This is a genomic window from Pseudomonas sp. CAU 1711 (genome assembly GCF_039888625.1).
Lineage (GTDB): Bacteria > Pseudomonadota > Gammaproteobacteria > Pseudomonadales > Pseudomonadaceae > Aquipseudomonas.
Window position 1 is genome coordinate 1 of record NZ_JBDQQT010000001.1, and the last position, 111,475, is coordinate 111,475.

General features: G+C 68.2%; 99 protein-coding genes and 2 riboswitches (1 of these 101 cut by a window edge). Of the genes, 54 read left to right on the forward strand and 45 right to left on the reverse strand.

Features of this window, described 5'->3' with window-relative positions:
- Window positions 1-307: 307 nt before the first annotated feature.
- The 4 genes from selO to AAFN46_RS00020 all read right to left on the reverse strand — a co-directional run bounded on the left by selO (window position 308) and on the right by AAFN46_RS00020 (window position 9,113).
- Complete coding sequence (selO, locus tag AAFN46_RS00005; RefSeq protein ID WP_347806628.1) at window positions 308-1,768, reverse strand: protein adenylyltransferase SelO; 1,461 nt, start codon at window positions 1,766-1,768, stop codon at window positions 308-310.
- Window positions 1,769-1,834: 66 nt separating this feature from the next.
- Entirely contained in the window at window positions 1,835-5,134 is a 3,300-nt protein-coding gene (mscK, locus tag AAFN46_RS00010) for a mechanosensitive channel MscK (protein ID WP_347806629.1), read from the reverse strand.
- A gap of 105 nt (window positions 5,135-5,239) precedes the next feature.
- Window positions 5,240-6,982, reverse strand: a complete 1,743-nt coding sequence (locus AAFN46_RS00015) for a potassium/proton antiporter (protein ID WP_347806630.1) — start codon at window positions 6,980-6,982, stop codon at window positions 5,240-5,242.
- Window positions 6,983-7,310: 328 nt separating this feature from the next.
- Window positions 7,311-9,113, reverse strand: a complete 1,803-nt coding sequence (locus AAFN46_RS00020; RefSeq protein WP_347806631.1) for an acyl-CoA dehydrogenase — start codon at window positions 9,111-9,113, stop codon at window positions 7,311-7,313.
- A gap of 299 nt (window positions 9,114-9,412) precedes the next feature.
- On the opposite strand from AAFN46_RS00020, the gene rlmJ reads away from it, so the two are divergent.
- Complete coding sequence (gene rlmJ / locus AAFN46_RS00025) at window positions 9,413-10,249, forward strand: 23S rRNA (adenine(2030)-N(6))-methyltransferase RlmJ (RefSeq protein ID WP_347806632.1); 837 nt, start codon at window positions 9,413-9,415, stop codon at window positions 10,247-10,249.
- Window positions 10,250-10,275: 26 nt separating this feature from the next.
- Here the strand turns inward: rlmJ and AAFN46_RS00030 are convergent, their stop codons facing one another.
- From AAFN46_RS00030 to AAFN46_RS00040, 3 genes are all read right to left on the reverse strand, one after another.
- Window positions 10,276-11,322 carry a methyl-accepting chemotaxis protein gene (locus tag AAFN46_RS00030; protein ID WP_347806633.1) on the reverse strand — a complete coding sequence of 349 codons (1,047 nt, stop codon included), beginning with the start codon at window positions 11,320-11,322 and terminating at the stop codon, window positions 10,276-10,278.
- A 25-nt stretch (window positions 11,323-11,347) separates the two neighbouring features.
- A complete protein-coding gene (locus AAFN46_RS00035) occupies window positions 11,348-12,601 on the reverse strand; it encodes an HD domain-containing phosphohydrolase (RefSeq protein ID WP_347806634.1) in 1,254 nt (417 codons plus the stop codon).
- Window positions 12,602-12,721: 120 nt separating this feature from the next.
- The gene (locus AAFN46_RS00040) at window positions 12,722-13,255 is read right to left on the reverse strand and encodes a PadR family transcriptional regulator (protein ID WP_347806635.1); all 534 of its coding nucleotides are present in this window, start codon (window positions 13,253-13,255) and stop codon (window positions 12,722-12,724) included.
- 119 nt (window positions 13,256-13,374) lie between these two features.
- Here AAFN46_RS00040 and AAFN46_RS00045 point away from each other — a divergent pair, with 119 nt between their 5' ends.
- On the forward strand, window positions 13,375-15,021 hold the full coding sequence (locus AAFN46_RS00045; protein ID WP_347806636.1) for an NAD(P)/FAD-dependent oxidoreductase: 1,647 nt from the start codon (window positions 13,375-13,377) through the stop codon (window positions 15,019-15,021).
- 43 nt (window positions 15,022-15,064) lie between these two features.
- Here AAFN46_RS00045 and AAFN46_RS00050 read toward each other — a convergent pair whose 3' ends face one another.
- From AAFN46_RS00050 to AAFN46_RS00070, 5 genes are all read right to left on the reverse strand, one after another.
- Entirely contained in the window at window positions 15,065-15,724 is a 660-nt protein-coding gene (locus AAFN46_RS00050; protein WP_347806637.1) for a hypothetical protein, read from the reverse strand.
- Window positions 15,725-15,860: 136 nt separating this feature from the next.
- Window positions 15,861-16,052: a putative motility protein gene (locus AAFN46_RS00055; RefSeq protein WP_347806638.1), complete on the reverse strand. Its 192-nt coding sequence runs from the start codon at window positions 16,050-16,052 to the stop codon at window positions 15,861-15,863.
- A gap of 15 nt (window positions 16,053-16,067) precedes the next feature.
- Window positions 16,068-16,715 carry a peptide-methionine (S)-S-oxide reductase MsrA gene (gene msrA, locus AAFN46_RS00060; RefSeq protein WP_347806639.1) on the reverse strand — a complete coding sequence of 216 codons (648 nt, stop codon included), beginning with the start codon at window positions 16,713-16,715 and terminating at the stop codon, window positions 16,068-16,070.
- Between the two features lie 490 nt (window positions 16,716-17,205).
- Window positions 17,206-18,222: an IS110 family transposase gene (locus AAFN46_RS00065; protein ID WP_347806640.1), complete on the reverse strand. Its 1,017-nt coding sequence runs from the start codon at window positions 18,220-18,222 to the stop codon at window positions 17,206-17,208.
- A gap of 314 nt (window positions 18,223-18,536) precedes the next feature.
- Entirely contained in the window at window positions 18,537-21,230 is a 2,694-nt protein-coding gene (locus tag AAFN46_RS00070) for an EAL domain-containing protein (RefSeq protein WP_347806641.1), read from the reverse strand.
- A gap of 81 nt (window positions 21,231-21,311) precedes the next feature.
- Here AAFN46_RS00070 and AAFN46_RS00075 point away from each other — a divergent pair, with 81 nt between their 5' ends.
- Window positions 21,312-21,842 carry a hypothetical protein gene (locus AAFN46_RS00075; RefSeq protein ID WP_347806642.1) on the forward strand — a complete coding sequence of 177 codons (531 nt, stop codon included), beginning with the start codon at window positions 21,312-21,314 and terminating at the stop codon, window positions 21,840-21,842.
- Here the strand turns inward: AAFN46_RS00075 and AAFN46_RS00080 are convergent.
- From AAFN46_RS00080 to aceE, 3 genes are all read right to left on the reverse strand, one after another.
- Window positions 21,808-22,005, reverse strand: coding sequence for a hypothetical protein (locus AAFN46_RS00080; protein WP_347806643.1), 198 nt, complete (start codon window positions 22,003-22,005; stop codon window positions 21,808-21,810). The two genes, AAFN46_RS00075 and AAFN46_RS00080, sit on opposite strands and share 35 nt — an antisense overlap.
- 138 nt (window positions 22,006-22,143) lie before the next feature.
- The gene (aceF, locus tag AAFN46_RS00085) at window positions 22,144-23,796 is read right to left on the reverse strand and encodes a dihydrolipoyllysine-residue acetyltransferase (RefSeq protein ID WP_347806644.1); all 1,653 of its coding nucleotides are present in this window, start codon (window positions 23,794-23,796) and stop codon (window positions 22,144-22,146) included.
- An 11-nt stretch (window positions 23,797-23,807) separates the two neighbouring features.
- The gene (aceE, locus tag AAFN46_RS00090) at window positions 23,808-26,453 is read right to left on the reverse strand and encodes a pyruvate dehydrogenase (acetyl-transferring), homodimeric type (RefSeq protein WP_347806645.1); all 2,646 of its coding nucleotides are present in this window, start codon (window positions 26,451-26,453) and stop codon (window positions 23,808-23,810) included.
- A 242-nt stretch (window positions 26,454-26,695) separates the two neighbouring features.
- Between aceE and glnE the strand changes: the two genes are divergently transcribed.
- The 15 genes from glnE (at window position 26,696) to AAFN46_RS00165 (ending at window position 44,955) form a co-directional block, all read left to right on the forward strand.
- Window positions 26,696-29,599: a bifunctional [glutamate--ammonia ligase]-adenylyl-L-tyrosine phosphorylase/[glutamate--ammonia-ligase] adenylyltransferase gene (gene glnE / locus AAFN46_RS00095; protein WP_347806646.1), complete on the forward strand. Its 2,904-nt coding sequence runs from the start codon at window positions 26,696-26,698 to the stop codon at window positions 29,597-29,599.
- A 41-nt stretch (window positions 29,600-29,640) separates the two neighbouring features.
- Window positions 29,641-30,564: a branched-chain amino acid transaminase gene (locus AAFN46_RS00100; protein WP_347806647.1), complete on the forward strand. Its 924-nt coding sequence runs from the start codon at window positions 29,641-29,643 to the stop codon at window positions 30,562-30,564.
- A gap of 84 nt (window positions 30,565-30,648) precedes the next feature.
- Complete coding sequence (gene waaF, locus AAFN46_RS00105; protein WP_347806648.1) at window positions 30,649-31,683, forward strand: lipopolysaccharide heptosyltransferase II; 1,035 nt, start codon at window positions 30,649-30,651, stop codon at window positions 31,681-31,683.
- Between the two features lies 1 nt (window position 31,684).
- On the forward strand, window positions 31,685-32,689 hold the full coding sequence (waaC, locus tag AAFN46_RS00110) for a lipopolysaccharide heptosyltransferase I (RefSeq protein WP_347806649.1): 1,005 nt from the start codon (window positions 31,685-31,687) through the stop codon (window positions 32,687-32,689).
- Entirely contained in the window at window positions 32,689-33,810 is a 1,122-nt protein-coding gene (locus AAFN46_RS00115; protein ID WP_347806650.1) for a glycosyltransferase family 4 protein, read from the forward strand. Before waaC ends, AAFN46_RS00115 begins: the two co-directional genes overlap by 1 nt.
- Window positions 33,807-34,613, forward strand: a complete 807-nt coding sequence (gene rfaP / locus AAFN46_RS00120) for a lipopolysaccharide core heptose(I) kinase RfaP (protein ID WP_347806651.1) — start codon at window positions 33,807-33,809, stop codon at window positions 34,611-34,613. Before AAFN46_RS00115 ends, rfaP begins: the two co-directional genes overlap by 4 nt.
- Complete coding sequence (locus AAFN46_RS00125; RefSeq protein WP_347806652.1) at window positions 34,613-35,347, forward strand: lipopolysaccharide kinase InaA family protein; 735 nt, start codon at window positions 34,613-34,615, stop codon at window positions 35,345-35,347. Before rfaP ends, AAFN46_RS00125 begins: the two co-directional genes overlap by 1 nt.
- Window positions 35,344-36,087, forward strand: a complete 744-nt coding sequence (locus AAFN46_RS00130; protein WP_347806653.1) for a lipopolysaccharide kinase InaA family protein — start codon at window positions 35,344-35,346, stop codon at window positions 36,085-36,087. Before AAFN46_RS00125 ends, AAFN46_RS00130 begins: the two co-directional genes overlap by 4 nt.
- Window positions 36,087-37,508, forward strand: a complete 1,422-nt coding sequence (locus tag AAFN46_RS00135; RefSeq protein ID WP_347806654.1) for a lipopolysaccharide kinase InaA family protein — start codon at window positions 36,087-36,089, stop codon at window positions 37,506-37,508. The genes AAFN46_RS00130 and AAFN46_RS00135 overlap by 1 nt, the downstream gene beginning before the upstream one ends.
- Window positions 37,509-37,649: 141 nt before the next feature.
- Window positions 37,650-39,404 (forward strand): carbamoyltransferase, encoded by a 1,755-nt coding sequence (locus tag AAFN46_RS00140; protein ID WP_347806655.1) that lies wholly within the window; start codon window positions 37,650-37,652, stop codon window positions 39,402-39,404.
- Window positions 39,391-40,518, forward strand: a complete 1,128-nt coding sequence (locus tag AAFN46_RS00145) for a glycosyltransferase (RefSeq protein ID WP_347806656.1) — start codon at window positions 39,391-39,393, stop codon at window positions 40,516-40,518. The genes AAFN46_RS00140 and AAFN46_RS00145 overlap by 14 nt, the downstream gene beginning before the upstream one ends.
- Window positions 40,515-41,771: a capsule biosynthesis protein gene (locus AAFN46_RS00150; RefSeq protein ID WP_347806657.1), complete on the forward strand. Its 1,257-nt coding sequence runs from the start codon at window positions 40,515-40,517 to the stop codon at window positions 41,769-41,771. Before AAFN46_RS00145 ends, AAFN46_RS00150 begins: the two co-directional genes overlap by 4 nt.
- 58 nt (window positions 41,772-41,829) lie before the next feature.
- On the forward strand, window positions 41,830-42,939 hold the full coding sequence (locus AAFN46_RS00155) for a capsular biosynthesis protein (protein WP_347806658.1): 1,110 nt from the start codon (window positions 41,830-41,832) through the stop codon (window positions 42,937-42,939).
- 1 nt (window position 42,940) lies between these two features.
- On the forward strand, window positions 42,941-44,140 hold the full coding sequence (locus tag AAFN46_RS00160) for an O-antigen ligase family protein (RefSeq protein ID WP_347806659.1): 1,200 nt from the start codon (window positions 42,941-42,943) through the stop codon (window positions 44,138-44,140).
- Entirely contained in the window at window positions 44,137-44,955 is an 819-nt protein-coding gene (locus AAFN46_RS00165) for a lipopolysaccharide core biosynthesis protein (protein WP_347806660.1), read from the forward strand. Before AAFN46_RS00160 ends, AAFN46_RS00165 begins: the two co-directional genes overlap by 4 nt.
- Here AAFN46_RS00165 and AAFN46_RS00170 read toward each other — a convergent pair.
- Window positions 44,925-45,458 (reverse strand): lipopolysaccharide kinase InaA family protein, encoded by a 534-nt coding sequence (locus AAFN46_RS00170; RefSeq protein WP_347806661.1) that lies wholly within the window; start codon window positions 45,456-45,458, stop codon window positions 44,925-44,927. The genes AAFN46_RS00165 and AAFN46_RS00170 overlap by 31 nt on opposite strands.
- Window positions 45,459-45,574: 116 nt before the next feature.
- Here AAFN46_RS00170 and msbA point away from each other — a divergent pair, with 116 nt between their 5' ends.
- From msbA to hldE, 4 genes are all read left to right on the forward strand, one after another.
- The gene (msbA, locus tag AAFN46_RS00175; protein ID WP_347806662.1) at window positions 45,575-47,404 is read left to right on the forward strand and encodes a lipid A export permease/ATP-binding protein MsbA; all 1,830 of its coding nucleotides are present in this window, start codon (window positions 45,575-45,577) and stop codon (window positions 47,402-47,404) included.
- On the forward strand, window positions 47,404-48,300 hold the full coding sequence (locus AAFN46_RS00180) for a GNAT family N-acetyltransferase (RefSeq protein ID WP_347806663.1): 897 nt from the start codon (window positions 47,404-47,406) through the stop codon (window positions 48,298-48,300). Before msbA ends, AAFN46_RS00180 begins: the two co-directional genes overlap by 1 nt.
- Window positions 48,301-48,302: 2 nt before the next feature.
- Window positions 48,303-49,703 (forward strand): PIG-L family deacetylase, encoded by a 1,401-nt coding sequence (locus AAFN46_RS00185; RefSeq protein WP_347806664.1) that lies wholly within the window; start codon window positions 48,303-48,305, stop codon window positions 49,701-49,703.
- A 73-nt stretch (window positions 49,704-49,776) separates the two neighbouring features.
- Window positions 49,777-51,198 (forward strand): bifunctional D-glycero-beta-D-manno-heptose-7-phosphate kinase/D-glycero-beta-D-manno-heptose 1-phosphate adenylyltransferase HldE, encoded by a 1,422-nt coding sequence (hldE, locus tag AAFN46_RS00190; RefSeq protein ID WP_347806665.1) that lies wholly within the window; start codon window positions 49,777-49,779, stop codon window positions 51,196-51,198.
- Between the two features lies 1 nt (window position 51,199).
- On the opposite strand, the gene AAFN46_RS00195 is transcribed toward hldE, so the two are convergent.
- Genes AAFN46_RS00195 through AAFN46_RS00210 form a run of 4 tightly spaced genes read right to left on the reverse strand, consistent with a single transcriptional unit; the run spans window position 51,200 to window position 54,494 of the window.
- Window positions 51,200-52,099, reverse strand: coding sequence for a metal ABC transporter ATPase (locus AAFN46_RS00195; protein ID WP_347806666.1), 900 nt, complete (start codon window positions 52,097-52,099; stop codon window positions 51,200-51,202).
- A 44-nt stretch (window positions 52,100-52,143) separates the two neighbouring features.
- Window positions 52,144-52,944, reverse strand: coding sequence for an aldo/keto reductase (locus AAFN46_RS00200; protein ID WP_347806667.1), 801 nt, complete (start codon window positions 52,942-52,944; stop codon window positions 52,144-52,146).
- Entirely contained in the window at window positions 52,941-54,116 is a 1,176-nt protein-coding gene (locus AAFN46_RS00205) for an FAD-dependent oxidoreductase (protein WP_347806668.1), read from the reverse strand. Before AAFN46_RS00205 ends, AAFN46_RS00200 begins: the two co-directional genes overlap by 4 nt.
- A gap of 45 nt (window positions 54,117-54,161) precedes the next feature.
- Window positions 54,162-54,494, reverse strand: coding sequence for a multidrug efflux SMR transporter (locus AAFN46_RS00210; RefSeq protein WP_347806669.1), 333 nt, complete (start codon window positions 54,492-54,494; stop codon window positions 54,162-54,164).
- A 126-nt stretch (window positions 54,495-54,620) separates the two neighbouring features.
- On the opposite strand from AAFN46_RS00210, the gene waaA reads away from it, so the two are divergent.
- Window positions 54,621-55,895, forward strand: coding sequence for a lipid IV(A) 3-deoxy-D-manno-octulosonic acid transferase (gene waaA / locus AAFN46_RS00215; protein WP_347806670.1), 1,275 nt, complete (start codon window positions 54,621-54,623; stop codon window positions 55,893-55,895).
- Here waaA and AAFN46_RS00220 read toward each other — a convergent pair.
- Both AAFN46_RS00220 and AAFN46_RS00225 read right to left on the reverse strand, forming a co-directional pair.
- Window positions 55,838-56,410: a metal-dependent hydrolase gene (locus AAFN46_RS00220; RefSeq protein ID WP_347806671.1), complete on the reverse strand. Its 573-nt coding sequence runs from the start codon at window positions 56,408-56,410 to the stop codon at window positions 55,838-55,840. The genes waaA and AAFN46_RS00220 overlap by 58 nt on opposite strands.
- The gene (locus tag AAFN46_RS00225) at window positions 56,407-57,969 is read right to left on the reverse strand and encodes a histidine kinase (protein ID WP_347806672.1); all 1,563 of its coding nucleotides are present in this window, start codon (window positions 57,967-57,969) and stop codon (window positions 56,407-56,409) included. The genes AAFN46_RS00220 and AAFN46_RS00225 overlap by 4 nt, the downstream gene beginning before the upstream one ends.
- A 145-nt stretch (window positions 57,970-58,114) precedes the next feature.
- On the opposite strand from AAFN46_RS00225, the gene serB reads away from it, so the two are divergent.
- Entirely contained in the window at window positions 58,115-59,329 is a 1,215-nt protein-coding gene (gene serB / locus AAFN46_RS00230) for a phosphoserine phosphatase SerB (protein WP_347806673.1), read from the forward strand.
- A 92-nt stretch (window positions 59,330-59,421) separates the two neighbouring features.
- Here the strand turns inward: serB and AAFN46_RS00235 are convergent, their stop codons facing one another.
- From AAFN46_RS00235 to AAFN46_RS00255, 5 genes are all read right to left on the reverse strand, one after another.
- On the reverse strand, window positions 59,422-61,488 hold the full coding sequence (locus AAFN46_RS00235) for an EAL domain-containing protein (protein WP_347806674.1): 2,067 nt from the start codon (window positions 61,486-61,488) through the stop codon (window positions 59,422-59,424).
- Window positions 61,489-61,554: 66 nt separating this feature from the next.
- Window positions 61,555-63,372, reverse strand: a complete 1,818-nt coding sequence (locus tag AAFN46_RS00240) for a molecular chaperone (RefSeq protein ID WP_347806675.1) — start codon at window positions 63,370-63,372, stop codon at window positions 61,555-61,557.
- Between the two features lie 155 nt (window positions 63,373-63,527).
- Window positions 63,528-64,397, reverse strand: a complete 870-nt coding sequence (gene asd, locus AAFN46_RS00245; RefSeq protein WP_347806997.1) for an archaetidylserine decarboxylase — start codon at window positions 64,395-64,397, stop codon at window positions 63,528-63,530.
- 9 nt (window positions 64,398-64,406) lie between these two features.
- Window positions 64,407-65,222 carry a rhodanese-like domain-containing protein gene (locus AAFN46_RS00250; protein ID WP_347806676.1) on the reverse strand — a complete coding sequence of 272 codons (816 nt, stop codon included), beginning with the start codon at window positions 65,220-65,222 and terminating at the stop codon, window positions 64,407-64,409.
- A gap of 308 nt (window positions 65,223-65,530) precedes the next feature.
- Complete coding sequence (locus AAFN46_RS00255; protein ID WP_347806677.1) at window positions 65,531-67,054, reverse strand: HDOD domain-containing protein; 1,524 nt, start codon at window positions 67,052-67,054, stop codon at window positions 65,531-65,533.
- 118 nt (window positions 67,055-67,172) lie between these two features.
- On the opposite strand from AAFN46_RS00255, the gene motA reads away from it, so the two are divergent.
- Window positions 67,173-68,024, forward strand: a complete 852-nt coding sequence (gene motA, locus AAFN46_RS00260; RefSeq protein ID WP_347806678.1) for a flagellar motor stator protein MotA — start codon at window positions 67,173-67,175, stop codon at window positions 68,022-68,024.
- 13 nt (window positions 68,025-68,037) lie between these two features.
- Window positions 68,038-69,081 (forward strand): flagellar motor protein MotB, encoded by a 1,044-nt coding sequence (gene motB, locus AAFN46_RS00265; protein ID WP_347806679.1) that lies wholly within the window; start codon window positions 68,038-68,040, stop codon window positions 69,079-69,081.
- A gap of 31 nt (window positions 69,082-69,112) precedes the next feature.
- Here the strand turns inward: motB and rsgA are convergent, their stop codons facing one another.
- Window positions 69,113-70,144 carry a small ribosomal subunit biogenesis GTPase RsgA gene (gene rsgA, locus AAFN46_RS00270; RefSeq protein WP_347806680.1) on the reverse strand — a complete coding sequence of 344 codons (1,032 nt, stop codon included), beginning with the start codon at window positions 70,142-70,144 and terminating at the stop codon, window positions 69,113-69,115.
- Between the two features lie 76 nt (window positions 70,145-70,220).
- On the opposite strand from rsgA, the gene AAFN46_RS00275 reads away from it, so the two are divergent.
- Both AAFN46_RS00275 and orn read left to right on the forward strand, forming a co-directional pair.
- Complete coding sequence (locus AAFN46_RS00275) at window positions 70,221-70,991, forward strand: class I SAM-dependent methyltransferase (RefSeq protein ID WP_347806998.1); 771 nt, start codon at window positions 70,221-70,223, stop codon at window positions 70,989-70,991.
- A gap of 39 nt (window positions 70,992-71,030) precedes the next feature.
- Window positions 71,031-71,576, forward strand: coding sequence for an oligoribonuclease (orn, locus tag AAFN46_RS00280; RefSeq protein WP_347806681.1), 546 nt, complete (start codon window positions 71,031-71,033; stop codon window positions 71,574-71,576).
- A 115-nt stretch (window positions 71,577-71,691) separates the two neighbouring features.
- On the opposite strand, the gene queG is transcribed toward orn, so the two are convergent.
- On the reverse strand, window positions 71,692-72,786 hold the full coding sequence (gene queG, locus AAFN46_RS00285; protein ID WP_347806682.1) for a tRNA epoxyqueuosine(34) reductase QueG: 1,095 nt from the start codon (window positions 72,784-72,786) through the stop codon (window positions 71,692-71,694).
- A gap of 64 nt (window positions 72,787-72,850) precedes the next feature.
- Between queG and AAFN46_RS00290 the strand changes: the two genes are divergently transcribed.
- From AAFN46_RS00290 to AAFN46_RS00345, 12 genes are all read left to right on the forward strand, one after another.
- Window positions 72,851-74,344: an NAD(P)H-hydrate dehydratase gene (locus AAFN46_RS00290; RefSeq protein ID WP_347806683.1), complete on the forward strand. Its 1,494-nt coding sequence runs from the start codon at window positions 72,851-72,853 to the stop codon at window positions 74,342-74,344.
- Window positions 74,335-74,790, forward strand: a complete 456-nt coding sequence (gene tsaE, locus AAFN46_RS00295; RefSeq protein ID WP_347806684.1) for a tRNA (adenosine(37)-N6)-threonylcarbamoyltransferase complex ATPase subunit type 1 TsaE — start codon at window positions 74,335-74,337, stop codon at window positions 74,788-74,790. The genes AAFN46_RS00290 and tsaE overlap by 10 nt, the downstream gene beginning before the upstream one ends.
- A 13-nt stretch (window positions 74,791-74,803) precedes the next feature.
- Window positions 74,804-76,252: an N-acetylmuramoyl-L-alanine amidase gene (locus AAFN46_RS00300; protein ID WP_347806685.1), complete on the forward strand. Its 1,449-nt coding sequence runs from the start codon at window positions 74,804-74,806 to the stop codon at window positions 76,250-76,252.
- On the forward strand, window positions 76,249-78,129 hold the full coding sequence (mutL, locus tag AAFN46_RS00305; protein WP_347806686.1) for a DNA mismatch repair endonuclease MutL: 1,881 nt from the start codon (window positions 76,249-76,251) through the stop codon (window positions 78,127-78,129). Before AAFN46_RS00300 ends, mutL begins: the two co-directional genes overlap by 4 nt.
- Before the next feature lie 15 nt (window positions 78,130-78,144).
- Window positions 78,145-79,116: a tRNA (adenosine(37)-N6)-dimethylallyltransferase MiaA gene (miaA, locus tag AAFN46_RS00310; RefSeq protein WP_347806687.1), complete on the forward strand. Its 972-nt coding sequence runs from the start codon at window positions 78,145-78,147 to the stop codon at window positions 79,114-79,116.
- A 100-nt stretch (window positions 79,117-79,216) separates the two neighbouring features.
- Window positions 79,217-79,471 carry an RNA chaperone Hfq gene (hfq, locus tag AAFN46_RS00315; RefSeq protein WP_347806688.1) on the forward strand — a complete coding sequence of 85 codons (255 nt, stop codon included), beginning with the start codon at window positions 79,217-79,219 and terminating at the stop codon, window positions 79,469-79,471.
- A 12-nt stretch (window positions 79,472-79,483) separates the two neighbouring features.
- Complete coding sequence (gene hflX, locus AAFN46_RS00320; RefSeq protein WP_347806689.1) at window positions 79,484-80,785, forward strand: ribosome rescue GTPase HflX; 1,302 nt, start codon at window positions 79,484-79,486, stop codon at window positions 80,783-80,785.
- A 95-nt stretch (window positions 80,786-80,880) separates the two neighbouring features.
- Window positions 80,881-82,023, forward strand: a complete 1,143-nt coding sequence (gene hflK, locus AAFN46_RS00325; RefSeq protein ID WP_347806690.1) for an FtsH protease activity modulator HflK — start codon at window positions 80,881-80,883, stop codon at window positions 82,021-82,023.
- The gene (gene hflC, locus AAFN46_RS00330; RefSeq protein WP_347806691.1) at window positions 82,023-82,892 is read left to right on the forward strand and encodes a protease modulator HflC; all 870 of its coding nucleotides are present in this window, start codon (window positions 82,023-82,025) and stop codon (window positions 82,890-82,892) included. The genes hflK and hflC overlap by 1 nt, the downstream gene beginning before the upstream one ends.
- Window positions 82,893-83,002: 110 nt before the next feature.
- Window positions 83,003-83,188, forward strand: coding sequence for a DUF2065 family protein (locus tag AAFN46_RS00335; RefSeq protein WP_347806692.1), 186 nt, complete (start codon window positions 83,003-83,005; stop codon window positions 83,186-83,188).
- Between the two features lie 34 nt (window positions 83,189-83,222).
- Complete coding sequence (locus tag AAFN46_RS00340) at window positions 83,223-84,410, forward strand: ATP phosphoribosyltransferase regulatory subunit (RefSeq protein WP_347806693.1); 1,188 nt, start codon at window positions 83,223-83,225, stop codon at window positions 84,408-84,410.
- Window positions 84,411-84,463: 53 nt separating this feature from the next.
- Window positions 84,464-85,759 (forward strand): adenylosuccinate synthase, encoded by a 1,296-nt coding sequence (locus AAFN46_RS00345; RefSeq protein WP_347806694.1) that lies wholly within the window; start codon window positions 84,464-84,466, stop codon window positions 85,757-85,759.
- A 150-nt stretch (window positions 85,760-85,909) separates the two neighbouring features.
- Here the strand turns inward: AAFN46_RS00345 and AAFN46_RS00350 are convergent, their stop codons facing one another.
- The 7 genes from AAFN46_RS00350 to AAFN46_RS00380 all read right to left on the reverse strand — a co-directional run bounded on the left by AAFN46_RS00350 (window position 85,910) and on the right by AAFN46_RS00380 (window position 92,726).
- Window positions 85,910-88,210, reverse strand: a complete 2,301-nt coding sequence (locus tag AAFN46_RS00350) for an FdhF/YdeP family oxidoreductase (protein ID WP_347806695.1) — start codon at window positions 88,208-88,210, stop codon at window positions 85,910-85,912.
- Window positions 88,207-88,998 carry a formate dehydrogenase accessory sulfurtransferase FdhD gene (gene fdhD / locus AAFN46_RS00355; RefSeq protein WP_347806696.1) on the reverse strand — a complete coding sequence of 264 codons (792 nt, stop codon included), beginning with the start codon at window positions 88,996-88,998 and terminating at the stop codon, window positions 88,207-88,209. Before fdhD ends, AAFN46_RS00350 begins: the two co-directional genes overlap by 4 nt.
- 56 nt (window positions 88,999-89,054) lie before the next feature.
- Complete coding sequence (locus AAFN46_RS00360) at window positions 89,055-89,975, reverse strand: LysR family transcriptional regulator (protein ID WP_347806697.1); 921 nt, start codon at window positions 89,973-89,975, stop codon at window positions 89,055-89,057.
- A 265-nt stretch (window positions 89,976-90,240) separates the two neighbouring features.
- Window positions 90,241-90,657 (reverse strand): hypothetical protein, encoded by a 417-nt coding sequence (locus AAFN46_RS00365; protein WP_347806698.1) that lies wholly within the window; start codon window positions 90,655-90,657, stop codon window positions 90,241-90,243.
- Between the two features lie 83 nt (window positions 90,658-90,740).
- Complete coding sequence (locus AAFN46_RS00370; protein WP_347806699.1) at window positions 90,741-91,292, reverse strand: YdeI/OmpD-associated family protein; 552 nt, start codon at window positions 91,290-91,292, stop codon at window positions 90,741-90,743.
- A 78-nt stretch (window positions 91,293-91,370) separates the two neighbouring features.
- Window positions 91,371-91,835 (reverse strand): GNAT family N-acetyltransferase, encoded by a 465-nt coding sequence (locus tag AAFN46_RS00375; RefSeq protein ID WP_347806700.1) that lies wholly within the window; start codon window positions 91,833-91,835, stop codon window positions 91,371-91,373.
- A 150-nt stretch (window positions 91,836-91,985) separates the two neighbouring features.
- Window positions 91,986-92,726 carry a DUF429 domain-containing protein gene (locus AAFN46_RS00380; protein ID WP_347806701.1) on the reverse strand — a complete coding sequence of 247 codons (741 nt, stop codon included), beginning with the start codon at window positions 92,724-92,726 and terminating at the stop codon, window positions 91,986-91,988.
- 261 nt (window positions 92,727-92,987) lie between these two features.
- Here AAFN46_RS00380 and AAFN46_RS00385 point away from each other — a divergent pair, with 261 nt between their 5' ends.
- The gene (locus AAFN46_RS00385) at window positions 92,988-93,236 is read left to right on the forward strand and encodes a hypothetical protein (RefSeq protein ID WP_347806702.1); all 249 of its coding nucleotides are present in this window, start codon (window positions 92,988-92,990) and stop codon (window positions 93,234-93,236) included.
- A gap of 41 nt (window positions 93,237-93,277) precedes the next feature.
- On the opposite strand, the gene ppa is transcribed toward AAFN46_RS00385, so the two are convergent.
- From ppa to AAFN46_RS00400, 3 genes are all read right to left on the reverse strand, one after another.
- Window positions 93,278-93,805, reverse strand: a complete 528-nt coding sequence (gene ppa / locus AAFN46_RS00390; RefSeq protein WP_347806703.1) for an inorganic diphosphatase — start codon at window positions 93,803-93,805, stop codon at window positions 93,278-93,280.
- A gap of 77 nt (window positions 93,806-93,882) precedes the next feature.
- Window positions 93,883-94,578 (reverse strand): 50S ribosomal protein L11 methyltransferase, encoded by a 696-nt coding sequence (locus tag AAFN46_RS00395; protein ID WP_347806704.1) that lies wholly within the window; start codon window positions 94,576-94,578, stop codon window positions 93,883-93,885.
- Window positions 94,575-95,021 carry a YbaY family lipoprotein gene (locus AAFN46_RS00400; protein WP_347806705.1) on the reverse strand — a complete coding sequence of 149 codons (447 nt, stop codon included), beginning with the start codon at window positions 95,019-95,021 and terminating at the stop codon, window positions 94,575-94,577. Before AAFN46_RS00400 ends, AAFN46_RS00395 begins: the two co-directional genes overlap by 4 nt.
- 172 nt (window positions 95,022-95,193) lie before the next feature.
- Between AAFN46_RS00400 and nrdR the strand changes: the two genes are divergently transcribed.
- The 13 genes from nrdR to AAFN46_RS00465 all read left to right on the forward strand — a co-directional run bounded on the left by nrdR (window position 95,194) and on the right by AAFN46_RS00465 (window position 105,044).
- A complete protein-coding gene (gene nrdR / locus AAFN46_RS00405; RefSeq protein WP_347806706.1) occupies window positions 95,194-95,658 on the forward strand; it encodes a transcriptional regulator NrdR in 465 nt (154 codons plus the stop codon).
- Window positions 95,655-96,767, forward strand: a complete 1,113-nt coding sequence (ribD, locus tag AAFN46_RS00410) for a bifunctional diaminohydroxyphosphoribosylaminopyrimidine deaminase/5-amino-6-(5-phosphoribosylamino)uracil reductase RibD (RefSeq protein WP_347806707.1) — start codon at window positions 95,655-95,657, stop codon at window positions 96,765-96,767. The genes nrdR and ribD overlap by 4 nt, the downstream gene beginning before the upstream one ends.
- Before the next feature lie 159 nt (window positions 96,768-96,926).
- Window positions 96,927-97,071, forward strand: a riboswitch (FMN riboswitch).
- Between the two features lie 120 nt (window positions 97,072-97,191).
- On the forward strand, window positions 97,192-97,854 hold the full coding sequence (locus tag AAFN46_RS00415; protein WP_347806708.1) for a riboflavin synthase: 663 nt from the start codon (window positions 97,192-97,194) through the stop codon (window positions 97,852-97,854).
- 11 nt (window positions 97,855-97,865) lie between these two features.
- Window positions 97,866-98,945 (forward strand): bifunctional 3,4-dihydroxy-2-butanone-4-phosphate synthase/GTP cyclohydrolase II, encoded by a 1,080-nt coding sequence (gene ribBA, locus AAFN46_RS00420; RefSeq protein ID WP_347806709.1) that lies wholly within the window; start codon window positions 97,866-97,868, stop codon window positions 98,943-98,945.
- Window positions 98,946-99,152: 207 nt separating this feature from the next.
- Window positions 99,153-99,629, forward strand: coding sequence for a 6,7-dimethyl-8-ribityllumazine synthase (gene ribE / locus AAFN46_RS00425; protein ID WP_347806710.1), 477 nt, complete (start codon window positions 99,153-99,155; stop codon window positions 99,627-99,629).
- Window positions 99,626-100,111, forward strand: coding sequence for a transcription antitermination factor NusB (gene nusB / locus AAFN46_RS00430; protein ID WP_347806711.1), 486 nt, complete (start codon window positions 99,626-99,628; stop codon window positions 100,109-100,111). The genes ribE and nusB overlap by 4 nt, the downstream gene beginning before the upstream one ends.
- A gap of 139 nt (window positions 100,112-100,250) precedes the next feature.
- Window positions 100,251-101,216: a thiamine-phosphate kinase gene (gene thiL / locus AAFN46_RS00435; RefSeq protein ID WP_347806712.1), complete on the forward strand. Its 966-nt coding sequence runs from the start codon at window positions 100,251-100,253 to the stop codon at window positions 101,214-101,216.
- On the forward strand, window positions 101,209-101,694 hold the full coding sequence (locus tag AAFN46_RS00440; protein WP_347806713.1) for a phosphatidylglycerophosphatase A: 486 nt from the start codon (window positions 101,209-101,211) through the stop codon (window positions 101,692-101,694). Before thiL ends, AAFN46_RS00440 begins: the two co-directional genes overlap by 8 nt.
- A 12-nt stretch (window positions 101,695-101,706) precedes the next feature.
- The gene (locus AAFN46_RS00445; RefSeq protein WP_347806714.1) at window positions 101,707-102,462 is read left to right on the forward strand and encodes a transporter substrate-binding domain-containing protein; all 756 of its coding nucleotides are present in this window, start codon (window positions 101,707-101,709) and stop codon (window positions 102,460-102,462) included.
- Complete coding sequence (locus AAFN46_RS00450; RefSeq protein ID WP_347806715.1) at window positions 102,449-103,099, forward strand: TIGR02281 family clan AA aspartic protease; 651 nt, start codon at window positions 102,449-102,451, stop codon at window positions 103,097-103,099. Before AAFN46_RS00445 ends, AAFN46_RS00450 begins: the two co-directional genes overlap by 14 nt.
- Before the next feature lie 120 nt (window positions 103,100-103,219).
- Complete coding sequence (ribA, locus tag AAFN46_RS00455; RefSeq protein ID WP_347806716.1) at window positions 103,220-103,831, forward strand: GTP cyclohydrolase II; 612 nt, start codon at window positions 103,220-103,222, stop codon at window positions 103,829-103,831.
- A complete protein-coding gene (locus tag AAFN46_RS00460; protein ID WP_347806717.1) occupies window positions 103,828-104,247 on the forward strand; it encodes an MFS transporter in 420 nt (139 codons plus the stop codon). Before ribA ends, AAFN46_RS00460 begins: the two co-directional genes overlap by 4 nt.
- Window positions 104,247-105,044: a cobalamin-binding protein gene (locus AAFN46_RS00465; RefSeq protein ID WP_347806718.1), complete on the forward strand. Its 798-nt coding sequence runs from the start codon at window positions 104,247-104,249 to the stop codon at window positions 105,042-105,044. Before AAFN46_RS00460 ends, AAFN46_RS00465 begins: the two co-directional genes overlap by 1 nt.
- A gap of 100 nt (window positions 105,045-105,144) precedes the next feature.
- Here AAFN46_RS00465 and AAFN46_RS00470 read toward each other — a convergent pair whose 3' ends face one another.
- The 6 genes from AAFN46_RS00470 to AAFN46_RS00495 all read right to left on the reverse strand — a co-directional run.
- Window positions 105,145-107,028 carry a TonB-dependent receptor gene (locus AAFN46_RS00470; RefSeq protein WP_347806719.1) on the reverse strand — a complete coding sequence of 628 codons (1,884 nt, stop codon included), beginning with the start codon at window positions 107,026-107,028 and terminating at the stop codon, window positions 105,145-105,147.
- Between the two features lie 80 nt (window positions 107,029-107,108).
- Window positions 107,109-107,316, reverse strand: a riboswitch (cobalamin riboswitch).
- A gap of 51 nt (window positions 107,317-107,367) precedes the next feature.
- Complete coding sequence (gene dxs, locus AAFN46_RS00475) at window positions 107,368-109,272, reverse strand: 1-deoxy-D-xylulose-5-phosphate synthase (RefSeq protein ID WP_347806720.1); 1,905 nt, start codon at window positions 109,270-109,272, stop codon at window positions 107,368-107,370.
- Window positions 109,273-109,354: 82 nt separating this feature from the next.
- The gene (gene ispA / locus AAFN46_RS00480; protein ID WP_347806721.1) at window positions 109,355-110,242 is read right to left on the reverse strand and encodes a (2E,6E)-farnesyl diphosphate synthase; all 888 of its coding nucleotides are present in this window, start codon (window positions 110,240-110,242) and stop codon (window positions 109,355-109,357) included.
- Window positions 110,239-110,478 (reverse strand): exodeoxyribonuclease VII small subunit, encoded by a 240-nt coding sequence (locus AAFN46_RS00485; RefSeq protein ID WP_347806722.1) that lies wholly within the window; start codon window positions 110,476-110,478, stop codon window positions 110,239-110,241. The genes ispA and AAFN46_RS00485 overlap by 4 nt, the downstream gene beginning before the upstream one ends.
- 65 nt (window positions 110,479-110,543) lie before the next feature.
- On the reverse strand, window positions 110,544-111,311 hold the full coding sequence (locus AAFN46_RS00490) for a sulfite exporter TauE/SafE family protein (RefSeq protein ID WP_347806723.1): 768 nt from the start codon (window positions 111,309-111,311) through the stop codon (window positions 110,544-110,546).
- 55 nt (window positions 111,312-111,366) lie between these two features.
- Window positions 111,367-111,475, reverse strand: partial view of an ABC-type transport auxiliary lipoprotein family protein gene (locus tag AAFN46_RS00495; RefSeq protein ID WP_347806724.1) — the final stretch only. Its footprint extends 599 nt past the window's final position; the window shows 109 of its 708 coding nt (coding positions 600-708); its start codon lies off the right edge, out of view; the stop codon is at window positions 111,367-111,369.

The following is a 111,475-nucleotide window of genomic DNA, read 5'->3' on the forward strand; positions in this document are numbered from 1 at the left end:
CGTTACAAGGGCCGTGCCAGGGGGCGGGGGGCCAGCAATGGCGCGGCTTGCCGGCCACTCTGAAATGTCTGGGAAACGCCCGTGTGCAGGGCGTCACGAAAGGTTGCGCAACAACTGGCGCAGTGCTGCGCAGGGGCTTGCGCAGAGGGGCGGGGCCGCATCGGACTAGGCCTGCGCGGTGGTGGGCGGTGGCGGGTGCGCAGAAAGTGGCGCAGGGGGCGCCGGATTGCATCGGGGCTACGGCTCTCACCCCGGCCCTCTCCTGGTGGGAGAGGGAGGCGTCAGCCTCAGGCCGTGCCCGGTCTGCTCAGGACGAGCAGCTGATCTCCAGATGCTTGCCCCATTCCGGCGGGCGCTCGGTGTAGGTCTGCATGCCGGGCTGTTCCTCGAAGGGGCGCGAGAGCACGGCGTGCAGTTCGCGCACCGGGCCGTAGTCGCCCTGTTCGGCGGCGGTGATGGCGTTCTGCGCCAGGTAGTTGCGCAGCACATAAAGCGGGTTGACCGCATGCATGCGCGCGCGCCGCGCAGTCTGATCGGCGCCTTCCTGCGCCGTGCGCGCGGCGTAGTCCTGGGCCCACTGGTCGAAGCCGGCCAGGTCGACGAAATCCTCGCGCAGCTGCCGCAGCGCCTCGGCCGGGGCCCGCTCGCCGAGGCGGCGGAAGAACAGCGAGTAGTCCACCGCGCCGCCCTGCATCAGCTGCAGCAGGCGCTCGACCAGTTCGCCGTCACCTTCCTGCGCCTGGGTGAAGCCCAGGCGGCGACGCATCAGAGCGAGGTGATGGGCCTGGTACAGCGGCAGGAACAGGGCCAGGGTTTCGCGCAGCTGCTCCACTTCGACGAAAGGCGTCAGCGCCTGGGCCAGGGCGGCCAGGTTCCAGTGGGCGATGGGCACCTGGTTGCTGAAGCTGTAGCGGCCGCTGTCGTCGGAGTGGTTGCAGATGTGCTTGGCGTCGAAGTCGTCGAGGAAGGCGTAGGGGCCATAGTCGAAGGTGATGCCGAGGATCGACATGTTGTCGCTGTTCATCACCCCGTGGCAGAAGCCATAGGCCTGCCACCGGGCGATCAGCGCCGCGTTGCGTTCGACCACCGCGCGGAACATGGCCGCCCAGGGATTTTCCGCGCTCAGGCAGTCGGCGAAGTGGCAGCTCAGCACATGCTCGCCGAGCACCTTCAGCTGCTCGTGCTGATTGGTGTAGTAGAAGTACTCGAAGTGGCCGAAGCGCACATGGCTGGGCGCCAGGCGCAGCAGCATGGCGCCGCTCTCCTGGCGTTCACGCCACACCGGGGTCATCGAGCCGGTGACGCACAGCGCCCGCGTGGTGGGGATGCCGAGGGCGTGCAGGTATTCGCTGGCGAGGAACTCGCGGATCGACGAGCGCAGCACCGCGCGGCCGTCGCCCATGCGCGAGTAGGGGGTCTGGCCGGCGCCCTTGAGGTGCAGGTCCCAGTGTTCGCCGGCGTCGTTGACCACCTCGCCCAGCAACAGACCGCGGCCGTCGCCCAGGCGCGGGTTGTAGACGCCGAACTGGTGCCCGGAATAGACCATGGCGCGCGGCTCGGCGTCCGACCACAGCTTGTGCCCGGCGAAGATCTCGGCGAACAGCTCGGTGTCGGCCTCGGCCGGGTCGAGGTCGAGCAGGGCCATGGCCTGAGCGCTCGCCACCACCAGGCGCGGCTGCTCCAGCGGCTCGGGCAGCACGGGGGTGGAGAAGGCGTCGCCCAGGCGGGCGAAGCGGTTGTCGAAGACGAGGTCGGCGAGGGCTTTCAACGGCGGGCTCCAGCGTACAAGCCCGAGTATTGTGCTCGGGCTTGTCGCGCAGCGTCCAGTCGCGCCTCAGGCCTCGGTGGGCGGCAGGGGCTTGCTGGGAGTCAGATGGTACTCCTCGCCCTGCAGGTTCTTCACATAGACATCGAGCTGGCGGAAGGCGATCTCGATGCCGTGTTTGCGGAACTCGCGGTCGACGAAGCGGTTGATCTCGTCGGTCGCCGGGTTGCGGTCGCCGAGGTCGCGCACGTGGATGCGCAGCTCATGGTCCAGGGTGCTCTCGCCGAAGGACAGGAAGTACACCAGCGGCTCCGGCTCGCGCAGCACCCGCGGGTTCTCGCGGGCGGCCTGCAGCAGCAGCTTGCGCACCAGTTCGAGGTCGGAGCCGTAGCCGACGCCGATCCTCAGGGTGACACGGGTGACGGTGTCGGTCAGCGACCAGTTGACCAGCTGGTCGGTGATGAAGGTCTTGTTGGGGACGATGATTTCCTTGCGGTCGAAGTCGGTAATGGTGGTGGCGCGGATGCGGATGCGGCTGACCGTGCCGGACAGGTTGCCGATGGTCACCACGTCGCCGATGCGCGCCGGGCGCTCGAACAGGATGATCAGGCCGGAGATGAAGTTGGCGAAGATCTCCTGCAGGCCGAAGCCGAGGCCCACCGAGAGCGCGGCCACCAGCCATTGCAGTTTGTCCCAGCTGACCCCGAGGGCGCCGAGGGTGGCGACGAAGCCGATGCCGCTGATGGCGTAGGACAGCAGGGTGGTGGTGGCGTAGGCGCTGCCCTGGGCCAGCTTCAGGCGCGACAGCACCAGCACCTCGAGCAGGCCCGGCAGGTTGCTGGCCAGGGCGATGGTGATGCCGAGGATGATCAGGCTGCCGAGCAGGTCGAGCAGGCTGATCGGCACCAGGGTGACGGCGTCGCCGCTACCGCTGCTGTATTCGTAGAGGGTGATGTTGTCCAGGTAGGTGAACACGCCGATCAGGTCGGCCCAGACCCAGTACAGGCAGGCGATGAAGATGCCCAGCAGGGCCAGGCGCATCAGGCGCAGGGATTGCTGGTTGACCTGCTCGATGTCCAGGGCCGGCTCCTCGACCGGGGCCTCGCCCTCCGGGCCTTCCTTGGGTTGTGTCTGGCGCTTGGCCAGGGCGCGGGCGTAGGCCAGGCGCCGCGCGGCGACGGCCAGGCCGCGCTCCAGGGCGGCCTCCAGCAGCAGCCAGAGGATCAGCAGGAAGAGGGTGTCGATCAGGCGGTCGGTGAGCTTCAGCGCGGTGTAGTAGTAGCCGAAGCACACCGCGAGAAACAGGCCGACGGGCAGGACGGTGAAGCTCAGGCCGAGCAGCAGGCGGAACGGCGAGCCGTTCTCGCGCATCGGTCCGGACAGCAGCAGGCGGCCCATCAGCCAGGCCATCAGGGCGAACCCGCTGAGCACCACGAAGATGCCGAGAATATCCTCGGCCAGCAGGGCAGGCTGGTGTTCGGCCACCGTGACCACCGCCACCAGCGCCAGCACCACCAGGCCGAGGCGGCGTACCTGGATGCGCAGGAAACTGACCTGCGGGCGCTTCCAGCGGAAATGCAGTTCGGCGACACCGCCGGGGGCGAGGATGCGGTACAGGGTGTAGAACACCAGCCAGGCCTGGGCCATTTCCAGCAGGGCGCGGCCCAGCGTGGCGTTCTGTCCGCGGGCGTCAAGCAGCAGGGCCAGGCCGGCGAGGGCCAGCAGCAGGGTGACCGGCAGGGCCAGCAACACGTTGACCAGCAGGGCCAGCGGGGTATGCAGCTGGCTGTCGCGCTTGTAGTGGCCGATATCGTCGTGCAGCTGCTGCAGCTTGAGGAACAGCCAGCCACGGCGCCACAGCAGGATGCCGGTCAGCAGCAGCAGGGGAATGAACAGCCAGGGACGGTCGAGCAGGCCGGCGCCCAGTTCGCGCACGCCGGAGCCCCAGGGCATGGCCGCCAGCTGGCGTTCGAGTTTCTGCGGCGCCTGCGCCAGCCAGGTCAGGTCCAGCGGCTTGTTGCTGGGAATCCAGAACATCTGTTCGTCGAGGGTGGCGCGCAGGCTGCCGACCACCTCCTGCAGCTGTTTCTGGTTCAGCTGCAGGGTGATGGACTCGCCGAGCAGGGAATTGAGTTCGCGGCTCAGGCGATCGAGCAGCTGGTTGCGGGTGATGGCCAGTTCCAGCAGGGTGTTGCGCAGCTCCTGGGTCTGCTGCTCGGCGGGTTGTTTGGCGAGCAGGGCGTCGACGTAGGCCTGCGGGTTGCCCAGCTTGTCGCGCTGCTGGTTCAGCTCGAATTGATAGAGACGGATGTCGGCGATCTCGTCGGCCAGATTGCCATCCATCTGCGGGCGCGGCAGCGCCTCGCGCTGCTGGTAGAGGATGCGTGCCAGCAGCAGGCTGCCGCGCAGCACGTCGATCTGTTCGTCCAGGGCCTGGCTGGCCTGGCCGACGCTATCGAGTTTCTGCTTGGTCTCCAGGTTCTGCCGGGTGAGCTGGTTGAGGCGCTCGGTGGCGCGCAGCAGGTAGTCGGAAATCTTCAGGTTGGCCGCGCTCTCCTTGGCCACCAGGCTGTCCGGTGTGGCCTTCTCGGCCTCGCGGGAGATCTCGGCCACCGTCTGCTCGGAGCTCTCGCGACGCTTCTCGCTGATCAGCGCCTGCAGGTCCAGGGTCTCCCGTTCGAGGCGGCGGATGCGCTCCTGCAACAGGTCGTGGCGAGCGTTGCCGAGGTCCTGCAGCAGGCTGTTGCCGGCCAGCTCCTGGCGGCGCAGCTCGGTCTGTGCCTCCAGTGCCGCCAGCTCGGCGTTCAGCAGCTGGCGGCGCTCGCTGGAAAGCGGCTTGCCCGATTCCTTGCCGGCCTTGAGCAGGCTGCCGATCTGCAGGCTGCGGCTCTGGTTGGCGCTGATCTGCGTCTGCGCCCGCTCGGGGCGGGTCTGTGCGGTGACTAGCAGGCTGCCGGCCTCGGCCAGCTCCTGCTGCCAGGTGCCGAGTTGCGCGGTGCGGGTGGCGAGCTCCTGCTCCAGCTGCGGCACGCTGAGCTGGGCGTAGCGCTTGCCAAGCTCGGGCTGCGCACTGGCCTTGAGGCGGCTCAGTTCGCGCTGGTTGCTGGCGATCACGCTCGGCGCCTCGCGCAGCTGGCGCTTGAGTGCCTCCAGCTTCTGCCGGTCGTCGTCGCGCGCGGCGAGGAAGGCCAGGGTCTGTTCGAGCCGTGCCTTCAGCGCATTGTGCTCGGCCTCCGGCAGTTTGCGCTCGGCGAGCCCGTCCAGGCTCTGCTGCACGCTCTGCGGCGAGGGCGGCTCGGCGGCGAAGGCGGGGGCGGTCAGGCTGCAGCCAAGCAGCAGGGCGAAGAGAAGGGGGCGCAGGGAGGGCATGGTCGCGACAGGCGGCTCGTGGCAAAGAATGCGGCTAATGATATGTCAGGCCGGCGGCCGTTGCTGCCGTGTGCTTCACCGATATCGGGCGGGGCCGAGATGGTCTCAGAGAAACAGGCCGGGCTTGGCCTGGCCCTCGGGGAATCTGACGCCGACCTTGCGCACCTTGTTCCCTTCCATCTGCGCCACAGTCCAGGTCAGGCCGTTCCATTCCACCTGGTCGCCGACCACCGGCTCGCCGCCGATCTCGTGGGCGATGAAGCGGCCCAGCGGCTGGCCGCCGTTCTCCTCGCCGAGCTTGAGGCCGTAGAGGGTCGCCACCGCGCCGAGCTGGGCGTCGCCCTCCAGCACGAAGTCGCCGAAGAAGCGCAGGTCGAGGCCACGCTGCGGGGCCTGGCTGAACAGCTTGCCGAGGGCCGGCAGGTCGTGTTCGTGGCCGACCACGCAGAGGATGTCGGCGGCCTCCAGGCGGGTGCTGCCGGAGGGGTGCAGCAGCTCGGCGCCGCGGAACAGCGCGGCGACCCGGGTGCCTTCGGGCATCTTCAGGTCGCGCAGTGGCGCGCCGATGCACCATTTCTCGGCGCCGAGGCGGTAGATGAACAGTTCCCACTGGCTGGTCGGGTGGATCTCCAGGCCGGCGCGCGAGATCGGCGCCGGGTTCGGCGGCACCGTGACCTTCAGCAGCTTGGCCGCCCAGGGCAGGCTGGTGCCCTGCAGCAGCAGCGACACCAGCACGATGAAGAAGGCCACGTTGAAGAACAGTTGGGCATGGGGCAGGCCGGCCATCAGCGGAAACACGGCGAGAATGATGGGCACCGCGCCGCGCAGGCCGACCCAGGCGATAAAGGCCTTTTCCCTGTCGTGAAAAGCGCGGAACGGCAGCAGGCCGAGGAACACCGACAGCGGCCGGGCCAGCAGGATCATCCACAGCGCCAGGCCCAGCGCCGGCAGGGCGACCGGCAGCAGCTCGCGCGGGGTGACCAGCAGGCCGAGGACCAGGAACATGCCGATCTGCGCCAGCCAGGTGAGGCCGTCGAGCATGTGCAGGATGCCGTGGCGCGAGCGGATCGGCCGGTTGCCCAGCAGCAGGCCGCACAGGTAGATGGCCAGGATGCCGCTACCGCCCACGGCGTTGGTGATGGCGAAGATGATCAGGCCGCCGCTGACCACCAGCAGCGGATACAGACCGCCGGCCAGGCTCATGCGGTTGACCAGCTGCAGCAGCAGCCAGCCGCCGCCCAGGCCGAACAGGCCGCCGATGCCGAACTGCTCCAGCAGCTGCATTGCGAAGGTCCAGCTGAAGCCGGCCTGGCCCTTGGCGAGCATGTCGATCAGGGTGACGGTGAGGAACACCGCCATCGGGTCGTTGCTGCCCGACTCGATCTCCAGGGTGGCGCCGACCCGCTCGTTGAGACCGCGCCCGCCGAGCAGGGAAAACACCGCGGCGGCGTCGGTGGAGCCGACGATGGCGCCGATCAGCAGGCCCTCCAGCCAGTGCAGCTCGAACAGCCAGGCGGCCGCCACGCCGGTCAGCCCGGCGGTGACCAGCACGCCGACGGTGGCCAGCGACAGCGAGGGCCACAGCGCCACGCGAAAGCTCGCCACCCGAGTGCGCATGCCGCCGTCGAGGAGGATGATGGCCAGCGCCAGGTTGCCCACCAGGTAGGCCATCGAGTAGTCGTTGAAGACGATACCGCCGGGGCCGTCGACGCCGGCCAGCATGCCGACGGCGAGGAAGATCACCAGGATGGGGATGCCGAAGCGCGAGCCGAAGGCGCTGACCAGGATGCTCATGCCCACCAGCAGCGCACCGATCAGAAACAGGCTGTTGATGGCGCTGGCGTCCAAGGCATTACTCCGGGCGTGGGAATGGCTCTGCTATGCAGGGGGCATGCCGGATTCTAACCATTGCCTTCGTCGCCCTGTCAAAGAAAAACGCCCCCTGGACGCGGGGCGTTTTTCCTCGGCGAATCAGATGCTTGTTACGCGCTGCCGGGGCTCATGGAGAGGGCCTGGTGGCGCACTCGCCATTCCCTCTCCCCTCGGGGAGAGGGTTAGGGAGAGGGGGAGAGGCGTGCGCGCGGAATACGAGCCCTCTCCCCCGGCCCCTCTCCCGCATACGGGAGGGGGGAGCATCATGGCTCGCGGAGCCTGGGGGCACTCGGCGCACAGCGTCTCAGAACCAGGCGTCGCGCATCTCCAGGCAGGTGTCGTCGCGCGCCTCGAGAATGTTCAGCTCGTGCTGGCAGCCCGGCACCTCCCAGGTCAGGAAGTAGCGCGCGGCCTGCAGCTTGCCCTTATAGAAGTCGGCGTCGGCGCTGCTACCGCGCGCCAGCCCTTCTTCGGCGCGGATCGCCTGCTCCAGCCAGCGCCAGCCGATCACCGCGTGGCCGAACACCTTGAGGTACAGCGCCGAGTTGGCCAGGCCCCGGTTGACTTGGCCAGCCATCAGGTCGCCCAGCAGGGCCAGGGTCACCTGGCCGAGGCGCCTGGCCAGTTGCTCCAGCGGCTGGCGCAGGGCGTCGAGCGAGCCGTGCTGCGCGGCGCGCTGGCAAGTGCCCTGGATCAGCGCCATCAGCTGTTTGAGCGCGGCGCCGCCGTTCATCGACACCTTGCGCCCGAGCAGGTCGAGCGACTGGATGCCGTGGGTGCCCTCGTGGATCGGGTTGAGGCGGTTGTCGCGGTAGTACTGCTCCACCGGGTACTCGCGGGTGTAACCGTGGCCGCCGAGGATCTGGATGGCCAGCTCGTTGGCCTTGAGGCAGAACTCCGAGGGCCAGGACTTGACGATGGGGGTGAGCAGGTCGAGCAGCTGCAGGGCCTGGGCGCGCTCCTCGGCGCTGGCCAGGGTCTGGGTGTCGTCGAACAGGCGTGCGGCATACAGGCCGAGGTCGAAGGCGCCCTCGACGTAGGCCTTCTGGGTCAGCAGCATGCGGCGCACGTCGGCGTGCTCGACGATGGCGATCTGCGGGCTGCTCGGGTCCTTGCCGTCCGGCTGGCGCCCCTGCGGGCGGTTGCGCGCGTAGTCCAGCGAGTACAGGTAGCCGGCGTAGCCGAGCATGATCGCGCCCATGCCGACGCCGATGCGCGCCTCGTTCATCATCTGGAACATGTAGGCCAGGCCCTGGTGCGGCTTGCCCACCAGATAGCCGACGCACTCGCCATTGTCGCCGAAGTTCAGCGCGGTGGAGGTGGTGCCGCGCCAGCCCATCTTGTGGAACAGCCCGGCCAGGGTCACGTCGTTGCGCGCGCCCAGGCTGCCGTCGTCGTTCACATGGTATTTCGGCACGATGAACAGGCTGATGCCCTTCACCCCGGGCGGCGCGTCCGGCAGCTTGGCCAGCACCATGTGCAGGATGTTCTCGGAGATCGGCTGGTCGCCGCCGGAGATGAAGATCTTGTTGCCCTTGATCCGGTAGCTGCCGTCGGCGTGCGGCTCGGCCTTGCTGCGGATGTCCGACAACGAGGAGCCGGCGTGCGGCTCGGTCAGGCACATGGTGCCGAAGAAGCGGCCGTCGATGATCGGCTGCAGGTAGCGGGTCTTCTGCTCTTCGCTGCCGAAGGCCTCGATCAGGTTGGCCACGCCCATGGTCAGCATCGAATAGGAGCTGGTGGCGACGTTGGCCGCCTGGAAGTGGGCGAAACAGGCCTGCGACAGCAGGTTGGGCAGCTGCATGCCGCCCTGCTCGAAGTCGCGGGTGGCGTTGAGGAAGCCGGCCTCGTGGAAGGCGCGCAGCGCAGGCGCCACCTCGGGGATCAGCACGGCGGCGCCGTCCACGTACTGCGGCTCGTGCTCGTCGTTCTTGCGGTTGTGCGGGGCGAACAGCTCCTCGGCGATGCCGCGCGCGGTGGCGATGGCGGCGTCGAAGGTCTCGCGGTTGTGCTCGGCGAAGCGCTCGCGCTGGGTCAGGGCTTCGGCATCGAGCACTTCGTACAGCTCGAAGGCCAGGTTGCGCGAACTGAGCAGGGACTCGGTCATTGCTATGCCTCCTGTGGGATGGCCGCAGTCTAGTGCGGTGAATGAAGGCCGAACAGCAACATCCATGGGCGTGATGAAGGCGCACAACCTGTTCCCTCACCCCAGCCCTCTCTCGGGGGGAGGGGGGGCTGTTCGGTGTGGCGATCAGGCGTTGTGTTTGAGGTCTGCTCCGTTAACGCCCTCTCCCCTCGGGAGACGACTGCATGGATGCAGGAGGTAGGGCGGCGCAGGAAGCCAAAGCCGAGGGCTGGGGTGAGGGCGGGAGTGCTAGAATCGCGCCCCTGCCAGGAGCCCCGCCCATGAACTACCGTCACGCCTTCCATGCCGGCAACCACGCCGACGTGCTCAAGCACCTCGTCATCAGTCGCATCATCGCCCTGCTGGCGCGCAAGGAGGCGCCCTTCGCCTGCCTCGACAGCCATGCCGGCGTCGGCCTCTACGACCTGCAGGGCGACCAGGCCAGTCGCACCGGCGAGTGGCTGGAAGGCATCGCCCGGCTGTGGGACGCCCCGGACCTGCCGCCGCTGGCCGCCGACTACTTCGGCGTGCTGCGCGCGCTCAACCCGGACGGCGCACTGCGCTACTACCCCGGCTCGCCCGAGCTGGCGCGCCGGCTGAGCCGCGAGCAGGACCGCGTGCTGCTCAACGAGAAGCACCCGGAAGACGGCCAGCTGCTCAAGGACAACATGAAGGGCGACCGCCGCGTGGCCGTGCACCTGGGCGAGGGCTGGCACGTGCCGCGCGCGCTGCTGCCGGTGGCGGAGAAGCGCGCCCTGCTGCTGATCGACCCGCCGTTCGAGAAGGCCGACGAGCTGGAGCGCTGCGTCGCCGCGCTGGACGAGGCCATCGGCCGCATGCGTCAGACCGTGGTGGCCGTCTGGTACCCGATCAAGGACGAGCGCCAGCTCAAGCGCTTCTATCAGGGCCTGGCGAAATCCAGCGCGCCCAAGCTGCTGCGCGCCGAACTGTTCGTGCATTCTCCGGATGACGCCACGCGCCTGGCCGGCTCCGGCCTGGCCATCGCCAACGCGCCCTGGGGCCTGGAGGACGAGCTGAAGCAGCTGCTGCCCTGGCTGGCCGGCAAGCTGGCGCAGAGCCAGGGCAGCTTCCGTCTGGATTGGCTGATCGCCGACTGAATCCCGGCCCCACCCATTCCGCGAGGCTACGAGCCCGCGTCTTCCTCGGCGTGCCGGCGCAGGCGCGCGGCCAATTCGGCGAGGGCCTGCTCCTGGCGCTGCAGTTCGGCCAGGGCGGCGTCCGTCGCGTCGGGCGGTGGGACGAGCGTGCCGGCCAGGCCCTGCAGCAATTCTCCCAGCCGGGCGGTGGTATCCAGTGCCTGGGCTTGGTCGTCGCTCAATGACGTCAGCCGCGCGGCGACCTGCTGCTGTTCCGCCGTCACCTCCTGCCCGTCCGCCTGGGCCAGTTGTCCGGCCTGGACGTCGGCCTGGCGCAGGGCCGCGAGCATCTCGTCGAGCGTGCCGCGAATGGCCAGGGAGAAGTCGGTGGAGCGGTTGGACAGGGCGCGCACCTCGTCGGCCACCACGGCGAAACCGCGGCCGCTGTCGCCGGCGCGCGCCGCCTCGATGGCGGCGTTCAGCGCCAGCAGATTGGTCTGCTTGGCGATGCCGTCCATATCGTCGGTGGCGCGCACTATGCTCGCCGCCTGCCCGGCGATGCCGCGCAGGTTCTCGGCCAGCGCGCCGGCCCGCTCGCAGTCCTGGCGCTGGCGGGTGAGCAGGCTGGCTAGCGCGGCATCGGCCTGCGCCGCAGCGGCTGGGTCCGGCGCGGGCATCTCGGCCAGCAGGGCCTGGGCCTGGTCGGCGTGCTGCCGCAGATGGGCGGCCTGCCCCCGCCAGTGCTGCTCGGCGCTGTCGAGCAGGGCTTGGCGCTCCCGCTGCAGCTGATGCTGCAGCGCCTGTAGCCGCGCGCACTGCTGTTCCAGCTCGGCCAGCAGCGGCGCCAGCCAGTCCGGCACCTGTGGTGCGACCGGGTGCGGCCGCATCAGCGCGCGCCAGTGGGTGGCGGTGGCCAGGGCGGGCAGCAGGCCGAAGCTCAGCAGCAGGCCGCAGAGCAGGCAGATCCACAGCGGCAGGCCGCCCCAGGCGCCGAGGCCGACCAGCAGCCAGGGCGACAGCTGCAGCGCGACGGCGACGGGGCTGAAGGCCCTGGGCGGGATTTCCTCGAGATCGGAGAAGCGCGGATTGGACATGGGCCGGTCTGCTCGTGGTGGCGGGCTATTTTCCGCGCTGGCGCGGGTCGACGTAATAGCTCAGCTGCTGGCGCGGATCGAGGTACTCCAGCGCTTCGGGTGGCAGCTGCGCCGGGCGCAGGCTGCGGGCGATGGCCAGCTCGGGCTCCTGTTCCAGATCGACGATCAGCGCCTCGGCCTTGGGGATGCTCGGCTCATGGAGGATCAGTGTGGGCCGCAGCGGCAGGCTCGGGTGCATGGCCAGCACCAGCGCGTAGCGCTCGTCCTCCAGCTGCACCAGGCTGCCCGGCGGGTACACCCCCATGCAGCGGATAAAGGCCTTCAGCGCCACCTCGTCGAAGCGTTCGCGCTGCTGCTTGAACAGCAGCGCCAGGGCCTCGTGCGGGCTCAGGGCGGCGCGCGGGTCGAGCGGGTTGCACAGGTTGTCGAAGGCGTTGACCAGGCTCACCACCCGGCTCAGGCGGCCGATGGATGCCTCGCGCAGGCCCTTGGGGTAGCCGCTGCCGTCGCAGAATTCGTGGTGCTCCTGGATGATCCGCAGCACCTCGTCGTCGAGCATCAGCTCGTGGCCGCGGCGCACGCCGAACTCGCAGTGCAGCTGCAGCAGTTGCTGCTCCGGGCGGGTCAGCGGTTCGGCCTTGAGCAGCACCTTGCTCGGTATCTCCAGCTTGCCGATGTCGTGCAGCAGGGCGCCCAGGCCCAGGCTGTGGCAGGCCTCGGAATCGAAGCCGAGCTGGCGGCCGAGCATCACGGACAGCACGGTGACGTTGAGCGAATGCACGTAGGCGTCGTCGGCGGCCTTGCCGTTGATGCCGTGCAGCGCCGCGCCGTCCTCGCCGAGCAGGGCCTCGACCAGCTCGCGCACCACTTCGCCGGCCTGCTTGACGGCTTCTTCCGGCTGGCTGCGCAGGGTCTGGTTGAGGCTCTTCACCCGCTGGCTGGCCTGGACGAAGGTGCGGTCCACTTCGGCCAGGCGCTTGCGCAGGGCACCGAGTTTGGCGGCGCGGGCCTGGCGCGCCTGCTCCTCGGGGCTGGGCGGCGGCGCCTCGGGCTCGATCGGTGGTGCCTCCTCCTGCAGCGGCAGCGGCGGGCAGTCGCTGCGCGACGGCTCGTAGCGCAACTGCTTGAGACCGAGGGCGCGCAGGGCCGCAATCTGGCCCTCGTCCTTGATCTTGAAGTTGCTGAAGGCGAAGTCGTGTTCCCACCAGCTCAGGTCGAGGTGGATGTAGAGACCCACGCAGAGCTGTTCGGGGTTGATGAATTGGGTGACTGCGGGCATGCCGGATATCGCGTGCTACTGGCTTTTTGCTGGCAGTCTAGCGCCTTGCCGCCCGTCTGGCAGCAGCGAGCAGATTCGCGTAGGGCGGGTTAGCCGCAAGGCGTAACCCGCCGAGCAGGGTCAGTCGCTCAGCTCCGCTTCCACCTCGGCCGCCCAGGCCAGCCAGGACTGCTCGCCGAGAATGCCGCGGCGCAGGGTCAGGTAGGGCAGGCGCAGGGCGGCGCGCTGGTCGGCGGGCAGCGCCTGGTAGTCGCGCTCGATGGCCAGCAGGCTGTCCAGGGTCTTGCGGTGAATGGCCACGTGGCGGGCCATCTCCTCGCGCAGGTTGTCCGTGCTGGTGTGCGCGCCTGCATAGAGTTTGACCAGCAAGGCGTCGTTGATCTTGTTCGGCTGTACAGGCTGGCCCAGCCAGCGCAGCAGTTCGGCATGGCCGGCCGGGGTGAGGCGGTGGATCTTCTTGTCCGGGCGAGTCTCCTGGGCCTGCGCCTCGCTCTCCAGCCAGCCGGCCTCGTTGAGCTTCTTCAGCTCCTGGTAGACCTGCTGGTGCTTGGCGTTCCAGAAGTAGCCGAGCCCCTCCTTGAAGCGCTTGAGCAGGTCGTAGCCGCTGCCGGGCTGGCTTTCCAGGAGGATGAGGATGGCGTGCTTGAGCGACATGGGCGGGCTTCGCGACGGACGATGGGCGCAGTATACGGACTATGCAAAAAGTTGCATGGTCTCGATTCGCTGCTAATATGCAAAAACTTGCATAACAACAATCACGCAGGAGCCCTCCCATGAAACGCACCGGTACCCGCTTCCGCCCGCGCCTGGCGCGCGACGACTACGACGTCATCGTCATCGGCTCCGGCATCGGCGGCCTCACCACCGCCGCCCTGCTGAGCCAGCTGGGCAAGCGCGTGTGCGTGCTGGAACAGCATTACACCGCCGGCGGCTACACCCACAGCTACGAGCGCGAGGGCTACGAGTGGGATGTCGGCGTGCATTACATCGGCGAGGTGCACAAGCCCTGGTCGGTGATCCGCCGGGTGTTCGACGTGATCTCGGGCGGCAAGCTGGAGTGGGCGCCGATGGACGAGCGCTACGACCGCATCGTCATCGGCGACAAGAGCTACGACTATCTGGCCGGGCGCGAGGCGTTCAAGGCCGAGATGAAGCGGCACTTCCCCGGCGAGGCGGCGGCCATCGACCGTTACGTCGAGCTGCTTAGCGAGGTCAGCGCGCGGGTGCCGCGCTTCTTCGCCGGCCAGGCCCTGCCGCGTTCGCTGGGCATGCTCTACGCCAAGTTGCGGCGCATGTGGCTGCCGGGCTACTTCTTCCAGAACACCCGCGAGGTGCTGGAGAGCCTGACCAGCAACCAGGAGCTGATCGGCGTGCTCACCGCGCAGTGGGGCGACTACGGCCTGCCGCCGGCCAAGGCCGCCTTCGTCATGCACGCCATGGTCGCCAAGCACTACATCACCGGCGGCAACTACCCGGTGGGCGGCGCCAGCAAGATTTCCGAGACCATCATCCCGCAGATCGAGGCGGCCGGCGGCAACGTCTTCACCTACGCCGGGGTCGAGCGCATCCTGGTCGAGAACGGCCGCGCGGTGGGCGTGCGGCTGCACAAGGATGGCCTGGAAATCCGCGCGCCGCAGATCGTCAGCTGCGCCGGCCTGGTGCCCACCTACACCCGCCTGCTGGCGCCCGAAGTGGCCGCCGAGCACGGCCTGCTGGCGCCGCTCAAGCAGGTCGAACTGTCGGCCGCCACCCTGTGCCTGTACGCCGGCTTCAAGGGCAGCGCCGCCGAGCTGGGCCTGCCGAAGACCAACTACTGGGTCTACCCGGGCCACGACCACGACCGCAACATCGACAGTTTCATGAGCGGGCAGAGCGGCGAGATGCCGCTGATCTACATCAGCTTCCCCTCGGCCAAGGACCCGGCCTGGGATGCCCAGTACCCGCACAAGGCCACGGTGGAGATCGTCGCGCCGACCCAGCCGCAGTGGTTCGCCAAGTGGAAGGGCAGCACCTGGGGCAAGCGCGGCGCCGAGTACGAAGCGTTCAAGGCCGAGCTCACCGAGCACCTGCTGGAGACCCTCTACCGCCACCAGCCGCAGCTGCGCGGCGCCCTGGATTTCTGCGAGCTGGCCACGCCGCTGTCCACCGAGTGGTTCCAGTGGAACGAGCAGGGCGAGATCTACGGCATCGACCATACGGTGCAGCGCTTCGACCAGCACTGGATTCACAGCCAGACGCCGATCAAGGGGCTCTATCTGACCGGCGCGGATACCGTCACCGCCGGCGTTGGCGGCGCGCTGATGGCCGGCGTGCTGACCGCCACGCGGATGCTCGGCTGGCGCGGTTATCGGGTGGGCAGGTTGCTGAAGGGGTGGAAGCCTGCCGTGCAGGTGGATGCCAGCGTGGAGGCCGCAGGCTAGAGAATGAGGCCGCGCATGTCGACTCATGCGCGGCCGGAGTGGCTTACTCGGCGATGCCGTTGATGCTGATGGTGACCCGGTCGCCCGGGTTCACCTGCAGGCCCGCCTGCTTGCAGTCGAACAGGGTTGCCGTGCTCTTGAGCGTCAGGCGCTGGCCGCTGGTGCGGTTCAGGCAGGTGTAGCGTTTGGGAGTGAGGCCGACGGTGCTGACGCCCATGGGGGCCACCATGTTGTAGCTGAGCTCGCCTCGCAGCGCGGGCGTGGCTCCCTCGCAGTGCTGCTCGAAGCTGGCGTTGAGGCCGGTGACCACGCCCTGGTCGTCATAGCTGACGGCGAAGATGTCGAAGCGCCCGGTGAGCGTGTTGCAGCCGCGGCCACTGCCAGAGAAGCTCAGCCCCGGCTCGCTGGCGGCCTGGAAGGGGAAGCGGGTGGCCGCCTCGTAGCTGCCCGGTCGCAGCTGGGCATCGCCGGGTGCGGCCAGGTCCAGGGTCCACCAGGCACTGCCGCTGTTGATATTGAGGGTGATGCCGTTGTCGAAGTTCTTGCTGTAGCGGAAGGTGGCGTTGGCGTCGGTGTAGAGATAGTTCTTGCCCTGGCCGATGTAGTCACCGGCATCGCTCTTCAGGGTCAGGCGGGTGTCGGCGCTGGCGACGCAGCTGGCGGCCAGCAGAAGGCCGGCGACGAGGGGGCGGTATGCGTTCATGCAAGTTCCCTTTGCTAAATGGATGAGGAAGGTGGCCGGTTCCGACTCCGTGCTGGGTTGTCCGTGCCGCCGCCAGAGTATTCCAGTTTCCGGGATTAAAGTCGTGACGAGGAGTCGATTTTGCCTCGATCGCCGGCTAGGCCATCACGTCGATGCGGTTGCCCAGACTGGGTGGATTGCTCGGCGTACTCACTGGAGCCGGCGCGGGCAGCGCATTACCCGCGCCGGCGGCCTGCAGCTCCAAGGTCTTGCGCAGCAGTTGCAGCGAGGCCAGGGCGGAGGCTTGGGCCGCCGCCTGGGTGGCTATCTGGCGGGTGTTCAGTTCCATGGCGGCGTCCTCGTCTCAACCCGGCAGGCACACCCCGGTGCCGCCCAGGCCGCAGTAGCCGCCGGGATTTTTCGCCAGGTACTGCTGATGGTAGGCCTCGGCGTAGTAGAAGGGCGGGGCGTCGGCGATTTCGGTGGTGATGGCGCCCAGTCCGGCCTTCTCCAGTTCGGCCTGGAACTGCGCCTGGCAGGCTTCGGCGGCGGCGCGCTGGGCGGCGTCGAAGCAGTAGATGGCCGAGCGGTACTGGGTGCCGATGTCGTTGCCCTGGCGCATGCCCTGGGTCGGGTTGTGCGCCTCCCAGAACACCTTGAGCAACTGTTGATAGCTGGTCTGCTGTGGGGCGAACACCACCAGCACCACTTCGGTGTGGCCGGTCAGGCCGGAGCAGACTTCCTCGTAGGTCGGGTTGGGCGTGTGGCCGCCGGCATAGCCGACCGCCGTGCTCCATACGCCCGGCTGCTGCCAGAAACGCCGCTCGGCGCCCCAGAAGCAGCCGAGGGCGAACACCGCCTGCTGCAGGCCGGCGGGGAAGGGCGGCTGGAGCGGGTTGCCGTTGACATAATGGGCCGCCGGCACCGTCATGCGTTCGGCGCGGCCGGGCAGGGCCTGTTCGGCGCTGGGCAGTTCGAGTTTGTGGGCGAGGATTTGCGAGCGCAGGACCATGATCTGTTCCCCGTGGTGGCGGTGAGGTTGGCTGTAGCTTACCCCTTTGGGGCAATGCAGAGACGCCGGAGCGGCGTGGATGTTACGGCTCTTGCGGTTCACTTAAGAAAACGCCGCGCCTGCTGCAGACGGGCGCGGCGTTTTGCCGTGCCCTGCTCAAGGCCTGGATGGCTGTCCGCTCTGTGGCGGTACAGAGCCGGCGGCAGGCAGCGCTTCATCCTTTGCCGCGTCCCGGCGCTGCCTCGCCGTAGCCCGTATATGGACTCCTCCTCAGACGCAAGTATCAGGCAGGGGATCAACGCGACCGTATATTCGACTTCATACAGGGAGCCGTCGCTCCCGAGCCTAGATGGGGCGTTCGCTGCTGGAGTGCCTATCGGATGAGCGACCACTTTGTGGGCTGCGGGCTACTCGGCGTTTCTCCAGCCGGATGTGATCCTGATGCCATCTGCCATTGCGCTGTCGGCTGTACCTCCTTGTTGGGAAGGGCTCAGGCTTGTTGCGGCTGAGCTCGGTAAGGCGTGTTCTGCTTGATCACCGCATAGATGATCCGAGCTAACCGGTTGGCTATGGCGACAACGGCGACCGTACGGCGTTTACTTTCCAGCAGTCGCCGAGCCACCTGGCTGATGGCATCCTCACGCCGTTGGCAGTGTCTGAGTACCGCCTGCGCGCCCTGCACCAGCAGGGTTCTCAAGTAGGGATTGCCACGCCGGCTGATGCCGCCGAGTCGTCGATGCTGACCGGAAGCATGTTCACTCGGAGTCAGCCCTAGGCTCGCGGCGAATTGGCGGGCGTCGGCAAACGGACTCAGGTTGGCGCCATACTCGGCCACCATAGCCGTCGCGGTGATCAGGTCCACGCCATGAATACTCTGCACGTGCTGAATAAGCGGCGACGTCCGGCTGGCAGTCTTCAACCGGGCTTCGACGCGCTGGATCTGGGCGTCGATTCCCTCGACCTGGCAGGTGATCTGTCCAAGCAGTTCGAGCACATCGGCCGTAACTTCCGGGTTCGTTTCGACTTCACGCACTTGCTGGATCAGCGCCCCAAGTGCGCGACGCCCTTGGGCGGCAATCTGACCACGTTCGGCCAGCAGACTGCGTGCCTGGTTGAGTAACTGCGTGCGCTGACTGACCAGCAATTCTCGCAAGCGGTGCTGAGCACAGAGGTCCTGCTGGGCAACGGTCTTGACGGGAACAGGGCGAACGCGGCGATCTTGATGGACGGCGAAAATGGCATCGGCATCATTGCCATCGTTCTTGTTGCCGATGCGTTGCTTGTCAACGAACTGGGCGGGCACTCGCTTGACCCGATAGCCCAGCAGCTGCAACCGGCGTCCCCAATAGTTGCTGCTGGAGCAGGCCTCCATCACCACCAGGCAATCGCGGCTGGGGGCGTGAGAAAACAGACTGTCGAACTGACCCCGACTCAGGGTCAGGCGTTGCAGGCAATCACCGCTGGCGGAGAACCCATGAACCTGAAACTTGTGTTTGGCCAGGTCCACACAGTACACCTGGCAGTGGCTAGACGCGCTACGATTCATGGCGGACTCCTCCTCTACTTCGTTTGTCGGTGACCCTTCTCGGATACAGACAATCTGGCACAACGCGATGCCGTCCGTGGGTGGAGGAGTCCATCCCATCAGATGCAATCCGGGAAACAGGTTGCTCCGCTCCCGGATTGCATCCGGGCCACAACCGTGCGCAGGCCTGCCGCCCCCTCTCCCTAACCCTCTCCCCGCTGGGGAGAGGGAACGGATGGCGTGGGGCGCGGCTTATGTGAGCGGCATTACCCTCACCCTGGGGGAGAGGGGAGGACTCAGGCGCCGCGGCAGGGATAGCGGCGCAGGCGCTGCACCAGTTCGCGGCCGGGGATGGGGCGGTCGAACAGGTAGCCCTGGCCGACGTCGCATTGCTGGCGGCGCAGGAAGGCCAGCTGGGCGGCGGTTTCGATGCCTTCGGCGACCACCTTGAGCTTGAGGTTGTGGGCCATGGCGATCACCGCGGAGGTGATCTCCATGTCGTCCTCGTTCTCCGGGATGTCCTTGATGAAGCTGCGGTCGATCTTCAGCACGTCCATCGGGAACTTCTTCAGGTAGCTCAGCGAGGAGTAGCCGGTGCCGAAATCGTCCATCGCCAGGGTCAGGCCCAGGGCCTTGAGCTTGGCCACCTGCTGGCGGGTGTCGTCGCTGCCTTCGAGCAGCAGGCTCTCGGTCAGTTCGACCTCCAGCAGGCGCGCCGGCAGCTGTTCCTCTTCGAGGATGGCGGCGATCGAGCCGACCAGCTCGGGGTCGGTGAACTGCTTGGCCGACAGGTTGATCGCCACCTGGATCTGGCCCATGCCGAGGGCCGCCAGCTCCAGGCTGGCGCGGCAGGCCTGGCGCACCACCCACTTGCCGATGGGGATGATCAGGCCGGTTTCCTCGGCCACGCCGATGAACTGCTCGGGGCTGATCATGCCCTTGTCCGGGTGATGCCAGCGCAGCAGCGCCTCGAGGCCGAGCAGGCGGCCGCTCTTCAGGCACAGCTTGGGCTGGTAGTAGACCTCCAGCTCGTTCTGGGTCAGGGCGCGGCGCAGGTTGCTCTCGATGAACAGGCGGTACTCGGCCTCGGCGTTCAGCGCCTCGGTGAAGATCTGCACCTGGCGCTTGCCGTTGGCCTTGGCCTTGTGCAGGGCCAGGCCGGCGTGCTTCATCAGCACGTGCGGATCGCCGCCGTGGGCCGGTGCGCAGGCCAGGCCGACCGAGCCGCTGACGTTGATCAGCTGGTTGTCGACGAACAGCGGCTTGTCCAGGGTGGCGAGCAGTTCCCGGGCGCTGCGCAGGCCGAGATCCTGCTCGGCGCCGTCGATGATCACGGCGAACTCGTTGCCGGCGAAGCGCGCCAGGCTGGCGCCCTGGCCCAGGCTGTTGCGCAGGCGGCGGGCCAGATTGGCCAGCAGCTTGTCGCCGGTCTGGTGGCCGAGGCTGTCGTTGATCCGCTTGAAGTTGTCGATGTCCACCAGCAGCAGGCTGAAGGCCTGGGTGTCGCGGTGGGCGTAGCGCTCTTCCAGGCAGCGGATGAAGTAGGGGCGGTTGCCCAGGCCGGTGAGGTTGTCGCTGTAGGCCAGGCGTTCGATGCGCTGCTGGGCCAGCTTGGCCTCGGTGATGTCCTCGTAGATGCCGATGTAGTGGGTCAGCTCGCCGTCGTCGTTGTACACCTTGGAGATCGACAGCTGGCCCCAGTAGGGCTCCAGGTTCTTGCGCCGGCTGCGCAGCTCGCCCTGCCAGCTGTTGCGCTCGGCCAGCCCGGCCTGGGCGTCGAGCAGCAGATCGCCGAGGTTTTCCAGGGCCGGCAGCTGGGAGATGCGCCGGCCCTGCACCTCCTCGGCGCCGTACTGGGTGATGGCGGTGAAGCTGGGGTTGACGTACTGCACCAGGCCGTCGCGGTCGAACAGCAGGAAGGCGCTGGCGCTCTGTTCCACGGCGCGCTGGAACAGGAACAGAGCGCTGGTGGCGTCGCGTTTTTGCTGGTGGCTCATGACCTGGGCGAACTGGTCGGCCAGCTCGCCGGCGAAGGCGATCTCGTCGGCCTGCCAGGTGCGCGGCGGGCCGATGTGCTCCAGGCACAGCACGCCGACCACCTCGCCGCCGAGGCGGATGCCGGCGTCGAGCATGGCGCCGATGCCCAGCGGTTTGAGGTAGGCCTGGGTCAGCTCGCTGGTGCGCGGGTCGTGCAGGGCATTGTGCGCGTCGATCGCGCGGCCGCTGTGCAGGGCTTCCAGGTAGCGCGGAAACAGGCTGGCGTCGATGGGCGCCGGCAGCTCGTGGCGGTCGATGTCGCGGCGGTACAGGGCCACCGGCTGCAGGCGCTCGCCGTTGAGGTGCCAGATGCCGGCGCGGGCCACGTCGTAGGTTTCGCAGGCGGCCTGGGTGATCAGCTCGGCGGCTTCCTGCAGCGGGTTGGCCGCGTTATAGCGATGGCGCGCCAGGCGCAGGATCAGGCTCTGCTGGGCGCGCGAGCGGATCAGGTGCTGCAGGTGTTCTTCCTGGGCGTTCTGGTACAGCTCCAAGGAGGTCTTGAGTTTGCCGTTCTGTTCCTCCAGCACCTGCAGGCGCTCCTCGGCCAGGACCTGCTCGGGTTCGGCGCAGACCAGCAGGTAGCCGTGCAGCAACTGGCGGTTGCGCTGGATGTAGGGCTCGCCGACCTCCAGCAGGTGCAGGGCGCCATTGGGCGTGTGCAGGCGATAGCGCACCGAGTAGTGGCCGCCGCCGGCCAGCTGCAGTTGGATCTCGTCGTGCAGACGGTAGCGTGCCTCGGGCTCCATCAGGCTGGCGTAGGGGCAGTCGAGCAGGGCGCAGAGCTCGCCGGCGCTGACGCCGAGCTGGCGTTCGCAGGCGGGGTCGAGGAACAGCAGGGACCAGCTCGGCTCGTTCATCCGTTCGAAGCGCAACATGCCCAGGCGTGACGGCACCGGCAACTGCGTCACAACCTCGGCCGCCGAACGGCTGGCGGCATCGGGATGGCTTTTCATCGAACCACGGGCTTCCAGTATGCTGCCGCTCGGGGCAGGCTAAGGTCTGTTACATCAACCAACGTCGAGCAAGGGTGCATCATGCGGCTGGGACTGACAAGAAGACTGAGCGGGTTGCTGTTGCTGTTGAGCCTGGGGGCGGGCGCCTCGGCGCAGGCCAGCGAGGCCCAGCTGAGCGGCGAGGAGCAGGCGCGCTATCTGGCCGAGCTCAAGCGGCTCTACCTGACCCAAGACGAGCGCAAGGCGCTGCTGGCGCACAGCAACGCACTGCTCGACACCTACGCTCTGCGCGCCGGCTACCAGCTGGGCAAGGCGCCGGCGCAGCGCAACGACCTGCGCTATCAGCTGAGCGTCGCCGGCCCCGGCGAGCTGCTGGTGCGGCGCGAGACGCGCGCCGGGCAGGGCAACAGCCTGGCGGTGAGCAATCAGCGCCTGTCGGTGTTCGGGCTGGATCCCTACATCCGCTACGACTGCCCGACCAACGGTATCTCCTGCGTACTCAACAGCCCGGCCGACGGCAGCCCCTGGATCACCGTGCTGCGCGACCACCAGGGCGCCGCCGACCTGGCCAAGGCGATCAGCTTTCTGATTCGCAATCTGCAGCGGAACTGAAGGGCCTGCCGCAGCGCAGCGGCGGCAGGGGGCGATCGGCCAGGCAGACCTCCTGGGCGATGCGCAGGGCCTCCTCCTCGCTGGCGCAGGGGATGAAGAACTGATTGAGGTAGAGCCGCCACTGGGGCTGCTCGGCGGTCGGTGCGACGACCCGAATCTGCATGGCCATGTCTCCGCGAGTCACCTCAGGCTAGCACTTGGCCATTATTTTTCTATCTCGCGCTTCCGCGCATAAAAAAGCCCCGCCAGAGGCGGGGCCGAGGGGGGGAGGCGTCGATGCCTCAAAGCACTGCGTGATGGGTTACAGCAGCAGGGTGCGGATATCGCCCAGTACGTCGCCCAGGCGCTTGGTGAAGCGCGCGGCGGCGGCGCCGTTGATCACCCGGTGGTCGTAGGACAGCGACAGCGGCAGCATCAGGCGCGGCTGGAAGGCCTTGCCGTCCCACACCGGCTGCATGGCCGCCTTGCTCACACCCAGGATCGCCACCTCAGGCGCGTTGACGATCGGCGTGAAGCCGATGCCGCCGATATGGCCGAGGCTGGAGATGGTGAAGCAGGCGCCCTGCATGGCGTCCGGCGAGAGTTTCTTGCTGCGTGCCTTCTCCGCCAGTTCGGCGGCCTCGGCGGCCAGCTGCAGCAGGCTTTTGCGGTCGACGTCGCGGATCACCGGCACCAGCAGGCCGTCCGGGGTGTCCACGGCGAAGCCGATATGCACGTAGCCCTTGCGAATGATCGCCTTGCCGCTCGGTGCCAGCGAACTGTTGAAGTCCGGCAGCTCCTTGAGCAGGTGGGCGCAGGCCTTGAGCAGCAGCGGCAGCACGGTGAGCTTGACGCCGGCCTTCTCGGCCACCGCCTTCTGCGCCACGCGGAAGGCCTCCAGCTCGGTGATGTCGGCGCTGTCGAACTGGGTCACGTGCGGCACGTTGAGCCAGCTGCGGTGCAGGTTGGCGGCGCCGACCTGCATCAAGCGGGTCATCGGCACCTCTTCCACCGGGCCGAACTTGCTGAAGTCAACGATCGGGATCGGCGGGATGCCCATGCCACCGGCGGCGCCGGCTGCCGGAGCGGCCTTGGCCTGCTGCAGCATGGCCTTGACGTAGACCTGCACGTCCTCCTTGAGGATGCGGCCCTTGGGGCCGCTGCCCGGCACGGCGGCCAGGTCGACGCCGAACTCGCGGGCCAGCATGCGCACGGCGGGGCCGGCGTGCACCTTGCTGCCGTCGCGCACCGGCGCGGCGACCGCGGCAGCGGCGGCGGACAGCGCGGCGATGGCGCCCACTTCGGCGGCCACGGCGGGGGCGGCCCCCGGCGGGGTGCTGTGCACGGCCGGCGCGGCGGCAGGGGCCGCTGCCGCCGGAGCCGGGCTGGCCGGTGCGGCGCCCGCCACCTTGAGCCTGAGAATCAGGTCGCCGGTACCGATTTCGTCATCCAGCTTGACCAGCAGTTGTTCGACCACACCGGCGGCCGGCGCGGGAATCTCCATGCTGGCCTTGTCGGACTCCAGGGTCAGCAGGCTCTGGTCGACCTCGATGCTGTCGCCGGCCTTGACCATGATCTCGATGACCTTGCCCTTGGCGTCGGAGCCGATGTCCGGCACATGCACGTCCTGCACGCTGGTGGCAGCCGGAGCCGCCGCGGGAGCGGGCGCTGCTGCCGGCGCAGACTCGGCGGCCTTGGGCGCCTCGGTGGCTGGCGCTGCGGCAGGTGCGGCCGCCGGGGCATCGCCCTCGACTTCCAGCACCAGCAGCTCGTCGCCCTCTTTCAGGCGGTCGCCCAGCTTGACCTTCAGTTCCTTGATCACGCCGGCCTTGGGCGAGGGCACTTCCATGGAGGCCTTGTCGGACTCCAGGGTCAGCACGCTCTGCTCGGCTTCGATACGGTCGCCGACCTTGACCAGCAGTTCAATCACCTCGCCTTCACCGCCGAGGTCGGGTACGCGAATCAACTCACTCATCGCTACGCTCCTTAGCAGTCCAGGGGATTGGCTTTTTCGGGGTCGATGCCGAACTTGGCGATGGCGTCGGCCAGCACCTTGGCCTCGATCTCGCCGCGGTCGACCAGCGCCTCCAGCGCGGCCAGCACCACCCAGTAGCGATCCACCTCGAAGAAGTGGCGCAGCTTCTTGCGGCTGTCGCTGCGGCCGAAGCCGTCGGTGCCGAGCACCTTGTATTCCTTGCTGGGCACCCACTGGCGCACCTGCTCGGCGAACAGCTTCATATAGTCGGTGCTGGCCACCACCGGGCCATGGCGGCCGCTGAGGCATTCCTGGATATAGGCCTGCTTGGGTTTCTGTCCCGGATGCAGACGGTTCCAGCGCTCCACGGCCAGGCCGTCGCGGCGCAGTTCGTTGAAGCTGGTGACGCTCCACACGTCGGAGCCGATGTTGAACTCGTCACGGAGGATCTTCGCCGCCTCGCGCACTTCGCGCAGGATGGTGCCGCTGCCCAGCAGCTGGACGTGGTGGGCGGCCTCCTTCTTGTCCTCTTCGAGCAGGTACATGCCCCTGATGATGCCGTCCTCGACACCCTGCGGCAGGGCCGGCTGCTGGTAGGACTCGTTCATCACGGTGATGTAGTAGAAGACGCTCTGCTGCTGCTCGATCATCTCCTTGATGCCGTGACGGATGATCACCGCCAGCTCGTAGCCGTAGGTCGGGTCGTAGGTGCGGCAGTTGGGGATGGTCGCGGCCATGATGTGGCTGTGACCGTCCTCGTGCTGCAGGCCCTCGCCATTGAGCGTGGTGCGCCCGGCGGTGCCGCCGATCAGGAAGCCACGGGCGCGGCTGTCGCCGGCGGCCCAGGCCAGGTCACCGATGCGCTGGAAGCCGAACATCGAATAGAAGATGTAGAACGGCAGCATCGGCTGGTTGTGCGTGGAGTAGGAGGTGCCGGCGGCGATCCAGCTGGACATGGCGCCGGCCTCGTTGATGCCTTCCTCGAGGATCTGGCCCTTCTTGTCCTCGCGGTAGAACATCACCTGGTCCTTGTCGACCGGCTCATACAGCTGGCCTACCGAGGAGTAGATGCCGAGCTGGCGGAACATGCCTTCCATGCCGAAGGTGCGCGCCTCGTCCGGCACGATGGGCACGATGCGCGCGCCCAGGTCCTTGTCCTTGACCAGCTGCGAGAGGATGCGCACGAAGGCCATGGTGGTGGAGATGTCGCGCTCGCCGGTGCCGTCGAGGATGGCCTTGAGGGTGTCCAGCGGCGGGGTCGGGATGCTGAAGCTCTGCGCGCGGCGCTGCGGCACGAAGCCGCCGAGGGCGGCGCGGCGCTCGTGCAGGTACTTGTGCTCGGGGCTGCCCGGCTCGGCCTTGACGAAGGGCAGGTTCTCCAGCTCGTCGTCCTTGACCGGGATGTCGAAGCGGTCGCGGAATTTCTTCAGGCTGTCGATATCGACTTTCTTGGTGTTGTGCGCGGTGTTCTTCGCCTCGCCTGCACCGGTGCCGTAGCCCTTGATGGTCTTGGCCAGGACCACGGTCGGCTGGCCCTTGTGGTTGACCGCCTGGTGGTAGGCCGCATAGACCTTGTAGGGGTCGTGGCCGCCGCGGTTGAGGTTCCAGATCTCCTGGTCGGAGAGGTCCTTGACCATCTCCTTGAGCTCGGGGCTGTTGAAGAAGTGCTCGCGCACGTAGGCGCCGTCCTTGGCCTTGTAGTTCTGGTACTCGCCGTCGATCACCTCGTCCATGCGGCGCTGCAGGGCGCCGTCCTTGTCCTTGGCGAACAGCGGGTCCCAGAAACGGCCCCAGACCACCTTGTTGACGTTCCACTCGGCGCCGCGGAACACGCCTTCCAGTTCCTGGATGATCTTGCCGTTGCCGCGCACCGGGCCGTCCAGGCGCTGCAGGTTGCAGTTGATGACGAAGATCAGGTTGTCCAGCTTCTCGCGGCCGGCCAGGGAGATGGCGCCGAGGGATTCCGGCTCGTCGCACTCGCCGTCGCCCATGAAGCACCAGACTTTCTGCTTGCCGGCGGGAATGAAGCCGCGGCTCTCCAGATACTTCATGAAGCGCGCCTGGTAGATCGCCTGGATCGGGCCGAGGCCCATGGACACGGTGGGGAACTGCCAGAAGTCCGGCATCAGCCAGGGGTGCGGGTAGGACGACAGGCCCTTGCCGTCGACTTCGCGGCGGAAGTTGTTCATCTGATCTTCGCTGATGCGTCCTTCGAGGAAGGCGCGGGCGTAGATGCCGGGCGAAGCGTGGCCCTGGTAGAAGATCAGGTCGCCGCCGTGTTCCTCGGTCGGGGCCTGGAAGAAGTAGTTGAAGCCGATGTCGTACAGGGTGGCGCTGGAGGCGAAGCTGGAGATGTGGCCGCCCAGGTCCGGGTCCTGCAGGTTGGTGCGCATCACCATGGCCAGGGCGTTCCAGCGCACCAGCGAGCGGATTCTCCGCTCCATGAACAGGTCGCCGGGCATGCGTGCCTCGTGGCCGACCGGGATGCTGTTGCGGTAGGGCGTGGTGATGGCGTAGGGCAGCTGGGTGCCGCTACGGGTGGCCAGCTCGCCCATGCGGGTCAGCAGGTAGTGGGCGCGGTCTTCACCCTCCTTGTCGAGGACGGACTCGAGGGCGTCCAGCCACTCCTGGGTTTCGACGGGATCGAGGTCTTGCATGGCTTGCTCCAGGGCGGAAAGGCTTCCAGAATCGGAGGCCAGGGCTCGTGCACGCTTTTTGGGCGGGCTACGTGAAGTCGTGATCGGCTGCGGTGCTCGCAGTCGCTTTTGTAGTTTTACTACATTTCGATGGCATCTGTAGAGCCCGGGACACAATTTTTAGTAGTAAAACTACAGTTTTCTGGAAGGGCAGTGGCGCCTGGGTGGAGTCGGGGCTGGCCGCCCGTCCCCAAGGATAGACCATGAGCCTGCCGCCACTGGCCGCCCTGCCGGCTACCCTGATCCCCCTCGCCGAGCGCGCTTCGACACTGCTTCCAGACGCCTGGCCGGACGAGCGGGGCGAGGCCCTGCGGCGCTGCTGCGCGCTCAGCGATTTCGTTCACGAGCAGCTCGTGCGCGACCCCGAGCTGCTGCCGGCCCTCGGCGCCAGCGGCGAGCTGGAGCGGCGCTTTTCCGCCGGCGAACTGCGCGGCCAGCTGCAGGCGCTGCTGGCCGACTGTGTCGACGAGGACGAGCTGGGCCGGCGCCTGCGGCGTTTCCGCAATCGCCAGCAGCTGCGCATCGTCTGGCGCGACCTGACCCGTCAGGCCGACCTTGGCGAGACCTGTCGCGACCTCTCCGACCTGGCCGACGCCTGCATCGACCTGGCCTACCACTGGCTCTACCCGCGCCACTGCGAGCAGTTCGGCACGCCCATCGGCCGGCGCTCCGGCCAGGCGCAGCATCTGGTGATCCTCGGCATGGGCAAGCTCGGCGCCCATGAGCTCAACCTGTCCTCGGACATCGACCTGATCTTCGGCTACCCCGAGGGTGGCGAGACCGAGGGGGTCAAGCGCTCGCTGGACAACCAGGAGTTCTTCATCCGCCTGGGGCAGAGGCTCATAAAGGCGCTGGACGCCATCACCGTGGACGGCTTCGTGTTTCGCGTCGACATGCGTCTGCGCCCCTACGGATCCTCCGGCGCCCTGGTGCTCAGCTTCAATGCGCTGGAGCAGTACTACCAGGACCAGGGCCGCGACTGGGAGCGCTACGCCATGATCAAGGCGCGCGTGGTCGGCGGCGACCAGGCCGCCGGCAAGCAGCTGCTGGAGATGCTGCGGCCCTTCGTCTACCGGCGTTACCTGGACTTCTCCGCCATCGAGGCGCTGCGCGCCATGAAGCTGCTGATCCAGCAGGAAGTGCGGCGCAAGGGCATGGCCGACAACGTCAAGCTCGGCTCGGGTGGCATACGGGAAGTGGAGTTCATCGCCCAGGCCTTCCAGCTGATCCACGGCGGTCGCGACCTCAGCCTGCAGCAGCGGCCGCTGCTCAAGGTGCTGGAGACCCTGGAGGGGCAGGGCTACCTGCCCGCGCCGATCATCGCCGAGATGAAGGAGGGCTACGAGTTCCTGCGCTACACCGAGCATGCCCTGCAGGCCATCGGCGACCGCCAGACGCAGATGCTGCCGGACGACGACGCCGACCGCGCGCGGGTCGCCTGCATCATGGGCTTCGCCGACTGGGCGAGCTTCCACGAGCGCCTGACGCACTGGCGCGGGCGCATCGAATGGCACTTCCGCCAGGTCATCGCCGATCCCGACGAAGAGGAGGGCGGCGAGAGCGAGTCCTGCATCGGCGGCGAGTGGCTGCCGCTGTGGCAGGAGGCGCTGGAGCCGGAGATGGCCGAGCGGCAGCTGGTCGAGGCCGGCTTCGGTGAGCCCGCCGTCGCCCTCAAGCGCCTGCTCGACCTGAAGAACGGCAGCCAGGTGCGCACCATGCAGCGCCTCGGTCGTGAGCGTCTGGATGCCTTCGTCCCGCGCCTGCTGGCGCAGGCGGTGGAGCACGACAATCCGGATCTGGTGCTGGAGCGCGTGCTGCCGCTGGTCGAGGCGGTGGCGCGGCGCTCGGCCTACCTGGTGCTGCTCAGCGAGAATCCCGGCGCCCTGCAGCGCCTGCTGACCCTGTGCGCGGCCAGCCCGTGGATCGCCGAGCAGATCGCCCGCTTCCCCCTGCTGCTCGACGAGCTGCTCAACGAGGGCCGGCTGTTCAAGCCGCCTTTGGCGCCGGAGCTGGCCGCCGAGTTGCGCGAGCGGCTGACGCGCATTCCCGAGGACGACCTGGAACAGCAGATGGAGGCCCTGCGCCACTTCAAGCTGGCCCACGGCCTGCGCGTGGCCGCCTCGGAGATCGCCGGCACATTGCCGTTGATGAAGGTGTCGGACTACCTGACCTGGCTGGCCGAGGCGATCCTCGACCAGGTGCTGGCCCTGGCCTGGCGCCAGACCGTGGCCAAGTACGGCAATCCGCGTCGCGCCGACGGCAGCCTGTGCGATCCGGACTTCGTCATCGTCGGCTACGGCAAGGTCGGTGGCCTGGAGCTGGGTCACGGGTCAGATTTGGATCTGGTATTTATCCACGACGGCGACTCGCAGGCCGAGACCGACGGCGCCAAGCCCATCGACGGCGCGCAGTTCTTCGCCCGCCTGGGCCAGCGCATCATCCACCTGCTGACCACCCAGACCACCTCGGGCCAGCTCTACGAGGTGGATATGCGCCTGCGTCCGTCCGGCGCGGCGGGGCTGCTGGTCAGCTCGCTCGGCGCCTTCCAGCGCTACCAGGAAGGCGAGGCCTGGACCTGGGAGCACCAGGCGCTGGTGCGCGCCCGCGTGCTGGTTGGCTGCCCGCGGGTGGCGGCCGGCTTCGAGCGGGTGCGCGCGGCCATCCTCGAGCGCGAGCGCGATCTGCCCAAGTTGCAGGCCGAGGTCAGCGAGATGCGCGGCAAGATGCGCGACAACCTGGGCAGCCGGGAAAGCGCCGCCGGCACCGCGGCGAATGCCTTCGACGTCGCGACTTCCTTCGATCTGAAGCAGGACGCCGGTGGTATCGTCGATATCGAATTTATGGTGCAATACGCGGCCCTGGCGTGGTCGCGGCAGCACCCGCAGCTGCACCGCTACACCGACAACATCCGCATTCTCGACGGCCTGCGCGATGTCGGGCTGATGCCCGCCGCCGACGTCGAGTTGCTGCAGGAGGCCTACAAGGCCTATCGCTCCGCCGCCCACCGGCAGGCGTTGCAGAAGCAGCCGGGCAAGGTCGGCGGCGACCAGTTCGCCGAGGAAAGGCGCGCGGTGATGCGCCTGTGGCGCGAACTGGGGCTCAGCTGAACCCGCGATTTGAACGAGACGAACCCTGAGGAGTGGCAAAGATGTCGATGGCCGACCGCGATGGCGTGATCTGGTATGACGGCGAACTGGTGCCGTGGCGCGACGCCACCACCCATGTGCTGACCCACACCCTGCACTACGGCATGGGCGTGTTCGAGGGCGTGCGCGCCTACAACACCCCGGACGGCACCGCCATCTTCCGCCTGCAGGCACACACCGACCGCCTGTTCGACTCGGCGCACATCTTCAATATGCAGATCCCCTTCTCCAAGGAGGAGATCAACGAGGCCCAGCGCGCTGCGGTGCGCGAGAACGGCCTGGAAAGCGCCTACCTGCGCCCGATGGTGTTCTTCGGCAGCGAAGGCATGGGCCTGCGCGCCTCAGGCCTCAAGGTGCACGTCATAGTCGCCGCCTGGCACTGGGGCGCCTACATGGGCGAGGAAGCGCTGCAGACCGGCATCAAGGTGCGCACCAGCTCCTACACCCGCCACCACGTCAACATTTCCATGACCCGCGCCAAGGCCAACGGCAACTACATCAACTCGATGCTGGCCCTGCAGGAAGCCATCTCCGGCGGCGCCGACGAGGCCATGCTGCTGGACCCGGAAGGCTACGTGGCCGAGGGCTCGGGCGAGAACATCTTCCTGGTCAAGGACGGCGTGGTGTACACCCCGGAAGTGACCTCCTGCCTCAACGGCATCACCCGCGGCACCATCCTGACCCTGGCCGCCGAGCACGGCATCCAGGTGGTGGAGAAGCGCATCACCCGCGACGAGGTGTATATCGCCGACGAGGCCTTCTTCACCGGCACCGCCGCCGAAGTGACGCCGATCCGTGAAGTCGATGGCCGGAGAATCGGCGCCGGCCGCCGCGGCCCGGTGACCGAGAAGCTGCAGAAGGCCTACTTCGACCTGGTCACCGGCAAGACCAGCGCCCACGCCGAGTGGCGCACCCTGGTCAAATAAGTCGCAAGCCGCAAGCTGCAAGCCTCAAGTGGCCCGGGCTGCTATGACTTGTCGCTTGTGGCTTGGCGCTTGAGGCTGTCTTTTATGAAGATTCTGATCATCGGCCCCAGCTGGGTCGGCGACATGGTGATGGCGCAGACCCTGTTCGTCTGCCTCAAACAGCGCCATCCCGGGTGCGAGATCGACGTGCTGGCCCCCGAGTGGAGCCGGCCGATCCTCGAGCGTATGCCCGAGGTACGCGCCGCGCTGAGCTTCCCGCTCGGTCACGGGGTGCTGGATATCGCCACCCGGCGCAGGATCGGCAAGTCCCTGGCCGGCCAGTACGATCAGGCGATCCTCCTGCCCAACTCGCTCAAGTCGGCCCTGGTGCCCTTCTTCGCCGGCATCCCCCTGCGCACCGGCTGGAAGGGCGAGATGCGCTACGGCCTGCTCAACGATATCCGCAGGCTGGACAAGCAGCGCCTGCCGCTGATGATCGAGCGCTTTATGGCGCTGGCCTACGACGATGGCGCCGCACTGCCCAAGCCCTATCCGCAGCCGCGCCTTGCGATAGACGAGGCCAGCCGCGCCGCCGCGCTGGCCAAGTTCGGCCTGGCCCTGGATCGCCCGGTGCTGGCCCTGTGCCCGGGCGCCGAGTTCGGCGAGGCCAAGCGCTGGCCGGCCGAGCACTACGCCAAGGTGGCCGAGGTCAAGATTCGCGCCGGCTGGCAGGTATGGATGTTCGGCTCGAAGAACGACCATCCGGGCTGCGAGGACATTCGCCAGCGCCTGATTCCGGGCCTGCGCGAGGAGAGCGTCAACCTGGCCGGGGAGACCTCGCTGGCCGAGGCCATCGACCTGCTCTCCGCCGCCGGTGCGGTGGTGTCCAACGACTCCGGCCTGATGCACGTGGCCGCCGCGCTCAATCGCCCGCTGGTGGCGGTGTACGGTTCCACCTCGCCGCAGTTCACCCCGCCGCTGGCGGACAAGGTGGAGATCGTGCGTCTGGGCCTGGACTGCAGCCCCTGCTTCGAGCGCACCTGCCGCTACGGCCACTACAACTGCCTGCGCGAGCTCAAGCCGCGCCCGGTGATCGAGGCGCTGGAGCGCCTGGTCGCCGATCCGGTCGAGGTGCAATAGCTTGCGGGTACTGCTGATCAAGACATCCTCGCTGGGCGACGTGATCCACACCCTGCCGGCGCTCACCGACGCGGCGCGGGCCATTCCCGGCATCCAGTTCGACTGGGTGGTGGAGGAGGGCTTCGCCGAGATACCGGCCTGGCATCCGGCCGTGGCCCAGGTGATTCCGGTGGCCATCCGCCGCTGGCGCAAGAGCCTCTGGCAGACCCTCAGAAGTGGCGAGTGGCAGCGCTTCAAGCAACGCCTGGGCGAGGTCGACTACGACCTGGTGATCGATGCCCAGGGCCTGTTCAAGAGCGCCGTGCTGACCCGCTACAGCAAGGCGCCGGTGGCCGGCCTGGACCGTGACTCGGCGCGCGAGCCGCTCGCCTGCCGCTTCTACGACCGCTTGTACGCGGTGCCCAAGGACCAGCACGCGCTGGAGCGCACCCGCCAGCTGTTCGCCCAGGCGCTCGGTTACGAGCTGCCGCAGCAGATCGGTGACTACGGCTTGGATCGCGCGGCCATGGCCGATGCCTCGCAGGCCCCTTATCTGCTGTTCCTGCACGGCACCACCTGGGCCAGCAAGCACTGGCCGGAGGCCGACTGGCGCGCCCTGGCCGAGCGTATGGCCGGGCAGGGCTGGGCCATCCGTCTGCCCTGGGGCAACGAGGCGGAACGCGAGCGCGCCCAGCGCATCGTCGCCGGCATCGACAATGCCGCCGTGCTGCCCAAGCTCAACCTGGCCGGCGTGGCCAAGGTGATCGCCGGCGCCAGCGCCTGTGTGGCGGTGGATACCGGCCTCGGCCATCTGGCCGCGGCGCTCGACGTGCCGTGCATCTCTCTCTACGGCCCGACCCTGCCGGGCAAGGTCGGCGCCTACGGCCGCGGCCAGGTGCACCTGTGCGCGAGCGGGCCGCAGGCCGGCCTGGGCGATCGCCACAAGCCCTGTTTCGACGGCCTGGATGCGCAGCGCGTGGGTGACGAGCTGAACAGCCTGCTGCTGAAGCTGCAGGAGGCCGTGTGATGCAACTGGCCTTCGTGCTCTACAAATACTTCCCCTTCGGCGGCCTGCAGCGCGACTTCATGCGTATCGCCCTGGAGTGCCAGGCGCGTGGCCACGCCATTCGCGTCTACACACCGATCTGGGAGGGCGAGGTGCCCGCCGGCTTCGACGTGCGGGTGGCGCCGATCAGGGCCTTGTTCAACCACCACCGCAACGAGAAGTTCAGCGCCTGGCTGGCCGCCGATCTGGCGCGCGATCCGGTGGACCGCGTGGTCGGCTTCAACAAGATGCCGGGCCTCGATGTCTATTACGCCGCCGACGGCTGCTACGAGGACAAGGCGCAGACCCTGCGCGCACCGATCTACAAGCGCTGGGGGCGCTACAAGCACTTCGCCGACTACGAGCGGGCGGTGTTCGCCGCCGAGTCGAAGACAGAGATTCTGATGATCTCCGAGGTGCAGCAGCCGCTGTTCGTCAAGCACTACCAGACCCCGGCCGAGCGCTTTCATCTGCTGCCGCCGGGCATCGCCTCTGATCGCCGCGCACCGGCCAATGCCGGTGAGATTCGCGCCGAATTCCGTCGCGAGTTCGAGCTGGCCGATGACGAGCTGCTGCTGGTGCAGATCGGCTCCGGTTTCAAGACCAAGGGCCTGGACCGCAGCCTCAAGGCGCTGGCCGCGCTGCCGCGCGAGCTGAAGAAACGCACCCGGCTGATCGCCATCGGCCAGGACGACCCCAAGCCCTTCCTGCTGCAGGTCAAGGCGCTGGGCCTGTCCGAGCAGGTGCAGATTCTCAAGGGGCGCAGCGACATTCCGCGCTTTTTGCTCGGCGCCGACCTGCTGATCCACCCGGCCTATAACGAGAACACCGGTACCGTGCTGCTGGAGGCCGTGGTCTCCGGGTTGCCGGTGCTGGTGACCGAGGTCTGCGGCTACGCCCACTACATCGCCGAGGCCGACGCCGGGCGCGTGGTGCCTGCGCCGTTCGAGCAGGAGACGCTGAACCGCCTGCTGGTCGAGATGCTGAGTGACGAGGCGGCGCGCGCGAGGTGGGGTGCCAATGGCCTGGCCTTCGCCGACACGGCTGACCTGTATTCGATGCCGCAGCGCGCGGCCGACGTGATCCTGGCGGAGCGCGCATGAAGCTGATGCTTGCCGAGCCGTTCCAGAGCCTGTGGGCCGGGAAGGATGCCTTCGTCGCCGTCGAGGCGCTGCAGGGCAAGGTCTACCGCGAGCTGGAGGGCCGTCGTACCCTGCGCGCCGAGGTCGACGGGCGCGGCTACTTCGTCAAGATCCACCGCGGCATCGGCTGGGGCGAGATCGTCAAGAACCTGCTCAGCGCCAAGCTGCCGGTGCTCGGCGCCCGCCAGGAGTGGCTGGCAATCCGGCGTCTGACCGAGGCCGGCGTGCCGACCATGACCGCCGTGGCCTATGGCGAGCGCGGCGGCAATCCGGCCAGGCAGCATTCCTTTATCGTCACCGAGGAGCTGGCGCCGACCACCGACCTGGAGCAGCTAACCCTGGGCTGGGCCACGCAGCCGCCGCAGCCGCGCCTCAAGCGCGCGCTGCTCGAAGAGGTGGCGAGGATGACCGGCACCATGCACCGCGCCGGAGTCAATCACCGCGACTGCTATATCTGCCACTTCCTGCTGCATACCGACCGGCCCATCACGGCGGACGACCTGCGCCTGTCGCTGATCGACCTGCACCGCGCCCAGGTGCGCGCTGCCACGCCGAGGCGCTGGCGCAACAAGGACCTGGCCGCGCTGTACTTCTCGGCGCTGGATATCGGCCTGACCCGGGGCGACAAGCTGCGCTTCCTGCGCGCCTACTTCCAGCGACCGCTGCGCGACATCCTGCGCGACGAGGCGCGCCTGCTGGCCTGGCTGCAGCGCAAGGCGGACAAGCTCTACGCGCGCAAGCAGCGCTACGGGGATGCACTCTGATGGCCGGCTGGTACCTGGACCCGGCCTACGCCGGGTTGAATGCCGAGTTTGGCGACCTGGCCAGCGTATTTGCCCTGGAGGGCAAGCGCCTGACCCGCGACCCGCTGTCCGAGGTGATCCTGCTCGAGCGTGGCGGCGTGCGCTACTACGTCAAGCGTTACTGGGGCGCCGGCAAGGGCCTGCGCCGCTATATCGGCCGGCCACGGGTCAAGGCCGAGTGGCAGAACCTCAAGCACTTCGCCAAGTGGGGCATCCCCACCGCGCCCATAGTCGGCTACGGCCTGGAGCGCAAGGCCGGCGCCTTCGTCCGCGGCGCGCTGATCACCCGCGAGCTGGAGCACACCCGCGACCTGGCGCTGATGGCCAAGCAGGGTGACGGGCGCCTGCGCGACGCCTCCTGGGTGGATGGTGTCAGCCGCCAGCTGGCCGGCGCGACCCGCGCCCTGCACGATCACCACTTCGCCCACAACGACCTAAAGTGGCGCAACCTGCTGGTCAATGAGGATGGCGAGCTGTTCCTGATCGACTGCCCGACCGGCAGCTTCTGGTGGGGGCCGTTCCTGCGTTACCGCATCGTCAAGGACCTGGCCTGCCTGGACAAGGTGGCCGGCCGGGTGCTGTCGCGCAGCCAGCGCCTGCGCTTCTACCTGCAGTATCGCGGTCGTCAGCGCCTCAGCGCCGGCGACAAGCGGCGGGTGCGGCAGATAGTGAAATTCTTCGAGGGCAGGGAATGAGCGATTTTATCGCCGCCGAGGACCGTGTGATCCTCGAACGCCATGGACTGGCCGACTACGATGCGCTGTGGGCGCTGAAGCTGGAAGCGGTCGACGAGCCCAATACCGAGCGCGGCGGTTGGAGCAGCGTCTATCGCCTGGATCTGGGTGAGGCGGCCTACTACCTCAAGCGCCAGAGCAACCACCTGACCCGCAGCCTGCTGCGCCCGCTGGGCGAGCCGACCTTCGCCCGCGAGTTTCGCAATATCCGCCGCTATGCCGCGCTGGGCATTCCGGCGCTGCAGGCGGCCTTCTTCGCCGAGCGCCGACTGCCCGGCGAGCGCCGCGCCATCCTGCTGACCCGTGCCCTGGATGGCTGGCAGGACCTGGATTACTGGCTGCAGGGCTGGGCGCAGTTGGACGCTGCCCGCCGCAGCGCCATCCTGCGGGCCTGCGGTGAACTGGCGCGCAGGCTGCACGCGGCGGGCCAGGTGCACGGCTGCTTCTACCCCAAGCATATTTTTCTGCGCGAAAGCATGAATGGCTACGAGGCGCAGCTGATCGATCTGGAGAAGACCCGCCCGCTGCTGCTCGGCGAGCGCGACCGGATCAAGGACCTGGAGCCCCTGCTGCGCCGCGCCAGCGCCTGGAGCGAGGCCGAGGTGGGCCAGCTGCTGGTCGCCTACCTGGGCGAGGGGGGCGACATCGAGCGCTGGAGCCGGCGCCTGGGTGCCCGCCGCCGGCACAAGGAGTCGCGCTGATGCGCCTCGCCGAGCTGGCGCAGGCCGGTCGCACTCCGGATTTGCCGCTGACGCTGGAGCTGGCCGGCGAGCCTCTGGTCGTGGAGCGCCTGCTGAGGGTGCTGCCGGGGCAGCGCTATGTCGGCCTGGCGCGCTGGCACGGCCGGGCGGTGCTGGCCAAGCTGCTGGTCGGCGCCAAGGCCGAGCGCCACTTCCAGCGCGAACTGGCCGGCGCGCGCCTGCTCGCCGAGCAGGGGCTGTGCACGCCGGCGTTGCTGGCCGAAGGCTGCGCGGCGCAGCAGGGCGGCTGGCTGCTGTTCGAGTTCCTGGACGGTGCCGAAAGCCTGTGGGACGCCTGGCGCGCGGTCGAGCGCGAACCGCTGTTGTCCGATGGCCAGCAGAGCGTTCTGGGTGAGGCGCTGAATGCCATCGCGCAGATGCACGCCAAGGGGTTGTGGCAGGCCGACCTGCATCTGGACAACCTGCTGCGGCATGACGGCCGGCTGTTCGTGATCGATGGCGGCGGCGTGCAGGTTGAGACGGCGGGCCGGCCGCTGTCGCGCCAGCGCGTGCTGGAGAATCTCGGTGTGTTCTTCGCCCAGCTGTCGGGCGAGCTTGCGCCCTTCACCGAGGAGCTGCTGGTGCACTACCTGCTGGCCAACGGCGAACACGCGCTGCCGCTGGAGGCCCTGCTCGGGGAGGTGGAGAAGGTGCGGCGCTGGCGCCTGCGCGACTACCTGAGCAAAGTCGGTCGCGATTGCAGCCTGTTCGCCGCCAGGGTCAATGCCTTCGGCCTGCGCGTGCTGCGCCGCGAGCACGCGGCCGAGCTGGCGCCTCTGCTGGAGGGAGTGGATGCGCGGATCGACGCCGGGCATCTCTACAAGACCGGCGGCGCCGCCACCGTCGCCCGCATCGAGCTGAATGGCCGGCCGCTGGTGATCAAGCGCTACAACATCAAGAACACCCTGCACTGGCTCAAGCGCTTCTGGCGCCCGAGTCGGGCCTGGCACAGCTGGGTCGAGGGCAATCGCCTGGAACTGCTGGGTATCGCCACGCCGCGTCCGCTGGCGGTGATCGAGCGGCGCTGGTGCTGGCTGCGCGGCCGCGCCTACCTGGTGACCGAGCACTGCGGCGATGAGGATCTGATCGCCCGTTTCGCCCCGCACCTCGACGGCGCGCCGCCGGAGGCCGAGCTGCAGGCGCTGGACCGGTTGTTCGCCGCGCTGATCCGCGAGCGCATCAGTCACGGCGACTTCAAGGGCCACAACCTGTTCTGGCATGACGGCCGCTGGAGCCTGATCGATCTCGATGCCATGCGCCAGCACGCCGGCCAGGCGTCCTTCGCCCGCGCCTACGCCCGCGACCGCGCGCGTTTCCTGCGCAACTGGCCGGCCGCCTCCAGCCTGCATCGCCTGCTGGACCAGCGCCTGCCGCGGCTGTGACGCGACCGCGCGGTCGGCGCCCGGCCATACCCGCGGCCGGCGTCTGTCGCTATAATCCCCGCCTTTGTTCGGGCGAAACGTCTTTCGCCCCTCCATCATCCCGGCGGCCCAGGCCGCCCGTAGCTGCAAAGAGGCTTTCCCGTGGCATTGACCGTCCTCGGCCTTTCCGGCGCCCTCAGCCATGACCCGTCCGCTGCCCTGTATATCGACGGCAAGCTGATCGCGGCGGTTGAAGAAGAGCGCTTCGTGCGCGACAAGCATGCGAAGAACCGCATGCCCTACGAGTCCGCCAAGTTCTGCCTGGAGCAGGCCGGGATCAAGCCTTCCGACGTCGACGTGGTGGCCATCCCCTTCGCCCCCATCAGCCTGTTCGGCAAGGCCCGCTGGCACTACGCCAAGCGCTACTGGTACGCCCCGGACCGCTCGCTCGATGCGATCCTGATGGGCAATCGTCGCTACAAGCGCTACCACAAGAAGATCCAGTGGTGCCTGGAGCAGCTGGGCTTCGACCTGAAGAAGGTCAAGATCGAGCCGGTCGAGCATCACCTGGCCCACGCCGCCAGCGCCTACCACTGCTCGGGCTTCAAGGAGAAGACCGCGATCCTCGGCATCGACGGCAAGGGCGAGTACGCCACCACCTTCTTCGGCTACGGCGAGAACGGCCAGATCCACAAGATCAAGGAATTCTACGATCCGGATTCGCTCGGCGGCCTGTACGGCGCGATCACCGAGTTCCTCGGCTTCGAGATGCTCGACGGCGAGTTCAAGGTCATGGGCATGGCGCCCTATGGCGACGCGGCCAAGTACGATTTCTCGCGCCTGGCCAAGTTCGAGAACGGCGAGCTGATCATCAACACCGACTACGCCAACGTCATCGGTTTCCGTCGCTACAAGGAAAACGGCAAGGGCTACTACTTCTCGCCCAAGCTGATCGAGTGGCTGGGCCCCAAGCGCCAGGGCGACATCGCCGACGACCCCTACATCCATTACGCCGCCAGCATGCAGGCACTCTTCGAGAAGCTGGCGCTTCAGATGATGGAGTACTACCTCGGCGACATCCTCAAGGAGACCGGCAAGATCGCCTTCGCCGGCGGCTGCGCGCTGAACGTCAAGCTCAACCAGAAGATTATCGCCCGCGACGATGTTAAGGAGCTGTTCGTGCAGCCGGCCTCCGGCGATGCCGGTACTTCGGTCGGCGCCGCCGCCTACGTCTCGCACCAGCGCGGCGTGCCGGTGGAGAAGATGGAGCACGTCTACCTCGGCCCGTCCTACTCCAACGAAGAGATCATCGCCGCCTGCGCCAAGCACCCTAACGCGCCTAAGTTCAAGCGCATCGACAACACTCCGCAGCGCATCGCCAAGATCATGGTCGACGGCAACCCGGTGGCCTGGTTCCAGGGCCGCATGGAGTTCGGCCCGCGCGCCCTCGGCGGCCGCTCGATCATCGGCTGCCCGAGCGTGCCGGGCGTGGCCGACCGCATCAACGAGCAGATCAAGTTTCGCGAGCGCTGGCGGCCCTTCTGCCCGTCGATGCTGGATACCGTCGCGCCGCAGATGCTCAAGGTCGATCACCCGAGCCCCTTCATGACCTTCACCTTCGAAGTGAACGAGGAGTGGAAGGAGCGCGTCGGCGAAGTGGTGCACGAGGACGGCACCTCGCGCGCCCAGGTGCTGGAGCGCCGCTTCAACCCGCGCTGGTACGACCTGATGCTGGAACTGGAGAAGCTGACCGGCAACGGTGTGTCGCTGAACACCTCGCTCAACCGCCGTGGCGAGCCGATGATCTGTTCGCCCACCGACGCGCTGAACATGTTCTACGGCTCGGACCTGCAGTACCTGATCATGGAAGACATTCTGGTGGTCAAGGATGGCCGCGACTGGTATGACCAGGTCTGACGGCGATACGGCCGGGCGGCGCTGGGTGCTCCAGTTCTGCCACGGCTACGACGGCCCCTTCCTCGACTGCGCGCGGCAGTACGCGGCGCTGTTCGTCGGCACCGCCTACAAGGTCTGCACCGTCTATCTGACCGGTGAGCCGAGTGCCGAGGTGGAGCGGGGCAGTGCCTCGGACGAGGTGATCTTCCTCGATTACCGCAGCAGGGATGTGCGCGGCCTCAAGCTCAGGGCCATCCGCGACCTGCGGCGCATCGTCGCCTCGCGTGACTTCGCCCTGTGCATCGCCCACCGCTTCAAGCCGGTCTACGTCGCCCTGCTCGGCAGCGACCTGCCGGTGATCGGCGTGCACCATGCCTTCGGCGATTACCGGCGGCTGTCGCGCCGGCTGTTCGCCAATGCCTTCCGCCGCCGCCTGGTGCTGCTCGGCGTCTCCGATGCGGTGCGCGACGACATGCGTGCCTGCCTGCCGGGCTGGCCGGGCGAGCGCATCGAGACCCTGTACAACCGCATCGATATCGCTGCCGTGCAGGCCGAACAGGTTTCTCGCGAGCAGGCGCGCGAACATCTCGGCCTGCCCCAGGGCGCCTGGGTGGTCGGCAACGTCGGCCGCCTGCATCCGGACAAGGACCAGGCCACCCTGATCCGCGGTTTCGCCCAGGCCCTGCCCGGGCTGCCGGCCGGCAGCCTGCTGGCGATCATGGGCAGCGGCAAGCTGGAGGCATCGCTGAAGGCGCTGACTGCCGAACTTGGGGTGGGCGAGGCGGTGCGCTTCCTCGGCCAGATCGCGCAGGGGCGGCGCTACTTCAAGGCGTTCGACGTCTTCGTCCTCAGTTCCGACCACGAGCCTTTCGGCATGGTGTTGCTGGAGGCCATGGCCGCCGGAGTGCCGGTGATCGGCACCGACTGCGGGGGAGGGCGCGAGGTGGTGCAGGGCGTTGGCGAGCTGTTTCCGCTCGGCGCGGTGGATGCCCTCGCCGGCGTTCTGCAAAAGCAGGCGCAGGCGGGCGACGCGCAGGCGCTGCAGCAGCGCATGCAGGCGCACCTGCAGCACGACTTTTCCGACCAGGCGGTACGCCGGCGCTTCTGGTCGCTGCCGCTGTGCGCCGAGCTATGACCCAGGCCAATCCCTGGGCTGCCAAGGCCCGCGCCCTCGACCGCTACCGCTGGCTGCTGTTGCGCGAGCGCCACGGCCTGCTCGGCAGCGCCCTGCGCTTCGCCCGCGAGGCACTCGGCGACTGGTGGTTCGGCCTGCGTGCCAGGCGCCGCCTGGCCGAGGCGGTCGCGGCCGAGCCCTGCGACTTCCTGCTGCTGCAGTCGGCGCCCAAGGTCATCGCCTTCCAGCGCAAGAAGCTGTTGATCGAGGGGCTGCGCGAGCGCGGCCACCATCTGCTGGAGACCGCGCTGCAGGCGCCCAAGACCATATTGCGCGAACGCCTGCTCAGGCAGCCGCCCTATCCGGTGCCGACCCGCTACTTCGGCCTGGCCGCCTACACGCAGTGGCTGGTGGAGCATTATCAGCCGCGCATCCTGCTCAACGACCGCAACGGCAGCCTCTATGCACCCTTCCTGCGCCTGGCCCTGAACGCCCGCGGCGGCTTGCTGGTGCACCTGGCCCACGCCACCACGGTGGAGGGCTCGCGGCGGCTGGGCATGAACGACTATGACTACTACTTCCTGTTCGGCCAGAGTTCGCTGGAGGCCCTGCAGGCGCGCGAGCTGCGCTTCGGCAGCTCGGTCGCGGTGCTGGCCGGGTCGCACATGATCGACCATGCCTTCGACCTGCCCCCCGCCGACCCGGCTCGCCGCATACTGCTGGTGCTGGGCGTCGGTCCGGATAAGGAAAAGGAAGCGGGCTACCAGTGCACCTATACGCTGCTGCGCGACTGGGCGGCGCAGAATCCCGACTACCAGGTATTGTTCAAGGCACACCCGCGCAGCCAGGCGCTGTTCTGGCAGGATGCGGCCGGGGTGTTGGAGAATATCCGGGTGCTGCCTCGCGAATCCAGCCTAGCCGAGGCCTTGGCGCAGGCTTCGGTGGTGGTCAACATCATGTCCAATGCGGTGATCGAGGCGGGGCTGGCGGAGCGCCCGGTGCTGCCGGTCAACCTCAGCGGTGACGCGGATATCTTCGATCAGCAAGCCTTCTTCGGGGCGCCTTCGAAAGGCGTTGTCGAGCTGGGCGAGCGACTTCAGTCGGTCGAGAATGCATACGCCCGGGCGCGGGGGCTGGCGAGGGACTTCGGTCACTTCCACCTGGCTCATGGCACGCGAGGACTGGAGGTGAATCTGCTGGTCTTGGAGCGGCTGCTGCGGGGCGAGGCGTTGCCGAGCGAGGTCGAAATTGCGTCTTTGCCGGGCACGGTCTGATTCACAACTGTATTGATCGCCGTCACGACGGCCCTGAGTTCCAATTCTGGAAATGACGATGACCCAGTTCCTGTTCTTCTCCCTGGCCAAGCACCAGAGCCTTTACTTCCAGCGCCTGCTCGACGAGACCGACCTGCAAGGCAAGGTGGTTGTGCCGCGCCAGTTTCCCTGGCCGCGTCCCTGGCGCCTGCTCGGCATCGTCAGGCGGATCGACTGGGCCCATCTGGTCGAGGAGAAATGCCAGGAGCGGCGGGTCAAGCGCAAGTATGAAGGTCATCTGTATCGCCTCCTGTTGCGCCTGGAGCTGGCCTGGATGGCGCTGCGAGTCGATGCCCTCCTGGCTCGCGAGCGGCCGGGCAGTGTGGCGATGTGGAACGGTTCCCACCGCTACTGTCAGCTGCTGCTGGCCCTGCTGCCTGAGGGGTGTGGTACCTTCTTCTTCGAGAACGGCTTGCTTCCGGACACCACCACGCTCGATCCCAAGGGAGTGAACTATCGTAACTCGGTACCACGTGATGCCGAGTTCTATCGTAATTATGTGGCCCCCGATGGCGCGGCCGAGGCCCAGTTCACCCTGGTTCCGCGCAAGCCCCGGAACGGCGGGCATAAGCCGATCGAGCTGCCGGAACATTTCGTCTTCATTCCCTTTCAGGATGATCGGGACACCCAGGTGCGACTGTTCTCGCCCTGGGTGAGCGACATGCGCCAGCTGTTCGCCTTGGGCGAGTTGCTGGCTCGAGAGGCGGGGATGACCGTGGTATTCAAGGAGCACCCCTCCAGTCGCGAGGCCTACCCCGAGCTGCATGCCCGCACTCACGAGCGCCTAATGTTCGCCAACGGCAACAGCACCCAGGAGCTGATTCAGGCGAGTCAGTTCGTCGTTACCTTGAACTCCACCGTCGGGCTGGAGAGTGTGCTGCTAGGCAAGCCGGTGCTAACCCTGGGGCAAGCCTTCTTCAATATCCCCGGCCTGGTTGTCCATGCCGATTCGGCTGCCGAGCTGGTCGCATTGGCGCAGTCCTTCCCGGCCTGGCCCCTGGAACCGCAGATCCGCGAGAGCTTCCTGCGCTATCTGGCGGGAGAATACTGCGTGCAGGGTAGCTGGCAGAACTCTGATCGGGCCCAGCTGTTGCGGGTGGCGGGGCGCATGCAGCGGTTGGGGCGCTGAGGTGCCGGTATTAAGCCTGCCGGTGCTGTCGCGCTGGGCGCTGATCGGGGTGCTGGTTCTACTCTGCTCGCCTTGGATCATACCTAGCAACAAGCTCTATCATCAGGCGCTCGCCCTGCTGCTGTGGCTGCCGGCGCTACTGGCCTTGCTGAACCGCGAGTTCCTGCGTCTCCTGCGTCAGCCGGAGCTTATTATATTCGTCGTGCTGGCCACTTGGACGCTCTTGGTGCTCACGCTTAGCGGCGGCAACGATCCGGTCAGTCAGGCCAAGTTGCCGTTCTACGTGTTGCTTTCATTGCTCGGAGTGCTGCTCGCGTCCCGCGACCCGCGCTGGTCGATAGAGCTCCAGTTGGGTTTGGCCGCCCTGCTGGGGGGCGTGCTGGCCTGGGTATCGGTGCAATATTTTTCGCTCACCGCCCCCCATGAGCCAGGCCAGCGCGTGATCGCCATCGGCCTGTGGGACAAGGCGATTATGGCCGCCCATGCGATTGGCGCCTTGGCGGTGCTGGGCTGCTGTCTGATGGGGCGTGTTCGCAGCTTCCTTCAGGCCATCGCCGTTGCCCTGGTCAGCGCGGGCTACGGGCTGTTCCTCGTCCTGAACCAGAGTCGAGGTGTGTGGGTGGCTGGTCTGGCCGTGATAGTCGTGATGACTGCCATTCGTCCTATGTTGGGTAAGGTTGTCGGCTGCGTGTTGTTTCTACTGGCCATCGCTGCCGTCTGCTGGCTATTCCCGGAGCTCATTATTCAGCGCGGTTTTTCCTTCCGGCCCGAGCTCTTTATGGGGGGCTTGCAGCTGTTTGAGCAGAACATGCTACTGGGCTTGGGTTTCAACAGCTACGAGATACCGGTGGCGGCTCTCAATGACTCCTTCAAGCATCCGCATAATCTCTACCTCGATCTAGCCATCAGGCTGGGTCTTCCCGGGCTCGCGCTCTTTGCGTTGCTTTGGGTATGCGTGGCATGGCGCGGCTGGAGTAGTCGAGGTGAGCCGTTGGGGCGGGCGCTGCTGGCGCTGTGGATATTTTCCAGCGTGGCCTTGCTGACCGATGGCATCGGTCTATGGCGCAAGCCCAATGCGGACTGGCTGATTACTTGGCTGCCCGTAGCCCTGAGCCTGGTGATCGCGGTCAGGGCGCAAGAAGAGAAATTGACGGAGGAGGCGATGGCTTCGCCACTTCATGGGGAGGGAACTGAGAAATGACCGCAGCCGAACATCTCTTGGCCGCAAAATCCTTCGCTGAGCTGCGTGGCAGCTACAGCGGCGCGCTGTTCATCATCGCGTCGGGGCCGTCGACCAAGGCGTTTCCGCTGCAGCGTTACGCCGACTACCCGATGCTGGCGCTGAACGGATCGATCTGCTGCCTAGCCGAGGCGGGTATCGCGCCTCTCTTTTATCTGTGCGATGACAGTAGCTTTGTGCGCAATCGCCTTCCGTTGTTGCTCCAGGCGCTCGCCCATGCTCAGCACCTGGCGCTGAGCCCGCGGGTGGTGGGCAGCCTGCTGGCGCAGGAGCCCCAAGCCCTGGATGGTCGTTCGGCTTACCGTTTCGAGCGGGTCAATCGGCTGCCGGAGGGGGGCGAGGCGATGAGCGACCGCCGTTTTGCGCGTCAGGCACGCAAGGACCCCGACTTCGAGTGCGATTTCTCCTGGTTCCGCCAGAAGCCAAACCGAATCGGCTTCAGCCGCAATCTGGACAAGGGCTATTTCAGTAGCCGCACCATACCTTATGCCGGCATCCAGCTGGCCTATCACCTGGGCTTCAGTCGTGTATTCCTGGTCGGCGTGGATCTGGACTCCAGCCTCGGGCGCTTCTACGAGCAGGGTGAACAGGCAGTGAAGAGTCGCCTGGACGGCGACTATGAGGACTATATCCTGCCGTGCTTCCGATTGATGGCCGAGCGGGTGATCAATCCCGGCTTTCAGGTCTACAACCTGTCGGCCAATAGTCGTCTGCCGGCCGAGGTGGTGCCGAAGATCGATCTGGATCAGCTGGACGCCTTGCTCGCCGCCTCGTAGGCCGCTTGCAGCTCGCTCCAGGGGAAGTCCGCCACCTTGCGGCGCTGGAGATAGCGTTGCAAGTGCTGGAAGTTGCGCCGTACCAGCATAGGTCCCAGCGGGCGGCGCTTGAAACGCAGGTCGAGGAAGTCGATCAGGCCGAAGTCGCCGTCCGGGGTGCGCAGGATATTGCCCAGATGCAGGGAGCGGAAATAGATACCGAGCCGATGCAGTTTGAGTATGTAGCTCGCCAGCTGCGGCAGGCGCCGATCGAATTCGCCGCGCGAGTCGCGGAACAGCTTGTCCAGCGGCTGGCCGTCCAGTGGTCGGTACAGGCAGGCGCTGACGGCCTTGTCGCGATCGATCCACAGGCATTCGAGAATCGCGGGTGTGTGGATGCCCAGGCCCTGCAGGCGGGTGGCGCGCTCGGCGAAGCGGCGGGCATCCGGGCGCAGGCGAGCCAGCAGCGGATTGCGCCGGCTGCGGAAAATTTTCAGCAGGGTGCCATCGGGCAAACGAACCACCTTTGGGCCGTGGCTGTCTTTTTCCAGCAGTTCGCCCTGGCTCAACCAATCCTGTAATTCGTTCGCTGTTACAATCCGCATCTTGTCTCTCTAGCCAGTCGTACGAGGCTTGCCGAATGGCCAATTCTACCCAGCAATCCAGCCTGAAGGTTTATCTGAGGTTGCTGAAATATGTGGTGCCGTACTGGGGGCTGTTCGCCATCAGCATTCTCGGTTTTCTGATTTTCGCCTCGACTCAGCCGATGCTGGGCTACATGCTCAAGTTCTTCGTCGATGGCTTGAATAATCCTGACGCCGGCTTCTTCGCCACGGTGCCTTACCTCAAGGATCAGGCCTGGCTGGCGCAGCTCAAGCTGTTGCAGGCGGTGCCGTTGCTGATTGTGCTGATTGCCTTGTGGCAGGGTATAGGTTCCTTTCTCGGTAATTACTTTCTGGCGCGGGTCTCTATGGGGCTGGTGCAGGATCTGCGCATCGCCTTGTTCAACAACCTGCTGACGCTGCCCAATCGCTATTTCGACAATCACAACTCCGGGCACCTGATCTCGCGCATCACCTATAACGTGACCATGGTCACCGGTGCCGCCACCGACGCCATCAAGGTGGTGGTGCGCGAAGGCATGACGGTGCTGTTCCTGTTCGCCAGCCTGCTGTGGATGAACTGGAAGCTGACCCTGGTGATGCTGGCGATACTGCCAGTCATCGGGTTGATGGTGACTAGCGCCAGCAAGAAATTCCGCAAGCAGAGCAAGAAGATCCAAGTGGCCATGGGCGATGTCACCCATGTCGCCTCTGAGACCATCCATGGGTACCGGGTGGTGCGCAGCTTCGGCGGCGAGGACTACGAGCGCCGGCGCTTCTCTCGAGCGGCCGAGGATAACAAGGCCAAGCAGCTGCGCATGGTCAAGACCAGCGCGGTCTACACCCCCAGCCTGCAGCTGGTGATCTACAGCGCCATGGCGGTGCTGATGTTCCTGGTGCTGTTGCTGCGCGGAGATGCGTCCACCGGCGACCTGGTGGCCTATATCACTCTGGCCGGCTTGCTGCCCAAGCCGATCCGTCAGCTCTCGGAAGTCAGTTCGACCATCCAGAAGGGCGTGGCCGGTGCCGAGAGCATTTTCGAGCAGCTGGACGAGGTGCCCGAGATCGATGGCGGCAGCCAGGAGCGCGAGCGCGTCAGCGGCCGGCTGGAGGTGCGCAACCTGAGCTTCCAGTACCCGGGTGCGGAGAAGCCGGTGCTCAGGGACATCTCCTTCGTCGCCGAGCCCGGGCAGATGATCGCCCTGGTCGGCCGCTCTGGCAGCGGCAAGTCGACCCTGGCCAGCCTGATTCCGCGCTTCTACCACCATGAGCAGGGGCAGATCCTGCTGGATGGCCTGGACGTCGAGGACTACCGCCTGCGCAACCTGCGCCAGCACATCGCTCTGGTCACCCAGCACGTCACCCTGTTCAACGACACGGTGGCCAACAATATCGCCTATGGCGATCTCGCCGGCGCGCCGCTGGAGGACGTCAGGCGGGCCGCCGAGGCTGCCTATGCCGCCGAGTTCATCGACAAGCTGCCGCAGGGCTACGACACTCTGGTCGGCGAGAACGGCGTGCTGCTCTCCGGCGGCCAGCGCCAGCGCCTGGCCATCGCCCGTGCCTTGCTCAAGGACGCGCCGCTGCTGATTCTCGACGAGGCCACCTCGGCCCTGGACACCGAGTCCGAGCGGCATATCCAGGGCGCCCTGGACGAGGTGATGAAGGGCCGTACCACCCTGGTCATCGCCCATCGCCTGACCACCATCGAGAAGGCCGACATGATCCTGGTCATGGACCAGGGCGAGATCGTCGAGCGCGGCAGCCACGCCGAGTTGCTGGCGCAGAACGGTTACTACGCGCGCCTGCATGCCAAGCAGTTCGAGGAGGGCGGCGAGCAGCCGCAGCTGCTGGAGCAGGGCGCCTGATGCTGAATTGGCTTCGCAGCTATCGCGAGCGCGGTTGGCAAGAGATCGATGCCGCGACCTATGCGGCCACCTGGCAGCGCTTCGGCGGCAGCGTGGCGACTCACCCGCAGGTGGTCGAGCGCCTGGCCGGGCTGGCCGGCATCCCGGTGCGTTACCTGGGCTGGGAGCAAGGCGGCGCGCTGCAGGCCGCGATTCCCACCTGGGGGCAGCACCTGGCGCTGGCCAAGGAGGTGCTGAAGCGCAGCGGCAAGCGCGGGCTGTTCGATCTGGGCAACGCCGAGATCATCCTGCCGGTCGCCGAGCAGGCGCGCGTGCAGCTGCGCCATCGTGCGCGCTACGTCTCGCAGCTCAACGCCCAGGCGGTCGTCACCCTGCGCGAGCAACCGGAAGGCTTGGGCCTGGCGCGCGAGCCCGAGGAGTACAGCAAGAAGTTCCGCTACAACCAGCGCCGCGAGCAGCGCCTGCTGGAGGAGGCCGGCGGGCTCATCCGACCGATGCTGGAGCTGAGCGCCGAGGAGCAGGCACGCATCTACGCCGAGCTGTTCCGCCGGCGCTGGGGTTTCGAGGCCACCGGCCACGAGCGCCTGGCCGAGGTGTTCGCCCTGCTGCGCGAGTTCATGACCGGCTCGCTGGTCTACCTGAACGACGAGCCGGTGGCCATCCAGGTGCTCTACCGGGTCGAGGCGCCTGCCTGGGTCAGCCTGGAGTACATCAACGGCGGCGTCGACCCGCAGCAGCGCGAGTTCAGTCCCGGTAGCGTGCTCAGCTACGTCAACACGCAGAACGCCTGGGCCGAGGCGCGCGCCATCGGCAAGCCGCTACGCTATTCCTTCGGTCGTGCCGACCGCGAATACAAGGATCGCTGGTGCAACCGGGTACCCGTCTACCAGGTGTGAAGATGCAGGCTCGCAAGCAGCAACTGTTGAAGCGTCACCGTCGCCACAAGCGCATCGCCCTGTTGCTGGGGCTGCTCATGCTTGGCGCGCTCGGCGTGCTGGTCGCCTGGTGGTGGGTGCCGCTGCTGCTGGCGCTGGGCTGGCTCGCTCACGAGGCCTGGTTCGCCGATCACCTGTTCTATGCGCCGGGCGAGGACTACCGCTACGACTTTCCCAGGGGTACGCCCTGCCTGCCGGCGAGTCTGGTCGATGGCAGGCTGCGCCTCGATGGCGACATCGGCGCGGCTGACACCCTGATCCTCGAGTGGGAGGTGACCGCGACCTGGCTTGGGCGCTTCCTCGACCCGCAGGTGTGGATCGGCGACGACCGCCAGGATTTCGAGCGCGGCGTCTATGGCGGCCGCTACCTCAACCTGTCCGGTCAGGGTGAGGCGCTGCGGCGCGGCGAGCTGACCCTGCGCGGCCGTTTCTGCCGCCTGGCCGGCGGCGGGCGGCTGTTCGCCCTGAGCAACCCCGATTACGCCGAACGCCGCCTGATGGTGATCGCGCCGCATGCCGACGACGCCGAGCTGGCCGCCTTCGGCCTCTACAGCCGTTGTCGCGAGGCCAGCATAGTCACCCTGACCCAGGGCGAGATCGAGGCCGGACACTTTCGCCGCCTGGGGCTGCCGCTGCCCGAGGCGGCGCGGCTCAAGGGCCGTCTGCGCGCCTGGGACAGCCTGGCCGTGCCGCTGTGGGGCGGCGTGCCGCAGAGCCGCTGCGTGCAGCTCGGCTATTACTGCCTGCAGCTGCCGGCCATGGCCGAGGCGCCGCTGCAGCCGTTCGCCTCGCGCGAGTCGGGCGATGGCGATGTGCGCAGCGTGCGTCGGCACAATCCGCTGAGCCTGCCGGGCGATGCCGACGGCGCGCCGACCTGGCACAACCTGGTGGCCGACCTGGCCGCGCTGCTCGAGCACTTCCGCCCCGAGGTGCTGGTCACCCCGCACCCCGAGCTGGACCCGCACGGTGATCACGTCGCCGCCACCCGCGCCTTGCTCGAGGCGGTCCAGCGCAGCGCCTGGCAGCCGCAGACCCTGCTGCTCTACGCCAACCACCTGCACGACAACGACCGCTGGCCCATGGGGCCGGCCGGCCAGGGCATTGCCCTGCCGCCGGCCATGGTCGCGCTGCCGGCCGATGGTCTGTGGAGCCCGCAGCTGTCCGCCGCGACGCAGCTCGACAAGGCCATGGCCCTGGCCATGCAGCACGACCTGCAGTTGCCGCTGCCGACCAAGAAACGCCTGCGTCGGCTGATCCAGCGCCTGCTGGCCGGGCGGCGCTGGCCGAGCAGCGGCGAGGACGAGTTCTTCCGCAAGGCGGTGCGTCGTCACGAGCTGTTCTGGGTGCGCCCGCTGGGCGAGTGAGGCCAGGCGGCGATGTTCAACATGCTATGATCCGCGGCGATTTTGCCGCTTCCCTGTCGAGAGTTCTGTGTCCATGAAGCTGTCCATGCCCCGTTACGACCAAGCCCCCGTTCTGGTGGTGGGCGATGTCATGCTCGACCGTTACTGGCATGGCGGTACTTCGCGCATCTCCCCCGAGGCGCCGGTGCCGGTGGTTCGCGTCGAACAGATCGAGGACCGCCCGGGTGGCGCCGCCAACGTCGCGCTGAATATCGCCGCGCTCGGGGCGCCGGCCCTGCTGGTGGGCGTGACCGGGCGCGACGAAGCGGCCCACAGCCTCACCGACAGCCTGCACGCGGCCGGAGTCGAGGCGCACTTCCAGCGCATCGACGAGCAGCCGACCATCGTCAAGCTGCGGGTCATGAGCCGCCACCAGCAGTTGCTGCGCATGGACTTCGAGGAACCCTTCGATACCGACGCCGAGGCCCTGGCCGAGGATGTCGACGGCCTGCTCGCCGGCGTCAAGGTGCTGGTGCTGTCGGACTACGGCAAGGGCGCGCTGAAGAATCATCAGGCGCTGATCCAGCTGGCCCGCGCGCGCGGCATTCCGGTGCTGGCCGACCCCAAGGGCAAGGACTTCTCCATCTACCGCGGCGCCAGCCTGATCACGCCCAACCTCAGCGAGTTCGAGGCGATTGTCGGCCACTGCGCCGACGAGGCCGAACTGGTGGCCAGGGGCGCCAGGCTGATGGCCGAGCTGGAACTGGGCGCGCTGCTGGTGACCCGCGGCGAGCACGGCATGACCCTGCTGCGCCCGGAGCACCCGGCGCTGCACCTGCCGGCCCGTGCCCGCGAGGTGTTCGACGTGACCGGCGCCGGCGACACGGTGATCTCCACCCTGGCCGCCTCCATCGCCGCCGGCGAGGAGCTGCCGCAGGCCGTGGCCCTGGCCAACCTGGCCGCCGGCATAGTGGTCGGCAAGCTCGGCACCGCCGCCATCAGCGCGCCCGAGCTGCGCCGCGCGGTGCAGCGCGAGCAGGGCTCCGAGCGCGGCGTGGTCAGCGTCGAGCAGCTGCTGCTGGCGCTGGAGGATGCCCGCGCCCACGGCGAGAAGATCGTCTTCACCAACGGCTGTTTCGATATCCTGCATGCCGGCCACGTGACCTACCTGGAGCAGGCCCGCGCGCAGGGCGACCGCCTGGTGCTGGCGGTCAACGACGACGCCTCGGTGGCGCGTCTCAAGGGCCCCGGCCGGCCGATCAATGCGGTGGACCGGCGCATGGCCGTGCTCGCCGGTCTCGGCGCGGTGGACTGGGTGGTGAGCTTCGCCGAAGACACCCCGGAGAGCCTGCTGCGCGCGGTCAAGCCGGACGTGCTGGTCAAGGGCGGTGACTACGGCATTGAGCAGGTGGTCGGCGCCGAGATCGTCCGCGCCTACGGCGGCGAGGTGCGGGTGCTGGGCCTGGTGGAGAACAGCTCGACCACCGCCATAGTCGAGAAGATCCGCAGCAAATAGTTCAGCCGGCGCGCCGCCCCGGCTCGCCAGCTTCGCCGCGCAGGCGCGCCTGCCAGTCCTTCCAGCGGATGCGCTCGTCGCGCACCAGCCAGCCGTCCTGGCTGGCGAAGCTCTCCGACAGCCACAGGCCGCGGGTGCTGGCCGCGACCAGTTCGCCGCGGCGCAGGGTGAACAGCTCGCTGCCCGGCAGCCCGGCCTTGAGCGGCAGCAGGTAGAGGTCGGGGCGGCGCCGCTCCAGGCGCGCCACCAGCTCGCCGTGCTCCAGGTGCTCGTCGACGTGGAACAGGCTGGGCTGGCGGCAGTCCCTGGGCAGCTCCAGGCGCAGGTCGTAGACCAGTTGCAGCGAGGCGGTGGGCAGGTGCACGTAGGCGCGCGGGCGCTCCAACAGCATCTGGTTGCCACACTGCACCGGGCGCGCCGCACCGGACAGCGGGCTGAGGCGAAAGGGGGTGTTCTCGCGATAGGGCAACGCATAGGGCGTCGGCAGCCAGGTGTCGGCGTAGCGCCCGGCCAGCCAGCCGCGTTCGTCTTCGACCAGGCACTCCTCGGCCACCTCGGCGATGGCGGTGAGCAGCGGCAGGTTCAGTTCGTGCACCGGCACATAGCCGGAGATCAGCTTGAGCACGGTGTCGCCGCGATCCGGACGGCGCTGGCGCACCAGCACCCAGTACTCGCGCCCCTGCCAGGTCAGGGTCAGGCGTACCGAGACGCCGAGGTTGGCCAGTTCCAGGGCGAAGCGCTGGCCGTCCTCGACCTGCACGGGGCTGCGCCGCTCGAGCATCTGGGCGAAGTTCAGCGGCAGGCCGAGGCCGCGGTAGCTCAGGCCGTCCGCGGTGGCTTCCACGTACAGCGGCAGGGTCTTGAAGGCGGCGGGAGTCTTGCGGGCCAGCAGTTTCGACATGGCGGCGCCTCGCTGCGCGGTTTGGCCTGGCTGGGCTGTGCAGTTTAGCCGCGGATCACCGCCGCAGCGGTCGCCGCATTGGTCGCCAAGTGTTGCGGGTTGATGGTGCCGACTATGGCGGCGCTCACTCCGGGGTGGCCGAACACCAGCTCGAAGCTGGCACGCAGCGGGTCTTCACCCTCGCGCAGGCAGGCATGGCCGCTGGCCAGGGCCTTCTTGATCAGGATGCCTTTGTTGTGGGCCGCGGCATGGTCGAGCACGGGCTTCTCGCCCTGTTCGGCGAGGTTGTAGGTGACCATGGCGCAGTCGCCCTGCTCGAGGGCCAGCAGGCCGCCCTCGACCGTCTTGCCGGACAGGCCGAAGGCGCGGATCTTGCCCTCGCGCTTGAGCTCGGCCAGGGTCTGGTACACCCCGCTGTCACGCAGGATGGCGACATCGTTGCCGTCCGAGTGCACCAGTACCAGGTCGATGAAATCGGTTTCCAGGCGTCGCAGGCTGCGCTCGACCGAGAAGCGCGTGTACTGCGGGGAGAAGTCGAAGCGCGACTGGCCGTTCTCGAACTCCTCGCCGACCTTGCTGACGATCACCCAGTCCAGGCGCTGGCCGCGCAGCAGCGGGCCGAGGCGCTGTTCGCTGACGCCGTAGGCCGGCGCGGTGTCGATCAGGTTGATGCCCAGCGCGCGGGCCTGGTCGAGCAGGGCGCGGGCGGCGGCATCGTCGGGGATGCGGAAGCCGCTGGGGTACTTCACCCCCTGGTCGCGGCCCAGCTTGACCGTGCCCAGGCCCAGCGGCGAGACGAGCAGGCCGCTGTCGCCCAGGGGGCGGTGCAGATCGTGCAGGCTCATGGCAGCAGCTCCTCCCACACCGGCTGGGCCAGCGGCGGGCGCGGCAGCTCGGGCAGCGGCGCATGGCTGCCCGGTGCTATGCCGTCGCGCTCGAGGCTGGCGACGACCCGGTCGGCCAGGTCCGGCGCCAGCGCCAGCTTGGTCGGCCAGCCGACCAGCAGACGCCCCTGTTCGGCGAGGAAGGCGTTGTCCGGGCGGGTCAGGCCGGATTGCGCCGGCTCGGCGCGGTCGACCCGCAGGGTGGCCCAGCGCGCGTCGGAGAGATCGATCCAGGGCAGCAGCCGGCGCAGCTCTTCCTGCGCCGCGGCGATCTGTGCCGCCTCGTCGCGGGCCACGCCGTCGGCCTCGGCGATATCGCCGCCGAGGTACCAGACCCACTGGCCGTCGGCGGCCGGATGGCTGGTGACGGTGATGCGCGGCTTGGGCCCGCCGCCCAGGCAGTGGGCATACAGCGGCTTCAGGCCGCGCCCCTTGACCAGCACCATGTGCAGCGGGCGCAGCTGCTGGCGCGGCTGCTTCAGGCCGAGGCCGGCGAGCAGCCCGGCATTGCCGGCGCCGGCGCCGAGCACGATGCGGCGGGCGCGGATCTCGCGGCCGTCGACCCGCAGGCCGGCCAGCTCGCTGCCCTCGTACAGCGGCGCTATAGCGTGGCCGGCCAGCAGGCTGCCGTCGGCCAGTTCGGCCAGGCGCGCGATCAGGCTGGGCACGTCGAGCACCAGCTCGGCCAGGCGATAGACCTTGCCCTTGAACCTGGGGTGCTGCAGGGCCGGCGGCAGTTGCTCGCCCTTGACCTGGTCGACCCGGCCGCGCACGGCCTTGCTGGCGAAGAAGCTGGTCAGGTTGCCGGCCAGGCTGCCCGGCGACCACAGGTAGTGGGCGTCGGACAGCAGGCGCACGCCGCTCAGGTCCAGCTCGCCGCCGCCGGCCAGGGCCTCGCGCCAGCGCCGCGGCATGTCGGCGATGGCCTCGGAGGCACCGGTCAGGGCGCCGTGCAGGGCATACTTGGCGCCGCCGTGGATGATGCCCTGCGACTTCAGACTCTGGCCGCCGCCGAGGCCGGCGCTTTCCACCAGCAGGGTGGCGTAGCCGAGCTTGCGCAGGCGGGCGTTGAGCCAGAGGCCGGCGATACCGCCGCCGACGATCAGGATATCGGTGCTGAGGGACTGGGACATGCGCGGGCTCGCTGTGGATCAGGCACGCAGTATAACCGCCAGGGCTCAGTGGCCGCTGCTGCCGGAGAACAGCTGGATGACCATGACGCCGGCGACGATCAGGCCGATGCCCAGCAGGGCCGCCAGGTCGAGTTTCTGGCCGTAGACCAGCAGGCCGGCGATGCTGATCAGCACTATGCCCAGGCCCGACCAGATGGCGTAGGTGACGCCCACCGGCAGGCTCTTCATCACCAGGCTGAGCATCCAGAAGGCGATGCCATAGCCGACCACCACCAGGATCAGCGGCAGCGGCTTGCTCAGCCCGTCGACGGCCTTGAGCGCGGTGGTGGCGATGACTTCGGCGATTATGGCGATGGCCAGGTACAGATAACCGCTCATGGGACTTCTCCGGGAGTGCGGCGCGCATTGTGCCACGGCGCCTTGTCCGTCGGAGGCGGAAAAGCGTCATCCGCATGCCAGTTGCGGCATAGGTGCTTGTGCGGCGGCCTGCTAAGCTGCGCGCCCATGAACAGAACCCTGTACACCCTGCTCCTGCACTTGGCCCTGCCGATCATCTTCCTGCGCCTGCTGTGGCGCGCCTGGCGCGCGCCGGCCTATGGCCGGCGCATCGGCGAGCGCTTCGCCTGCGGCCTGCCCGAACTGCGCGCCGGTGGCATCTGGATCCATGCCGTGTCGCTGGGCGAGAGCATCGCCGCGGCGCCCTTGATCCGCGAGTTGCTGGAACGCCATCCCGAACTGCCGATCACCGTCACCTGCATGACCCCGACCGGCTCCGAGCGCATCCAGGTCCTGTTCGGCGACCGCATCCAGCACTGCTACCTGCCCTACGACCTGCCCTGGGCCTGCGCGCGCTTCATCGAGCGCCTGCGCCCGCGCCTGGCGGTGATCATGGAGACCGAGCTGTGGCCCAACCATATCCATGCCTGCCACAGGCGCGGGATTCCCGTGGCGCTGGCCAATGCGCGCCTGTCCGAGCGCTCGGCGCGCGGCTATGCGCGCTTCTCCCGGCTGACCGCGCCGATGCTGGCCGAGCTGGAGCTGATCGCGGTGCAGACCGAGGCCGAGGCCGAGCGCTTCCGCGCGCTGGGGGCGCGCAGTGAATGCGTCGAGGTGACCGGCTCGATCAAGTTCGATCTCGGCGTCGACGCCGAGCTGCCGCGGCGTGCCGGCGAACTGCGCACGGCCTGGGGCGCGGCGCAGCGGCCGGTGTGGATCGCCGCCAGCACCCATGCCGGCGAGGACGAGGTGGCGCTGGCGGCCCATCGCCGGCTGCTGGCCGAGCGCGACGATGCCCTGCTGATCCTGGTGCCGCGTCATCCGGAACGTTTCCAGCAGGTGTACGAGCTGTGCCGGCGCGAGGGCTTCGCCTGCGTGCGCCGCTCCGTCGGCGAGCCGGTCGAGGCGGGCACTCAGGTTCTGCTCGGCGATACCCTGGGCGAGCTGCTGTTCCTCTATGCCCTGGCCGACCTGGCCCTGGTCGGTGGCAGTCTGGTCGCCAACGGCGGGCACAACCTGCTGGAGCCGGCGGCACTGGGCAAGCCGCTGCTATCCGGCCCGCACCTGTTCAACTTCCTAGAGATCGCCGCGCAGCTGCGCGGCGCCGGCGACCTGCTGGAGGTGGCGGATGCCGAGCAGCTGCATGCGGCGTTGCGCGGCCTGTTCGCCGATCCGGCCGAGGCCCGGCGCCGGGCCGAGGCCGGTCTCGGCGTGCTGCGCGCCAATCAGGGCGCGTTGGCGCGCCTGCTGGCCGGTCTGGAGCGCCTGCTGGCGCGGGCGTGAAAGTGGCGCAGGGCCAGGCCGCTCAGCGCCAGGCCCAGGCAGGGCAGCCAGACCCAGCGCGCCTCGGAGGCCAGCGCGTCCAGGCCGCGCTGAGTGAAGAAACCCTGCACGAAGGGCGACACCTCGATCGGCCGCCAGGGCAGGAAGAAGCGCTGCTCGCTCCAGGGCCACAGCCAGGCCACGCCCAGGCCGCCGTCGGTGGCGGCGTCCAGCAGGCCGTGCGAGGCGCTGGCCAAGGTGATCCAGCAGAAGGCGCGCAGCGGCCCGCAGTGCAGCAGGCGGCAACCCAGCGCGCCTAGCACGCCGGTGAGGCCGGCAAATAGCAGCGAATGGCTGAAGCCGCGGTGGCCGAAGGCGTCGGCATAGGCGATGCCGAACCTGAAGGCCAGCACGTCGGCATCCGGCAGCAGGCTGAAGAGCAGGCCTGCCAGCAGCAGACGTGGCGGCAGCAGGCGCGGACCGAGCGCCAGCCCCAGGGCCAGGACCGGCAGCGGGTGCGTGATCAGGGTGGTCAAGAGTGCTCGTGCATGCGCGCCAGCTGGCGTTCCAGCAGCGAGGGGTAGGGGTCGAGCAGGCGCTCGACGCAGCTGGCACCCTCGGGGCTGGCGATGGCGCGGATGCGCGCGCACTGGCGCAGCAGCGGGTCGTCGGCGACGCCGCGCTGCACCAGCAGCAGGTTGCGGCTGTGCTGGGCCAGGGCCAGGGCGTCCTGGGCCGCCTCGCTGAGCAGCACCTCGGCCTGGCTCGGACCGATCTCCTCATCGCTGCGGGTCAGGCCCAGCTGCAGCTGCAGGGTGATGCCGCTGTCGGCCACCTCGATCTGCAGGGCGTGGCCGAGGGCGCGCAGCAGTTCGCCGCAGCACAGGGCGTGGGTCAGGTGGTCCTCGCCGGCGTACTCGCTGGAGAACAGCATCAGGCTGCTGCCGTCGTTGAGGGTGAACAGCTTGCCCTGGTACAGCGCGGCGGCCTGTTCCAGGCAGTCGCGGTAGCGCTGCAGCAAGTCGAGCAGGCGCGCGCGGGGCAGGTGGCGCAACTGTTCCTGGGCGCCCAGCTGGACGGCCAGCACGGCAGTGCTGATGCGGCGCTCGACTTGCGCCGGCTCGACGCTCGGCTGCGGCTGGGCCGGCTCGAACGCGGGCTCGGGCTGCAGGTCGCGCAGGTCGGCGAAGGGATCGTCGTCGTCCTGGCGAAACGCAGGCGCGGGGCGCGCGGCCGGCTCGGCGAAGTCCTCGTCGTAGTCCGCAGCAGCGCGTAGGTCGGGCATGGCGAAGCCGGGTTCGTGCGTTTGCTGGGCGTCGGCGAAGTGCTCGTGGTCGGCGAAGTCGGCGTAGTCGTCCTGGGGCTCGTGCTGCGGCTCGTGCTGCGGCTCGGGCTCCGCTTTCTCGGGCACCAGGCGGGCCTGCAGCTGGCGGGCCAGGTCGCCGATCTCGTCCTGGCGGCCGGCGCCGGGGGCGGGGTCGTCCGGGTCGCGCAGCCACAGGCGCAGCTGCAGCAGCGGAATGGAGATGTGGCGGCCCAGGCGCAGGCTCAGCGACATGGCCAGGGCCAGCAGGATCAGGCTGAGCAGGCCCATGCTCTGCAGGCTGATGGTCATCGGCTGCTGGAACTGCTGCATGTCCAGGCTGATGCGCAGCTGCCCGGCGATCACTTCCTGGAAGGTGATGGGCGTGGAGTACAGCCCCTCGGTCTCGCCGAGCAGGCTCTGCACCGGGCGGGCACCGGCCTCGGCGAGGATGCGGTTGTCCACGCTATAGATGGCCGCGTGCGCCACCAGGGGGTTCTTCGCCAGGTTGCCGAGTAGCACGTTGAGGCTGAGGATGTCGTTGGACACCAGCAGCTCGGTGGCCGAGGCGGCGGTCTGCACGGTCAGGCTCTGGCCGAGGGCGTCGGCCTGCTGCTGCATGGCCTGCTTGAACTGCATGCCCATCACCCAGGCGTAGATCACCAGGGCCAGGGCGACCAGCAGCAGGCTGTGGCTGGCGATGCGCAGGGCGATGGGCACGCGGCGCTGGCGCAGGGCATTGAACAGCAACAGGAAGAAGTTGTCGGGTTTGACCTGGGCGGGCCGGTTCACAGAGCGCGGCTCTTGTCGACTGGAAGTGCCGCGCAGTATAGCGAGCGGCCCTGGGCCGGCAAAGCGTCGGCCGTGCCGCTGGCCGGGCTGTCGGGGTAGAATGTGCGCCTTTTCGCCGCTCATCTGCCCGCCTGGAGTCCAAGCCGTGAGTGAAATCGTTCTGATCAATATCACCGGAGAAGACCGGCCGGGGCTGACCGCCGCCATTACCGGCGCGCTGGCGCAGGGCGGGGTGAATATCCTCGACATCGGCCAGGCGGTGATCCACGACACCCTGTCGTTCGGCATCCTGGTCGAGATCCCGCATACCGAACGCGGTTCCTCGGTGCTCAAGGAGGTGCTGTTCACCGCCTACAAGCTGGATCAGCAGGTGCGCTTCACCCCGGTCTCCGAGGCCGACTACCAGCAGTGGGTCAGTGGCCAGGGCAAGAGCCGCTACATCGTCACCCTGCTGACCCGCAGGGTCAGCGCCGAGCAGCTGCAGCGGGTCAGCTCGATCACCGCCAAATACGGGCTGAACATCGACCATATCGATCGCCTGTCCGGGCGCATGCCGCTGGACACGCCGGCCGACCAGGGCAAGGGCTGCATCGAGTTCTCCGTGCGCGGCGAGCCGGCCGATGTCGATGCCTTGCGCGCCGAGTTTCTCAGCGTGGCCCAGGAGCTCAACGTCGATATCGCCTTCCAGCGCGACTCGGTGTTCCGCCGCAACCGTCGCCTGGCGGTGTTCGACATGGACTCCACGCTGATCGAGGCCGAGGTGATAGACGAGCTGGCCAAGGCCGCCGGGGTCGGCGAGCAGGTGGCCGAGATCACCGAGCGGGCGATGCGCGGCGAGCTGGACTTCCGCGCCAGCTTCAAGGAGCGCCTGGCTCTGCTGCAGGGGCTGTCCGAGGACGTGCTGGAGGAGATCGGCGCTTCCCTGCGCCTGACCGAGGGCGCCGAAGTGCTGTTCGCCGAACTCAAGCGCCTGGGCTACAAGACCGCCATCCTGTCCGGCGGTTTCACCTACTTCGCCAGGCAGCTGCAGGCCAAGCTGGGCATCGATTATGTGTTCGCCAACGAGTTGCAGATAGTCGACGGCAAGGTCACCGGGCAGGCGGTCGAACCCATCGTCGATGCCCAGCGCAAGGCCGATCTGCTGCGCGAGCTGGCCGAGAAGGAGGGGTTGCGCCTGGAACAGACCATCGCCGTGGGCGACGGCGCCAACGACCTGCCGATGCTCGGCCTGGCCGGCCTCGGCGTGGCCTTCCGCGCCAAGCCGCTGGTCAAGCAGTCGGCCAAGCAGGCGATCTCCACCCTGGGCCTGGACGGCATCCTCTACCTGCTCGGCTTTCGCGACCGCGACGGGCAGGAATAAAGGTAGCAAGCCACAAGCTGCAAGTTAAAGCACAAGCCGAGCGGCTCGACGCTTGCGGCTTGAAGCTTGAAGCTTGCAGCTTAGGGCTGCCTTTATTCCTCTCCGGCGGAGAAGTCGTAGTCCATCGACTGGCTGGGGCCTTGCAGGTAGTGGCCCTGGATATAGTTGACCCCGGCCTGCCAGAGGGTGGCCAGCACGCTGGCGCTCTCGACGAAGGGCACTATGGTCAGCTTGGCCTGGGCGTGCAGGCTGGCCAGCAGGGTCTTCAGCGCCTCCTGGTTCTCCGCGTTGGACAGGTCCTGGGAGAAGGAGCCGTCGATCTTCACGAAGTCGACGTGCAGGTGCTTGAGCGTATTGAAGGGGTTGAGCGCGCAGCCGAACTGGCTCAGGGCAACCTTGCAGTGCAGTCCGGCCAGGCCCTGGGTGAGGGCCTTGGCCTGCTTGAGGTAGGCCACGGCGTCGGGCTCGCCGATCTGGAACACCAGCGCGTCCGAGGGCAGGCGCGCGGCCTTGAGGGCGACGCTAAGCCAGGGCAGCAGGGTCTGGTCCTGCAGGCTGCCTCCCGACAGGTGCACGAACAGGCGGGTGTTGTGGCCCTTGCTGCGGTGCTCGGCGAGCAGCTTGATCGAGTTGAGTATCACCCAGCGGTCGATCTTCTCGGCCAGGCCGGCTTCCTTGGCGGCGCTGAGGAAGTCGCCCGGGGGCACTTCCTCGCCCTGTGGGTTGAGCAGACGCAGCAGCACCTCGTAGTGCTCGTCGCTGTCGCCGCGTAGGCTGATGATCGGCTGGAACAGCAGGCGGAAGCTGTTGTTCTCCAGGGCCTGCTGGACCATGGCGGTCAGGTTGCCGCGATTGGCGGCGGCGGCCAGTTCGTCGGCCGGGTTGAACACCTTGATCGCGTTGCCTTCCAGTTCGTCGGCGCAACGGTGGGCGCGGTCGACCACTTCCTGGGCCTTGCTGGTCTGCTCGCTGAGGCCGGCCACGCCGATCGACAGGGTGGTCTGCGCGGTGCGCCCGTTGATGTCGAACAGATGCCCCTCGACCTTCTTCAGCAGGCCGCCGAGCTGCTCCTCGCACTGCTGGGGAGACTGGCCCGGCAGCAGGGCGGTGAACACGTCGTCGGCGAAGCGGGCGAGCTGGACCTCGCTGGGGAAGTGCTCGCGCAACAGGTTGGCCAGGTCGGTGAGCAGCAGGTCGATGCCGGCCAGTCCGAGGTCGGCGGCAATCTCGCCATAGCGATCGAGGCGGATGTAGGCCAGGCTGGCGATCTGCGTGCCGCTGACCGCGCGCTGGGCGGCGGTGTCCATCAGCTCGAGGAAATAGGGGCGGTTGAACAGGCCGGTGACCAGGTCCTGGCTGCTGATCTCGCGCAGTTTCTCTTCCAGCTCGGCGTTGTCGTTCTCGGCGCGGATCACCACCTGGATGCAGGGTTCGCCGTCGTAGGTGGCCGGGGAGAAGCTCATGCGCACCTGGAAGCGCTGGCCGTCGGCCCTGACCCCGCTGCAGCCGAGCTCGGCGGCGCTCTCGCCGCTGGCATAGTTCTTCAGGAAGTCCTTGAAGCGGGCCTGGTCCTCGCCGGCGATCAGGTCGATCATCGGCATGCCTTCCAGCTCCTCGCCGTCCTCGTAGTCGAACAGCTTGAGGTAGGCGCGGTTGGCGTAGATGTGCATGCCGTCGTGGACATAGGTGATGGCGTCCACCGAGCTGTCCAGCAGCAGCTGGCAGCGCTTCTCGGCCTCGCGCAGCGCCACCTCGGCGGTGCGCCGTGCGCGCCGCTCTTCCAGGCTGGCCAGCTCGCGATTGGCCACCAGGATCAGGCGCTCGTCCTCGCCCTGCGGCAGGGCATCGCGGGCGCCCAGCATCAGGGCCTCGGTGATGGCGTCGGAGTCGTTGTCGGCGACCAGCTGGATCACCGGGATGTCCTTGGACTGGCGACGGATCGCGGTGATCGCCTCGCTCGGCTCGAGATGCTCGCTGCTGGGGGCGCAGATCAGCAGATCCCAGCTCTGCTGCAGTACCTCGGCCAGCTCATCGCTGGAGGTGATGCGATGCACCCGGGTCGCGCGTCCGGCATTGCGGAACAGGCTGACCAGACGCTCGGCCTCGTTCTGCGAATCTTCCAGAATCAGCAGACGTATGGTTTTTTTTTCGATGGCCATGAGGTGTGCTTGGATAGCGCCGAAGAGCGGCTGCAAAAAGGCGACAGATGGTCTGTCTGCCGCAATCTACAGCGACTTCCAGAGTGAGTCAAAGTCTTCCTCGCCGCCCTTGCTGGTCTCCTTCTTGGCTGTGACGGAAGTCCCGTCGGCGGGTTTGCCGCTCTCTAGCACGCGGTATTCGAACTGGTTGAAACTGCCGGTGCTGGCCTGGCGGCGGCTGAGCACGGCGCGGGTCTCCTCGCCGTCGTGGTTGATCATCACCTTGTGGCTCTCCTGGAAGGGCAGGCGGGGGGTGATCAGGCTGGCCGGGCGCGAGATCACGCTGATTTCCGGCAGCAGCAGGGCGCGCAGGTACTGGCTGTTCTGTTCGCTCTTGCGCACCAGCTGAACGCCGCAGGGCTGTGCGTGCGGGGCGATCAGCTCGATGCCCATCTGCGTGCCGCCGCCGCGTACCTGGCGGATCCAGCGCACCACGGCCACGCTCCAGGCCTGCCCCGGGGCATCCTGGACGCCCAGCAATTCGCCGGCCTGCAGCTGGTTCGGCACCTCCTTGGGCCAGCTCAGGCAGTAGCCGCCGGGGCTGTGATTGATGATCGGCAGTTCGTGGCAGGGGTAGCTCTCGACATCGCCCGTGGGTTGCGGCTCGTTCGTCTTGCTGCTGGCTCGGTACTGGATCTCCTCCATCGGCAGCACGCCTTCCCAGTGGCTCTCGCGTTGGGCGTCGAAGGCACCGGCCCAGACATCGGGGGTGTTCTTGGCACCGCTGTTGCTGGCCTTGAACTGGGCGCTGCGCGAGGCCTCGGGGTGCTGCAGCACATCGGCGAAACTGCGCTGGCCCGCCAGGTTGAAGTGCAGGGCGGACATGCCGATGCACAGGGTCAGGCTGCCGTGCCCCGGATGGCGCTGGAAGGTGCGCTCGGCGATGTCGCCCCAGGCCGCACCGAGGTGTTGCAGCAGGTCGGTCGACAGGCCTTCGGGCAGGGGCAGGCGGCGTTGTTCCTTGCTGTCCGGGGGGAGCAGCAGATGTTCCTTGATGGCGTCCACCAGCGGCTGGGGGTCGAGCCCCAGCAGGTTGCCCAGCTCCGCTGCGCCGTACAGCGACTTGTAGCGTGGCGGGCCGTCCTGTTGCGGGGCGACGACGAACAGGCTGCGCGGGTCGTCGGCGCGGCGCAGGGCGGCCAGCTCGCTCCAGCTCTCCAGGGCCTCGGCCAGGCGGGCGATGCCGCTCTGGCGCAACTGGTTGCAGCGTGCGCAACCGAGCAGTAGTGCGCCGATGTAGACATGCTCGAGGCTCTGGCTGGCGCCGCCGCGGGCGAGGCCGTCCTTCACCTGCAGGCGCTGTAGCTCATGCTGTTGGGCGATCCGGTAGAGCTGGTGCAGCTCCAGCCACAGGCCTTCCGGAATCGGACAGTAGAGCTGGTTGGCGCGCGTCAGCGGGCCGCACAGGCTGTGGGCGGCACGCTGCAGGGCGACGGCCAGTAGCTGCGGGCGTTCCTTGCTGAAGCGCGGCAGCTCCTGGGTGACGATCAGTTTGTAGCCGATTGCCAGATGGTTCTGCAGGGCCTGGCAGAGATTGGCGACCTTGCGCGGGCGGTCGTCGAGCACGATGGACTGGTTGAGGAAGTGGCGCTCCAGGTGCTGGCAGACGAAGTGCACTTCCGGGCGCAGCAGCTCGAGCAGTTGCAGGCGATTGTCGGGCGCGCTGATCAGCTGATTCAGTTCGATCAGGCCGTGGTACAGCTGGCGTGCCGTTTCGCCGATATTGGCCTTGGGCAGGTGGGCGATCCAGCGTTTCAGGTCGCGAGAGTTGGCCTCGCAGAAGGTCAGGTCCTGTCTGGTTGGGGTGGGGACACGCAGGAGCAGATGAGGGCTTTGTTTGTCCATCGGGGGTCCTAGTGCAGGCGACCTTCCCTCTCTAGTGAAGGGCTATGGGGAACTCTAGCAGTAACGTGCGGCTCTGGCAGCCACGACGCTATCGGTCATTCAGGGGTTCGACCCCGTTGGTTTGCCGGATGTTCCGCAGGGTCGCGCTCGGCCCTTCAGGCTCCGCGCGCCAGCCCTAGTGCCTGGCCCATGCGCACCGCGCTGCCGGCGGCGAGTCCCTCGGCCCACTGCACCTGCCCCGGGCCGAACAGCACGATGGCGGTGGAACCCAGCTTGAAGCGGCCCAGCTCGCCGCCCTTGGCCAGTTCGATGGCGGCGCGGGCGGCCTCGTCGTAGCGGGTGCTCTTCAGCTCGCGCTTGGGTGGGGTGACCAGCCCGGCCCAGACCGTCTCGATGCTGGCCACTATCATGGCGCCGACCAGTACCACGGCCATCGGCCCGCGTTCGGTGTCGAACAGGCAGACCACGCGCTCGTTACGGGCGAACAGTTCGGGCACGTTTTCCGCAGTGCTCTGGTTGACCGAGAACAGCCGGCCCGGCACATAGACCATCTCGCGCAGGGTGCCGGCCAGCGGCATATGCACGCGGTGGTAGTCCTTGGGCGACAGGTAGACGGTGGCGAAGTCGCCGCCCATGAAGGGGGCGGCACGCTCGGCGTCGCCGCCGAGCAGCTCCAGCACGCTGAAGCTATGGCCCTTGGCCTGGAAACAGCGCCCCTGCTCGATGGGGCCGAGCTGGCTGATCGCACCGTCGGCCGGGCAGAGAATGGCGCCGGGCGCCTCGTCCAGCGGGCGGGCGCCGTCCTTCAGGGCGCGGGTGAAGAAGGCATTGAAGTGCTCGTAGGCCGTCAGCTCCTCGACCTGGGCCTCGGCCATGTTCACTTGGTACTGCTTGGCGAACCAGCCGATCAGGCGGTCCTTGAACCAGGCGGCGCGGCACTCGGCGGCGCAGCCGATCAGGCGCGACAGCAAGTGGTGGGGCAGCAGGTACTGGCTGAGGATAAACAGGCGCTCTTTCATCGCAATTCCTTGAAATCAGTGTTCGATCGGGGTGTCGGGCAGGTTGCCCCATTCGGACCAGGAGCCGGCATAGGCCTTGACCCGCGGATAACCCAGCGCCTTGGCCACCACATAGGTGAAGCCGGAGCGGCGATGGGTCTGGCAATGGGTGATCACTTCCTTGTCCCGGGTGATGCCGAGACGCTCCAGCACCTCGGCCATGTCGGCGCGGATGCGCAGGCCGCGTTGCGGGTCCATGCCGGCGGTCCACTCGAAGTTGACCGCGCCCGGTACATGGCCGCCGCGTGCGGCCAGCACTTTCGCGCCGCTGAATTCGTCCGGCGCGCGGGCGTCCCACACCGCCAGGTCGGCGGCGCCCAGGCGGCTCTGCAGATAGGCGCGGCTGGCGCTGGGCTCGTCGTGCAGGGTCAGGCTGGCGCTGCCGCGTGCCTGCGCCGGCACGGCCTGGCTCAGTTCGCGGCCTTCGCTCATCCAGGCCTGCAGGCCGCCGTTGAGGAAGTGGTAGCGGCCATGGCCGATCACGTCGAGCAGCCAGATGAAGCGCCCGGCCCAGCCGCCGCCTTCGTCGTCGTAGACCACATAGACCGCATCCGCCCGGTGACCCAGCTCGCCGAACAGCGCTTCGAGTTGCGCCAGTTCCGGCAGCAGGCCGGGCGCCGGCGGCTGGCCCAGCTGGGTGCGCTTGCCGTCGACCCAGCGCGCGTCGGGGATATGCCCCTCGGCATAGCGGGCGGCGGAGCTGAGGTCGACCAGGATCAGCTCGGCGGCGGACAGGCGTGTGGCCAGTTCGGCCGGCTCGATCACCAGCGGCAGGTCGGAGAAGGCGGACATGGAGCCTCCAGGGCGAGTAAAGAGGCGGATTGTAGCGGAAAGGTTAGGGTCTGTTGCCGTTTCGCCGCGACCGCGACGGAGCCAGTTTTTGCGCGGAGCTAGGCGCGAGACGGGAAGTTTGGTCGCCCAAATGATCCGTCGAGTAACGACGTTCCGCGCAAAAACTGGCCCGTCCCTGCGGGTTGCGCGGAAAATCTCGCCATGCGTCGTTGCGGGACTTGGCAAGGGATCACCATTACCTGCGTCCCGCGCCTAGCCTGGCGAGATTTTTCGCTGCAACGCGGCGTGCGCCGAAACGACAACAGACCCTACATGCCGCGGCGGGCAAAGGTCGCCAGGGCTCGCTCGATGCATTGCACGGTTTTGCCGAAGGCCTGCACGCCGGTGGCGCCGAATTCGCCGCCGCCCTGGTCGGCCACCAGCAGCATCACCACCCGGCCATTGCTGGCGATGGAGCGCAGCAGCAGGTGCTCGCCGTCGAACAGGGCCTTGAGGCTACCCGGCAGCAGGGCAGAGACCTGCGCCAGGTTGGCCGGCGTCAGGCGCAGTTGCCCCGGCTCCGCCAGCAGGCGGCGCAATACCTGGCTCTGCGCCGGGTCCAGGCGCAGCTGCGCCGCCGTCGCGGGTAGTCCGATCGCTTGCTGGGCCAGCAGGCGGCTGTGAGTGCGGTCGGCCAGCAGCACCAGCAGCCGGCTCATGCCGGCGGCCTGCAGGGCCTGGCCGGCGCAGGCGGTCAGCTGCAGCACGTTGGCGAAGGGCGAGGGCTGGGCCAGCAGGCGCGCGCAGTGCTGCTTCCACTGCTCCAGGGCGGCATTGGCCTTGGGCGCAGGGGCCGGGCGCTGGCGCTGCAGGCGACAGGCGTCCCAGGGCCAGAGCAGGGCCTCGGCCGGGTGCCAGAGGCCGTTCGCCTCGTGCCTGCGCGCGCTCTGCGCGGCCTGCTGATGGATCAACTGCTGCAAGTCGGGCAGGGCGGTCTGCAGATACAGGCCGGCCAGGCGTTGCCAGCGCAGGTGGTGTTCGCAGCGCCAGTTGTGGTGGCTGGAGAGGGCCAGGCCGTTGGCCAGCAGGATGCTGTTGCCCGGCTGGGTCAGCCAGCGGCGCAGGGCCGGGTCTGCGTCGAGCATCTGCTGCTGGTGCAGGGGGTGCTGGTTGTCGCGGGCCAGGTGCAGGGCCTTGACCAGGCGCCGGCGATCCTCGACCAGCAGGCGGTAACCCTGGACTATCCACTCGGGCAGGCGCCAGTGCTGGGCCAGGGCCAGGCACAGCTGCAACAGCGGTACGCCGAGCAGCTCGCGCTCGACCTTGGGGCCCGGCTCGCCACGGCCCAGCACGCGCTGCTCCCAGGCCTCGAACAGCTGTGGCTGGCTGGCCACCAGTGGCCACAGGGGCGCGAGAAACAGCAGGCTGCCCCAGTGGATCTCCTGCCACAGGCGTGCCAGGCGCCCGGCGAACAGGCCGCTGGCCTGTTGCGAGGCGTGCAGGCTGACCAGTTGCAGCTGGCGCAGCGGCAGGGGGATCTGCGTCTCGTCCAGCACCGTCATCTGCTGCAGGAGTGTTTCCGCGCGTTTCAGGCCCAGGCGGTTGAGGGCCATCTCCAGGCTCTCGGCCGGCTCGGCGAAGCTGCCACCACTGCGGTTGGCCTCGCGCAGCATGGCCAGCACTATGCTCGGGCTGTCCTGCATGCACTCGGCGATGTCGCGTAGCGACTTGCGCCCGTCCAGCAGCGCGCGCCTGACGTTTTCGTGGTGCCGACTGGCGACGGGCAGGCGTGCCGCGTCCAGCTGCTTGAGCCAGGCTTCCAGGGTGCGTGGTGGGCTTTCGGATTGGGGCATGCGGGTTGAGCCAAACTGGCTTTTCGCCTTTACTGCCTATAGTCTGGCGCAATACTTCCGATAATTAGAAGGGTTGTTTGAAATAACCCTTTCGACTGACTCTGCAAGCTCAATTTTCATGATCAAGATCGTCGGCATCCTGGTAGTTTTCGGCTGCGTCTTTGGCGGCTTCATCCTGTCCGGTGGCAAGCTCATGGCCCTGGTGCATCCCTTCGAGGTCATGATCATCGGCGGTGCGGCCCTCGGTGCCTTCCTCCAGGCCAACCCCAGCAGCGCCTTCATGACGGTGTTCAAGAAGTCGCTGGCGATGTTCAGCAGCCGCTTCACCCATGCCTTCTATCTGGAAGTGCTCAAGCTGCTCTACGAGATCCTCAACAAGAGCCGGCGCGAGGGCATGATGGCCATCGAGGCCGATGTCGAAGACCCCAACGCCAGTCCGATCTTCAGCAAGTATCCGGCCATTCTCAAGGACGCGCAGATGACCGCCTTCATCTGCGACTACCTGCGCATCATGTCCAGCGGCAACATGGCGCCCCATGAACTGGAGAACCTCTTCGACATGGAGATCACCAGCCTCAAGGAGGAGCTCGAACACCCGGCCCACGCGGTGGCCAAGGTGGCCGACGGCATGCCGGCCATGGGTATCGTGGCGGCGGTGCTGGGCATCGTGATCACCATGTCGATCCTGGCCACCGCCGACAACGCGCAGATCGGCGAGAAGGTGGCCACCGCCCTGGTCGGTACCTTCCTCGGCATCCTCGCCTCCTACGGCTTCTTCGCGCCGCTGGCCGGCGCCCTGGAACACGATGCCAAGGAGGAACTGAACCTGTACGAGGCGATCAAGGCCACCCTGGTCGCTTCCGCATCCGGCATGCCGCCGACCCTGGCCGTGGAGTTCGGGCGCAAGGTGCTGCTGCCGGCGCATCGGCCGAGCTTCACCGAGCTCGAACAGGCCATGCGTGGCAACTGACCAAGACTGAGCCATGGAGAACAATCAGCCGATACTGGTCAAGCGGGTCAAGAAGACCGCCGGTGGCCACCATGGTGGCGCCTGGAAGATCGCCTTCGCCGACTTCGCTACCGCCATGATGGCCTTTTTCCTGGTGATGTGGCTGATGTCCTCGGCCACGCCCGAGCAGAAGAAGGCCATCTCCGGTTATTTTCAGGACCCCATCGGCTTCACCGAGAGCGCCAGTCCCTATGTCATCGACCTGGGCGGCACGCCGACGCCGGCGCCGGATCGCACCCTCAATCCGGAGATGAAGGATGCCCCGGACGCCGCCGACGCGACGGTGGACTCCGAGTCCGACCAGCAGGCCGCGATCGACAAGGAGCAGGCCGAGAGCCTGGCCGAACAGGTCGAGCGCGAACGGCTGGAGCTGCTGCTGCAGGAGCTGCAGACCAAGGTCGACGAGAACCCCGAGCTGCAGAAGTTCAAGGACCAGATCCTCTTCGAGATCACCCAGGACGGCCTGCGCATCCAGATCATGGACGCCGAGAACCGGCCCATGTTCGACCTCGGCAGCGCGCGCCTGCAGCCCTATTTCGAGGACATCCTGCTGATCCTTGCCGAGACCATCAAGGCGGTGCCGAACAAGATCAGCGTCAGCGGCCACACCGACGCCAAGCCCTTCGCCGGCAGCGGCGAGTTCGGCAACTGGGAGTTGTCGGCCAATCGCGCCAACGCGGCGCGGCGCACCCTGGTCGCCGGCGGCTACCCGGACGAGCGGGTGGCGCGGGTGGTGGGGTACGCCTCCTCGGCGCTGTTCGACCGCAACGACCCGCTCAACCCGGTGAACCGACGCATCGACATCATAGTGCTGACCAAGAAGGCCCAGCGTGCCATCGAGGGCGAGCAGGATGGCGATGGCCTGGGCGAGCCCGCGGAGCCTGCGGCGCCCACCGAGGCGAGCGCGCCCGGCCAGGACGCTGGTGTGCCGGGCGAGCCGGCGCAGCCGGCCGAGCTGCGCCGGCGCCTGAACATCTTCGAGGACGGCACCCTGCAGATCGACCAGCCCCGCGAGTGAAGGAGGCCGCGCTTGTCGCGGCCTCTTCGTATCAGTACTCGGGTTCGGGCAGGCTGGCCAGGATATGCCGGTAGCTGGCCATGCGCTGCGGCTGGATGCGCCCCTCCTCCAGGGCCTGGAGCAGGGCGCAGCCGGGCTCGCGGTCGTGCTTGCAGTCGCGGAAGCGACAGGTGCCGAGCAGGTCGCGGAACTCGATGAAACCGGCCTCGACGTCGTCCCGGCTGACATGCACCAGGCCGAACTCGCGAATGCCGGGCGAGTCGATCAGCTCGCCGCCGCCGGGGAAGTGGAACAGGCGCGCCGTGGTGGTGGTATGGGTGCCCTTGCCGGTGACCTCCGACAGCTCGCCGACCCGGGTGTCCACGCCCGGCAGCAGGCTGTTGACCAGCGAAGACTTGCCCACCCCGGACTGGCCGACGAACACGCTGACATGGCCGTCCAGGCGCGCCTGCAACTGCTGCATGCCGCCGCCCTGGCGCGCCGAGACTTCCTGCAGCTCGTAGCCGAGCTGGCGGTAGGTGTCGATCAGCCCCTCCACGTGCGGTGCATTCTCGTCGTCGATCAGGTCGGCCTTGTTCAGCAGCAGCAGTGGGCGGATGCCGGCATGCTCGGCGGCCACCAGGTAGCGGTCGATCAGATTGGCGTGCGGGTGCGGCAGCGGGGCGAAGACGATGACCAGAAGGTCGACGTTGGCGGCCACCGGCTTGAGCTGGCCGCGCATATCCGGGCGGCACAGTTCGGACGAGCGCGGCAGCTGCGCGACTATCACGCCGTGGCCCTGGTGGCCGGAGCGCCACACCACCCGGTCGCCGGTGACCAGTGCCGGCAGGTTGGCGCGCAGGTGGCAGCGCTGCACCTGGCCGACCCGCTCGCCCTCCAGGGTCTCGACCTCGACCTGTACGCCGAAGTGGGCGATCACCAGGCCGGTCTGCTCCGGGCCCAGGTCACCGCCTTCCAGCTCTTCCAACAGGCGCGATTCGCGCTTGGCCGCGCGGGCGGCGCGCTCCTCCTGGACTTTTTCGATGCGCCAGCTCTGGCGGCGGGTCAGTTGGCGTTTGGCCATGGCCTTTCCGGTGGGTGAGAAAACGGCGGCGAGTTTAGCACGAGCCTCCGTGCGGCCCGCGTGGTACAACGGGCGCATGCTCGAACGCCTGCGCACCCGCTCCCCCGCATTGCTCGCCCTGCTGGCCCAGCTCCTGGCTCTGCTCGGCGTGGCCGCGCTGCTGCTCGCCCTGGCGCGGCTCGGCGACTGGCGCCCGAGCCTGTGGCAGGCGGCGCTGGGCCAGGGCGCGCTGGCCGCGGCGCTCGGCCACGGTCTCGGCCTGCGGCGTTGGTGGCTGCCGCTCAATCTGGCCTTCGTGCCGGCGCTGCTGGCGCTGCACGGCCGCGCCTGGCCGGCCTGGTGGTTTCTCGCCGCCTTCCTGTTGCTGCTGCTGGTCAACTGGAACAGTTTTCGCGAGCGGGTGCCGCTCTACCTCAGTGGCGCGCGTACCCGTCGGCGTCTGAGCGAGCGTCTGGTCGGGTTGCCGGCGGACTTTCGCTTCGTCGATCTCGGCTGTGGCCTGGGCGGCGCCCTGGTGCAGCTGGCCCGCGACTACCCGCGGGCGCGCCTGGTCGGGGTGGAGACGGCGCCGTTGCCGTTCCTCCTGGCCTGGCTGCGCTGCCTGCCGCACCGCAACTGCCGGGTGCGCTATCGCAGCCTATGGGACGAGCCGCTGGGCGACTACGACGCGGTCTACTGCTTTCTCTCCCCCGCGCCCATGGCTGAACTCTGGGCCAAGGCGCGGCGGGAGATGCGCCCGGGCAGCCTGCTGATCAGCAACAGCTTCGAGGTGCCGGGGGTGCCGGCCGGCGAAGTCATCGAGCTGCACGACTGGCGCGCCTCGCGCCTGCTGCTCTGGCATCTGTGAACGGCTAAACTGCCGGCATTCGCACAGGAGCAGAACGCCATGCCGCAGAACCCCAACAACCTGATCTGGATCGACCTGGAAATGACCGGGCTGGAACCGGAGCGGGACGTCATCATCGAGATCGCCACCATAGTCACCGACAGCGATCTCAACGTGCTGGCGGAGGGCCCTGCGATCGCCATCCACCACGGCGATGCGGTGCTGGCCGGGATGGACGAGTGGAACACCCGCACCCATGGCGAGAGCGGCCTGACCCAGCGCGTGCGTGACAGCAAGATAGACACCGCCGCCGCCGAGGCGCAGACCATCGCCTTCCTCGAACAGTGGGTGCCCAAGGGCAAGTCGCCGATCTGCGGCAACAGCATCGGTCAGGATCGGCGCTTCCTCTACAAGTACATGCCGGCCCTGGAGGCCTACTTCCACTACCGCTACCTGGATGTCTCGACCCTGAAGATACTCGCCGGCATGTGGGCGCCGCAGGTCAAGGACTCGTTCCAGAAGCAGGGCACCCATCTGGCGCTGGACGATATTCGCGAGTCCATCGCCGAGCTCAGACACTACCGCCAGCACTTCCTCAAGGTCTGAGGAGGCGCTTCAAGCGGCAAGCCACAAGCTGCAAGTAAAGCGGGGTGGTGGTGGGTCGGCAGCTTGGCGGCTTGCCACGCGAAGCCCCCATGTCGTGGCCGGAGGCGAGGTGCTTCTACTTGCCGCTTGCCGCTTGAGGCTTGCCGCTGCGCAGTCCATGCCGGGCCAGGGCCCATTCGACATGCTCGCGCACCAGCGCCGATGGATGCTCGCGGCGCGCCCGCAGCGCTTCCAGCACCGGTATCGTCGAGGGCGCGTTGCCCAGGCCCACGGCCAGGTTGCGTAGCCAGCGCTCGTAGCCGGCGCGGCGCAGCGGCGAGCCCTCGGTGCGGGCCAGGAACTCCTCTTCCGTCCAGCGGAACAGCTCGACCAGGCCGCCGCTGTCCAGGCCGTGGCGCGGCTGGAAGTCGCCCTGCTCGGTGGGGCGGGCGAAGCGGTTCCAGGGGCAGACGATCTGGCAGTCGTCGCAGCCGAACACGCGGTTGCCGATGGCCGCGCGCAGCTCCTCGGGGATGGCGCCCTTGAGCTCTATGGTCAGGTAGGAGATGCAGCGCCGCGCATCCAGCACATAGGGGCCGACGAAGGCCTGGGTCGGGCAGATATCCAGGCAGGCCGTGCAGCGCCCGCAGTGTTCGCCGGCATGTGGCTCGTCCAGCGGCAGCGGAATATCGACGAACAGCTCGCCGAGGAAGAACCAGCTGCCGGCCTTGCGGTTGAGCACCAGGGTGTTCTTGCCGATCCAGCCGAGCCCGGCCTGCTCGGCGATGGCCTTCTCCAGCACCGGCGCGCTGTCGACGAAGGCGCGGTAGCCGAATGGGCCGATGGCCGCCTGGATGCGCTCGGCCAGTTGCTGCAGGCGCTTGCGCACCAGCTTGTGGTAGTCGCGGCCCAGTGCGTAGCGCGACACGTAGGCCCGCTCCGGCTCGGCCAAGCGCTGGGCCATCTGGGTGTCGCCGGGCAGGTAGTCCATGCGCAGCGACACCACCCGCAATGTGCCGGGCACCAGCTGGTCCGGATGGGATCTCTTGCTGCCGTGGGCGGCCATATAGTCCATCTCGCCCTGATAGCCGGCCTCCAGCCAGCGCTGCAGGTGCCGCTCGTGCTCGCCCAGTTCGACGCCCGTGATGCCCACCTGCTGGAAGCCCAGCTCGCGGCCCCAGTCCTTGATGGACTGGGCCAGTTGGGCGAGATCGGGGATGTGGTCGGACATGATGGGCGGCGCGGCAGGGGAGATGGGTATAATTCTGCCAGACCCAGCCCCGAGCCGCCGAGCCATGCCTGCCGACGACGCCTTGCCCCTACCGCTGTATAGCGCCGCCCAGGTGCGCGACCTGGATGCCCGCTTGATCGCCGCCGGTACACCCGGCTTCGAGCTGATGCGGCGTGCCGCCCATGCCGCCTGGCGCGCCCTGCGTCGGCGCTGGCCGCAGTCCGGAGAAGTGACGGTGCTGGCAGGTGCCGGCAACAACGGCGGCGACGGCTACCTGATCGCCGAGCTGGCGCAACGGGCCGGCTGGGGTGTGCGCGTGCTGGCGCTCGGCGCCCCGGAGCAGCTGGCCGGCGATGCCGCCCTGGCCCGCGATGCGGCGCTGGCGGCCGGCGTGGCCATCGAGGCCTGGGGCGAGGGCGCCGCGCTGCGTGGCGTGCTGGTCGACGCCCTGCTCGGCACCGGTTTCCAGGGCGAGCTGCGCCCGGCCTATGCGGCGGCCGCCCTGGCGATCAACGCCTCCGGCCTGCCGGTGCTGGCGGTGGATATACCGACCGGCCTGTGCGCCGATAGCGGCCGGGTGGCCGACCAGGCGGTACGCGCCGACCTGACTGTGACCTTTATCGGTCTCAAGCTCGGCCTGTTCACCGGCGCCGCGCCGGACTGGATCGGCGAGCTGCAGTTCGACGATTTGCAGGCCGACGCGCAGCTGGTCGCACAGCAACCCTTTACGGCTCTGCGTCTGGCCGGCACCGCCGTGCCGCTTTTGCCGCCACGCGCACGCACCGCACACAAGGGCGGCTTCGGCCATGTGCTGGTGATAGGCGGCGACCGCGGCTTCGGCGGCGCCGCCCTGCTCGCCGCCGAGAGCGCGCTGCGCGCTGGCGCCGGGCTGGTGTCCCTGGCGACCCGCGGCGAGCATCTGGCTGCCAGTCTGGCGCGCCTGCCCGAAGTGATGTGCCAGGCGACCGAGTCGACCTACCAGCTGGTCGAGCTGTGCCGGCGCGCCGATCTGCTGGTGGTCGGCCCCGGCCTCGGTCAGCAGGCCTGGGGGCGCAGCCTGCTCAGCGCCGCGCTGGCCAGCGGGCGGGCGCAGGTGTGGGACGCCGATGCGCTCAATCTGCTGGCGGCGGGCGCCGTCGAGTTGCCCGCCGATAGTGTGATCACCCCGCATCCCGGCGAGGCGGCGCGCCTGCTCGGCAGCTCCAGCGCCGAGGTGCAGGCCGACCGGCCAGCCGCCGCCCTGGCCCTGGCGCGCAAGTACCAGGCTGTGGTGGTGCTTAAGGGTGCCGGCAGCCTGGTGGCCGCGCCGGATGGCCGTCTGCTGCTCTGTGATCGCGGCCACCCGGCTATGGCCGGCGCCGGCCTCGGCGATGTGCTGGCCGGCCTGATCGGCGCCCTGCGCGGCCAGGGGCTGGACGCCTTCGACGCAGCCGCCCTCGGCGTCTGGCTGCATGCGACCGCCGGCCAGCGCCTGGGCGTGCAGGGCCGGGGCCTGGCGGCCAGCGATCTGATCCCGACCATTCGTCAGCTTTTGCAGGAGCATTGCCCGTGTCTGTGACCACTCTGTATGCCGAGAGCGAAGACGCCATGCTCGAGCTGGGGGGGCGCATAGCCCGGGCGACCGGCGGTCGCGGGGTGATCTACCTGCATGGCGACCTCGGCGCCGGCAAGACCACCCTGTCGCGCGGCATCCTGCGCGGGCTGGGCCATGGCGGCGCGGTGAAGAGTCCGACCTTCACCCTGGTCGAGCCCTATGAGCTGGGCGCGATGCGGGTCTTCCACTTCGACCTGTACCGCCTGGCCGACCCGGAGGAGCTGGAGTTCCTCGGCATCCGCGACTATTTCGAGGGCGATGCCCTGTGCCTGATCGAGTGGCCCGAGCGTGGCGTCGGCGTTTTGCCAAAGGCGGACCTGGACATTACCATTAGCCCGCATGGAGTCGGTCGTGCGCTGCAGTTGCAGCCACATGGCGCGCGGGCCGAGGCGTGGTGTGCTGCCTTATAAGAGTTTAAGAAAGATGGGGAAGGCTATGCGCATGCGGGCGCTGCTGGGCAGTGTGGGTTTGATGCTGGCGACCTTGGCCGCCGACGTCCTGGCCGCCTCCGAAATCCGCAGCGTGCGCCTGTGGCGCGCTCCCGACAACACCCGCCTGGTCTTCGACCTGTCCGGGCCGGTGCAGCACAGCGTGTTCACCCTGGCCGCGCCCAACCGCATCGTCATCGACGTCAGTGGCGCCCAGCTGTCGACCAAGCTGGACCAGCTGTCGCTGGGCAATACCCCGATCACCGGCATCCGCTCGGCGCAGCGCAGCGCCAGCGACCTGCGCCTGGTGCTCGACCTGTCCGCCATGGTCACGCCGAAGAGCTTCACCCTGGCGCCCAACCAGCAGTACGGCCACCGCTTGGTCGTCGATCTGTTCGACCAGGAGTCCGCCGCGCCGAGCGCGCCCCAGGCTCCGCAGGTCGCCCAGACGCCCGCCAGCGCTACTGCGCCGGTGCAGGTGGCCGGCGTGCCGGGCGCCTCGACCACGCTGCCGCCGGTCGCGGGCGGCAACCGCGATATCGTCATCGCCATCGACGCCGGCCACGGTGGCGAGGACCCGGGCGCCCTCGGCCCGGGGCGCAAGCTGTACGAGAAGAACGTGACCCTGGCCATCGCCAAGGAGCTGCAGCGCCAGATCAACGGGCAGAAGGGCTTCCGTGGCGAGCTGGTGCGCACCGGCGACTACTTCATTCCGCTGCGCAAGCGCACCGAGATCGCGCGCAAGAAGGGCGCCGACCTGTTCGTCTCCATCCACGCCGACGCCGCTCCGCGCGCCGCCGCCTTCGGTGCCTCGGTCTACGCCCTGTCGGATCGCGGCGCGACCTCCGAGACCGCGCGTTGGCTGGCCGATGCCGAGAACCAGTCCGACCTGATCGGCGGCGCCGGCAGCGTCAGCCTGGACGACAAGGACCGGGTGCTGGCCGGCGTGCTGCTCGACCTATCGATGACCGCGACCCTGTCCTCCAGCCTGAATGTCGGGCAGAAGGTGCTGAGCCAGATGGGCGGCATCACCCCGCTGCACAAGCGTCGGGTCGAGCAGGCCGGTTTCATGGTGCTGAAGTCGCCGGACATTCCCTCGATTCTGGTGGAGACCGGCTTCATCTCCAATCCGAACGAGGCCAACAAGCTGTCCACCGTGGCGCACCAGCAGGCCCTGGCCCGCTCCATCACCACCGGGGTGCGGCAGTTCTTCGAGCAGAATCCGCCGCCCGGCACCTACATTGCCCAGCTGCGCGACCAGGGCAAGATCGCCATGGGGCCGCGCGAGCACGTGGTGTCCTCCGGCGAGAGCCTGGCGCTGATCGCCCAGCGCTACCAGGTCAGCCTCAGCGCGCTGCGCAGCGCCAACGCCCTGCGCAGCGACGTGATCAAGGTCGGCCAGACCCTGAGCATTCCGGCCACCGCCCTGGCGGCCCAGCCATGAGTGCGCCGCCACGCATCCAGCTGCTGAGTCCGCGGCTGGCCAACCAGATCGCCGCCGGCGAGGTGGTCGAGCGCCCCGCCTCGGTGGCCAAGGAACTGCTGGAGAACAGCCTGGACGCCGGCGCCCGGCGCATCGAGGTGGAGGTCGAGCAGGGCGGCATCAAGCTGCTGCGCATTCGCGACGACGGCAGCGGCATTCCCGCCGACGACCTGCCGCTGGCCCTGGCCCGTCATGCCACCAGCAAGATCCGCGAGCTGGAGGACCTGGAGGCGGTCTGCAGCCTGGGTTTCCGCGGCGAGGCGCTGGCCTCGATCAGCTCGGTGGCACGCCTGACCATGACCTCGCGCACCGCCGACGCCGAGCAGGCCTGGCAGGTGGAGACCGAGGGTCGCGACATGGAGGCGCGGGTGCAACCCGCGGCGCACCCGGTCGGTACTTCGGTGGAGGTGCGCGACCTGTTCTTCAACACCCCGGCGCGGCGCAAGTTCCTGCGTGCCGAGAAGACCGAGTTCGATCACCTGCAGGACGTGATCAAGAAGCTCGCGCTGGCGCGCTTCGACGTGGCCTTCCACCTGCGCCACAACGGCAAGACGGTATTCGCCCTGCATGAGGCGCCCGACGAGATCGGCCGTGCCCGTCGCGTGGCCAGCGTCTGTGGCCCGGCCTTCCTCGAACAGGCCCTGCCGATCGAGGTGGAACGCAGTGGCCTGCGCCTGTGGGGCTGGGTCGGCCTGCCGACCTTCTCGCGCAGCCAGGCCGACCTGCAGTACTTCTATGTCAACGGGCGCATGGTGCGCGACAAGCTGGTCGCCCACGCTGTGCGTCAGGCCTACCGCGACGTGCTGTTCAACGGCCGGCATCCGACCTTCGTGCTGTTCCTCGAGATCGACCCGGGCGTGGTCGACGTCAACGTGCACCCGACCAAGCACGAGGTGCGCTTCCGCGACAGCCGCATGGTCCACGACTTCCTCTACGGCACCCTGCACCGTGCCCTCGGCGAGGTGCGCCCGGAGGATCAGCTGGCCGCGCCGGCGGCGCTGGGGCAGATCGTGCGTCCCACGGGGCTCGCGGCCGGCGAGTTTGGTCCGCAGGGCGAGATGGGCCTCTCCGCCGCCCAGGTGCTGGAGCAGCCCCAGGCCCAGCCCGACTCCGTGTGGCGCTCCGCCGGTGCCGGCTATCAGACGCCGCGGCCGCAGCCGGCCATCCCTCAGGCCGAGGCCCAGGGCGCCTACCGCGAGTACTTCGCGCCGCTACCCGAGCAGCCGGCCGCGCTGCCGCAGACCCAGGGCGACATCCCGCCGCTGGGCTACGCCCTGGCCCAGCTCAAGGGCGTCTACATCCTCGCCGAGAACGCCCAGGGCATGGTGCTGGTGGACATGCACGCGGCCCACGAGCGCATCACCTACGAGCGGCTGAAGACCGCCATGGCCTGCGAGGGCCTGCGTGGCCAGCCGCTGCTGGTGCCGGAATCCATCGCCCTGAGCCAGCGCGAGGCCGACTGCGCCGAGGAACACGCGCAGTGGTTCCAGCGCCTGGGCTTCGAGCTGCAGCGCCTGGGCGAGGAGAGCCTGGCGATCCGCCAGATCCCGGCGCTGCTCAAGCAGGCCGAGGCCACCCAGTTGGTGCGCGACGTGCTCGCCGACTTGCTGGAGTACGGCACCAGCGACCGCATCCAGGCCCATCTCAACGAGCTGCTGGCGACCATGGCCTGTCACGGCGCGGTGCGCGCCAATCGGCGCCTGACCCTGCCGGAGATGAACGCCCTGCTGCGCGATATGGAAAGCACCGAGCGCAGCGGCCAGTGCAACCATGGCCGACCGACCTGGACCCAGCTGGGCATGGACGATCTCGACAAGCTGTTCCTGCGCGGCCGCTGAGGTCGCGCCATTGCCATGAGCCAGTCCCTGCCTCCCGCCATCTTCCTGATGGGCCCCACCGCCGCCGGCAAGACCGACCTGGCCCTGGCCCTGGCCGACGTGCTGCCCTGCGAGCTGATCAGCGTCGATTCGGCGCTGATCTACCGCGGCATGGACATAGGCACGGCCAAGCCGGACAAGGCCACCCTGGCGCGTTACCCGCACCGCCTGGTCGATATCCGCGATCCGGCCGAGAGCTATTCGGCCGCCGAGTTTCGCGCCGATGCCCTGGCGGCCATGGCCGAGGCCACGGCGCGCGGGCGCATTCCCCTGCTGGTCGGCGGCACCATGCTCTATTACAAGGCATTGCTGGAGGGGCTGGCCGATATGCCCGGCGCCGATCCGCAGGTGCGCGCCGAGCTGGAGGCCCGGGCCGCCGCCGAGGGCTGGGAGGCGCTGCATCGCGAGCTGGCGCGGGTCGACCCCGAGTCGGCGGCACGCATCCACCCCAACGACCCGCAGCGCCTGACCCGGGCCCTGGAAGTCCATCGGCTCAGCGGCCTGAGCATGACCGAGCACCGCCGCCGGCAAACGGCGCAAAATGCCGGGCCAGAGGCGCTGGGCGCGGGACAATTGCCTTATACTGTGGCGCAATTCGCCATAGCTCCTTCCGAGCGCCGGGTGTTGCACGAGCGCATCGCGCTGCGCTTTCGCCTGATGCTGGAACAAGGCTTCGTCGAAGAGGTCGAAGCGCTGCGCCGGCGCGGGGACCTGCACGTCGGCCTGCCCTCGATTCGCGCGGTGGGTTATCGCCAGGTGTGGGAACATCTGGAAGGCAGCCTGACCCGCGAGGCCATGCAGGAGCGCGGCATCATCGCCACGCGGCAACTGGCCAAGCGTCAGTTCACCTGGCTGCGTGGCTGGACGGGCCTGGAATGGCTGGACAGCCAGGCCGGCGACAATCTGTCGCGTGCCTTGAAATACCTGGAGGCGGTCTCCATATTGTGATGGGGCCCGTCTATTCGCCGTCTATCCTTGGCTTTTGAGGCTGATACGGCATAAGCCAACTTTGCTTTACTACATTTGAAACCTTTAAGGAGTGCGGCACATGTCAAAAGGGCATTCGCTACAAGACCCTTACCTGAATACCCTGCGTAAGGAACGCGTACCGGTTTCCATCTATCTGGTGAACGGCATCAAGCTGCAGGGCCAGATCGAATCCTTCGACCAGTTCGTGATTTTGCTGAAGAACACTGTCAGCCAGATGGTCTACAAGCACGCCATTTCCACCGTGGTGCCGAGCCGTCCGGTACGTCTGCCCAGCGCCTCCGAGGGCGAGCAGGCCGAGCCGGGCAACGTCTGATAGGAGCCTGACTTGTTCTTCGAGCGTCACGGTGGCGGTGAACGGGCCATTCTCGTTCACCTGGAAGGCAGTAACCCCGAGGCGGCCGAAGACCCGCAGGAGTTCCAGGACCTCGCGCTGTCCGCCGGCGCGGACATGGTGGCCCTGGTCACCGTGTCGCGTCACATGCCCACGGCCAAGTTCCTGATCGGCAGCGGCAAGGTCGAGGAGCTGCGCGACCTGGTCAAGGAGGCCGAGGCCGAGCTGGTGATCTTCAACCACAGCCTCACGCCCAGCCAGGAGCGCAACCTCGAGCGCGTGTTCGAGTGTCGCGTGCTGGACCGCACCGGGCTGATCCTCGACATCTTCGCCCAGCGTGCCCGCACCCACGAGGGCAAGCTGCAGGTCGAACTGGCCCAGCTGGACCACATGAGCACGCGGCTGGTGCGCGGCTGGACCCACCTGGAGCGGCAGAAGGGCGGTATCGGCCTGCGCGGCCCGGGCGAGACCCAGCTGGAAACCGACCGCCGCCTGCTGCGCGTGCGCATTCGCCAGATCAAGCAGAAGCTGGAGAAGGTGCGCAGCCAGCGCGAGCAGGCGCGCCGCGGGCGCAGGCGCGCCGACATTCCCTCGGTATCGCTGGTCGGCTACACCAACGCCGGCAAGTCCACCCTGTTCAACGCGCTGACCACCTCCGAGGTCTACGCCGCCGACCAGCTGTTCGCCACCCTCGACCCGACCCTGCGCCGGCTCGAGCTGGACGACCTGGGGCCGGTGGTGCTGGCCGACACCGTGGGTTTCATCCGTCACCTGCCGCACAAGCTGGTGGAGGCCTTCCGCGCCACGCTGGAGGAATCGAGCAACTCCGACCTGCTGCTGCATGTGATCGACTCCCACGAGCCCGAGCGCGAGCAGCAGATGGAGCAGGTCATGGCTGTGCTCGGCGAGATTGGCGCCGGCGAGCTGCCGATGCTCGAGGTGTACAACAAGATCGACCTGCTCGATGGCGTGGAGTCGCAGATCCAGCGCGACGGCGACGGCAAGCCGGAGCGGGTGTGGCTGTCGGCGCGCGACGGGCGTGGCCTCGACCTGCTGCGCCAGGCGGTGGCCGAGCTGCTCGGCGAGGACATGTTCGTCGGCACCCTGCGCCTGCCGCAGCGTCTCGGTCGCCTGCGCGCGCAGTTCTTCGCGCTCAACGCGGTGCAGAGCGAGGCGCACGACGAGGCCGGCGATACCCTGCTGTCGATCCGCCTGCCGCGTGCCGAGCTCAACCGCCTGGTCAGTCGCGAAGGCCTGAAGCCGCAGGACTTCCTCGAACAACACACTTTGCAATAAAGCCCGGCCCGTCGCTTTTGCGACGACCCGGGGGCTTCGGTAGCATTGGGCGGCGCGCCGCGGGCGCGTCTTCGCTTTATCAGATGGAGAGCGCTATGGCTTGGAACGAGCCGGGTGGCAACTCGAACAACCAGGATCCCTGGGGCGGCCGCAAGGGCGGTGGACGCCAGGGCCCGCCGGATCTCGACGAGGCCTTCCGTAAACTGCAGGAGAGCCTCAACGGCATCTTCGGCGGCGGCAAGAAACGCGATGGCGACGGCCAGGGCGGCGGCTGGGGCCTGCTCGGCATAGGCGCGGCCCTGCTGTTCGCGGTCTGGCTGTGGAACGCCGTGTATATAGTCGATGCCCAGGAGCAGGCGGTGATCCTCCAGCTCGGCCAGTACGACCGCACCGTGGAGCAGGGCCTGAGCCTGTACTTCCCGCCCTTCGAGAAGAAGTTCCAGGAGAACGTCACCCGCGAGCGCTCCTTCTCGCTGCAGGGGCAGATGCTCACCGAGGACGAGAACATCGTCGAGGTGCCGCTGACCGTGCAGTACAAGATCAGCAACCTGAAGAACTTCGTGCTCAACGTCGACGCCCCCGAGGTCAGCCTGCAACACGCCACCGAGAGTGCCCTGCGCCATGTCGCCGGTTCCACCTCGATGGACGAGGTGATCACCCTCGGCCGCGAGCAGATGGGCCAGGACGTCAGCCAGCGCCTGCAGGGCTTCCTCGACGACTATGGCACCGGCATCACCGTGACCCAGGTCAACATCCAGCGCGCCACCGCGCCGGCCGAAGTCAAGGACGCCTTCGACGACGTGATCCGCGCCCGCGAGGACGAGCAGCGCGAGAAGAACCAGGCCGAGACCTACGCCAACGGCGTGGTGCCCGAGGCCCGTGGTCAGGCCCAGCGCATCCTAGAAGACGCCAACGGCTATCGCGACGAGGTGGTGGCGCGCGCCGAGGGTGAGGCGGATCGCTTCGGCAAGCTGCTGACCGAGTACCGCAAGGCGCCGGAGGTGACCCGTCAGCGCCTGTACCTGGACACCATGCAGGAAGTCTTCGGCAACACCAGCAAGATTCTGGTGACCGGCAAGAGCGGGCAGAACAACCTGCTCTATCTGCCGCTGGACAAGATGATCGAGTCACGCCCCGTTGCGCCCACCAGCGCCGTGTCTGGCTCGGGCAACGACGCCAGCTCGCGCATTATCAAGGACATGCAGCAGCGTGACCTGCGTTCGAGGGAGAGCCGCTGATGAACAACAAGTCCCTGTTCGCCCTGATCGGCGGTGTGGTGCTCGCCATCCTGGCCTGGAACAGCCTGTACATCGTCTATCAGACGGAAAAGGCGGTGCTGCTGCAGTTCGGTAAGATCCAGAACCCGGACGTGCAGCCGGGCCTGCACTTCAAGGTGCCGGTGATGAACCAGGTGCGCAAGTTCGACGCCCGCCTGCTGACCCTGGAGTCGCCGATCCAGCGCATCCTGACCAAGGAGAAGAAGGCGGTGATGGTCGACGCCTACGCCAAGTGGAAGGTGGCCGACGCCGAGCGTTACTACACCGCAACCTCCGGCCTGCGCCAGATCGCCGACGACCGCCTGTCACAGCGCCTGATCACCGCCCTGGCCAACCAGTTCGGTACCCGTACCCTGCACGAGGTGGTGTCCGGCGAGCGCGACCTGCTGATGGCGGCGATCACCAAGTCGCTCAACGGCATGGCGCAGAAGGAGCTGGGCATCGAGGTGGTGGACGTGCGGGTCAAGGCCATCGACCTGCCCAAGGAGGTCTACCGCAGCGTGTTCGACCGCATGAGCTCCGAGCGTGAGCGCGAGGCCCGCGAGCACCGCGCCAAGGGCCGCGAGCTGGCCGAGGGCATCCGCGCCGACGCCGACCGGCAGAAGCGTGTGATAGTCGCCGAGGCCTATCGCGAGTCCCAGGAGATTCGCGGTGACGGCGACGCCAAGGCGGCCGCCATCTATGCCAAGGCCTACGGTCAGGATCCGGAGTTCTACGCCTTCTACCGCAGCCTGGGTGCCTACCGCGACAGCTTCGCCAACAAGAGCGACGTGCTGGTGCTGGATCCGGACAGCGAGTTCTTCCGCTACCTGCAGCAGTCCAAGCCCTGATCGTGCCGCCCCGGCATGGCCGTTCGGCCGTGCCGGGGTGACCGCCGGGGAAAACGTGTTATCATGGGTCAGCCGGGAAATTGCCCGGCTTTTTTGCGTCTGCGGGAATCATGTGGCAGGAACTGGGCATCGCCTTTTGTCTGATGTTGGTGCTGGAAGGCATCCTGCCCTTCCTCTATCCGCGACGTTGGCGCGGAGCTATCGCGCAACTGACGCAGCTGTCCGACCGTCAGCTGCGCCTCATGGGGCTGGCCAGCATGCTGCTGGGGACCGCCCTCCTGTATCTGCTTCACTGAAGGCTGCCGCCCGGACCGAGAGGGGAATGGCGAAATGGCAACGGTAGACCGCTGGCTGCTGCCAGATGGCATCGAAGAAGTACTGCCGCCGGAAGCGGCACTGATCGAGACGGCGCGCCGCCAGGTGCTGGACCTGTTCCAGCGCTGGGGCTACGAGTTCGTCGTCACCCCGCATATCGAATATCTGGAATCCCTGCTCACCGGTGCCGGCCAGGACCTGGATCTGCGCACCTTCAAGGTGACCGATCCGCTGTCCGGACGGCAGATGGGCTTCCGTGCCGACATCACCCCGCAGGTGGCGCGGATGGACGCGCACAGCCTGCGTCGCGAAGGCCCGACCCGCCTGTGCTACGCCGGCAGCGTGCTGCACGCCAAGCCGCGCGCCCTGGCCACCTCGCGCAGCCCGATCCAGCTCGGCGCCGAGCTGTATGGCGACGCCAGTCCGGCCAGCGACGTGGAAGTCATCAGCCTGATGCTCGACACCCTGGCGCTGGCCCGTGTGCCCGACGTGCACATGGACCTCGGCCATGTCGGCATCTACCGTGGCCTGGCCCGCGCCGCCGGCCTGTCCGGCGAGAGCGAGCAGCAGCTGTTCGACGCCCTGCAGCGCAAGGCGGTCGACGAGGTCGACGGCCTCACCGCGACCCTGCAGCCGCTGCTGGCCAACATGCTGCGCGCGCTGGCCGAGCTGTGCGGCGGGCGCGAGGTGCTCGACCTGGCCCAGGCGGCCCTGGTCGAGGCACCGGCCGAAGTGCATGCGGCGCTGGACCAGCTGGTGGCCATCGCCGACCAGCTGGAGCTGCGCTATCCCGAGCTGCCGCTGTACTTCGACCTCGGCGAGCTGCGCGGCTACCACTATCACACCGGCGTGGTGTTCGCCGCCTTCGTGCCGGGCGTCGGCGAGTCCATCGCCCAGGGCGGCCGCTACGACGACGTCGGCGGCAATTTCGGCCGGGCGCGCCCGGCCACCGGTTTCTCCACCGACCTGAAGACCCTGGTCACCCTCGGCGACATGCAGGCCGAGGCGCAGGCCGCCGGTGTCTGGGCGCCGGATCATCACGACCCGTACCTGTGGCAGGCCGTGCAGCGCCTGCGCGGCGAGGGTGAACGGGTGGTCCAGGCCCTGCCGGGGCAGGATGAGCAGGCCGCGCGCGAGGCCGGTTGCGACCGCCAGCTGCAGCTGCGCGACGGACGTTGGCAAGTGGCGCCGCTGGCGTCCTGATGGTTTCCGCCGGCGCTGGCCGGCATCGAGCTTTCCGAGAGAGGACAAGTGTTATGGGTAAGAATGTCGTCGTCCTGGGCACCCAGTGGGGTGATGAGGGCAAGGGCAAGATCGTCGACCTGCTGACCGAGCAGGCCGCCGCGGTGGTGCGCTATCAGGGTGGCCACAACGCCGGCCACACCCTGGTCATCGACGGCGAGAAGACCGTGCTGCACCTGATCCCGTCCGGCATCCTGCGCGAGGGCGTGCGCTGCCTGATCGGCAACGGCGTGGTGGTCGCCCCCGACGCCCTGATGCGCGAGATCACCAAGCTGGAGGAGAAGGGCGTGCCGGTGCGCGAGCGCCTGCGCATCAGTCCGTCCTGCCCGCTGATCCTGTCCTACCACGTGGCTCTCGACCAGGCCCGCGAGAAGGCCCGTGGCGACGCCAAGATCGGCACCACCGGCCGTGGCATCGGCCCGGCCTACGAAGACAAGGTGGCGCGTCGCGGCCTGCGCGTCGGCGACCTGTTCCACCGCGAGCGTTTCGCCTCCAAGCTGGGCGAGCTGCTGGACTACCACAACTTCGTGCTGGTCAATTACTACAAGGAACCGGCCATCGACTTCCAGGCCACCCTGGACGAGTGCATGGCCTACGCCGAGCAGCTGCGCCCGATGATGACCGATGTCACCGCCGAGCTGCACGAGCTGCGCCGCGAAGGCAAGGACATCATGTTCGAAGGCGCCCAGGGCTCGCTGCTGGACATCGACCACGGCACCTACCCCTACGTGACCAGCTCCAACACCACCGCCGGCGGCACCGCCACCGGTTCCGGTTTCGGCCCGCTGTACCTGGACTACATCCTCGGCATCACCAAGGCCTACACCACCCGTGTCGGCTCCGGCCCGTTCCCCACCGAGCTGTTCGACGACACCGGCGCCTACCTGGCCAAGAAGGGCCACGAGTTCGGCTCCACCACCGGTCGCGCCCGTCGCTGCGGCTGGTTCGACGCCGTGATCCTGCGTCGCGCCATCGAGATCAACAGCATCTCCGGCCTGTGCCTGACCAAGCTGGACGTGCTCGACGGCCTGGACACCATCCGCATCTGCACCGGCTACAAGGATGCCGCCGGCAACCTGCTGGTCGATGCACCGACCGACGCCGACAGCTACATCGGCCTGCAGCCGGTGTACGAGGAGATGCCGGGCTGGAGCGAGTCCACCGTCGGCGCCAAGAGCCTGGAAGAGCTGCCGGCGGCCGCCCGCGCCTACATCAAGCGTGTGGAAGAGCTGGTCGGCGCGCCGATCGACATCATCTCCACCGGCCCGGACCGCAACGAGACCATCGTCCTGCGCCATCCGTTCGCCTGATCGCTCGAGCGATGAAAAAGGCCGCGCAAGCGGCCTTTTTTCTGTCCGTAGCTCCCTCTCCCCCTGGGAGAGGGTTGGGGTGAGGGCCGGATAGGCGGCTCGGGGCGAATCCCTCACCCCCGGCCCCTCTCCCGGAGGGAGAGGGGGGAGTTACACAATGCGTGCCCCGGCTTTGCTCGGCCGCAGGCGAATGGCCACCAGCTTGGAGGTCGGCGTATGGCTGCCCAGGCCGACGCTTGCCAGCGGCACCAGCGGGTTGGTCTCCGGGTAGTAGGCGGCGGCCTGGCCCGGCGGGGTGTCGTAGGCCAGCAGGGTGAAGCCGCTCACCTTGCGCTCGATGCCGTCGTCCCACAGCGAGAGGATGTCCACCTTCTGTCCCGGCTCATAGCCGAGGCGGCGGATGTCCTCGGGATTGACGAACAGCACCTCGCGCATGCCGCGCACGCCGCGGTAGCGGTCGTCCAGGCCGTACAGGGTGGTGTTGTACTGGTCGTGCGAGCGCAGGGTCTGCAGCACCAGGTCGGGGCGCTGGCCGCTGCCGCGTGCCTGCTCCGGCAGCAGGTCGTCGGGCAGCGCATGGGCGACGAAGCGCGCCTTGCCTCCGGCGGTATTCCACTGCCGGCGCGCCGCGCTGTTGCCCAGGTAGAAGCCGCCGGGCTGCGTCAGCCTGTCGTTGAAACCGGCGAAGCCCGGTATGCAGTCCGCGATCAGCTGGCGGATGCGTCCGTAGTCCTCGACCAGCCACAACCAGTCCACCGGCCGCGCGCCGAGCAGGGCGTTGGCGATGCCGGCGATGATGGCCGGCTCCGAGCGCATCTGCGCGGACAGCGGCGCCAGCTGGCCCTTTGATGCATGCACCATGCTGAACGAGTCCTCCACCGTCACCGCCTGCGGGCCGCAGGCCTGCAGGTCGATGTCGGTGCGGCCCAGGCACGGCAGGATCAGCGCCTGGCGGCCGTGCATCAGGTGGCTGCGGTTGAGCTTGGTGCTGATCTGCACGGTCAGCTCGCACTGCCGCAGCGCCGCGTGGCTGCGCGGGCTGTCCGGGGTGGCCTGGGCGAAGTTGCCGCCGAGGCCGATGAATACCTTGCTGCGGCCGGCGAGCATGGCGGCGATGGCTTCCACCGTGTTGTGCCCCTGGGCGCGTGGCACCTCGAAGTCGAAGCGGCGCTGCAGGGCATCGAGCAGGCTGGCCGGCGGCCGCTCGTTGATGCCCATGGTGCGGTCGCCCTGCACGTTGCTGTGGCCGCGCACCGGGCACAGGCCGGCGCCGGGCTTGCCGATATGGCCGCGCAGCAGCATCAGGTTGGCGATTTCCTGGATGGTCGCCACCGAATGGCGGTGCTGGGTGATGCCCATGGCCCAGCAGGCGATCACCCGCTCGGCGCGCGCATAGAGGCGCGCGGCCTGCTCGATCTCGGCGCGGCTCAGGCCGGACTGCCGCTCGATCTGCGCCCAGTCGCTGCGCTGCACTGCGTCCAGCCAGTCCTGCAGGCCGTCCGTGTGCTCGGCGATGAAGGCGTGGTCGAACAGGCTGCCGGGCCGTTCGTGCTCCCACTGCAGCAGACACTTGGCCATGCCGCGCACCACCGCCATGTCGCCGCCCAGGTTCGGGCGGAAGTAGGCGGTGCTGGTGGCCTTGGCGCCATTGGCCAACATCTCCAGGGCGTGCTGCGGGTGCTGGAAGCGCTCCAGGCCGCGCTCCTTCAACGGGTTGAAGCAGACCACGCTGGCGCCGCGCTCCACCGCCTCGCGCAGCGGCTCCAGCATGCGCGGGTGATTGGTGCCGGGGTTCTGGCCGAACACCAGGATGGCGTCGGCCTCGGCGAAGTCGGCGAAGGTCACCGTGCCCTTGCCCACCCCGATGCTCTGTCCGAGGGCCACGCCGCTGGCCTCGTGGCACATGTTCGAGCAGTCGGGGAAGTTGTTGCTGCCATAGGCGCGCACCATCAGCTGGTAGAGAAAGGCCGCCTCGTTGCTGGCCCGGCCGGAGGTGTAGAACTCGGCCTGATCGGGGCTGGCGAGGCCCCTGAGCACTTCGGCGATCAGGGCGAAGGCGCCATCCCAGGCGATCGGCACATAGCGGTCGCGGGCCGGCTCGTAGACCAGCGGCTCGATCAGCCGGCCCTGGTGCTCCAGCCAGTAGTCGCTCTGCTCGCGCAGCTGGGCGACGCTGTAGCGGGCGAAGAAGTCGCGGCCGATGCCGCGCTTGGTGGCTTCCCAGTTCACCGCCTTGGCGCCGTTCTCGCAGAACTTCACCAAGTGGTTGTCGGGCGATTCGCCCCAGGCGCAGCCGGGGCAGTCGAAGCCGCCGTTCTGGTTGGTCTTGAGCAGGGCGCGCAGGTTCTTGAACGGCTGTTTGCTGTCCAGCCAGTGGTGGGTCACGCTGCGCAGCGCGCCCCAGCCGGCGGCGGGGCCGGCGTAGGGCTGGTAGCGGGGTTGGCGGTTCATGCGGCGGTGACCTCGCTGGCAGGCGCCGGGCTGTAGACGCGCGGCGAACTGCTGTGGGGAATGTGGATCAGGTTGAGGCGGTGGCGGCGCGCCCAGTCGACGGTCAGCGCGGTCGGCGCGGAGAGGCTGGCCAGGGTCGGGATGCCGGCGCGCACCGCCTTGTGCAGCAGCTCCAGGCCGCAGCGGCTGGTGACCACGGCGAAGCCTGCGCGGGCGTCCAGGCGCTGGCGGGCGAGGGCGCCGATCAACTTGTCCAGGGCGTTGTGGCGGCCGATATCCTCGCGGCACAGGCGGATTTCTCCTTGGGCATCGACAAATAGCGCCGCGTGCATGGCGCCGCTGCTGCGCGCCTGCTGCTGGGTGGCGGCGATGCGCGGGCGCAGTTGGTGCAGATGCTCCGGCGGCGGCAGCGCGCTGACGGGCAGCGGCGCCAGATCGGGCAGCGCCAGTTCCAGCGCCTCCACCCCGCACAGGCCGCAGGCGCCGTTGCCGGCCAGCTGGCGACGCTGCTGCTTGAGCGCCCAGAAGGCGCGGCTGGCGATGTCCACCTCGGCCTGGCGGCTGTCGCCGCTGCCGCTCAGGCGCAGGTCGTAGAGCTCGTCTGCACTGGCGATCAGGCCGTTACTCAGGCTGAAGCCGCAGACGAAGTCCTCCAGGTCGGTGGGCGAGACCATCATCACCGCCTGGTTGAGGCCGTTGTAGCCGATGGCCAGGGCGCACTCCTCGGCCAGGGCGGTGCAGCCGACGGCCTGGGCGGCGCTCAGTTCGCTGAAGCTGTAGCGGGACATGGGCAGGGCCCTCCGCGGGGGGAGGACTCCAGCCTAGGGTGGCCGCGCCGGGCTGTCTAATCGCCGCTGGCGATGGCTTGATCGAGCCCGTCTATCGGCTGCGCCTCGCGCCGGGCGAGGTCGAAGCAGGCCTCGGCCAGCGGCGAGCGCGGTGCGCCGCGGCGCATGATCAGGCCCAGCGGGGCGAGGGTCTGGGCGTTGGCGATGGGGGTCAGGGCCAGCTGCGCCGGCAGCTCGCCGAGGCCGTGGCGCAGCGGCAGGATGCTGCAGCACAGACCGCGCCCCACGGCCTGCAGCAGCTGGTGCACGGCGTCGGTCTCCAGCCAGGGGCTGGGGCTCAGGCCGACGCTGCGCAGGCCGTGGTCGATGGACTGGCGAAAGTGCATCTCGCTGGTGAGCAGGCCGAGCGGCAGCGCGGCGACCGTCTGCCAGCTCAGCGCCTCTTCGGCGAAGGCGAAGCGGCGGCTGTCGTGCAGCAGGCCCATGCGCGTCTCGGCCAGTTCCAGCGCGGCGAAATGCTCGCGGTCCAGGCGTTCCAGGTAGGACAGGCCGAGGTCCAGCTGGTTGCGCCCGAGGCGTTCGAGAATCTCCTCGCTGCTCAGGGCGAACAGCTGGAAGCGCAGCTGCGGGTGGGCTGCGGCGAAGTCGCCGATCAGCTCCATGGGATCGAAGCCGGCCAGCGGCACCACGCCCAGGCGCAGGGTGCCGACCATCTGCCCGCGACAGGCGGCCGCTTCGGCGCGCAACCCGGCCTCGGCGGCCAGCAGGCTGCGCGCCCAGGCCAGCACGCGCTGGCCGGCGGCGGTGAAGCCCTCGAAGCGCTGGCCACGGCGCACCAGCTCCACGCCCAGTTCCTCCTCCAGATTGCGCAGGCGCATGGACAGGGTCGGCTGGGTCACATGGCAGCGCTCGGCGGCCTGGCCGAAGTGGCGGGTCTCGTCGAGGGCGACGAGGAATCTGAGCTGCTTGATATCCATGGCCGCCTTTATCGCACGAATCCCATGGCTCGCGCGCGTTTCGAACCGCCGTTCTCCATGCTCCGACCGGCCTGTTCCAGGGCGGCCGCGCCCTCAGCATGGCGCCGGCCGAATGCCCGTTCGATTGCGAGGCGCGCGCCCTGCCTGCGAACGATCCGCAGCGGTGGCCGCCGGGCTGCGCAAGTACGCCGCGGCCCGGCTTGCCCTCTGCCATCCCGTCCTGTCAGCGGGGCACAATGTGCGGGCTCGTGGCGATTCCCGCGGGTCACTCGCTATTGCGGTTGGTGAAGAAGAACCTCAGCGAGCACAGGGCGGCGGCCGAGCCCGCGAACAGTGTCACCGCGACCAGCAATGGCTTGATGGCCTGCGACACGCCGAAGATCAGCATCAGTGCTGCAATCACGCCGATCAGGATGGAGACCAGGGCGGTGGCCAGGGAGGCCTTGTTGATCAGATCGAAGGTGCTGGATGAGTTATCCATGAGAGTACTCAACAGATGGGGAATCAGGCCGAATGCCAGGGCTCCGACTGCGAATGCCGTAGCCATGCCGAGCAGGGCAGCGGGGAGCGCCTGGTGAAGCGGTTTGATGCTGCCGGCCGCGATGAGCACGCACAGCATGAAGCCGCTGTAGAGCAGCGCGGCCACGCAGCCTGCAGATATCGCGCGGCGACGCAGGCTCATCGGCGTCCGGCCCCGGCGCGCGATGACCGCGCGGGGGCTTGCGGGGAGGTTGTCAGGCGCGGCTGGCTCTGTAGTCGCAACGTTCAGTCCTCGGCGTCGGGGGCGCTGAATGCCTTGCTGTAGAAGCCCGAGGGATCGAAGCAGCAAACCCGTTTCTTGCCTGCGGCCAGCATGTCGCAGGCGTCGCCGATGCGCTTGGTGCGCGTCCCTGCCTGCTTGGCGGAGGTGACCCAGTGAATCCAGTCGAGGCGAGCCAGAGTGGTCGTGTCATCCCAGGTGGCCAGGGCTTCAGGGTGGGAGGCTAGCGCCTGCAGCATATCGGCGGGCACCTCCGGCTCCGGCTCGTTGGCCACGCTCATGATGTCAAAGCGCGCGAGCTCGCCCACGCTGGCGCCGGCCGCCTCAAGTAGCGCCTGCTCAATCTTCAGCCAGTGGCTATTCCGCCCATCGGGCTCGAGCAAGGCTCTGAACGCCTGGCCATTGATGCTCCCGTCGATGCTGACCCGGCCGCGCCTCGGGAGCTTCGCGCTCGCCTCTCTGGGTAGCACCACGAAAGCCCAAGACGCGTCGCCGGCAGAATGCCGGGGGCGCAGCACGGGGGCGCTGAACTGGGATCTGCTGTCGTCTTGGGTCATATGAATCCTTCCGTATTCGCCTGACGTTAACGTGAGCGTAGCGGGCGACATTATCCACTGCTGGGCCGCACCTGTGTGCTACAGCGGCAGCGCTAGAAACTGCGTGCCGGGCACTGGGTTGTAGCTTACGGCTTGCGCGGCGACAAAACCGAGGGATGCATAGAGCTTTTGTGCCGCCACGAACTCTGGCAGCACATCCAGGCACATGCGCGAATAGCCCTGATCGCGGGCCTCGCGGATCATGCTTTCGACGAGCTGCCGCCCCGCGCGATTGCCGCGTGCGCCGGGTCGAACATAGACCCGTTTCAGCTCACAGGTTGAATCGCTCACGCGGCGCAGCGCGGCACAGCCAATCACCGCGTGCTGCTGTCGCGCAAGGAGAATGCACCCGTGAGGCTCGGCGTACTGCCCGGGCAGGTTTGCGAACTCGCTTTCGTAGTTTTGGAAGTTGAGGTTCGCGATAGGGCTGGAGACATACTCACGAAAAATGCGGGCAACTTCATGTGCATCGGCGGGGAATCGGGCGCGGAGAACTGTGACCATAGTGGGGTGTCGAGGGCATGAGCGGTTGGAGTGGCTATATATGCTGTGTGGCCAGATGGCTAAGCTGAATCGCTGATGCCGGATAGAATAAATACGGCCATGATCGCTAAGTTCATTTTTGTAGTATCAGGCGTCCGCTGCAAGGATTTGTTAGGTACACATTATCTGCGGCACATAGATGTAGCCTTCCACGGTATCTCCGAACACTTTATTCGAGACTCCCAGGTGGTACAGGCCAGCGATGTATAGACACAACACGGAATCCAGGATGTCCTCGTTGTGCTTCAGTGCTCGTCCTCTGAGGCCGCGAATGTGTTTTTCGTTGAAGTAGTGAGCCGACTCAGGACCAATTGAAAGCCCAAGAATAGGTGATTGGGCCAAAGCTAAGAGCAGTTCGGCAAAACGAACCTGGCCATCCTTCCGCTTTACGATGCTCCCTTTTTTGTACAGGTGCCGCTCCGGCAGGCCAAATATCTCAATGATCGCCGGGTGGGGATAGCACTCCAGCTGCCAGACGCCTGATGCTCGGCCAAGATGTTTATGGCCCGCACTTTCGAGCCACCGTGCCAACGCCACGCTATCTGCGTCAGGGTATCGCTCAAGATTTGATGGATGGCAAGATGCCTTTCTGACGCCATACTCCCTACCGATCTCCTTCTCACATGGTCTCGATCCCGAGTCATTTTTTATAATGAGTGGCGCATCAATTGCTATGCCTGTGAGCATCGGCCCGGATTCAAGCCGCTCTGTGATCACCTCTATTCCGAGGAGTTCTTTCTCGATCTTGATGAGCCGCAACTGCCGGCCGGAAACTTCGCCCCACGCTATTGCTGTGGGGTTCCGGCGGCTCAGCCACGCCAAATCAATGCCTGCCAAGGTCACCATGTGCATCTAGCTCCGGAGTTAAGTGGCTCGTCCGCTTGGAAGCCTACACGCAACCATCACTGGCGTGATCCTCGGCGCGCCGCTGGGTCAGCGATAAGCGCCTTTAGGCCTTCCTCGGCCAAGTCATTGCCCACCCCTGCGCTCAGGGCAGTGGGGGCGCCAAGGATCGCAAGTCATTATTGGCCGCCGAGATTGCCGCGCGGGAATCGCTTTCACCGGTGGAACGCTTGGAGCGTCGGCCAGCACCCCTGGGTCGGCTTCGTCATCATGTCCCTGTTTGCCCTGGCTAACGCGGAGCTGACGCTGTCCCTGGCGGGTATCGGCAACTCCATCGCCCTGGCGGCGTTTGCCGGTTTCGTCCTGGGCAAACCCCCTCGGTGTTCTGGCTTTGAGTTGACTGACGCTGCGCGTGGGCATCGCCACTCGCCCTCCGGGCCTTACCGGGCCGGGCTCGCGGCATCATCGCTGCTAGTGCTAGTGCCGGCCCAGAGCGTCTGGGAAACTTTCAGAAAATAAAAAGGCCGGCTTGTGGCCGGCCTTTAGGGGGTGGTTTTGGCTTACTTCTGGTATGCCGCAACCGCCTTAGTAATTGCTGCGCGGGCTTCGTCGGCGTTGCCCCAGCCCTCGACCTTGACCCACTTGCCCTTCTCCAGATCCTTGTAGTTCTCGAAGAAGTGCTTGATCTGCTCCAGCAGCAGGGCCGGCAGGTCGGTGTATTCCTGCACGTCTTTGTACAGCACGGTCAGTTTGTCGTGCGGTACGGCGATCAGCTTGGCGTCGCCGCCGGCTTCGTCGGTCATGTTCAGCACGCCGACCGGACGGCAGCGGATGACCGAGCCCGGGGCCACCGGGTAGGGGGTCACGACCAGCACGTCGAGGGGGTCGCCGTCGTCGGCCAGGGTGTGCGGGATGAAACCGTAGTTGGCCGGGTAGAACATCGGGGTGGCCATGAAGCGATCGACGAACAGGCAATCGGTGTCGTGATCGATCTCGTATTTGATCGGCGCGTGGTTGGCCGGAATCTCGATGGCGACGTAGATGTCGTTCGGCAGGTCTTTGCCGGCCGGGACTTTGCTGTAGCTCATGGGCGACTCCCCAGGGGTGGGTCAAAAAAGTGCGCGGATTATAGGCACATTCCCGCGGCGTTACTACGCCCAGGCGCTTATCCGTTGGTCGTGTCGCGGCCTATTGCTGGCCCTGTTTCCGCGCGCTTGGCGTGGTACAGGCTGACATTGCGAAACTCCGCCGGCTCGGCCAGGTCCGGCCAGGTGCAGGCGTCCAGCAGCTCCAGGCGGCGGTACAGCGGGTGCTGGAAGTCCTTGACCCGCGAGTCGGCCACCAGAGCCTCCTGGCCGCGGGTCAGGAAGGCGTCCAGCAGCGGCAGGTTGGCGCGGTCGTAGAGCACGTCGGCGACGATGATCAGATCGTAGCGGTCCTGCTCGGCGAAGAAGTCCAGCGAGTAGTCCAGCCGCACGCCGTTCAGCGCGGCATTGGCCCGGCAGGATTCGATGGCCAGCGGGTCGAGGTCGCAGGCCACCACCTGCGCCGCGCCGGCCTTGGCGGCGGCGATGGCCGCCACCCCGGAGCCGGCACCGAAGTCCAGCACGCGCTTGCCGCGTACCCACTGGGGCCTTTCCGCCAGCCAGCGCGCCAGGGCCAGGCCGCTGGCCCAGCAGAAGCTCCAGTAGGGCGGCTCCTCGAGGATGCGCCGGGTCTCCTCGGGGCTGAAGCTGCGGTCCATGTTGCTCGGGTCGACCAGCCACAGGCGCAGATCGGTGCCGGGCAGGGGCTCGGCGCTCAGGCGGGCATCGCCGAGCAGCTGTTGCAGCGCGTTCTGTAACGCTTCGGGCGCGGTCATGGAGCTTTCACCAGGGGCAGGGCGCCGAAGTCGCGACTGTCGGCGTGCAGCACGCGCTGCGGCGGCAGGCGCTGGATCAAGCGCCCGGACAGGCTGACGCGGGCGCGCAGCTCGACCCGCGCGGCGCGGGGAAACTGCTGCGGGTCGAAGGCCAGGCGGAAGGGCAGGGCCTGGCCGGTGCCGGTCAGGCGCAGGCTGCCCAGCAGTTGCAGCGGGCGGTCGCGCTCGTCCACCACCAGCAGGGCCATCTCCACTTCGCCGCCGGCCGGGGGCGTCAGCAGGTTGCCGCGCAGCTCGCGCATATGGGCCGGCAGGGCCTGTTGCGCCGGCGCCGCGGTTTTCACTGCCGGTACGGGCTGCGGCACGGCCCTGGGCAGCGGCGGATCGCCGGCGCAGGCGGCCAGCAGCAGGCACAGGGAGGCGAGGAGGAGGCGGTGGGGCATGACGGCATCCGGTGCGGCAATGAATCTGGGGGCTCGAAGCGCTTTGCTCGCGGCCGAACCCTCTCTCTGGAATAGCGCAAAAAACGCGCGCCTGTATAGCGCAAAGCCGCCGGCTTGTCTTGCCGGGACCATGCGCTACCATGGGCCACCTTTCAGTGGATAGCCGCCCGCCATGCATTGCCCGTTCTGCTCCGCCAACGACACCAAGGTCATCGACTCCCGCCTGGTCGCCGAGGGCGAGCAGGTGCGCCGGCGCCGCGAGTGCGTGGCCTGTGGCGAGCGTTTCACCACCTTCGAGACCGCCGAGCTGGTGATGCCGCGGCTGATCAAGTCCGACGGCAGTCGCCAGCCGTTCGACGAGGACAAGCTGCGTGCCGGCATGCAGCGCGCGCTGGAGAAGCGCCCGGTCAGCGTCGAGCGCCTGGAGGAGGCCATCGCTCATATCAAGCACAAGCTGCGCGCCACCGGCGAGCGCGAGATCAAGTCGCGGGTGCTCGGCGAGCTGGTGATGACCGAGCTGCAGAAGCTCGACGAGGTCGCCTATATCCGCTTCGCCTCGGTGTACCGGCGCTTCCAGGACCTCAACGAGTTCCGCGAGGAGATCGAGCGCCTGGCCCGCGAGCCGTCCAAGGCATGAGCGCGCCCGACCAGCAATTCATGGCGCGCGCCCTGGAGCTGGCGCGCAAGGGGCTGTACTCCACCCATCCCAACCCGCGGGTCGGCTGCGTCATCGTCCAGGGCGGCAAGATCGTCGGCGAGGGCTGGCACGCCAAGGCCGGCGAGCCGCATGCCGAGGTGCACGCCCTGCGCCAGGCCGGCGACAAGGCCCGTGGCGCCACCGCCTATGTGACTCTGGAGCCCTGCAGCCACCACGGCCGCACCCCGCCCTGCGCCGACGCCCTGGTCGCGGCCGGGGTGGCGCGGGTGGTGGCGGCCATGCAGGACCCCAATCCGCAGGTCGCCGGCAGCGGCCTGCGGCGTCTGGCCGAGGCCGGCATCGCCGTGCTCGACGGCGTGCTGGAGGCCGAGGCCAGGGAGCTCAACGCCGGCTTCATCAAGCGCATGGAGCAGGGCCTGCCGTTCGTGCGGGTCAAGCTGGCCATGAGTTTGGATGGCCGCACCGCCATGGCCAGCGGCGAGAGCCAGTGGATCACCGGGCCCGCGGCGCGCGCCGCCGTGCAGCGCCTGCGCGCGCGCTCCAGTGCGGTGATCACCGGTGCCGATACCGTGCTGGCCGACCAGGCGCGACTGACAGTGCGCGCCGAGGAGCTGGGCCTGAATGCCGAACTGACCGCGCTGGCCATCGACCGCCCGCCGCTGCGCGTGCTGGTCGACGGGCGCCTGCGCGTGCCGCTGTCGGCGCCCTTCTTCCAGGTCGGCCCGGCGCTGGTCGCCACCTGCGCGGCGGCATCCGCCCGCGAGCGCTTCACCGAGGAGCGTCACGAGCTGCTGGCGCTGCCCGGCAGCAGCGGTCATGTCGACCTGCGCAAGCTGCTGCTGGAGCTGGCCGCGCGCGGCGCCAACGAGGTGCTGGTCGAGGCCGGGCCCAGGCTGGCCGGGGCCTTCGCCCGCGCCCGGCTGGTCGACGAGTACCAGCTGTTCGTCGCGCCCAAGTTCCTCGGCTCCGGCGCCCGCCCGCTGCTCGACTGGCCGCTGGCGCGCATGGCCGAGGCGCAGGAGCTGGAGATCCGCGACGTGCGCGCGGTGGGCGACGACTGGCGGATCACCGCGCTGCCGAAGCGCTAGAAGACCTTGCCGCGTAGGCTGGGTGGAGGCGCTTGCGGCGAAACCCTGCTTCGCATGGTGCCCTCCTGACGCTCGCCCATCGCGAGGCATTCGGGCGGGTTGCGTGGTCGTCGGGCGCGACTTTGTGGTAAAAAGGCGCGCGGCTGCCATGTGCGGTCACAACGTTCTCAGGGCGGGGTGCGATTCCCCACCGGCGGTAATGCCCCCAGGGGCCTAGCCCGCGAGCGCCTCTCCTGCGAGAGGGTCAGCAGACCCGGTGCGATTCCGGGGCCGACGGTACAGTCCGGATAAAGAGAGAGCGGGATTCCCTTCCGGGGCGCCGTTCGGCTGCGCCCGCGAAAATCCCTATCGATCGGCATTGCCCTGTTTTTGACCAAAACAGGAGATCATCCATGCTGCATTGCACCACCTACCGGGAGGACGCATGTTCACCGGCATAATCGAATCCATCGGCACCATCCGCGCCATGACGCCCAAGGGCGGCGACGTGCGCGTCTACGTCGAGACCGGCAAGCTGGACCTTGCCGACGTCAAGCTGGGCGACAGCATCGCGGTCAACGGCGTGTGCCTGACCGCCGTCGAGCTGCCCGGCGACGGCTTCTGGGCCGACGTCAGTCGCGAGACCCTGGCGCGCACCGCCTTCGTCGACCTGAAGAGCGGCAGCAAGGTCAACCTGGAAAAGGCCCTGACCCCCACCAGCCGCCTCGGCGGCCATCTGGTCAGCGGCCATGTCGACGGCGTCGGCGAGATCGTCTCGCGCGAGGACAATGCCCGCGCCGTGCAGTTCAGGGTGCGCGCGCCGCGCGAGCTGGCCAAGTACATCGCCCTCAAGGGCTCGATCACCGTCGACGGCACCAGCCTGACGGTCAACGCCGTCAATGGCGCCGAATTCGAGCTGACCATAGTGCCGCACACCCTGGTCGAGACCATCATGGCCGACTACCGCCCGAGGCGTAAGGTCAACCTGGAAGTGGACCTGCTGGCGCGCTACCTGGAGCGCCTGCTGCTCGGCGACAAGGCCGCCGAGCCCAGCGCTTCCGGCATCAGCGAAGCCTTCCTGGCCGAACACGGCTACCTGAACAAGTGAGACGCGCCGCCATGGCCCTGAATACCGCAGAAGAACTGATCGAAGACATCCGCGCCGGCAAGATGGTCATCCTCATGGATGACGAGGACCGCGAGAACGAGGGCGACATCATCATCGCCTCGGACTGTGTGCAGGCCGAACATATCAACTTCATGGCCCGTTTCGCCCGCGGCCTGATCTGCATGCCGATGACCCGCGAGCGCTGCGAGCTGCTCAACCTGCCGCTGATGGCGCCGCGCAACGGTTCCGGCTTCGGCACCAAGTTCACCGTCTCCATCGAGGCGGCCGAGGGCGTGACCACCGGCATCTCCGCCGCCGACCGCGCGCGCACCGTGCAGGCCGCCGTGGCGCGCAACGCCAAGGCCGATGACATCGTCAGCCCCGGCCACATCTTCCCGCTGATGGCCCAGCCGGGCGGCGTGCTGGCCCGTGCCGGCCACACCGAGGCGGCCTGCGACCTGGCGCGCATGGCCGGCTTCGAGCCTTCCGGGGTGATCTGCGAGATCATGAATGACGACGGCACCATGGCCCGGCGCCCTGAGCTGGAGCAGTTCGCCGAGGCGCACGGGCTGAAGATCGGCACTATCGCCGACCTGATCCACTACCGCCTGATCCACGAGCGCACCGTCGAGCGCATCAGCGAGCAGCCGCTGGACACCGAGCTGGGTCAGTTCAGCCTGGTTACCTACCGCGACGGCGTGGAGAACACCGCGCACATGGCCCTGACCCTGGGCAAGGTATGCGCCGAGGAGCCGACCCTGGTGCGCGTGCACAACATGGACCCGCTGCGCGACCTGTTCCTGGTCAACCAGCCGGGGCGCTGGAGCCTGCGCGCGGCCATGGCCGAGGTGGCCAAGGCCGGCAGCGGCGTGGTGCTGCTGCTGGGCAACCCGCTCAGCGGCCCCGAGCTGCTGGCCAACCTCAGCCGCCAGCAGGCGCCGAGCCCGGCCACCTACAGCACGGTCGGCGCCGGCTCGCAGATTCTGCGCGACCTGGGCGTGCGCAAGATGCGCCTGATGAGTTCGCCGATGAAGTTCAACGCCATATCCGGCTTCGACCTTGAAGTTGTAGAATATCTGCCCGCTGAATGAGGGGCGGCCGTAGGCCGCATCCGATGACCCTCGCCCCATTGGGGAGAGGGTGCCCGTAGGATGGGAGAGGGGGTGTCTGCGCGGAGCCCTCTCCCCTGCGCGGGCCGCCCCAACCCCTCTCCCGTAAACGGGAGAGGGGGGCTAAAGCTAATGTTATCGGGGCGCCCCTGCAGCGCCCCGGCTCTTTATACAGACAGAGACTCGCCCATGACCCTGAAGACCATCGAAGGTACCTTCATCGCCCCGCAAGGCAAATTCGCCCTGGTGGTTGGCCGCTTCAACAGCTTCGTCGTCGAGAGCCTGGTCAGCGGCGCCGTCGACGCCCTGGTTCGCCACGGCGTGAAGGAAAGCGACATCACCATCATCCGCGCCCCGGGCGCCTTCGAGATTCCGCTGGTCACCCAGAAAGTCGCCCAGCGCGGCGAGTTCGCCGCCATCATCGCCCTTGGCGCGGTGATCCGTGGTGGCACCCCGCACTTCGAGTATGTCGCCGGCGAGTGCACCAAGGGCCTGGCCCAGGTCTCCATGGAATACGGCGTGCCGGTCGCCTTCGGCGTGCTGACCGTCGACTCCATCGAGCAGGCCATCGAGCGTTCCGGCACCAAGGCCGGCAACAAAGGCGCCGAAGCCGCCCTGTCCGCCCTGGAAATGGTCAGCCTGCTGGCGGCCTTGGAGGCCAAGTGAGCCTGAATCGCGACGACAGCCAGGACGCCCCGCAGCCCAAGGCCAAGGGCAAGATCGCCCAGCGCCGCGTGGCCCGCAGCCTGGCCATGCAGGCGCTGTATCAGTGGCACATGGCCGGCCAGTCGCTGAGCGAGATCGAGGCGCAGTTCCGCGTCGATAACGATTTCAGCGGCGTCGACGGCGCCTACTTCCACGAGATTCTCGTCGGCGTGGCGCAGCAGAAACCCGAGCTGGACGAGGCCTTCGCGCCCTTCCTGAGCATCCCCCTGGAAGAGCTGGACCCGGTCGAGCTGGCCATCCTGCGCCTGTCCGCCTGGGAGCTGAAGAACCGCGTCGACGTGCCCTACAAGGTGGCGATCAACGAAGGCATCGAGCTGGCCAAGGTGTTCGGCGCCACCGACGGGCACAAGTTCGTCAACGGCGTGCTGGACAAGCTGGCACCCAAGCTGCGCGCCGCCGAAGTCAACGCCAACAAGCGCTGACACATGAGTCTGGGCTGGGAGCTCTCTCACCCCCAACCCCTCTGGGCTCGCCACATCCCTGTGGCTCGGCCTACGGCCAGCTTGCGTGGCCCAAATCGGCTTTCCTGCCGATTTGTCCGGGGGGGGAGGGGAGTCGGTCATGGGTGAGTTCGAGCTGATTCGCCGCTACTTCGCCGCCGCGCCTTGCGCGCAGGCGGCCGCAGGCGTCGCCCTGGGCATCGGCGACGACTGCGCCTTGCTGCAGCTGCCGCCCGGCCAGCAGCTGGCGGTGTCCACCGACAGCCTGGTGGCCGGCGTGCATTTCCCCCAGCCCTGCGATCCCTTCCTGCTCGGCCAGCGCGCCTTGGCCGTGAGCGTCAGCGATCTGGCGGCGATGGGCGCCGAACCGATCGCCTTCACCCTGGCCCTGACCCTGCCCGAGGTGCGCGAGGACTGGCTGGACGGCTTCGCTCGCGGCCTGGCGCGGATGGCCCGCGACTGCGCCATCGCCCTGGTCGGCGGCGACACCACGCGCGGGCCGTTGAGCCTGACTCTCAGCGTGTTCGGCCGCCTGCCAGCCGGCCAGGCGCTGACCCGTGGCGGTGCGCGGCCGGGCGACCTGCTCTGCGTCGGAGGCAGCCTGGGCGATGGCGCCGGGGCTCTGCCGCTGGTGCTGGGCGAACAGTCGAGTGCTGGCGAGCATGCCGACTACCTGCTGCAGCGCTACTGGGCGCCGCAGCCGCAGCTGGCCCTGGGCCAGTGGCTGCGCGGCCGGGCCACGGCGGCGCTGGATGTGTCCGACGGCCTGCTGGCGGACTGCGGCCATATCGCCGCGGCCTCCGCTGTGGCGCTGCAGATCGAACGCGACGCCGTGCCGCTGTCGCCGGCCCTGCGCGCCATCGCCGGGGTGCGGGCGACGGACTGTGCGCTGGCCGGCGGCGACGATTACCGCCTGGCCTTTACCCTGCCGCCCGAGCACCTCGCGGCCCTGCGCGCGCAATGGCCCGAGGCCGTGGTGATCGGCCGGGCGCTGGCGGGGCAGGGCGTGCGACTGCTGGACGGCCAGGGCTGCCTTATCGAGCCGCCTCGGGCGGGTTACCAACACTTCGGGAGCAATGGTGACTGAGGTCGTGAAAGTCGCGCCGCGCGTGTGGCGCAATCCCTGGCATTTCCTCGCCTTCGGTTTCGGCTCAGGGCTGTTGCCCAAGGCACCGGGCACCTGGGGCTCGCTGGTGGCCATCCCCTTCATCCCCTTGTGGCAGATGCTGCCGGACTGGGGCTACTGGCTGATGCTCGGCATCAGCATGCTGTTCGGCTTCTGGCTGTGTGGCCGGGTGGCCGATGACATGGGTGTGCACGACCACGAGGGCATCGTCTGGGACGAGATGGTCGGCATGTGGATTACCCTGTGGCTGGTTCCCGAAGGCTGGCAGTGGTTGCTGCTAGGCTTTGTAGTATTCAGGGTGTTCGACATCCTCAAGCCCTGGCCGATCCGCTGGATCGACCGGCATGTACATGGCGGTGTCGGCATCATGCTGGACGACGTGCTGGCCGGGGTATTCGCCTGGCTGGCGATGCAGTTGCTGGTCTGGGGCCTGGCCTAGCCGGAGGTGGGCATGCGTGCCTGGTTGTTGGGTTTGCTGTTGGGCCTGTGCGGGCCCGCCGCGCAGGCCGCCGAGCATGTGCCGGCGGAGCTGGTGCTGGTCAGCGAATACTGGGCCGGGCACACCAATCCGGACGGCAGCGGCCTGGCCTGGGAAATCATCCGCCGGGTGTTCGAGCCGGCCGGTGTCGCGGTGCGCTGGCGCAACGAGCCCTATATGCGCTCCATCGGCCTGGTCCAGCGTGGCGAGGCGGATGCCTTTCTCGGCTCCTACAAGGACGAGGTCGAAGAGGGCGTGCTCTACCCGCGCCGGCCCTACGACGCCGACCTGATCCAGGCGCTCGGACTGGCCTCGCTGCCGGCGCCGGAGCTGCGCAGCCTGGGCAACTACCGCCTGGTGTGGATGCGTGGCTACGGCTATCAGCAGTACCTGCCGGGGCCGCTGAACTTCAAGGAGATCGAGCGCCGCGGTGGCATCCTCGGCATGCTCGAGCGTGGCCATGCCGACTTCTATATCGATGCCGATACCGAGGTGGCCGATGTGCTGGCCGGCAGCCCGCAACCGGAACGCTTTCGCAGCACGCGCCTGACCCGCTTGCCGCTCTACCCCGGCTTTGCCGATACTGCCCGCGGTCGCGCCCTGGCCACGCTGTACGACGGGCGCATGGTCGAGCTTTTGCGTACTGGCGAGCTGCAGCCGATATTCCGGCGCTGGCAGCAACCCTACCCCTTCGACGAGGACATGGAGATTCCCGATGCGTCGCCTTGAGTCGTTCGCCGCCGGCCTGCTGCTGGCCCTCGCTCCGCTGATCCAGGCCGAGACCCTGGTGCAGGTGGTGGGGTTGTTCCCGAATGCGGCGGTGCTCCTGGTGGACGGCCAGCGCAAGCTGGTGCGTGCCGGGCAGACCGGCCCCGGCGGAGTCAAGGTGATCAGCGCCGACAGCAAGGGGGCGGTGCTCGAAGTGGATGGCGTGCAGCGCAGCTATGGCCTGTCGCGCGAGTACAACCAGGCCGGCAGCAGCGGGCCGCAGAAGACCCAGGTGAGCATCAGCAAGGGCGTCGGTGACCACTACTGGATCGCCGGCTCCATCGAGGGCCATCCGGTGCAGTTCCTGGTCGATACCGGCGCCACCTCGGTGGCGATGAACGAGGGCCAGGCCCGTCGCCTGGGCATCGACTACCGGGTGCAGGGCCGGCCCATGGTGGCCAGCACCGCCGGCGGCAACGTGCGCGGCTGGCGCATCAAGCTCAACAGCGTCAAGGTCGGCGCCCTGGAGGTGCTCGGCGTGGAGGCCGCGGTGCTGGAGGGCGACTCGCCCACCGAGGTGCTGCTGGGCATGAGCTTCCTCAGCCGGGTGCGCTGGCGCGAGGACAACGGCGTGCTGCAGCTGGAGTCCAAGTTCTAGCAAGCCTTGGCCGATCCATCGGCCCTTTCGATCCTTATCCCCGGTAATTCAGGCTGCTCCGGGTGCCGCCGCGACTGGTACAATGCCGGCCTTTCTGCCGAATCATCACAGGAGCACCCGGTGCCCGTCGTCTTCGTCGCCGCCTCCAAGCTGCCCACGCCCTTCGCGGTGTTCACCATGCATGGTTTCCTCGACCAGGAGACCGGCAAGGAGCACGTGGCCCTGACCCTGGGCGATATCGCCGACGGCCGGCCGGTGCTGGGCCGCCTGCACTCCGAGTGCCTGACCGGCGATGCCCTGTTCAGCCAGCGCTGCGACTGCGGCGCCCAGCTCGAGGCCGCCCTGCGCGCCATCGCCGCCGAGGGCCGCGGCGTGCTGCTGTACCTGCGCCAGGAGGGCCGCGGCATCGGCCTGCTGAACAAGATCCGCGCCTACGAACTGCAGGACGCCGGTGCCGACACGGTCGAGGCCAACGAGCGTCTGGGTTTCGCCGCCGACCAGCGCGACTACTCGATCTGCCAGCCGATGCTCGACCATCTGGGCATTCGCGAGGTCCAGCTGATGACCAACAATCCGCGCAAGGTCAAGGCGCTGGAGGGCTTCGGCGTGCGTGTGGCCGAGCGCCGGCCGCTGGAGTTCGGCCTCAACCCGCACAACCGCAAGTACCTGGCGACCAAGGCCGGCAAACTCGGCCACATGCTGGGGCTGCAGCACCAGGAAGAGACCGAGTGACCCGCGCCGAGGTGCGCCGCCGGCTGGCCCTGGAATGGTGGCGCTGGCTCGGCTTCGCCCTGGCGCCGCTGTTCTTCCTCAACCTGCTGTTCGGCGCCAGCCGGGTCTTGCCCGGCGTGCTGGAGATGCCGCTGTTCATCGCCGGCCTGGCCTCGATGTTTGTCAGCCTGCCGCTGTTCTCCGCCTACAAGCGCGCGCTGCTCGCCACCGAACGCGCGCTGGATGGCGAGCACGAGCGCGAGGCCTGGCTGGCCCTGGCCGTGCAGCGGCGCAAGGCCTTCCTCGGCGCCGGTCTGCCGGCCTGGATCGGCGCCATCGCCCTGTTCAGCGGGCTGAATGCCGTCGCCCTGATCCTCCTCGCGTTGAGCAGCGTGGTGCTGCTCAGCCTCTACCGCATTCCCCGCCAGTTGGGCTGATGCGCTGGCTGCTGGGCGCCTGCCTGCTCGCGCTGGGCCTGCCGCTGGCGGCGGCGGAGCGAGTGGTCAGCCTGGCGCCCTCGATGTCCGAGATCATGCTGGAACTGGGCGCCGAGGCGCGCCTGGTCGGCATGCTCGACGGTGGCGAGCGGCCGCCCGAGCTGGCCGGCGTGGCCTCGGTGGGGCGCTATGGCCAGCTCGAGCTGGAGACCCTGCTGGCCCTGCGCCCCGACCTGCTGCTGCTATGGCCGGACAGCGTGCCGCAAGCCCAGCGCGCGCAACTGGAGTCCTTCGGCATCCCGCTCTATGTCGGCGAGCCGCATGATCTGGAGGAGCTGGCCGGGCAGTTCGCCGAGATCGGCGCGCGGGTCGGGCACGGCGAGCGCGGCCGGCAGCTGCGCGACGAGTTTCTCCAGGGCCTGGCCGAGCTGCGCCGGCAGTACCGGCGCGAGCCGCCGCTGGCGGTGTTCTACCAGGTCTGGCACCAGCCGCTGTACAGCATCGGCGGGCGGCAGATCATCGCCGACGCCCTGGCCGTGTGCGGGGCGCGCAATATCTTCGCCGACCTGCAGCTGCCGGCGCCGCAGGTCAGCGTCGAGGCGGTGCTGAGCCGAGCGCCGCAGGTGATACTGGCCGGCAGCGAGGAAGAACTGCAGCACTGGCGGGCCTGGCCACAGTTGCCGGCGGTGCGTCTGCGGCAGCTGTGGGTGGTGCCGGACAAGGGCCTGGAACGGCCCAGCTTCCAGATGCTGGCGGCTACCGAGAAGCTCTGCGCGTTGCTGGCTCGGGCCAGGTAGGATCGGCCCTCAGGAGGCAAGGATGGCGAGCTTGCTCGCGCACTTGCATTGGCGAGCAGAGGGCTCGGCGCCGCCCTCGCTCCTATGTCAGCGGGGCCGCTTACAGCTCGGGCGTCCAGACAAAGCCGAGCAGCGCGCTGCGGCCCTCCTGGCTGTAGGCATAACGCTGGCCTTCGTGCTGGTACAGGGCGCGCTGGTAATCCTTGTCCAGCAGGTTGTCGATCTTCGCCTCCAGCTTCAGCTCGGAACTCGTCTGCCAGCTGCCGCGCAGGCCGACTAGGCCGTAGCCGCCCAGTTGATACTGATTGTTCGGGTCGTCGTAGCTGCTGCTGACGGCCTGCCAGCTGGCGCCGACGGCGAAGTCGCCGAAGCTGCGGTCCAGATCCAGGCTCAGGGTGCGACGGGCGCGGCGGTTGAGGGTGTGGCCGCTGTCGCGGTCGCGCGGGTCGACGAAGGCCACGCCCAGCTGGCCCTGCCAGCCGAACAGTTCCTGCTGCAGCGCTGCCTCGAAGCCGTGGATGCGTGCCTTGGCGATGTTCTGCGGGATGAAGTCCTGATCGTTGGCGATGGCGTCCTCGATATCGGTGCGGTACAGCGAGGCCTCCAGGCTGGTGCTCTCGGCCAGCTGGCTGCGCCACTGCAGCTCGTAGCTCTTGGAGTGCTCGGGCTTGAGGTTCGGGTTGCTGTAGTCCGGGTAGTAGAGGTCGTTGAAGGTCGGCGCGCGGAAGCCTTCGCTGTAGGACAGGATCAGGTCGTTGGTGGCGTTCAGCGGCAGGGTCAGGGCGCCGCTCCAGGTGTTCTCGCTGCCGAACTGCTCGTTCTTGTCGTGGCGCAGGCCCAGTTCGGTGGAGAAGCTTTCGCCCTGGTAGCGGTGCTGGACGAAGGCCGCCTGGTTCCAGCGCTGCTGCTGCGCGAAGGCGGTGTTGCTGTTCAGCTGGTCCTCGTACCAGTCGCCGCCCAGCAGCAGGCTGTGGCTGTCGTTCAGATCCAGGGTGTTGAGCCAGGTGAGCGAGTCGCGGTAGGTGTTGAACACGCCGCGCTCGGCGCTGAGCTTGTCCAGGCTCTTCTCGCGGTTCTCGGCGTGGCCGAGTTCCAGGCGGCTGCTCCAGGCGTCGTTGATCTGCGCGTCGAGGTAGCTGGAGACGCTGCTGAGGCTGAAGTCGCTGTAGGGCTGCTGGCCGACCGACTCGAAGGTGGCCATGTCGAAGCGGCCGAAGGGGTTGTCGAACTCGCTGCGGCCGCGCTGGTCCAGCACGTTGATGCCGGCCTCCAGGCTGTCGCTGAAACTATGGCTGAGGCTCAGGCTGAAGGCCTTGTTGCGATAGGCGTCGTGGTCCTGGTCGGAGTCGTAGGAGGGGCCGGTGCGATCGATGCCGTCGGTTTCGTCGAGGCTACCGGCCAGGCTGAAGCGGGTCCGTTCGTCGCCACCGGAGAGGCCGGCGCTGCGCCGCCAGCTGTCGTTGCTGCCATAGCTCATGCGTACGAAGGGGCGCAGGCCGTCGCCGGCGCTGCGGCGGGTGAATATCTGCACCACGCCGCCGATGGCGTCGGCGCCATACACCGCCGAGCGCGGGCCGCGCAGCACCTCGATGCGCTCGATCTGCTCGACATTGAGGTGCTGCAGGTTGCTGTCGCCGGAGCTGGCCGAGCCGATGCGCATGCCGTCCACCAGCACCAGGCTCTGGGCCGACTTGGTGCCGCGGATATACAGGCCGGCCAGGCTGCCGGTGCCGTTGCTGGTGACCTGAACGCCGGGCACGCGGTTGAGCAGCTCGACCACCGAGGTGGGCTGCAGGCGCTCGATATCGGCGCGGGTGAACACCGTGCTGGCGCTGCTGCTGGCGGCGCGCTGCTGCACCTCGCGATTGGCGGTGATCAGGGTTTCGGGCAGCTTGATCGCAGCCTCCTGCTCGGCGGCCGGGAGGGTGCCGGGAAGCAGGGCCGCGGCCAGGGCCGAGAGGGGCAGGGAATGGGACAGCTTCATCGATGATCCTCAAAGGTTCGCGCTTCGAGGAGGGCCGGCACAGGCGCGCGGCGGCGCCTGACGGCGCGGCCCTCCGCAGCACCAGTCGAAATCCAGCGGGCCGGTCTCCGGGCTCTCGACACCGATCCGCCTGCCTTCCCGGGGGGAACCCAGTGGCGTTGCGCGGACCTGCAGCCAGGCTGCGGTCGATTACCGTTGCGGGGGCAGCGCCGGGATTGCTTATGCAGCGCACCGGCTTCCCGATTATCGCCGGCCTGTGGCCGGCGCACCCGATGGAAAGCAAAAACGCCGCGCACCTTAGTGCACGGCGTGTTGCAGCTCAAGCGAGTTTAGTCGGGTTCAGCTTGAGCGCGGCTCAAGTTGCTGCAGGCGGCGACACACGGCGGCCCCGATGCCGGCCGCGTCCAGGCCGCACTCGGCGAGCATCTGCGCCGGCTTGGCGTGTTCCACGTAGTAGTCCGGCAGGCCCAGGTGCAGCAGCGGCTTGAGCAGGTTCTCGGCGGCGAGGAACTCGCTCACCGCGCTGCCTGCGCCGCCCATCACGGCGTTTTCCTCGATGCTCACCAGCAGCTCATGGCTGGCCGCCAGCTCGCGCAGCAGGGCCTGGTCCAGCGGCTTGACGAAGCGCATGTCGACCACCGTCGCATCCAGCTTCTCGCCCACCTGCAGGGCCTCGGCCAGTTGCACGCCGAACACCAGCAGGGCGACCTTCTGGCCCTGGCGGCGCAGCACCGCCTTGCCGATCTCAACCGTCTGCAGCGCCGGCTCGATGGTCGCGTTGGGGCCGCTGCCGCGCGGGTAGCGCACCGCCGCCGGGCCCTGGAACTGGTAGCCGGTGGAGAGCAGCAGGCGCAGTTCGTTCTCGTCGCTGGGGGTCATCACCAGCATGCCGGGGATACAGCGCAGGTAGGACAGGTCGAAGCTGCCGGCGTGGGTCGGGCCGTCCTCGCCGACCAGACCGGCGCGGTCGATGGCGAAGGTGACGTCGAGGTTCTGCACCGCCACGTCGTGGATCAGCTGGTCGTAGGCGCGCTGCAGGAAGGTGGAGTAGATCGCCACCACCGGCTTGGCGCCGTCGCAGGCCAGGCCCGCGGCCAGGGTCACCGCGTGCTGCTCGGCGATGGCCACGTCGAAATAGCGCTCGGGGTAGCGCTCGCTGAAGGCCACCAGGTCGGAGCCTTCCTTCATCGCCGGGGTGATGCCGACCAGGCGCGGGTCTGCGGCGGCCATGTCGCACAGCCACTGGCCGAACACGCTGGAGTACTTGGGCCCGGAGGCCTTCTTCGGCTGGCCGGTGGCCTGCAGCGGCTCCAGCTTGGTGATGGCGTGGTAGCCGATCGGGTCGGCCTCGGCCGGGGCGAAGCCCTTGCCCTTCTTGGTCACCACATGGAGGAACTGCGGGCCGTCCAGGTCGCGCATATTGCGCAGGGTGGCCAGCAGGGTGGGCAGGTCGTGGCCGTCGATGGGGCCGACGTAGTTCCAGCCCAGCTCCTCGAACAGGGTGCCGGGCACCAGCATGCCCTTGGCGTGCTCCTCGACCTTGCGCGCGATCTCCCAGGCGCCCGGCAGGCTGGAGAGGATCTTCTTGCTGCCCTCGCGCACGCTGGCGTAGGTGCGGCTGGAGATGATCTTGGCCAGGTAGTTGGACAGGCCGCCGACGTTCTTGGAGATCGACATGTCGTTGTCGTTGAGCACGACGAGCATGTTGGCCTTGACGTCGGAGGCATGGTTGAGCGCCTCGAAGGCCATGCCGGCGGTCAGTGCGCCGTCGCCGATCACCGCCACCGCCTTGCGTTTGCTGCCCTGCATGCGCGCGGCGATGGCCATGCCCAGTGCGGCACTGATGCTGGTGCTGGAGTGGCCGACGCCGAAGGTGTCGTATTCGCTCTCGCTGCGCCGCGGGAAGGCGGCCAGGCCGTCCTTCTGGCGCAGCGTGGCCATGCGCTCGCGGCGGCCGGTGAGGATTTTGTGCGGATAGGCCTGGTGGCCGACGTCCCATACCAGGCGGTCGTCGGGGGTATCGAAGACGTAGTGCAGGGCGATGGTCAGCTCGACCACGCCGAGACCGGCGCCGAAGTGCCCGCCGGTCTGGCCGACGCTGTACAGCAGGTACTGGCGCAGCTCGTCGGCGAGGGTCTCCAGCTCGCTCTCCGCCAGGCGGCGCAGGCCGTCCGGGGTGTCCGCGCGGTCGAGCAGGGGCGTGGCGGGGCGCTCGCGAGGGATCTCGTGAAAGGTGGTCGGCATCAGGCGAATCGTTATAGGTATGCAAAAGATGCGGCAGTTTACCCGATGCGCCGGTCCGCGCCCAATTGCCGCGATGTCGCGCTCAGCTGCGCCGCTCGACTATGTAGCGGGCCAGCTCGCGCAGCGGCTCGGCGCTGTCGCCGAAGGCGCGCAGGGCGTGCAGGGCCTGGTCGCGCAGCTCCAGGGCGTAGGCCTTGGCGGCGTCGAGGCCGAGCAGGGCGGGGTAGGTCGGCTTGTCGTGGGCCTGGTCCTTGCCCTGGGTCTTGCCCAGGGTGGCGGTGTCGCTCTCCACGTCGAGGATGTCGTCCTGCACCTGGAAGGCCAGGCCGATGGCCTGGGCATACTGGCTCAGGCAGCGCAGGGCGCGCTCGTCGGCATTGCCGCTGGCCAGGGCACCGAGCTGCACGCTGGCCTCGATCAGCGCGCCGGTCTTGTGCCGGTGCATGGTCTCCAGGGCGGAGCGGTCGATGCGCCGGCCCACCGACTCGAGGTCGATGGCCTGGCCGCCGACCATGCCGGCCGGGCCGGCGGCGCGGGCCAGGGCCTGGATCATGGCCAGGCGCAGCTGCGCCTCCTGCGGGTTGTGCCGGGGTGCGGCCAGGGCCTCGAAGGCCAGGGCCTGCAGGCCGTCGCCGGCGAGGATGGCGCAGGCCTCGTCGAAGGCGATATGGGTGGTCGGCTGGCCGCGGCGCAGGTCGTCGTCGTCCATCGCCGGCAGGTCGTCGTGCACCAGCGAGTAGGCGTGGATCAGCTCCACCGCGCAGGCGGCGCCGTCGGCCTGGTCGAGGTCGCCGGTCAGGGCCTCGCAGGCGGCATACACCAGCAGCGGACGCACCCGCTTGCCGCCGCCCTCGACGCTGTAGCGCATGGCCCGGTAGAGGCGGGCCAGCTCGTCGCGCGGGGCCTCGAACAGCTCGGCCAGCGCGGCGTCGACGCGGGCGGCGCAGCGCTGCTGGTAGGCGGCGATCATGCCTGGTCGTCCGCGTCGAAGGGCGCCTCGGCCAGTTCGCCGTCGCGCTCCAGCAGCACCTGCACCTTCTGCTCGGCCTGGGCCAGGGCGGCCTGGCAGTCGCGGGTCAGGCGGATGCCCTGCTCGAAGGCGCCGAGCGAGTCCTCCAGCGACAGCTCGCCGCTTTCTAGGCGCTCGACCAGCGTCTGCAGTTCGGCGAGGGAGGTTTCGAAATCGGCGGCTTTCTTGCGGGCCATGGCTACTGTCTCGGCGCGGATTGGATCGGGCGCGACACTAGCAGAGCCGCGCGGCCCGGGGCAAATCAGCGGGCCTGGGTGGCCCAGAAATAGTAGAGGGTCATGCCGCCGCCGACGGTGATCACCAGGGCGCGCAGCAGCCGGGGTGGCAGGCGTTCACCCAGCGCTCCGCCGGCGTAACCGCCGAGCGTGGCGCCGGCCAGCAGTACCAGCAGCTCCGCCCAGCTGACCCTTCCTGCGAGGATGAAGGTTAGGCTGGCGACGCTGTAGATCACCGCCGAGATCAGGTTCTTCAGCGCATTGGCGCGGGCCAGCGGATGGCCTTCGATGGAGAAGGCGGCCAGCTGCAGGATGCCCATACCGGCGCCGAAGTAGCCGCCGTAGATCGACACGCCGGCATGCGCGACGAGCGAAGTCGGCGTGTGCGCGGGGCGCTCGGCCGCGCGCCGGCGCGCGGCCAGGGCGCGGCTCAGCCAGGGACTGGCGGCGAACAGCGCGGTGGCGAGCAGCAGCAGCCAGGGAATCAGGCTGCGGAACACGCCGTCGCCGCCGGCCAGCAGCAATAGGCCGCCGCCCAGGCCGCCGGCCAGCCCGGCCAGCAGCAGCGGCAGCAGGTAGCGCCCCAGTGGGCGCAGCGAGGCGCGCGCGGCCCAGGCGCCGGCGATGCTGGCCGGCCACAGGGCCACGGCATTGGTGGCATTGGCGGTGACCGGCGGCAGGCCGCTGGCGAGCAGGGCGGGAAAGGAGAAGAAGGTGCCGCCGCCGGCCAGGGCGTTCATGGCGCCGGCGGCGAGACCGGCCAGGGCCAGCAGCAGGATGTCGGCAAGGTTCATGGGACTGGCAGCTTAGTGGCTGGCGGCGAAGCCGACCAGACGACCAAGGTCGAGGTCAGAAGCGCAGCACTTCGCCATTGCTGTGCGGCGGCCCGACCATCGGGATCTTCGGGCCCTGAGGGGGCTTCGGCTGGGTCGGCCTGGGCGCCGGGGTCGGCTTGGCC

What these genes read in the sequence shown, in the direction of transcription:
- mscK (WP_347806629.1), bottom strand. Translation starts at nt 5,134, where the DNA reads ATGCCCTCCCTGCGCCCCCTTCTCTTCGCCCTGCTGCTTGGCTGCAGC.
- AAFN46_RS00020 (WP_347806631.1), bottom strand. Translation starts at nt 9,113, where the DNA reads ATGACCGAGTCCCTGCTCAGTTCGCGCAACCTGGCCTTCGAGCTGTAC.
- rlmJ (WP_347806632.1), top strand. Translation starts at nt 9,413, where the DNA reads ATGAACTACCGTCACGCCTTCCATGCCGGCAACCACGCCGACGTGCTC.
- AAFN46_RS00030 (WP_347806633.1), bottom strand. Translation starts at nt 11,322, where the DNA reads ATGTCCAATCCGCGCTTCTCCGATCTCGAGGAAATCCCGCCCAGGGCC.
- AAFN46_RS00035 (WP_347806634.1), bottom strand. Translation starts at nt 12,601, where the DNA reads ATGCCCGCAGTCACCCAATTCATCAACCCCGAACAGCTCTGCGTGGGT.
- AAFN46_RS00040 (WP_347806635.1), bottom strand. Translation starts at nt 13,255, where the DNA reads ATGTCGCTCAAGCACGCCATCCTCATCCTCCTGGAAAGCCAGCCCGGC.
- AAFN46_RS00045 (WP_347806636.1), top strand. Translation starts at nt 13,375, where the DNA reads ATGAAACGCACCGGTACCCGCTTCCGCCCGCGCCTGGCGCGCGACGAC.
- AAFN46_RS00050 (WP_347806637.1), bottom strand. Translation starts at nt 15,724, where the DNA reads ATGAACGCATACCGCCCCCTCGTCGCCGGCCTTCTGCTGGCCGCCAGC.
- AAFN46_RS00055 (WP_347806638.1), bottom strand. Translation starts at nt 16,052, where the DNA reads ATGGAACTGAACACCCGCCAGATAGCCACCCAGGCGGCGGCCCAAGCC.
- msrA (WP_347806639.1), bottom strand. Translation starts at nt 16,715, where the DNA reads ATGGTCCTGCGCTCGCAAATCCTCGCCCACAAACTCGAACTGCCCAGC.
- AAFN46_RS00070 (WP_347806641.1), bottom strand. Translation starts at nt 21,230, where the DNA reads ATGAAAAGCCATCCCGATGCCGCCAGCCGTTCGGCGGCCGAGGTTGTG.
- AAFN46_RS00075 (WP_347806642.1), top strand. Translation starts at nt 21,312, where the DNA reads ATGCGGCTGGGACTGACAAGAAGACTGAGCGGGTTGCTGTTGCTGTTG.
- AAFN46_RS00080 (WP_347806643.1), bottom strand. Translation starts at nt 22,005, where the DNA reads ATGCAGATTCGGGTCGTCGCACCGACCGCCGAGCAGCCCCAGTGGCGG.
- aceF (WP_347806644.1), bottom strand. Translation starts at nt 23,796, where the DNA reads ATGAGTGAGTTGATTCGCGTACCCGACCTCGGCGGTGAAGGCGAGGTG.
- aceE (WP_347806645.1), bottom strand. Translation starts at nt 26,453, where the DNA reads ATGCAAGACCTCGATCCCGTCGAAACCCAGGAGTGGCTGGACGCCCTC.
- glnE (WP_347806646.1), top strand. Translation starts at nt 26,696, where the DNA reads ATGAGCCTGCCGCCACTGGCCGCCCTGCCGGCTACCCTGATCCCCCTC.
- AAFN46_RS00100 (WP_347806647.1), top strand. Translation starts at nt 29,641, where the DNA reads ATGTCGATGGCCGACCGCGATGGCGTGATCTGGTATGACGGCGAACTG.
- waaF (WP_347806648.1), top strand. Translation starts at nt 30,649, where the DNA reads ATGAAGATTCTGATCATCGGCCCCAGCTGGGTCGGCGACATGGTGATG.
- AAFN46_RS00115 (WP_347806650.1), top strand. Translation starts at nt 32,689, where the DNA reads ATGCAACTGGCCTTCGTGCTCTACAAATACTTCCCCTTCGGCGGCCTG.
- rfaP (WP_347806651.1), top strand. Translation starts at nt 33,807, where the DNA reads ATGAAGCTGATGCTTGCCGAGCCGTTCCAGAGCCTGTGGGCCGGGAAG.
- AAFN46_RS00125 (WP_347806652.1), top strand. Translation starts at nt 34,613, where the DNA reads ATGGCCGGCTGGTACCTGGACCCGGCCTACGCCGGGTTGAATGCCGAG.
- AAFN46_RS00130 (WP_347806653.1), top strand. Translation starts at nt 35,344, where the DNA reads ATGAGCGATTTTATCGCCGCCGAGGACCGTGTGATCCTCGAACGCCAT.
- AAFN46_RS00135 (WP_347806654.1), top strand. Translation starts at nt 36,087, where the DNA reads ATGCGCCTCGCCGAGCTGGCGCAGGCCGGTCGCACTCCGGATTTGCCG.
- AAFN46_RS00145 (WP_347806656.1), top strand. Translation starts at nt 39,391, where the DNA reads ATGACCAGGTCTGACGGCGATACGGCCGGGCGGCGCTGGGTGCTCCAG.
- AAFN46_RS00150 (WP_347806657.1), top strand. Translation starts at nt 40,515, where the DNA reads ATGACCCAGGCCAATCCCTGGGCTGCCAAGGCCCGCGCCCTCGACCGC.
- AAFN46_RS00155 (WP_347806658.1), top strand. Translation starts at nt 41,830, where the DNA reads ATGACCCAGTTCCTGTTCTTCTCCCTGGCCAAGCACCAGAGCCTTTAC.
- AAFN46_RS00165 (WP_347806660.1), top strand. Translation starts at nt 44,137, where the DNA reads ATGACCGCAGCCGAACATCTCTTGGCCGCAAAATCCTTCGCTGAGCTG.
- msbA (WP_347806662.1), top strand. Translation starts at nt 45,575, where the DNA reads ATGGCCAATTCTACCCAGCAATCCAGCCTGAAGGTTTATCTGAGGTTG.
- AAFN46_RS00180 (WP_347806663.1), top strand. Translation starts at nt 47,404, where the DNA reads ATGCTGAATTGGCTTCGCAGCTATCGCGAGCGCGGTTGGCAAGAGATC.
- AAFN46_RS00185 (WP_347806664.1), top strand. Translation starts at nt 48,303, where the DNA reads ATGCAGGCTCGCAAGCAGCAACTGTTGAAGCGTCACCGTCGCCACAAG.
- hldE (WP_347806665.1), top strand. Translation starts at nt 49,777, where the DNA reads ATGAAGCTGTCCATGCCCCGTTACGACCAAGCCCCCGTTCTGGTGGTG.
- AAFN46_RS00195 (WP_347806666.1), bottom strand. Translation starts at nt 52,099, where the DNA reads ATGTCGAAACTGCTGGCCCGCAAGACTCCCGCCGCCTTCAAGACCCTG.
- AAFN46_RS00200 (WP_347806667.1), bottom strand. Translation starts at nt 52,944, where the DNA reads ATGAGCCTGCACGATCTGCACCGCCCCCTGGGCGACAGCGGCCTGCTC.
- AAFN46_RS00205 (WP_347806668.1), bottom strand. Translation starts at nt 54,116, where the DNA reads ATGTCCCAGTCCCTCAGCACCGATATCCTGATCGTCGGCGGCGGTATC.
- AAFN46_RS00210 (WP_347806669.1), bottom strand. Translation starts at nt 54,494, where the DNA reads ATGAGCGGTTATCTGTACCTGGCCATCGCCATAATCGCCGAAGTCATC.
- waaA (WP_347806670.1), top strand. Translation starts at nt 54,621, where the DNA reads ATGAACAGAACCCTGTACACCCTGCTCCTGCACTTGGCCCTGCCGATC.
- AAFN46_RS00235 (WP_347806674.1), bottom strand. Translation starts at nt 61,488, where the DNA reads ATGGCCATCGAAAAAAAAACCATACGTCTGCTGATTCTGGAAGATTCG.
- AAFN46_RS00240 (WP_347806675.1), bottom strand. Translation starts at nt 63,372, where the DNA reads ATGGACAAACAAAGCCCTCATCTGCTCCTGCGTGTCCCCACCCCAACC.
- AAFN46_RS00250 (WP_347806676.1), bottom strand. Translation starts at nt 65,222, where the DNA reads ATGTCCGCCTTCTCCGACCTGCCGCTGGTGATCGAGCCGGCCGAACTG.
- AAFN46_RS00255 (WP_347806677.1), bottom strand. Translation starts at nt 67,054, where the DNA reads ATGCCCCAATCCGAAAGCCCACCACGCACCCTGGAAGCCTGGCTCAAG.
- motA (WP_347806678.1), top strand. Translation starts at nt 67,173, where the DNA reads ATGATCAAGATCGTCGGCATCCTGGTAGTTTTCGGCTGCGTCTTTGGC.
- motB (WP_347806679.1), top strand. Translation starts at nt 68,038, where the DNA reads ATGGAGAACAATCAGCCGATACTGGTCAAGCGGGTCAAGAAGACCGCC.
- rsgA (WP_347806680.1), bottom strand. Translation starts at nt 70,144, where the DNA reads ATGGCCAAACGCCAACTGACCCGCCGCCAGAGCTGGCGCATCGAAAAA.
- AAFN46_RS00275 (WP_347806998.1), top strand. Translation starts at nt 70,221, where the DNA reads ATGCTCGAACGCCTGCGCACCCGCTCCCCCGCATTGCTCGCCCTGCTG.
- orn (WP_347806681.1), top strand. Translation starts at nt 71,031, where the DNA reads ATGCCGCAGAACCCCAACAACCTGATCTGGATCGACCTGGAAATGACC.
- queG (WP_347806682.1), bottom strand. Translation starts at nt 72,786, where the DNA reads ATGTCCGACCACATCCCCGATCTCGCCCAACTGGCCCAGTCCATCAAG.
- AAFN46_RS00290 (WP_347806683.1), top strand. Translation starts at nt 72,851, where the DNA reads ATGCCTGCCGACGACGCCTTGCCCCTACCGCTGTATAGCGCCGCCCAG.
- AAFN46_RS00300 (WP_347806685.1), top strand. Translation starts at nt 74,804, where the DNA reads ATGGGGAAGGCTATGCGCATGCGGGCGCTGCTGGGCAGTGTGGGTTTG.
- mutL (WP_347806686.1), top strand. Translation starts at nt 76,249, where the DNA reads ATGAGTGCGCCGCCACGCATCCAGCTGCTGAGTCCGCGGCTGGCCAAC.
- miaA (WP_347806687.1), top strand. Translation starts at nt 78,145, where the DNA reads ATGAGCCAGTCCCTGCCTCCCGCCATCTTCCTGATGGGCCCCACCGCC.
- hfq (WP_347806688.1), top strand. Translation starts at nt 79,217, where the DNA reads ATGTCAAAAGGGCATTCGCTACAAGACCCTTACCTGAATACCCTGCGT.
- hflK (WP_347806690.1), top strand. Translation starts at nt 80,881, where the DNA reads ATGGCTTGGAACGAGCCGGGTGGCAACTCGAACAACCAGGATCCCTGG.
- hflC (WP_347806691.1), top strand. Translation starts at nt 82,023, where the DNA reads ATGAACAACAAGTCCCTGTTCGCCCTGATCGGCGGTGTGGTGCTCGCC.
- AAFN46_RS00335 (WP_347806692.1), top strand. Translation starts at nt 83,003, where the DNA reads ATGTGGCAGGAACTGGGCATCGCCTTTTGTCTGATGTTGGTGCTGGAA.
- AAFN46_RS00340 (WP_347806693.1), top strand. Translation starts at nt 83,223, where the DNA reads ATGGCAACGGTAGACCGCTGGCTGCTGCCAGATGGCATCGAAGAAGTA.
- AAFN46_RS00345 (WP_347806694.1), top strand. Translation starts at nt 84,464, where the DNA reads ATGGGTAAGAATGTCGTCGTCCTGGGCACCCAGTGGGGTGATGAGGGC.
- AAFN46_RS00350 (WP_347806695.1), bottom strand. Translation starts at nt 88,210, where the DNA reads ATGAACCGCCAACCCCGCTACCAGCCCTACGCCGGCCCCGCCGCCGGC.
- fdhD (WP_347806696.1), bottom strand. Translation starts at nt 88,998, where the DNA reads ATGTCCCGCTACAGCTTCAGCGAACTGAGCGCCGCCCAGGCCGTCGGC.
- AAFN46_RS00360 (WP_347806697.1), bottom strand. Translation starts at nt 89,975, where the DNA reads ATGGATATCAAGCAGCTCAGATTCCTCGTCGCCCTCGACGAGACCCGC.
- AAFN46_RS00365 (WP_347806698.1), bottom strand. Translation starts at nt 90,657, where the DNA reads ATGAGCCTGCGTCGCCGCGCGATATCTGCAGGCTGCGTGGCCGCGCTG.
- AAFN46_RS00370 (WP_347806699.1), bottom strand. Translation starts at nt 91,292, where the DNA reads ATGACCCAAGACGACAGCAGATCCCAGTTCAGCGCCCCCGTGCTGCGC.
- AAFN46_RS00375 (WP_347806700.1), bottom strand. Translation starts at nt 91,835, where the DNA reads ATGGTCACAGTTCTCCGCGCCCGATTCCCCGCCGATGCACATGAAGTT.
- AAFN46_RS00380 (WP_347806701.1), bottom strand. Translation starts at nt 92,726, where the DNA reads ATGCACATGGTGACCTTGGCAGGCATTGATTTGGCGTGGCTGAGCCGC.
- AAFN46_RS00385 (WP_347806702.1), top strand. Translation starts at nt 92,988, where the DNA reads ATGTCCCTGTTTGCCCTGGCTAACGCGGAGCTGACGCTGTCCCTGGCG.
- ppa (WP_347806703.1), bottom strand. Translation starts at nt 93,805, where the DNA reads ATGAGCTACAGCAAAGTCCCGGCCGGCAAAGACCTGCCGAACGACATC.
- AAFN46_RS00395 (WP_347806704.1), bottom strand. Translation starts at nt 94,578, where the DNA reads ATGACCGCGCCCGAAGCGTTACAGAACGCGCTGCAACAGCTGCTCGGC.
- AAFN46_RS00400 (WP_347806705.1), bottom strand. Translation starts at nt 95,021, where the DNA reads ATGCCCCACCGCCTCCTCCTCGCCTCCCTGTGCCTGCTGCTGGCCGCC.
- nrdR (WP_347806706.1), top strand. Translation starts at nt 95,194, where the DNA reads ATGCATTGCCCGTTCTGCTCCGCCAACGACACCAAGGTCATCGACTCC.
- ribD (WP_347806707.1), top strand. Translation starts at nt 95,655, where the DNA reads ATGAGCGCGCCCGACCAGCAATTCATGGCGCGCGCCCTGGAGCTGGCG.
- AAFN46_RS00415 (WP_347806708.1), top strand. Translation starts at nt 97,192, where the DNA reads ATGTTCACCGGCATAATCGAATCCATCGGCACCATCCGCGCCATGACG.
- ribBA (WP_347806709.1), top strand. Translation starts at nt 97,866, where the DNA reads ATGGCCCTGAATACCGCAGAAGAACTGATCGAAGACATCCGCGCCGGC.
- ribE (WP_347806710.1), top strand. Translation starts at nt 99,153, where the DNA reads ATGACCCTGAAGACCATCGAAGGTACCTTCATCGCCCCGCAAGGCAAA.
- thiL (WP_347806712.1), top strand. Translation starts at nt 100,251, where the DNA reads ATGGGTGAGTTCGAGCTGATTCGCCGCTACTTCGCCGCCGCGCCTTGC.
- AAFN46_RS00445 (WP_347806714.1), top strand. Translation starts at nt 101,707, where the DNA reads ATGCGTGCCTGGTTGTTGGGTTTGCTGTTGGGCCTGTGCGGGCCCGCC.
- AAFN46_RS00450 (WP_347806715.1), top strand. Translation starts at nt 102,449, where the DNA reads ATGCGTCGCCTTGAGTCGTTCGCCGCCGGCCTGCTGCTGGCCCTCGCT.
- AAFN46_RS00465 (WP_347806718.1), top strand. Translation starts at nt 104,247, where the DNA reads ATGCGCTGGCTGCTGGGCGCCTGCCTGCTCGCGCTGGGCCTGCCGCTG.
- AAFN46_RS00470 (WP_347806719.1), bottom strand. Translation starts at nt 107,028, where the DNA reads ATGAAGCTGTCCCATTCCCTGCCCCTCTCGGCCCTGGCCGCGGCCCTG.
- dxs (WP_347806720.1), bottom strand. Translation starts at nt 109,272, where the DNA reads ATGCCGACCACCTTTCACGAGATCCCTCGCGAGCGCCCCGCCACGCCC.
- ispA (WP_347806721.1), bottom strand. Translation starts at nt 110,242, where the DNA reads ATGATCGCCGCCTACCAGCAGCGCTGCGCCGCCCGCGTCGACGCCGCG.
- AAFN46_RS00485 (WP_347806722.1), bottom strand. Translation starts at nt 110,478, where the DNA reads ATGGCCCGCAAGAAAGCCGCCGATTTCGAAACCTCCCTCGCCGAACTG.
- AAFN46_RS00490 (WP_347806723.1), bottom strand. Translation starts at nt 111,311, where the DNA reads ATGAACCTTGCCGACATCCTGCTGCTGGCCCTGGCCGGTCTCGCCGCC.